This window comes from Candidatus Pseudomonas auctus, from assembly GCF_048654275.1.
In the GTDB taxonomy this organism is placed as follows: domain Bacteria; phylum Pseudomonadota; class Gammaproteobacteria; order Pseudomonadales; family Pseudomonadaceae; genus Aquipseudomonas; species Aquipseudomonas pharyngis.
Map to the genome: position 1 here is coordinate 73975 of NZ_JBJYZK010000003.1, position 114366 is coordinate 188340.

The 114366-nt window shown below is 60.9% G+C and carries 102 protein-coding genes (1 of these 102 only partly in view); 36 read left to right on the forward strand and 66 right to left on the reverse strand.

Annotation, left to right across the window (positions count from 1 at the left end; genetic code table 11):
• Positions 1–92 precede the first annotated feature (92 nt).
• Both mutS and fdxA read left to right on the forward strand, forming a co-directional pair.
• A complete protein-coding gene (gene mutS / locus ACKUG4_RS06800; protein ID WP_445433698.1) occupies positions 93–2675 on the forward strand; it encodes a DNA mismatch repair protein MutS in 2583 nt (860 codons plus the stop codon).
• A 163-nt stretch (positions 2676–2838) separates the two neighbouring features.
• Positions 2839–3162, forward strand: coding sequence for a ferredoxin FdxA (gene fdxA / locus ACKUG4_RS06805; protein WP_007908827.1), 324 nt, complete (start codon positions 2839–2841; stop codon positions 3160–3162).
• A gap of 489 nt (positions 3163–3651) precedes the next feature.
• Here fdxA and rpoS read toward each other — a convergent pair whose 3' ends face one another.
• From rpoS to ACKUG4_RS06845, 8 genes are all read right to left on the reverse strand, one after another.
• Positions 3652–4659 carry an RNA polymerase sigma factor RpoS gene (gene rpoS / locus ACKUG4_RS06810; protein ID WP_007954831.1) on the reverse strand — a complete coding sequence of 336 codons (1008 nt, stop codon included), beginning with the start codon at positions 4657–4659 and terminating at the stop codon, positions 3652–3654.
• 106 nt (positions 4660–4765) lie between these two features.
• Positions 4766–5647, reverse strand: a complete 882-nt coding sequence (locus ACKUG4_RS06815; RefSeq protein ID WP_085647803.1) for a peptidoglycan DD-metalloendopeptidase family protein — start codon at positions 5645–5647, stop codon at positions 4766–4768.
• A 211-nt stretch (positions 5648–5858) separates the two neighbouring features.
• Positions 5859–6494 carry a protein-L-isoaspartate(D-aspartate) O-methyltransferase gene (locus tag ACKUG4_RS06820; protein WP_170844894.1) on the reverse strand — a complete coding sequence of 212 codons (636 nt, stop codon included), beginning with the start codon at positions 6492–6494 and terminating at the stop codon, positions 5859–5861.
• Between the two features lie 41 nt (positions 6495–6535).
• The gene (surE, locus tag ACKUG4_RS06825) at positions 6536–7285 is read right to left on the reverse strand and encodes a 5'/3'-nucleotidase SurE (protein WP_445433699.1); all 750 of its coding nucleotides are present in this window, start codon (positions 7283–7285) and stop codon (positions 6536–6538) included.
• Positions 7273–8331, reverse strand: a complete 1059-nt coding sequence (truD, locus tag ACKUG4_RS06830) for a tRNA pseudouridine(13) synthase TruD (protein ID WP_011332702.1) — start codon at positions 8329–8331, stop codon at positions 7273–7275. The genes surE and truD overlap by 13 nt, the downstream gene beginning before the upstream one ends.
• Positions 8328–8801 carry a 2-C-methyl-D-erythritol 2,4-cyclodiphosphate synthase gene (gene ispF / locus ACKUG4_RS06835; protein WP_064593803.1) on the reverse strand — a complete coding sequence of 158 codons (474 nt, stop codon included), beginning with the start codon at positions 8799–8801 and terminating at the stop codon, positions 8328–8330. The genes truD and ispF overlap by 4 nt, the downstream gene beginning before the upstream one ends.
• Positions 8802–8844: 43 nt before the next feature.
• Entirely contained in the window at positions 8845–9690 is an 846-nt protein-coding gene (fghA, locus tag ACKUG4_RS06840) for an S-formylglutathione hydrolase (RefSeq protein WP_445433700.1), read from the reverse strand.
• A gap of 55 nt (positions 9691–9745) precedes the next feature.
• Positions 9746–10858: an S-(hydroxymethyl)glutathione dehydrogenase/class III alcohol dehydrogenase gene (locus ACKUG4_RS06845; protein ID WP_007954819.1), complete on the reverse strand. Its 1113-nt coding sequence runs from the start codon at positions 10856–10858 to the stop codon at positions 9746–9748.
• 116 nt (positions 10859–10974) lie between these two features.
• On the opposite strand from ACKUG4_RS06845, the gene ACKUG4_RS06850 reads away from it, so the two are divergent.
• Positions 10975–11871, forward strand: coding sequence for a LysR family transcriptional regulator (locus ACKUG4_RS06850; RefSeq protein WP_007954817.1), 897 nt, complete (start codon positions 10975–10977; stop codon positions 11869–11871).
• On the opposite strand, the gene ispD is transcribed toward ACKUG4_RS06850, so the two are convergent.
• The 23 genes from ispD to rpsB all read right to left on the reverse strand — a co-directional run bounded on the left by ispD (position 11868) and on the right by rpsB (position 38018).
• Complete coding sequence (ispD, locus tag ACKUG4_RS06855; RefSeq protein WP_445433701.1) at positions 11868–12575, reverse strand: 2-C-methyl-D-erythritol 4-phosphate cytidylyltransferase; 708 nt, start codon at positions 12573–12575, stop codon at positions 11868–11870. The two genes, ACKUG4_RS06850 and ispD, sit on opposite strands and share 4 nt — an antisense overlap.
• Positions 12572–12850 (reverse strand): cell division protein FtsB, encoded by a 279-nt coding sequence (ftsB, locus tag ACKUG4_RS06860; RefSeq protein ID WP_003222158.1) that lies wholly within the window; start codon positions 12848–12850, stop codon positions 12572–12574. Before ftsB ends, ispD begins: the two co-directional genes overlap by 4 nt.
• Before the next feature lie 171 nt (positions 12851–13021).
• Entirely contained in the window at positions 13022–14311 is a 1290-nt protein-coding gene (eno, locus tag ACKUG4_RS06865) for a phosphopyruvate hydratase (protein ID WP_007954808.1), read from the reverse strand.
• A gap of 156 nt (positions 14312–14467) precedes the next feature.
• Positions 14468–15313 (reverse strand): 3-deoxy-8-phosphooctulonate synthase, encoded by an 846-nt coding sequence (kdsA, locus tag ACKUG4_RS06870; RefSeq protein WP_007954807.1) that lies wholly within the window; start codon positions 15311–15313, stop codon positions 14468–14470.
• A gap of 5 nt (positions 15314–15318) precedes the next feature.
• On the reverse strand, positions 15319–16950 hold the full coding sequence (gene pyrG, locus ACKUG4_RS06875; RefSeq protein WP_011332696.1) for a CTP synthase: 1632 nt from the start codon (positions 16948–16950) through the stop codon (positions 15319–15321).
• A gap of 274 nt (positions 16951–17224) precedes the next feature.
• On the reverse strand, positions 17225–18553 hold the full coding sequence (gene tilS, locus ACKUG4_RS06880; RefSeq protein WP_445433702.1) for a tRNA lysidine(34) synthetase TilS: 1329 nt from the start codon (positions 18551–18553) through the stop codon (positions 17225–17227).
• Positions 18554–18699: 146 nt separating this feature from the next.
• Positions 18700–19647 carry an acetyl-CoA carboxylase carboxyltransferase subunit alpha gene (locus tag ACKUG4_RS06885; protein WP_011332694.1) on the reverse strand — a complete coding sequence of 316 codons (948 nt, stop codon included), beginning with the start codon at positions 19645–19647 and terminating at the stop codon, positions 18700–18702.
• 139 nt (positions 19648–19786) lie between these two features.
• Positions 19787–23308 carry a DNA polymerase III subunit alpha gene (gene dnaE / locus ACKUG4_RS06890; RefSeq protein ID WP_039769683.1) on the reverse strand — a complete coding sequence of 1174 codons (3522 nt, stop codon included), beginning with the start codon at positions 23306–23308 and terminating at the stop codon, positions 19787–19789.
• Between the two features lie 76 nt (positions 23309–23384).
• Positions 23385–24011, reverse strand: a complete 627-nt coding sequence (gene rnhB / locus ACKUG4_RS06895; protein WP_064379016.1) for a ribonuclease HII — start codon at positions 24009–24011, stop codon at positions 23385–23387.
• Positions 24012–24022: 11 nt separating this feature from the next.
• On the reverse strand, positions 24023–25153 hold the full coding sequence (gene lpxB, locus ACKUG4_RS06900; protein ID WP_064593792.1) for a lipid-A-disaccharide synthase: 1131 nt from the start codon (positions 25151–25153) through the stop codon (positions 24023–24025).
• A 2-nt stretch (positions 25154–25155) separates the two neighbouring features.
• Entirely contained in the window at positions 25156–25932 is a 777-nt protein-coding gene (gene lpxA / locus ACKUG4_RS06905; RefSeq protein ID WP_085612293.1) for an acyl-ACP--UDP-N-acetylglucosamine O-acyltransferase, read from the reverse strand.
• Entirely contained in the window at positions 25929–26369 is a 441-nt protein-coding gene (gene fabZ, locus ACKUG4_RS06910) for a 3-hydroxyacyl-ACP dehydratase FabZ (RefSeq protein ID WP_003222142.1), read from the reverse strand. Before fabZ ends, lpxA begins: the two co-directional genes overlap by 4 nt.
• A 106-nt stretch (positions 26370–26475) precedes the next feature.
• Positions 26476–27531, reverse strand: a complete 1056-nt coding sequence (lpxD, locus tag ACKUG4_RS06915; RefSeq protein WP_445433703.1) for a UDP-3-O-(3-hydroxymyristoyl)glucosamine N-acyltransferase — start codon at positions 27529–27531, stop codon at positions 26476–26478.
• Positions 27532–27534: 3 nt separating this feature from the next.
• Positions 27535–28038, reverse strand: a complete 504-nt coding sequence (locus tag ACKUG4_RS06920) for an OmpH/Skp family outer membrane protein (RefSeq protein ID WP_003222140.1) — start codon at positions 28036–28038, stop codon at positions 27535–27537.
• 45 nt (positions 28039–28083) lie between these two features.
• Positions 28084–30474, reverse strand: coding sequence for an outer membrane protein assembly factor BamA (bamA, locus tag ACKUG4_RS06925; RefSeq protein ID WP_039769675.1), 2391 nt, complete (start codon positions 30472–30474; stop codon positions 28084–28086).
• Positions 30475–30548: 74 nt separating this feature from the next.
• Positions 30549–31901 (reverse strand): sigma E protease regulator RseP, encoded by a 1353-nt coding sequence (rseP, locus tag ACKUG4_RS06930; protein ID WP_210711080.1) that lies wholly within the window; start codon positions 31899–31901, stop codon positions 30549–30551.
• 53 nt (positions 31902–31954) lie between these two features.
• Positions 31955–33145, reverse strand: a complete 1191-nt coding sequence (gene ispC, locus ACKUG4_RS06935) for a 1-deoxy-D-xylulose-5-phosphate reductoisomerase (protein ID WP_085647793.1) — start codon at positions 33143–33145, stop codon at positions 31955–31957.
• Positions 33142–33948, reverse strand: a complete 807-nt coding sequence (locus ACKUG4_RS06940) for a phosphatidate cytidylyltransferase (protein ID WP_445433704.1) — start codon at positions 33946–33948, stop codon at positions 33142–33144. The genes ispC and ACKUG4_RS06940 overlap by 4 nt, the downstream gene beginning before the upstream one ends.
• Positions 33948–34703 (reverse strand): polyprenyl diphosphate synthase, encoded by a 756-nt coding sequence (gene uppS / locus ACKUG4_RS06945; RefSeq protein WP_007954779.1) that lies wholly within the window; start codon positions 34701–34703, stop codon positions 33948–33950. The genes ACKUG4_RS06940 and uppS overlap by 1 nt, the downstream gene beginning before the upstream one ends.
• Before the next feature lie 14 nt (positions 34704–34717).
• Positions 34718–35275, reverse strand: a complete 558-nt coding sequence (gene frr / locus ACKUG4_RS06950; RefSeq protein WP_011332684.1) for a ribosome recycling factor — start codon at positions 35273–35275, stop codon at positions 34718–34720.
• Positions 35272–36015, reverse strand: coding sequence for a UMP kinase (gene pyrH, locus ACKUG4_RS06955; protein ID WP_011332683.1), 744 nt, complete (start codon positions 36013–36015; stop codon positions 35272–35274). The genes frr and pyrH overlap by 4 nt, the downstream gene beginning before the upstream one ends.
• A 211-nt stretch (positions 36016–36226) precedes the next feature.
• Positions 36227–37090, reverse strand: coding sequence for a translation elongation factor Ts (gene tsf / locus ACKUG4_RS06960; RefSeq protein ID WP_064593783.1), 864 nt, complete (start codon positions 37088–37090; stop codon positions 36227–36229).
• A 190-nt stretch (positions 37091–37280) separates the two neighbouring features.
• Positions 37281–38018 carry a 30S ribosomal protein S2 gene (gene rpsB / locus ACKUG4_RS06965; RefSeq protein ID WP_008052780.1) on the reverse strand — a complete coding sequence of 246 codons (738 nt, stop codon included), beginning with the start codon at positions 38016–38018 and terminating at the stop codon, positions 37281–37283.
• 374 nt (positions 38019–38392) lie between these two features.
• Here rpsB and map point away from each other — a divergent pair, with 374 nt between their 5' ends.
• The 5 genes from map to ACKUG4_RS06990 all read left to right on the forward strand — a co-directional run bounded on the left by map (position 38393) and on the right by ACKUG4_RS06990 (position 44913).
• On the forward strand, positions 38393–39175 hold the full coding sequence (gene map / locus ACKUG4_RS06970; RefSeq protein WP_039769663.1) for a type I methionyl aminopeptidase: 783 nt from the start codon (positions 38393–38395) through the stop codon (positions 39173–39175).
• 40 nt (positions 39176–39215) lie between these two features.
• Complete coding sequence (locus ACKUG4_RS06975; RefSeq protein ID WP_236190260.1) at positions 39216–41918, forward strand: [protein-PII] uridylyltransferase; 2703 nt, start codon at positions 39216–39218, stop codon at positions 41916–41918.
• 43 nt (positions 41919–41961) lie between these two features.
• Complete coding sequence (dapC, locus tag ACKUG4_RS06980) at positions 41962–43161, forward strand: succinyldiaminopimelate transaminase (protein ID WP_445433705.1); 1200 nt, start codon at positions 41962–41964, stop codon at positions 43159–43161.
• A gap of 167 nt (positions 43162–43328) precedes the next feature.
• Positions 43329–44063: a M12 family metallopeptidase gene (locus ACKUG4_RS06985; RefSeq protein ID WP_445433706.1), complete on the forward strand. Its 735-nt coding sequence runs from the start codon at positions 43329–43331 to the stop codon at positions 44061–44063.
• Positions 44064–44238: 175 nt separating this feature from the next.
• Positions 44239–44913 (forward strand): zinc metalloprotease, encoded by a 675-nt coding sequence (locus tag ACKUG4_RS06990; protein ID WP_064593769.1) that lies wholly within the window; start codon positions 44239–44241, stop codon positions 44911–44913.
• Between the two features lie 22 nt (positions 44914–44935).
• Here ACKUG4_RS06990 and ACKUG4_RS06995 read toward each other — a convergent pair whose 3' ends face one another.
• Positions 44936–46567, reverse strand: a complete 1632-nt coding sequence (locus tag ACKUG4_RS06995; RefSeq protein ID WP_445433707.1) for a Na+/H+ antiporter — start codon at positions 46565–46567, stop codon at positions 44936–44938.
• A 181-nt stretch (positions 46568–46748) separates the two neighbouring features.
• Between ACKUG4_RS06995 and ACKUG4_RS07000 the strand changes: the two genes are divergently transcribed.
• The 4 genes from ACKUG4_RS07000 to ACKUG4_RS07015 all read left to right on the forward strand — a co-directional run bounded on the left by ACKUG4_RS07000 (position 46749) and on the right by ACKUG4_RS07015 (position 49934).
• On the forward strand, positions 46749–47111 hold the full coding sequence (locus ACKUG4_RS07000) for an ArsC family reductase (protein ID WP_003222107.1): 363 nt from the start codon (positions 46749–46751) through the stop codon (positions 47109–47111).
• A gap of 31 nt (positions 47112–47142) precedes the next feature.
• Positions 47143–48177 carry a 2,3,4,5-tetrahydropyridine-2,6-dicarboxylate N-succinyltransferase gene (dapD, locus tag ACKUG4_RS07005; RefSeq protein ID WP_007954762.1) on the forward strand — a complete coding sequence of 345 codons (1035 nt, stop codon included), beginning with the start codon at positions 47143–47145 and terminating at the stop codon, positions 48175–48177.
• A gap of 150 nt (positions 48178–48327) precedes the next feature.
• Positions 48328–49533, forward strand: a complete 1206-nt coding sequence (locus ACKUG4_RS07010; RefSeq protein ID WP_064593763.1) for an aminotransferase class V-fold PLP-dependent enzyme — start codon at positions 48328–48330, stop codon at positions 49531–49533.
• Positions 49530–49934, forward strand: coding sequence for a SufE family protein (locus ACKUG4_RS07015; RefSeq protein ID WP_445433708.1), 405 nt, complete (start codon positions 49530–49532; stop codon positions 49932–49934). Before ACKUG4_RS07010 ends, ACKUG4_RS07015 begins: the two co-directional genes overlap by 4 nt.
• Before the next feature lie 25 nt (positions 49935–49959).
• Here the strand turns inward: ACKUG4_RS07015 and tcdA are convergent, their stop codons facing one another.
• The gene (gene tcdA / locus ACKUG4_RS07020) at positions 49960–50778 is read right to left on the reverse strand and encodes a tRNA cyclic N6-threonylcarbamoyladenosine(37) synthase TcdA (RefSeq protein WP_085647789.1); all 819 of its coding nucleotides are present in this window, start codon (positions 50776–50778) and stop codon (positions 49960–49962) included.
• 274 nt (positions 50779–51052) lie between these two features.
• Between tcdA and ACKUG4_RS07025 the strand changes: the two genes are divergently transcribed.
• From ACKUG4_RS07025 to ACKUG4_RS07040, 4 genes are all read left to right on the forward strand, one after another.
• Entirely contained in the window at positions 51053–53644 is a 2592-nt protein-coding gene (locus ACKUG4_RS07025; protein WP_445433709.1) for a glycosyltransferase, read from the forward strand.
• Between the two features lie 98 nt (positions 53645–53742).
• Positions 53743–54894, forward strand: coding sequence for a succinyl-diaminopimelate desuccinylase (gene dapE / locus ACKUG4_RS07030; protein ID WP_445433710.1), 1152 nt, complete (start codon positions 53743–53745; stop codon positions 54892–54894).
• On the forward strand, positions 54894–55703 hold the full coding sequence (locus tag ACKUG4_RS07035) for a putative RNA methyltransferase (RefSeq protein WP_445433711.1): 810 nt from the start codon (positions 54894–54896) through the stop codon (positions 55701–55703). The genes dapE and ACKUG4_RS07035 overlap by 1 nt, the downstream gene beginning before the upstream one ends.
• A 75-nt stretch (positions 55704–55778) precedes the next feature.
• Entirely contained in the window at positions 55779–56156 is a 378-nt protein-coding gene (locus tag ACKUG4_RS07040; protein WP_236190270.1) for a hypothetical protein, read from the forward strand.
• A 92-nt stretch (positions 56157–56248) separates the two neighbouring features.
• Here ACKUG4_RS07040 and ACKUG4_RS07045 read toward each other — a convergent pair whose 3' ends face one another.
• On the reverse strand, positions 56249–56458 hold the full coding sequence (locus ACKUG4_RS07045; RefSeq protein WP_007954750.1) for a cold shock domain-containing protein: 210 nt from the start codon (positions 56456–56458) through the stop codon (positions 56249–56251).
• A gap of 237 nt (positions 56459–56695) precedes the next feature.
• On the opposite strand from ACKUG4_RS07045, the gene plsB reads away from it, so the two are divergent.
• From plsB to ACKUG4_RS07060, 3 genes are read left to right on the forward strand one after another with little or no spacing between them, the layout of a single operon-like run.
• Positions 56696–59200, forward strand: a complete 2505-nt coding sequence (gene plsB / locus ACKUG4_RS07050) for a glycerol-3-phosphate 1-O-acyltransferase PlsB (protein WP_445433712.1) — start codon at positions 56696–56698, stop codon at positions 59198–59200.
• 51 nt (positions 59201–59251) lie between these two features.
• Entirely contained in the window at positions 59252–59650 is a 399-nt protein-coding gene (locus ACKUG4_RS07055) for a YbaY family lipoprotein (RefSeq protein WP_262158530.1), read from the forward strand.
• 26 nt (positions 59651–59676) lie between these two features.
• Positions 59677–60366 (forward strand): DUF4197 domain-containing protein, encoded by a 690-nt coding sequence (locus ACKUG4_RS07060; protein WP_445433713.1) that lies wholly within the window; start codon positions 59677–59679, stop codon positions 60364–60366.
• 701 nt (positions 60367–61067) lie between these two features.
• Here ACKUG4_RS07060 and ACKUG4_RS07065 read toward each other — a convergent pair.
• The gene (locus ACKUG4_RS07065) at positions 61068–64136 is read right to left on the reverse strand and encodes an efflux RND transporter permease subunit (protein ID WP_445433714.1); all 3069 of its coding nucleotides are present in this window, start codon (positions 64134–64136) and stop codon (positions 61068–61070) included.
• 6 nt (positions 64137–64142) lie between these two features.
• Positions 64143–65243, reverse strand: coding sequence for an efflux RND transporter periplasmic adaptor subunit (locus ACKUG4_RS07070; RefSeq protein WP_064593735.1), 1101 nt, complete (start codon positions 65241–65243; stop codon positions 64143–64145).
• A gap of 94 nt (positions 65244–65337) precedes the next feature.
• On the opposite strand from ACKUG4_RS07070, the gene ACKUG4_RS07075 reads away from it, so the two are divergent.
• A complete protein-coding gene (locus ACKUG4_RS07075) occupies positions 65338–65973 on the forward strand; it encodes a TetR/AcrR family transcriptional regulator (RefSeq protein ID WP_085612275.1) in 636 nt (211 codons plus the stop codon).
• A 45-nt stretch (positions 65974–66018) separates the two neighbouring features.
• Here ACKUG4_RS07075 and ACKUG4_RS07080 read toward each other — a convergent pair whose 3' ends face one another.
• Positions 66019–66801: a class I SAM-dependent methyltransferase gene (locus ACKUG4_RS07080; protein WP_445433715.1), complete on the reverse strand. Its 783-nt coding sequence runs from the start codon at positions 66799–66801 to the stop codon at positions 66019–66021.
• A 93-nt stretch (positions 66802–66894) separates the two neighbouring features.
• On the opposite strand from ACKUG4_RS07080, the gene ACKUG4_RS07085 reads away from it, so the two are divergent.
• Positions 66895–67509, forward strand: a complete 615-nt coding sequence (locus ACKUG4_RS07085) for an energy transducer TonB (RefSeq protein ID WP_445433716.1) — start codon at positions 66895–66897, stop codon at positions 67507–67509.
• A gap of 4 nt (positions 67510–67513) precedes the next feature.
• Here ACKUG4_RS07085 and ACKUG4_RS07090 read toward each other — a convergent pair whose 3' ends face one another.
• The 7 genes from ACKUG4_RS07090 to ppc all read right to left on the reverse strand — a co-directional run bounded on the left by ACKUG4_RS07090 (position 67514) and on the right by ppc (position 74814).
• Positions 67514–68206, reverse strand: a complete 693-nt coding sequence (locus ACKUG4_RS07090; protein ID WP_445433717.1) for an extensin-like domain-containing protein — start codon at positions 68204–68206, stop codon at positions 67514–67516.
• 2 nt (positions 68207–68208) lie between these two features.
• Positions 68209–69045, reverse strand: a complete 837-nt coding sequence (locus ACKUG4_RS07095) for an isocitrate lyase/PEP mutase family protein (protein ID WP_445433718.1) — start codon at positions 69043–69045, stop codon at positions 68209–68211.
• Positions 69046–69077: 32 nt separating this feature from the next.
• Positions 69078–69938, reverse strand: a complete 861-nt coding sequence (locus ACKUG4_RS07100) for a DUF72 domain-containing protein (RefSeq protein ID WP_039769627.1) — start codon at positions 69936–69938, stop codon at positions 69078–69080.
• Positions 69938–70246, reverse strand: a complete 309-nt coding sequence (locus ACKUG4_RS07105; protein ID WP_007954720.1) for a hypothetical protein — start codon at positions 70244–70246, stop codon at positions 69938–69940. Before ACKUG4_RS07105 ends, ACKUG4_RS07100 begins: the two co-directional genes overlap by 1 nt.
• A 230-nt stretch (positions 70247–70476) precedes the next feature.
• Positions 70477–71151, reverse strand: a complete 675-nt coding sequence (tsaB, locus tag ACKUG4_RS07110) for a tRNA (adenosine(37)-N6)-threonylcarbamoyltransferase complex dimerization subunit type 1 TsaB (protein WP_007954718.1) — start codon at positions 71149–71151, stop codon at positions 70477–70479.
• A gap of 93 nt (positions 71152–71244) precedes the next feature.
• Positions 71245–71895, reverse strand: a complete 651-nt coding sequence (gene adk, locus ACKUG4_RS07115; protein ID WP_064593717.1) for an adenylate kinase — start codon at positions 71893–71895, stop codon at positions 71245–71247.
• 288 nt (positions 71896–72183) lie between these two features.
• Positions 72184–74814: a phosphoenolpyruvate carboxylase gene (gene ppc, locus ACKUG4_RS07120; protein WP_445433719.1), complete on the reverse strand. Its 2631-nt coding sequence runs from the start codon at positions 74812–74814 to the stop codon at positions 72184–72186.
• A 214-nt stretch (positions 74815–75028) separates the two neighbouring features.
• On the opposite strand from ppc, the gene ACKUG4_RS07125 reads away from it, so the two are divergent.
• The 3 genes from ACKUG4_RS07125 (at position 75029) to lptF (ending at position 76993) form a co-directional block, all read left to right on the forward strand.
• Positions 75029–75373 (forward strand): hypothetical protein, encoded by a 345-nt coding sequence (locus ACKUG4_RS07125; RefSeq protein ID WP_011332654.1) that lies wholly within the window; start codon positions 75029–75031, stop codon positions 75371–75373.
• Positions 75374–75738: 365 nt separating this feature from the next.
• Positions 75739–76143 (forward strand): DUF4398 domain-containing protein, encoded by a 405-nt coding sequence (locus tag ACKUG4_RS07130; protein ID WP_011332653.1) that lies wholly within the window; start codon positions 75739–75741, stop codon positions 76141–76143.
• A 55-nt stretch (positions 76144–76198) separates the two neighbouring features.
• Positions 76199–76993 (forward strand): lipotoxin F family OmpA-related lipoprotein LptF, encoded by a 795-nt coding sequence (lptF, locus tag ACKUG4_RS07135; protein ID WP_039769619.1) that lies wholly within the window; start codon positions 76199–76201, stop codon positions 76991–76993.
• A 68-nt stretch (positions 76994–77061) separates the two neighbouring features.
• On the opposite strand, the gene ACKUG4_RS07140 is transcribed toward lptF, so the two are convergent.
• The 15 genes from ACKUG4_RS07140 to ACKUG4_RS07210 form a co-directional block, all read right to left on the reverse strand.
• A complete protein-coding gene (locus ACKUG4_RS07140; RefSeq protein ID WP_011332651.1) occupies positions 77062–77391 on the reverse strand; it encodes a PA3694 family proteiin in 330 nt (109 codons plus the stop codon).
• On the reverse strand, positions 77388–78302 hold the full coding sequence (locus ACKUG4_RS07145) for an alpha/beta hydrolase (RefSeq protein WP_007954702.1): 915 nt from the start codon (positions 78300–78302) through the stop codon (positions 77388–77390). Before ACKUG4_RS07145 ends, ACKUG4_RS07140 begins: the two co-directional genes overlap by 4 nt.
• Positions 78303–78464: 162 nt before the next feature.
• A complete protein-coding gene (locus ACKUG4_RS07150; protein ID WP_039769617.1) occupies positions 78465–79742 on the reverse strand; it encodes a flavohemoglobin expression-modulating QEGLA motif protein in 1278 nt (425 codons plus the stop codon).
• A gap of 33 nt (positions 79743–79775) precedes the next feature.
• On the reverse strand, positions 79776–80330 hold the full coding sequence (locus tag ACKUG4_RS07155) for a hypothetical protein (RefSeq protein WP_445433720.1): 555 nt from the start codon (positions 80328–80330) through the stop codon (positions 79776–79778).
• Between the two features lie 141 nt (positions 80331–80471).
• Positions 80472–81176 (reverse strand): TetR/AcrR family transcriptional regulator, encoded by a 705-nt coding sequence (locus ACKUG4_RS07160; RefSeq protein ID WP_011332647.1) that lies wholly within the window; start codon positions 81174–81176, stop codon positions 80472–80474.
• A gap of 118 nt (positions 81177–81294) precedes the next feature.
• Positions 81295–82797, reverse strand: coding sequence for a lysine--tRNA ligase (lysS, locus tag ACKUG4_RS07165; protein WP_039769614.1), 1503 nt, complete (start codon positions 82795–82797; stop codon positions 81295–81297).
• A 69-nt stretch (positions 82798–82866) separates the two neighbouring features.
• Positions 82867–83962 (reverse strand): peptide chain release factor 2 gene (gene prfB / locus ACKUG4_RS07170; protein ID WP_102621447.1). Its coding sequence is split into 2 segments (ribosomal slippage): positions 82867–83889 and positions 83891–83962, totalling 1095 coding nucleotides; the frame shifts between segments, so codons are not numbered across the junction.
• A 106-nt stretch (positions 83963–84068) separates the two neighbouring features.
• Positions 84069–85070, reverse strand: coding sequence for a response regulator (locus ACKUG4_RS07175; protein WP_011332645.1), 1002 nt, complete (start codon positions 85068–85070; stop codon positions 84069–84071).
• A gap of 48 nt (positions 85071–85118) precedes the next feature.
• On the reverse strand, positions 85119–86129 hold the full coding sequence (locus tag ACKUG4_RS07180) for a chemotaxis response regulator protein-glutamate methylesterase (protein WP_085647776.1): 1011 nt from the start codon (positions 86127–86129) through the stop codon (positions 85119–85121).
• Complete coding sequence (locus tag ACKUG4_RS07185) at positions 86126–88420, reverse strand: hybrid sensor histidine kinase/response regulator (RefSeq protein WP_445433721.1); 2295 nt, start codon at positions 88418–88420, stop codon at positions 86126–86128. The genes ACKUG4_RS07180 and ACKUG4_RS07185 overlap by 4 nt, the downstream gene beginning before the upstream one ends.
• Positions 88417–89100 carry a chemotaxis protein CheW gene (locus tag ACKUG4_RS07190; protein ID WP_007954679.1) on the reverse strand — a complete coding sequence of 228 codons (684 nt, stop codon included), beginning with the start codon at positions 89098–89100 and terminating at the stop codon, positions 88417–88419. The genes ACKUG4_RS07185 and ACKUG4_RS07190 overlap by 4 nt, the downstream gene beginning before the upstream one ends.
• Positions 89097–90374, reverse strand: coding sequence for a CheR family methyltransferase (locus ACKUG4_RS07195; protein ID WP_445433722.1), 1278 nt, complete (start codon positions 90372–90374; stop codon positions 89097–89099). Before ACKUG4_RS07195 ends, ACKUG4_RS07190 begins: the two co-directional genes overlap by 4 nt.
• Complete coding sequence (locus ACKUG4_RS07200) at positions 90371–90907, reverse strand: chemotaxis protein CheW (RefSeq protein ID WP_445433723.1); 537 nt, start codon at positions 90905–90907, stop codon at positions 90371–90373. Before ACKUG4_RS07200 ends, ACKUG4_RS07195 begins: the two co-directional genes overlap by 4 nt.
• On the reverse strand, positions 90907–92529 hold the full coding sequence (locus tag ACKUG4_RS07205; protein ID WP_074691247.1) for a methyl-accepting chemotaxis protein: 1623 nt from the start codon (positions 92527–92529) through the stop codon (positions 90907–90909). Before ACKUG4_RS07205 ends, ACKUG4_RS07200 begins: the two co-directional genes overlap by 1 nt.
• Before the next feature lie 259 nt (positions 92530–92788).
• Entirely contained in the window at positions 92789–93511 is a 723-nt protein-coding gene (locus tag ACKUG4_RS07210; protein WP_074691245.1) for a tellurite resistance TerB family protein, read from the reverse strand.
• Positions 93512–93687: 176 nt separating this feature from the next.
• On the opposite strand from ACKUG4_RS07210, the gene ACKUG4_RS07215 reads away from it, so the two are divergent.
• From ACKUG4_RS07215 to ACKUG4_RS07255, 9 genes are all read left to right on the forward strand, one after another.
• Complete coding sequence (locus ACKUG4_RS07215) at positions 93688–94602, forward strand: LysR family transcriptional regulator (RefSeq protein WP_007954670.1); 915 nt, start codon at positions 93688–93690, stop codon at positions 94600–94602.
• A gap of 99 nt (positions 94603–94701) precedes the next feature.
• The gene (locus ACKUG4_RS07220; RefSeq protein WP_445433724.1) at positions 94702–96189 is read left to right on the forward strand and encodes a gamma-aminobutyraldehyde dehydrogenase; all 1488 of its coding nucleotides are present in this window, start codon (positions 94702–94704) and stop codon (positions 96187–96189) included.
• 82 nt (positions 96190–96271) lie between these two features.
• Positions 96272–97423, forward strand: coding sequence for a putative ABC transporter substrate-binding protein YdcS (ydcS, locus tag ACKUG4_RS07225; RefSeq protein WP_085609162.1), 1152 nt, complete (start codon positions 96272–96274; stop codon positions 97421–97423).
• Between the two features lie 302 nt (positions 97424–97725).
• On the forward strand, positions 97726–98763 hold the full coding sequence (locus tag ACKUG4_RS07230; RefSeq protein WP_445433725.1) for an ABC transporter ATP-binding protein: 1038 nt from the start codon (positions 97726–97728) through the stop codon (positions 98761–98763).
• Between the two features lies 1 nt (position 98764).
• Complete coding sequence (locus ACKUG4_RS07235; protein ID WP_445433726.1) at positions 98765–99700, forward strand: ABC transporter permease; 936 nt, start codon at positions 98765–98767, stop codon at positions 99698–99700.
• On the forward strand, positions 99690–100499 hold the full coding sequence (locus tag ACKUG4_RS07240; protein WP_085647770.1) for an ABC transporter permease: 810 nt from the start codon (positions 99690–99692) through the stop codon (positions 100497–100499). Before ACKUG4_RS07235 ends, ACKUG4_RS07240 begins: the two co-directional genes overlap by 11 nt.
• Positions 100500–100549: 50 nt before the next feature.
• Positions 100550–101974 carry a gamma-aminobutyraldehyde dehydrogenase gene (locus tag ACKUG4_RS07245; RefSeq protein ID WP_445433727.1) on the forward strand — a complete coding sequence of 475 codons (1425 nt, stop codon included), beginning with the start codon at positions 100550–100552 and terminating at the stop codon, positions 101972–101974.
• A gap of 145 nt (positions 101975–102119) precedes the next feature.
• Positions 102120–103604 (forward strand): APC family permease, encoded by a 1485-nt coding sequence (locus tag ACKUG4_RS07250; RefSeq protein ID WP_085647768.1) that lies wholly within the window; start codon positions 102120–102122, stop codon positions 103602–103604.
• Positions 103605–104013: 409 nt separating this feature from the next.
• Positions 104014–104499 (forward strand): BRO-N domain-containing protein, encoded by a 486-nt coding sequence (locus ACKUG4_RS07255; protein ID WP_445433728.1) that lies wholly within the window; start codon positions 104014–104016, stop codon positions 104497–104499.
• Between the two features lie 52 nt (positions 104500–104551).
• Here the strand turns inward: ACKUG4_RS07255 and ACKUG4_RS07260 are convergent, their stop codons facing one another.
• A complete protein-coding gene (locus tag ACKUG4_RS07260; protein WP_007954656.1) occupies positions 104552–104737 on the reverse strand; it encodes a hypothetical protein in 186 nt (61 codons plus the stop codon).
• A 404-nt stretch (positions 104738–105141) separates the two neighbouring features.
• Here ACKUG4_RS07260 and ACKUG4_RS07265 point away from each other — a divergent pair, with 404 nt between their 5' ends.
• Positions 105142–106770 (forward strand): glucan biosynthesis protein D, encoded by a 1629-nt coding sequence (locus tag ACKUG4_RS07265; RefSeq protein ID WP_445433729.1) that lies wholly within the window; start codon positions 105142–105144, stop codon positions 106768–106770.
• 157 nt (positions 106771–106927) lie between these two features.
• Here ACKUG4_RS07265 and ACKUG4_RS07270 read toward each other — a convergent pair whose 3' ends face one another.
• From ACKUG4_RS07270 to ACKUG4_RS07285, 4 genes are all read right to left on the reverse strand, one after another.
• Positions 106928–107461, reverse strand: a complete 534-nt coding sequence (locus tag ACKUG4_RS07270) for a GNAT family N-acetyltransferase (RefSeq protein WP_445433730.1) — start codon at positions 107459–107461, stop codon at positions 106928–106930.
• An 88-nt stretch (positions 107462–107549) separates the two neighbouring features.
• Positions 107550–108656 carry an NADH:flavin oxidoreductase/NADH oxidase gene (locus ACKUG4_RS07275; RefSeq protein ID WP_039769573.1) on the reverse strand — a complete coding sequence of 369 codons (1107 nt, stop codon included), beginning with the start codon at positions 108654–108656 and terminating at the stop codon, positions 107550–107552.
• 224 nt (positions 108657–108880) lie between these two features.
• Positions 108881–110590: a single-stranded-DNA-specific exonuclease RecJ gene (gene recJ, locus ACKUG4_RS07280; protein ID WP_445433731.1), complete on the reverse strand. Its 1710-nt coding sequence runs from the start codon at positions 110588–110590 to the stop codon at positions 108881–108883.
• Between the two features lie 54 nt (positions 110591–110644).
• Positions 110645–111187: a YaeQ family protein gene (locus ACKUG4_RS07285; RefSeq protein WP_064593644.1), complete on the reverse strand. Its 543-nt coding sequence runs from the start codon at positions 111185–111187 to the stop codon at positions 110645–110647.
• A 146-nt stretch (positions 111188–111333) separates the two neighbouring features.
• Between ACKUG4_RS07285 and ACKUG4_RS07290 the strand changes: the two genes are divergently transcribed.
• Complete coding sequence (locus ACKUG4_RS07290) at positions 111334–112533, forward strand: CaiB/BaiF CoA transferase family protein (RefSeq protein ID WP_445433732.1); 1200 nt, start codon at positions 111334–111336, stop codon at positions 112531–112533.
• Positions 112534–112546: 13 nt separating this feature from the next.
• The gene (locus tag ACKUG4_RS07295; RefSeq protein WP_064593638.1) at positions 112547–113440 is read left to right on the forward strand and encodes a TIGR02285 family protein; all 894 of its coding nucleotides are present in this window, start codon (positions 112547–112549) and stop codon (positions 113438–113440) included.
• Between the two features lie 174 nt (positions 113441–113614).
• Here ACKUG4_RS07295 and ACKUG4_RS07300 read toward each other — a convergent pair whose 3' ends face one another.
• Complete coding sequence (locus ACKUG4_RS07300) at positions 113615–113896, reverse strand: DUF3509 domain-containing protein (protein ID WP_445433733.1); 282 nt, start codon at positions 113894–113896, stop codon at positions 113615–113617.
• Between the two features lie 165 nt (positions 113897–114061).
• Positions 114062–114366 carry the 3' portion of a response regulator gene (locus ACKUG4_RS07305; protein ID WP_064593635.1) on the reverse strand. The gene runs 103 nt beyond the window's last position, so 305 of the gene's 408 nt are visible here — the last part of the coding sequence; the start codon falls outside the window, past its right edge; its stop codon occupies positions 114062–114064.

Consider the following 114366-nt stretch of genomic DNA (forward strand, 5'->3'; position numbering starts at 1 on the left):
ACCGCCCATGGTAATCTTGCGCCCATCGCGGAAAAGCCCGGCCACTGCCGCGCTTTTGCCCCACACCTTTGAACGAGTTGCCTGACAATCCGATGAATAAAGCCGTCTCCGACCTGTCCTCCCACACTCCGATGATGCAGCAGTACTGGCGCCTGAAGAATCAGCACCCGGACCAGCTGATGTTCTACCGCATGGGCGACTTCTACGAGATCTTCTACGAAGACGCGAAGAAGGCGGCCAAGTTGCTGGACATCACCCTGACCGCGCGCGGGCAGTCGGCGGGTCAGGCGATTCCGATGTGCGGGATTCCGTATCACGCGGCGGAAGGCTACCTGGCGAAGCTGGTCAAGCTCGGCGAGTCGGTGGTGATCTGCGAACAGGTCGGCGACCCGGCCACCAGTAAAGGCCCGGTGGAACGTCAGGTGGTGCGGATCATCACCCCGGGTACGGTCAGTGACGAGGCGTTGCTCGATGAGCGTCGCGATAACCTGATCGCGGCGGTGCTGGGCGACGAGCGCCTGTTCGGCCTGGCGGTGCTGGACATCACCAGCGGCAACTTCACCGTGCTGGAGATCAAGGGCTGGGAAAACCTGCTGGCGGAGCTGGAGCGGGTCAACCCGGTCGAGTTGCTGATCCCGGATGACTGGCCGAAGGATCTGCCGGCGGAAAAACGCCGTGGCGTTCGTCGCCGCGCGCCGTGGGATTTCGAGCGTGATTCGGCGCTGAAAAGTCTCTGCCAGCAATTCTCCACCCAGGACCTGAAAGGTTTTGGCTGCGAAACCCTGACTCTGGCGATCGGTGCCGCCGGTTGCCTGCTGGCGTATGCCAAGGAAACCCAGCGCACCGCCCTGCCCCATCTGCGCAGCCTGCGTCATGAACGGCTGGACGACACCGTGGTGCTGGACGGCGCCAGCCGCCGCAACCTGGAACTCGACACCAACCTGGCCGGTGGCCGCGACAACACCCTGCAATCGGTGGTCGACCGTTGCCAGACCGCCATGGGCAGCCGCTTGCTGACCCGCTGGCTCAACCGTCCGCTGCGCGATCTGACCGTGCTGCTGGCTCGCCAGACCTCGATCACTTGTCTGCTCGACCGCTATCGCTTTGAAGACCTGCAGCCGCAGCTCAAGGAAATCGGCGACATCGAGCGGATTCTGGCGCGGATCGGCCTGCGCAATGCCCGCCCTCGCGACCTTGCACGCCTGCGTGATGCGCTCGGTGCGTTGCCTGAACTGCAAGTGGCAATGGCTGACCTGGAAGCGCCGCACCTGCAACGCTTGGCGACCACCACCAGCACTTACCCGGAACTGGCCGCGCTGCTGGAAAAAGCCATCATCGACAACCCGCCGGCGGTGATCCGCGACGGCGGCGTGCTGAAAACCGGTTACGACAGCGAACTCGACGAGCTGCAATCGCTGAGCGAGAACGCCGGCCAGTTCCTGATCGATCTGGAAGCCCGGGAAAAGGCCCGCACCGGCCTCGCCAACCTGAAAGTCGGCTACAACCGCATCCACGGTTACTTCATCGAATTGCCGAGCAAGCAGGCCGAGTCGGCGCCGGCAGATTACATCCGCCGTCAGACCCTTAAAGGTGCCGAGCGCTTCATCACACCAGAGCTGAAAGAGTTCGAAGACAAGGCACTGTCGGCCAAGAGCCGTGCCCTGGCCCGCGAGAAGATGCTTTATGAAGCATTGCTGGAAGATCTGATCAGCCAGTTGCCCCCATTGCAGGACACCGCTTCGGCTCTCGCCGAACTGGACGTGCTGAGCAACCTCGCCGAGCGTGCACTGAATCTCGACCTGAATTGCCCGACGTTCGTCAGCGAACCGTGCATGCGTATCACCCAGGGCCGTCACCCGGTGGTCGAGCAAGTGCTGACCACGCCGTTCGTGGCCAACGACCTGAGCCTGGACGACCACACCCGCATGCTGGTGATCACTGGTCCGAACATGGGCGGTAAATCCACCTATATGCGCCAGACTGCGCTGATCGTGCTGCTGGCACACATCGGCAGCTTCGTGCCGGCGGCCAGCTGCGAACTGTCGCTGGTGGACCGGATCTTTACCCGGATCGGTTCCAGCGACGACCTCGCCGGCGGGCGCTCGACCTTCATGGTGGAAATGAGCGAGACCGCGAATATCCTGCACAACGCCACCGAGCGCAGTCTGGTGCTGATGGACGAAGTTGGTCGCGGCACCAGCACCTTCGACGGCCTGTCCCTGGCCTGGGCAGCGGCTGAGCGTCTGGCGCAATTGCGGGCCTATACTCTGTTCGCGACACACTATTTCGAACTGACCGTGTTGCCGGAAGCCGAACCGCTGGTGGCCAACGTGCACCTCAACGCCACCGAGCACAACGAACGCATTGTGTTCCTGCACCACGTGTTGCCGGGGCCGGCAAGCCAGAGTTACGGCCTCGCGGTCGCACAGTTGGCCGGTGTGCCAAGCGAAGTGATCGTACGTGCTCGTGAGCACTTGAGCCGCCTGGAAGATACCGCGCTGCCGCATGAGGCGCCAAAACCGGCCGTCAAGGGCAAACCGGCGACGCCGCAGCAGAGCGACATGTTCGCCAGCCTGCCGCACCCGGTGCTGGATGAGTTGGCCAAGCTGGATCTGGATGACGTCACACCGCGTCGTGCACTCGAAATGCTCTATGCACTAAAGAACCGGATCTAAGCACCGACGAACCGGATATAACGCAAACGGCTTCAAGCTGTTAGAATCTCGCGCGGTTTGGGATGCTGCTGGCTAATAGCCTGGCTGGCAGACATCGCTCCCGAACCTGGCGACCCCAACCGTGAAGGGGCAACGCTGCCGCCGCCTGAGGAGAAAATTAGAAATGACCTTCGTCGTCACCGACAACTGCATCAAGTGCAAGTACACCGACTGCGTAGAAGTCTGTCCGGTGGACTGCTTTTACGAAGGCCCGAACTTCCTGGTGATTCACCCGGATGAGTGCATCGACTGCGCCCTGTGCGAACCGGAATGCCCGGCCGTGGCCATTTTCTCCGAGGACGAGGTTCCGGAAGAAATGCAGGAATTCATTCAGCTGAACGTCGAGCTGGCCGAAATCTGGCCGAACATCACCGAGAAGAAAGAATCGCTGCCGGATGCCGAAGAGTGGGATGGCGTCAAAGGCAAGATCAAAGACCTCGAACGCTGATCTGTCCCGCGTTCGAATGAAAAGGCCCCTCGCGGGCCTTTTTGTTTTTGCGGGTTTGGCTTTTCTTCAGGCAAAAAAAGGGGCGGTTTGACCCGCCCACATTTTTTCCCTATTCCCTGTGTTCCTTTTCATCGTCCTGATGAATCGCGTCCTGCGATGTCCATTCCCCTCTTCCTTGAAGGGCGTGTCTATCCGTCGACACAACCCAGATACTAGCGAGTTCCCCGCAGGGGGCAACCGGCTCTCAGCGCATGAACCTGTTGTCATAAGCCCTTAACATTAAAAAATAACTATATAAATCAATATCTTATTGATCATCGATGAGCGCAATCGCCTTCGGCAGCAGTGTAAAAATAACGAACACTTACGATACAGTCAGCAAAGGCTTACAGCGCAAACCTACAAGGTGGGAATGCCTCCCGCTTTCAGCACACAAACAAAAAGCCCCGAACCAGTCGGGGCTTTCTGCATAGCGGTCAGGCGGGCGGCTTATTGAAACAGCGACTCGCTCGACAGGCCGTTTTTCTCGAGAATTTCCCGAAGGCGTTTGAGGCCTTCCACCTGGATCTGTCTCACCCGTTCCCGGGTCAGGCCGATCTCCAGGCCTACATCTTCCAGCGTGCTGCTCTCGTGGCCGCGCAGGCCGAAGCGGCGTACCACCACTTCGCGTTGCTTGTCGGTCAGCTCTGAGAGCCATTGATCGATGCTCTGCGACAGGTCGTCATCCTGCAGCAGTTCGCACGGATCGGTCGGACGGTCATCCGTCAGGGTGTCGAGCAGGGTTTTATCCGAATCCGGACCCAGCGAGACGTCGACCGAAGAAACCCGCTCGTTCAGGCCCAGCATGCGCTTGACCTCGCCCACCGGTTTTTCCAGCAGGTTGGCAATTTCTTCGGGTGAAGGTTCGTGATCGAGCTTTTGCGTCAGCTCCCGTGCAGCCCGCAGGTACACGTTGAGCTCCTTGACTACATGGATCGGCAACCGGATGGTCCGGGTCTGATTCATGATTGCGCGTTCGATGGTCTGACGGATCCACCAGGTCGCGTAGGTCGAGAAGCGGAAGCCGCGTTCGGGATCGAACTTTTCCACCGCGCGGATCAGTCCGAGGTTGCCCTCTTCGATCAGATCCAGCAGCGACAGCCCCCGATTGACGTAACGCCGAGCGATTTTGACCACCAGCCGCAGGTTACTTTCGATCATGCGCTTGCGCCCGGCAGGATCGCCACTTTGCGACAAGCGCGCAAAATGAACTTCTTCTTCCGGGGAGAGCAGAGGGGAAAAGCCGATTTCGTTGAGGTACAGCTGCGTGGCATCAAGTGCCCGAGTGTAATCGATGTACTTATGTTGTTTAAGTGAAGCGGAGTGTTTGGATTTGGCACGAACGGAAGGTGGAGCAGCCCCTTCATCATTCGACATCGAATCCGAATCGATGCCGGTCTCCATCAGGAGAACCTCATCGTCGATGTCAAACTCCGGCACTTCTTTACTGAGAGCCATTGTTATAGTCCTTTGGTGAGTTCGACCCCAAGCTCAAGCGACGCCTTTATCCTTGGCAACGCTGGAGCCTGTCCCCTCTACGTGACGGAACAGGCTGGTCTGCAAATCAACGTCTTGGCAGGAACTGCAGCGGATCTACAGGTTTACCTTGTCGGCGAATCTCAAAATGCAGTTTCACCCGGTCTGTACCCGTTGACCCCATTTCGGCAATTGTCTGTCCGACCTTGACCTGCTGCCCCTCCCGTACCAACAGCCGACGGTTGTGTCCGTAAGCACTGACGTAGGTTTCGCTGTGTTTGATGATGACCAATTCGCCGTAGCCCCTTAAGCCACTCCCGGCGTATACCACCGTCCCATCAGACGCAGCTAAAACAGGCTGTCCCAAATCTCCGGCGATATCAATTCCTTTATTCAAACTACCGTTTGAAGAGAATTTTCCAATGAGAATGCCATTAGATGGCCATCCCCAGCCGGTCGGGGCTGGGCCCGGTGGAGGCAGTGGAGCGGGTGTTGACTTGTTGGCGACGGACGGTACAACCGTCGTTGAAGCCGCGCCGGAACCCGTGGTTGTGGTGGTTGTCGTGCCATTTGCCTGGCGCCGGATAACCGTGGTTTTGCTGGACGAAGACGCTGAAGAGCCGGAGTTGCTGACGACCGCCGTCGACGTTGAACCGGTACGGCCGTCGAAGCGAATCGTCTGACCCGGATGTATCGTGTATGGCGTAGGAATATTGTTCCGGGCGGCGAGGGCTTTGTAGTCCCAGCCGTAGCGAAAAGCGATGGAAAACAGGGTATCGCCCGGACGGACTACATACTGCCCGGTCGTCACGACCGGACGCTGGGCCACCGTATTGTTGCGATCGACGACCCGAACGTTGCTCGATTTTGTGCTGGAGCAACCGACCAGCAAGGTGCTCAAGACAAGGCCAGTCACCAGGCGCTGAAAGCTCGTGTTACCCATACGCTGCGCAATGACTGTGAGACTCACCCGCCGCTCCCTTTGTGGTGGCTGAAAAATGTGGAATACCGATTCCGGCATGAAACTTCGCAAGTATAACGGGCGCAACCGGCTTTACCTTTATAGAAGCGCTATCGCTCGGCGCACACGTTTGCTTGTAGACGATCCGTCCTGTTTAAACACTCGCTGCCGCTGTAAGACAGGCACGCGCGAAAGGAATTCAGCGGCTTCGAACAAATGCTCAGGCCAGCGGGCCATTAAGCAATGGCACGAAACGCACCGCCCCCAGAACGTGTCGGGAGAAGCCGTTTTCTTCACGCACGATCAGCATCAATTGCTGCACTTCACCAGAGCCGACCGGGATCACCATCCGCCCGCCCGGTGCCAGTTGGTCGAGCAACGCCTGAGGCACGTCGGTGGCGACTGCCGTGACGATGATGCCGTTGTACGGCGCCAGCGCCGGCCAGCCTTCCCAGCCATCGCCCCAGCGAAACACCACGTTGCGCAAGTTGAGCTCGACCAGGCGTTCCTTGGCCCGATCCTGCAGCACCTTGATGCGCTCGACCGAGAACACCCGCTCGACCAGTTGCGATAGCACCGCTGTCTGGTAACCGGAACCAGTGCCGATCTCCAGCACTTTATCCAGCGGCCCGGCCTCCAGCAGCAGCTCGCTCATGCGCGCCACCATATAAGGCTGGGAAATGGTCTGGTTGTTGCCGATCGGCAGCGCGGTGTCCTCATAGGCCCGGTGCGCCAGCGCTTCATCGACGAACAGGTGCCGCGGGGTGCGACGGATCACTTCCAGCACGCTGGCGTTGGAAACGCCCTCTTCATACAGACGCTGGATCAGGCGCTCACGGGTTCGCTGGGACGTCATCCCGATGCCGCTGCGCAGCCTGTCGTCTTGTTCACGAGCCATTAATTGAGCCCCTCCAGCCAGCCGTCGAGACCTCTGAAGGCATCATTGAAGGTGCGATCGAGCTGCAACGGAGTGATGGATACGTAACCCTGCATCACCGCATGGAAATCGGTGCCCGGCCCGCCGTCTTCCGCATCACCTGCCGCTGCAATCCAGTAACCGGCCTTGCCGCGCGGGTCCACGACTTTCATCGGCGCCGCCGCACGGGCGCGATGGCCGAGACGGGTCAGTTGAATGCCGCGAATGTGATCGATCGGCAGATTCGGAATATTCACGTTCAATACCGTGCGCGGAGGCAGATCGAGCCCGGCATGGGCTTCGACCAGTTTGCGCGCAAAGTAGGCGGCCGTGGGCAAGTTGTCGACCTGCCGCGAAACCAGCGAGAAGGCAAACGACGGGCGCTCGAGAAAGCGGCCCTCGAGGGCGGCTGCCACGGTCCCGGAATACAGCACGTCATCACCCAGGTTGGCGCCCAGGTTGATCCCCGACACCACCATGTCCGGCTCACGTTCAAGCAAACCGTTGAGGCCCAGATGAACGCAGTCGGTAGGCGTGCCATTGAGGCTGATAAAGCCGTTGGCCAGGTATTGCGGGTGCAACGGACGATCGAGTGTCAGCGAACTGCTGGCACCGCTCTTGTCCTGTTCCGGGGCGATAACCACGCACTCGGTGTAATCCGCCAGCGCAGCATAAAGCGCGGCAAGACCGGGCGCAGTCACCCCATCGTCGTTAGAAATCAGAATACGCATGGGCTGTCCGTCTGCCCCACCGGCACCAGATCAACGAGTTCGCGCACCAATACGGTGGCGAAGCATCCGGCCGGGAGGACGAATTCCAGTTGCAGAATGTCAGGCTCGGGATAATGCCACGTCAACCCGCCAATGGGCAGCCGCAGGATGCGACGTTCGTGGCTCATACCGGCATTAATCAACCAATCGCGCAGATCCGCCTCGCGTGCGGCAATCCCCTGCTCCAGATCATGGACAACCCCGGCCGCCGGCGAGTCACCTTCGCCCCACTGCGGACCGGTCGGGTGCAGGTCGAGAATCGCCAGACGCGGATCACTGCACTCGGCTTCACCGGCCGGGAAAAAGCTGCGGCTATCGGTGAACGCCAGCAGATCGCCGACCTGGGCACGCTGCCAGGTGCCATCGGCGACCCGTGCTGCGAGCACCTGATTGAACAGAAAACTGCGCGCGGTCGACAGCAGGCGCGAGCGCACATTGCGCTGCTCCGGCAGTGCCTTGCGCGCGGCCCAGGAGCGGGCATCGACAACGTTGCCACCGTCATGGCCGAAACGCTGGGCGCCGAAGTAATTCGGGATGCCCTGTTTGGCAATCAGTTGCAGACGCTCGTCGATGGCGGCCTTGTCGCCATTGAACTGAGTCAGACGCAGCGTGAAACCGTTGGCCGAATGCGCACCGCGTTGCAGCTTGCGCTTGTGGCGAGTGGTCTTGAGGATTTTCAGCGTGTCGTTTTCCGCCGCCGACAGATCCGGATCGGCCTTGCCCGGCAATTGCACGCTGAACCACTGGCGGGTCAGCGCCTGACGGTCTTTCAGACCGGCGTAACTCACCGTGCGTAGCGGCACGCCGGCGGCCTTGGCGATACGGCGTGCGGCCTCTTCTGTATTCAGGCCGCGCTTTTCGACCCAGATCCACAGGTGCTCGCCGTCACCGCTGAACGGAATGTCGAGGACTTCATCGACCTGGAAATCTTCGGCGATGGCTTTCAGGACCGCGGTGCCGAGGGCATCGCCATAGGCCCGCGGGCCGAGCAGTTGCAGTTCGTTCATGCGCGCAGCAACAAGGCAACGGAATGCACGGCGATGCCTTCTTCGCGACCGACGAAGCCGAGCTTCTCGGTGGTGGTGGCTTTCACGTTCACTTGATCCGGTTCTACTTGCAGATCCGCGGCAATCAGCGCGCGCATCGATTCGATATGAGGGGCCATTTTCGGCGCCTGGGCAACGATGGTGTTGTCGACGTTGCCGACCTTCCAGCCTTTGGCGTGGATCAGACTGACCACGTGACGCAGCAGCACTCGGCTGTCGGCGCCCTTGAATTGCGGGTCGGTATCCGGGAAATGCTTGCCGATATCACCCAGCGCAGCCGCGCCGAGCAAGGCGTCGCTCAAGGCATGCAGCAGGACGTCACCGTCGGAGTGAGCGAGCAGCCCGAAGCCGTGTGCGATTCGCACGCCGCCCAGAGTAATGAAATCGCCTTCAGCGAAACGGTGCACATCATAGCCGTGGCCAATACGCATAAAAAAACGCCCCGAATTTTGTCAGGGCGTGATTCTACCTGCATTAGGCCTTGAGGGCGCGCGCGTGATGCTGCAAGTGGTCGTCAATGAAGCTGGCGATGAAGAAATAGCTGTGGTCGTAGCCCGGTTGCAGACGCAACGTCAGCGGGTGGCCCGCTTGTTTTGCGGCTTGTTGCAGGGCTTCCGGTTTGAGTTGGGTGGCGAGGAAATCGTCGCGGTCACCCTGATCGACCAGCAGTGGCAGTTTCTCGTCCGCTTCGGCGATCAGTGCACAGGCATCCCACTCGCGCCACTTCGAACGGTCTTCGCCCAGATAGCGGGAGAACGCTTTCTGGCCCCACGGACAATCAATCGGATTATTGATCGGCGAGAACGCTGACACTGACTCATAACGCCCCGGATTGCGCAACGCACAGACCAGCGCACCGTGACCACCCATGGAATGGCCGCTGATGCTGCGTTTGTCCGACGCCGGGAAATGCGCTTCAACCAGTGACGGCAATTCCTGCACGACGTAGTCATGCATCCGATAGTGCCGCGACCACGGTTCCTGCGTGGCATTCAAATAAAACCCTGCACCGAGACCGAAATCCCAGGCCCCGTCGGGATCACCCGGTACATCCGGGCCGCGCGGACTGGTGTCAGGTGCCACGATGATCAGCCCCAGTTCAGCCGCCATGCGCATGGCACCGGCCTTCTGCATGAAGTTCTCGTCCGTGCAGGTCAGGCCCGACAGCCAGTACAGCACCGGCAACTTGCCGCCCTGCTCTGCCTGGGGCGGCAGGTACACGGCGAACACCATGTCACAACCGAGCACTTCGGAACGATGGCGATAGCGCTTGTGCCATCCGCCGAAACTCTTCTGACAGGAGATGTTTTCCAGACTCATGTAGGACTCCTACGCAACCACGGCCGCGCGGTGGCGGCCGTGGCATCGGGATTGATCAGAAATGAATGACGGTACGGATGCTCTTGCCTTCGTGCATCAGGTCGAAGGCCTTGTTGATATCTTCCAGACCCATGGTGTGGGTGATGAAGGTATCCAGCGGGATTTCGCCGCTTTGCGCCATGTCGACATAGCTTGGCAGTTCGGTCCGGCCACGCACGCCACCGAACGCCGAACCGCGCCAGACGCGACCGGTCACCAGTTGGAACGGACGGGTGGCGATTTCCTGGCCGGCGCCGGCAACACCGATGATCACCGACTCACCCCAACCTTTATGGCAGCACTCGAGGGCCGCGCGCATCAGCTGCACGTTGCCGATGCATTCGAAGGAGAAGTCGACGCCACCGTCGGTCATGTCGACGATCACTTCCTGGATCGGACGATCGAAATCTTTCGGGTTCACGCAGTCGGTAGCGCCCAATTGTTTGGCGATTTCGAACTTGGCCGGGTTGATGTCGATAGCGATGATCCGTGAGGCCTTGGCCTTCACTGCACCGATCACGGCCGACAGGCCAATGCCGCCGAGACCGAAGATGGCCACGGTGTCACCCGGCTTCACCTTGGCGGTGTTGATCACCGCACCGATACCGGTGGTCACGCCGCAACCGAGCAGGCAGACCTTTTCCAGCGGTGCATCCTTGGAGATCTTGGCCACGGAGATTTCCGGCAGCACGGTATATTCGGAAAAGGTCGAAGTACCCATGTAGTGGAAAATCGTTTGGCCCTTGTAGGAAAAGCGCGAAGTGCCGTCCGGCATCAGGCCCTTGCCCTGGGTGGCCCGAATGGCCTGACACAGGTTGGTCTTGCCCGACTTACAGAATTTGCACTGGCCACATTCCGGGGTGTACAGCGGAATCACATGGTCGCCGACGGCCACCGAGGTCACGCCTTCGCCGATCGCTTCAACGATGGCGCCGCCTTCGTGGCCGAGGATCGACGGGAAGATACCTTCCGGGTCCGCGCCGGACAGGGTGTAAGCGTCAGTGTGGCAAACCCCGGAAGCCACCACGCGCAGCAATACTTCACCGGCCTTGGGCATGGCGACATCGACTTCTACGATTTCCAGCGGCTTCTTGGCCTCGAAGGCAACGGCGGCGCGCGACTTGATCATGCTGACTCTCCAGTGAATCCATTGAATAAAAAAGCAGACAGGGAGTGTAGTCCAGCGCCTCTTGATGAATAATCCGGGCAAAAGCAAAACATTATTGCCATACAGGGATAATCCCCATGTCCGAAAACCGCTGGGAAGGTATTGACGAGTTCGTCGCCGTTGCCGAATGCAGCCAATTCACCGCCGCTGCGGAACGCCTGGGCGTTTCTTCCTCGCACATCAGTCGACAAATCGTACGGCTTGAGGAGCGTTTGCAGACGCGACTGCTGTATCGCAGTACTCGGCGCGTCACCCTGACCGAGGCGGGTCAGACTTTCCTGCAACATTGCCAGCGTCTGCAAGACGGTCGTGAAGAAGCGTTGCGTGCAGTCGGCGATCTGACCAGCGAACCCAAAGGCATGCTGCGCATGACCTGCGCCGTGGCCTATGGCGAACGCTTCATCGTGCCGCTGGTGACCCGGTTCATGGGGCACTACCCGCAACTGCGCATCGACATTGAATTGACCAACCGCCAGCTCGATCTTGTGCATGAAGGCCTGGATCTGGCGATCCGTCTTGGTCGACTTCAGGATTCCCGGCTTGTAGCGACCCGACTGGCACCCCGGCGCATGTATCTGTGTGCGTCGCCTTCCTACCTGGAACGGTACGGGCGCCCACACAGTTTGTCGGAACTGGGACGGCACAATTGCCTGATCGGCAGCTCGGACATCTGGCAGCTTGAACAAAACGGGCGGGAATTTTCCCAGCGGGTACAGGGAAACTGGCGCTGCAACAGTGGGCAAGCGGTGCTGGATGCCGCACTGCAAGGCGTCGGGCTGTGTCAGTTGCCGGACTATTACGTGCTGGAGCATCTGCACAGCGGCGCGTTGATTTCTTTGCTGGAGGCGCATCAACCGCCGAATACAGCGGTGTGGGCGCTGTATCCGCAGCAACGGCACTTGTCGCCCAAGGTGCGCAAACTGGTGGATTTTCTCAAGGAAGGTTTGGCCGAACGGCCTGAGTATCGGATTTAACGACGGTTGGTCCAGCGCTGGCGCAGCCATTCCAGATCTTCAGGCCGAGTGACCTTGAGATTGTCCGCACGACCTTCGATCAGACGCGGCGCCATGCCGGACCACTCCATTGCCGAGGCTTCATCGGTGATCACAGCATCAGCCACCAGACTGTCGGCCAGTGCACGGTGCAAGGCACCGAGGCGGAACATCTGCGGCGTGTAGGCCTGCCAGATCACGCTGCGATCCACGGTTTCCACCACACGACCGTGCTTGTCGACCCGTTTCAGGGTGTCGCGCGCCGGCACGGCCAGCAAGCCGCCGACCGGATCGTTCGCCAGTTCAGTAAGCAATTTGTCGAGATCGTCACGGCTCAGATTGGGCCGTGCCGCATCGTGCACCAGCACCCAGTCCTCGTCGTCGGCACCTTGCGCATGCAGATGCAGCAAGGCGTTGAGCACCGAGCCGGAACGTTCGGCACCACCGTCGACCCGCTGAATACGCGGATCGCTGGCGCTGGCCAGGTTCGGCCAATAAGGATCATCAACGGCAAGACTGACCACCAGGCCCTTGAGGCTCGGGTGATCGAGGAAACAGCCGAGGCTGTGTTCGAGAATTGTGCGCCCGCCCAGTTGCAGGTATTGCTTGGGACGGTCCGCGGCCATTCGGGCACCGACGCCCGCGGCAGGAATCACGGCCCAGAAGGCCGGCAGGGAATCGATCATTGGGCCAACTGGTAAAGGGTTTCGCCGTCCTTGACCATGCCCAGTTCGTGACGAGCCCGCTCTTCAACGGTCTCCATGCCCTTCTTCAACTCGCTGACTTCAGCGTCCATCACCCGGTTGCGCTCCAACAAGGCTTCGTTCTCGGCGTGTTGATCAGCAATCTGCTGATTCAGTTCGGCGACTTGCGCCAGACTGCCATTGCCCACCCACAGGCGGTACTGCAGACCGGCCAGCAGCAAGAGCAAAACGAGAAACAACCAGTAAGGACTGCGCATCGAATATCAGGTATCCAGTGAAAAAAGACAGCCACGCCAAAACTTTGAAGCATCTGATAGCACGAAGCCTGGAATATCCAGGCTTGTGCATATAAGGCATCAGATTAGTGGCAAATCCATCGCTGTCACGACTTTTCCGACACAATCCGGTGTCTTTCTATCATTTACTGCTCAGCCGCGAAACTCGCTGCGACCGTTGTACTTGGCCTTGCCATTCAACTGCTCTTCGATACGCAGCAGTTGGTTGTACTTGGAAACACGGTCGGAACGGCACAGCGAACCGGTCTTGATCTGGCCAGCCGAAGTACCCACGGCCAGGTCTGCAATGGTCGAGTCTTCGGTTTCGCCGGAGCGGTGCGAGATCACGGCGGTGTAACCGGCAGCCTTGGCCATCTGGATGGCTTCCAGGGTTTCGGTCAGGGTGCCGATCTGGTTGAACTTGATCAGGATCGAGTTGGCGATCTTTTTATCGATGCCTTCTTTCAGGATCTTGGTGTTGGTCACGAACAGGTCGTCACCGACCAGTTGGGTCTTCTCGCCGATCTTGTCGGTGAGGATCTTCCAGCCAGCCCAGTCGGACTCGTCCAGACCGTCTTCGATCGAGATGATCGGGTAACGCTCGGTCAGACCTTTCAGGTAGTCGGCGAAACCTTCAGCGGTGAACACCTGGCCTTCGCCGGACAGGTTGTACTTGCCGTCTTCGAAGAATTCGCTGGCTGCGCAGTCCAGAGCCAGGGTCACGTCGGTGCCCAACTTGTAACCGGCGTTGGCAACAGCTTCGGAGATCACTTTCAGTGCGTCTTCGTTGGACGCCAGGTTCGGCGCGAAACCACCTTCGTCACCGACGGCGGTGCTCAGGCCACGGGCCTTCAGCACAGCTTTGAGGTGATGGAAAATCTCGGTGCCCATGCGCAGACCTTCCGAGAAGGACTTGGCGCCAACCGGCTGAACCATGAATTCCTGGATGTCGACGTTGTTGTCGGCGTGTTCGCCACCGTTGATGATGTTCATCATCGGAACCGGCATCGAGTACACACCCGGAGTGCCGTTCAGATTGGCGATGTGAGCGTACAGCGGCAGGTCCTGATCCTGTGCAGCCGCCTTGGCCGCGGCCAGGGATACGGCGAGGATGGCGTTGGCGCCCAGGGTCGCTTTGTTTTCAGTACCGTCCAGCTTGATCATCGCGTGATCCAGGGCTTTCTGGTCGCTTGGGTCGGTACCCAGCAGCAGATCGCGGATCGGACCGTTGATGTTGGCTACCGCCTTGAGCACGCCCTTGCCCAGGTAACGGCTCTTGTCGCCATCACGCAGCTCGAGCGCTTCACGCGAGCCAGTGGATGCACCGGACGGCGCACAGGCGCTGCCGATGATGCCGTTGTCGAGAAGCACGTCCGCTTCCACGGTGGGATTGCCACGGGAGTCGAGAACTTCACGACCTTTGATGTCGACGATTTTTGCCATTGTTGTAAACACTCCAAAGTTGACGAAAACGACGCAGCTAGAGGAAATCTTTTTACCGTCGGCAAGTGGTGTGCAGCGGGCAGCTTGCAGACGACAACGCTCATACCCGAGGGCATGAGCGACAAATCGTGCGGTACTTTACCGGAGAATTGAGGTTTACGCGGTTTCTACCGTCGGAAAACTCTTCACCAGTTCGTCCAAGGCTTTGAGCTGGGCCAGGAATGGCTCCAGTTTGTCCAGACGCAAGGCGCAAGGGCCGTCGCATTTGGCGTTGTCGGGATCCGGGTGCGCTTCGAGGAACAGGCCTGCCAGCGACTGGCTCATGCCAGCCTTGGCCAGGTCGGTGACCTGGGCGCGGCGACCGCCGGCGGAATCGGAACGACCGCCAGGCATCTGCAGCGAATGGGTCACGTCGAAGAATACCGGGTACTCGAACTGCTTCATGATGCCGAAGCCGAGCATGTCGACCACGAGGTTGTTGTAGCCGAAGCTCGAACCGCGCTCGCAGAGGATCAACTGATCGTTACCCGCTTCCACGCACTTGTTCAGGATGTGTTTCATTTCCTGAGGCGCGAGGAACTGGGCTTTCTTGATGTTGATGACGGCATTGGTCTTGGCCATCGCGACGACCAGATCGGTCTGGCGCGACAGGAAGGCCGGCAGCTGGATGATGTCGCAGACCTCGGCGACGACCGCGGCCTGGTCAGGCTCGTGGACGTCGGTGATGATCGGCACGCCGAAGGCTTGTTTGATGTCCTGGAAGATGCGCATGCCCTCTTCCAGGCCAGGACCGCGATAGGAGGTCACAGAAGAACGGTTGGCCTTGTCGAAGCTGGCTTTGAACACGTAAGGGATACCGAGCTTTTCGGTGACCTTCACGTACTCTTCGCAAACCTGCATGGCCATGTCACGGCTTTCCAGCACGTTCATGCCGCCGAACAGCACCATGGGTTTGTCGTTGGCAATCTCGATGTCGCCGACGCGGATGATCTTCTGTGCCATCGGGGTTACGCCTTCTTCTGGTGTTGAGCCAATGCCGCTTTGACGAAGCCGCTGAACAGCGGATGGCCATCGCGTGGCGTCGAGGTGAACTCTGGGTGGAACTGGCAAGCGACGAACCATGGATGATCCGGAGCTTCGACCACTTCAACCAGCGCGGCATCGGAAGAACGACCGGAAATCTTCAGGCCGGCTTCAATGATTTGCGGCAGCAGGTTGTTGTTCACTTCGTAACGGTGACGGTGACGTTCGACAATCACATCCTTGCCGTAGCAGTCGTGCACCTTGGAGCCGGCTTCGAGCAGGCATTCCTGAGCGCCGAGGCGCATGGTGCCGCCCAGGTCGGACGCTTCGGTACGCACTTCAACGGCACCGGTAGCGTCTTCCCACTCGGTGATCAGGCCGACAACCGGATGGCCGCTGGCACGATCGAACTCGGTGGAGTTGGCGTCTTTCCAGCCCAGCACGTTACGGGCGAACTCGATGACCGCCACTTGCATGCCCAGGCAGATACCCAGGTACGGAACCTTGTTTTCGCGAGCGTACTGAACGGCAGTGATCTTGCCTTCCACGCCGCGCAGACCGAAGCCGCCCGGTACGAGGATCGCGTCGACGCCTTCCAGCAGCGCGGTGCCTTGGTTCTCGATGTCTTCGGAATCGATGTAGCGCAGGTTGACCTTGGTGCGGTTGGTGATGCCGGCATGACTCATCGCTTCGATCAGCGACTTGTAGGCATCCAGCAGTTCCATGTACTTGCCGACCATCGCGATGGTGACTTCGTGCTCTGGGTTCAGCTTGGCATCGACAACCTTTTCCCACTCGGACAGGTCGGCGCCATTGCATTGCAGGCCGAAACGCTCGACGACGAAATCGTCCAGACCCTGGGCGTGCAGTACGGCCGGGATCTTGTAGATGGTGTCGACGTCTTCCAGGGAGATCACCGCACGCTCTTCAACGTTGGTGAACAGCGCGATCTTGCGACGCGACGACACATCCACCGGATGGTCGGAGCGGCAGATCAGCACGTCTGGCTGCAGGCCGATCGAACGCAGTTCCTTCACGGAGTGCTGGGTCGGCTTGGTCTTGGTCTCGCCAGCGGTGGCGATGTACGGAACCAGGGTCAGGTGCATCAGCATCGCGCGCTTGGAGCCGACTTCCACACGCAGCTGGCGGATGGCTTCGAGGAACGGTTGCGATTCGATGTCACCCACGGTACCGCCGATTTCCACCAGGGCCACGTCGGCATCGCCGGCGCCCTTGATGATGCGACGCTTGATTTCGTCGGTGATGTGCGGAATCACCTGGATGGTTGCACCCAGGTAGTCACCACGGCGCTCTTTGCGCAGCACGTGCTCGTAGACACGGCCGGTGGTGAAGTTGTTGTTCTGGGTCATGGTCGTGCGGATGAACCGCTCGTAGTGGCCCAGGTCCAGGTCGGTCTCGGCGCCGTCGTGGGTGACGAACACTTCACCGTGCTGGAACGGGCTCATGGTGCCCGGGTCGACGTTGATGTACGGATCCAGCTTCAGCATGGTGACCTTAAGCCCCCGCGCCTCCAGGATGGCCGCCAATGAAGCCGATGCAATGCCTTTCCCCAAAGAAGAAACAACACCGCCCGTGACGAATATGTAGCGCGTCATGAAAAACCCTAGAAGTCTGCGTTAAAGCGGTCCGAGCCGCCGGGGAAAGCGAAGGAAGGCCGAAGCCCCCGATCACCTGCATTAATCACAGTGCACCTTTCAAAAAAACCGCCGCGTTGGGACAGACCGGAAGTAAAAACACCGGTACGTTGCTCGCTACACATTTTTTGGAATCGCCCAGCAAAGACTGCTTGGTAATCGGCAACTCCTGCAATTCAGGCGAATCCACAGAAGTTGTATCAAGAAGGGAGCGTAGTCTACCGGAATGCCCCCTTCATCTCAAACCTTGATCTTCGTCCGAAGGCTGCCAATGCAATCGCCAGCCTTCCAGCACATGGCCGTCGAGCCCCGGCAGGTTCGCCACGGCGAGCAATTCTTCATCGCGAAACAGCAGCGGCAATCTGCCACGCACGAAGCCCGGCACCGCGCGCTCATTAAGCAGGCGCTTGAGATCACGATGACCGCGATCCGCCAGATGCATCACCTCGCCGCCCTGCCGATAGCGGACTTGCAGCGGCCCGACGGGAGTCTGACCGCTGAACATGACACGTCCGTTATCGGGCAAGCGTAGCGCCAGCGACGGCTCGTGCCAGTCGCCGCTGACCATCGGCGTTCTCAACCATTGTCCACTGAGCCACCACAGGCGACCGGCGCTTCGGTGCAACTCGCCATCCGCCAGACGCCAGATCGGCGAGGCATCGTTGCCGGCGTCACGCACATCGACCCAACCCGACCAATGGTCGGTATCCGGCAGTCGGGTCAAAGGTCCAAGCCAGTGGCTGAGTGCATTTCGCTGACGGGCATCGGACAATTTCGCGATGGCCGCAAACTCCAGCGATGGCAATCCCGACCACTCGAACTCAGCGGGCAATTTCGCAGTAGCCAGATCGATTTGCGCCAGCTCATCGAGCAAACCTTGCGCCTCACGCAGATGCGCCGCGCTGCGGGCCATGCTGGCGTGCGCCTGAGGCCAGCGACCGCTCAGCAACGGCAGAACCTGATGCCGTATGTAGTTGCGCGAAAACTGTCGATCCTGATTCGAAGGGTCCTCGACCCAGCGCAAGCCGTGGTCCTGCGCATAGGCTTCCAGCTCGGCACGTGTGACGTCGAGCAACGGCCGCACCAGACTGCCCTGCCCCAGCGCTCGCGTGGCCGGCATTCCGGACAACCCACGCACGCCGGCGCCACGCAGCAGACGGAACAACAGCGTTTCAGCCTGATCATCGCGATGCTGCCCGGTCAGCAGCACATCATTGGCCTGAGTCGCCGCACTGAACGCCGCATAGCGAGCATCCCGTGCCGCGCGCTCTACACTCGCCCCCGGCTGCACCTGCACACGCTGCACTTGCAACGGCACCGACAGTTCGTCGCAGACATCCTGACAATGCGCCGGCCACGCATCGGCCGCAGCCTGAAGGCCGTGATGAACATGAATGGCGCTTAGCGCCGGAAGGGATTCGGTTTTGGCGAGATTGGCCAGGAGGTGCAGCAGAACGGTGGAGTCGAGGCCGCCGGAGAAGGCGATGCGCCAATGGGAAGCACCGAGCCAGGGCTTGAGATTGCGCAGAAGCCTGGAAGGCAAATCAATCGAGGGCTGACCCATTTTTCTACCTTTTCACAAACCAAATGTGGGAGCGGGCTTGCTCGCGAAAGCGATGAAACAGCCAACACAATTGTTGAATGTTACATCGCATTCGCGGGCAAGCCCGCTCCCACAGTGTTTTGCATCGTTGGCCGAAACGGCTCGACTTAGAGACCGTAGCTCATCAGACGATCATAACGACGCTTGAGCAGCGCTTCGTTGTCGAACTTCTTCAGCATCGCCAGTTGCGAGCTCAGCTCGGCGCGGATCGATGCTGCGGCAGCGGCCGGATCACGGTGGGCGCCGCCCAGGGGCTCGCTGATCACCTTGTCGACGATGCCCAGACCTTTCAGACGCTCGGCGGTGATGCCCATCGCTTCAGCAGCATCCGGCGCCTTCTCTGCGGTTTTCCACAGAATCGAAGCGCAGCCTTCCGGCGAGATCACCGCGTAGGTCGAGTACTGCAGCATGTTCAACTGGTCGCACACGCCGATCGCCAGTGCACCGCCGGAACCACCTTCACCAATCACGGTGGCGATGATCGGGGTTTTCAGGCGGGCCATGACGCGCAGGTTCCAGGCGATCGCTTCGCTCTGGTTGCGCTCTTCAGCATCGATCCCAGGGTACGCGCCCGGGGTGTCGATGAAGGTCAGGATCGGCATCTTGAAACGCTCGGCCATTTCCATCAGGCGGCAGGCCTTGCGGTAACCTTCCGGACGCGGCATGCCGAAGTTGCGGCGTACCTTTTCACGCACTTCACGGCCCTTCTGGTGACCGATCACCATCACTGGCTGGTCTTCCAGACGTGCCACGCCGCCCACAATGGCCGCGTCGTCGGAGAAGTGACGGTCACCGTGCAGTTCGTCGAACTCGGTGAAGATGTGCTCGATGTAGTCCAGGGTGTAAGGACGTTTCGGGTGACGCGCCAGACGTGCGATCTGCCAGCTGGTCAGCTTGCCGAAGATGTCTTCGGTCAGCGTCTTGCTCTTGTCCTGCAGGCGGGAGATCTCATCGCCGATATTCAGCGAATTGTCATTACCGACCAAGCGCAACTCTTCGATCTTGGCTTGCAGGTCGGCGATCGGCTGTTCGAAATCTAGAAAATTCGGGTTCATAGGCGTCCGTCTTGGGTCGTGTCCCAAATGAGCTTGGGCCGGCCGGTTGTCTATTCGCGCCCTACCTTAAGGGAGAGGCGCGCTGAGGTCGAGATTAAAAATTCAGGTTGTGGGCAGGCGCTTTGATGGCACCTGCCGGTCAACGGTATTGGAGGAAGACGTTGTCTCGCCCGAACTGGTCACGCAGGGCTTGAATCAAGGCATCCGCCGGGTCAATCCGCCAGGTCTCGCCAAACTGCAGCAAGGTCTTCGCATCGGGACTGGTGTATTCCATGGTGATCGGGCACGCACCGCGATGACGCTTGAGCAAATCACCCAACCAGCGTAGCTGATCGCCTTTCAGATCCTGTGTCTGCAACTTCAGGCGCAGGCTCTCGGCAAGATTGGTGCGTGCATCTTCCATGCTCATCACCCGCTTGACCCGCAGGCGCAGACCGCCAGAGAAATCGTCGTTGCTGACCTCGCCTTCGACCACCACCATTGCGTCGGTCTGCAGCAGCGATTGCGCGGAGTGGAACGCATCGGCGAACAGCGATGCCTCGATCCGCCCGGAGCGGTCGTCGAGGGTGATGAAGCCCATCTTGTCGCCCTTTTTGTTCTTCATCACCCGCAGGGCGATGATCATCCCCGCCACGGTCTGGGTGTCCCGGGCCGGTTTCAGGTCGATGATGCGCTGGCGGGCGAAACGGCGGATTTCGCCTTCGTATTCGTCGATCGGGTGGCCGGTCAGGTACAGGCCCAAGGTGTCTTTTTCACCTTTGAGCCGTTCCTTGAGGGTCAGCTCTTTCGCCTTGCGGTGGACCGCGTAAACGTCCGCGTCTTCCTCGACGAACAACCCGCCGAACAGGTCGGCGTGACCACTGTCGCGGGTGCGCGCGGTCTGCTCGGCCGACTTGATCGCCTCTTCCATCGCCGCCAGCAGCACGGCGCGGTTGCGGTCGATATTGGCCTGGTAAGCCTTTTGCTCGTCATGGAAGTACGGGCCGAGGCGATCCAGCGCGCCGCTGCGGATCAGACCGTCCAGCGTGCGTTTGTTGATGCGTTTGAGGTCGACCCGGGCGCAGAAGTCGAACAGATCCTTGAACGGACCGGCCTGACGGGCCTCGGTGATCGCTTCCACCGGGCCTTCACCGACACCTTTGATCGCGCCCAGGCCATACACGATGCGGCCTTCGTCGTTCACCGTGAACTTGAACTCCGAGGTGTTCACGTCCGGCGCGTCGAGGCGCAGCTTCATCGTGCGCACTTCTTCGATCAAGGTCACAACCTTGTCGGTGTTGTGCATATCCGCCGACAGTACCGCGGCCATGAACGGCGCCGGGTAGTGGGCTTTCAGCCAGGCGGTCTGGTACGAGACCAGGCCGTAGGCGGCGGAGTGGGATTTGTTGAAGCCGTAACCGGCGAATTTTTCCACCAGATCGAAAATGTTACCGGCCAGATCCGCGTCGATATTGTTCGACGCACAACCCTCAATGAAACCGCCGCGCTGCTTGGCCATTTCCTCGGGTTTCTTCTTGCCCATCGCCCGACGCAGCATGTCCGCACCACCGAGGGTGTAACCGGCCATGACCTGGGCGATCTGCATCACCTGTTCCTGATACAGGATGATGCCGTACGTCGGCGCCAGTACCGGCTGCAAACCTTCGTACTGGTAATCCGGGTGCGGATACGCAAGCTCCGCGCGACCGTGCTTACGGTTAATGAAGTCATCCACCATGCCCGATTGCAGCGGGCCCGGACGGAACAGGGCCACCAGTGCGATCAGGTCTTCGAGGCAGTCGGGCTTGAGCTTTTTGATCAGCTCTTTCATGCCGCGGGATTCAAGCTGGAACACCGCGGTGGTTTCAGCTTTTTGCAGCAGCTGATAAGTCGGCTTGTCATCCAGCGGGATGAACGCGATGTCCAGCGGCGGTTCGTTGACCTTGGCGCGGTCGCGGTTGATGGTCTTCAGCGCCCAGTCGATGATCGTCAGGGTCCGCAGGCCGAGGAAGTCGAACTTCACCAGACCGGCCGCCTCGACGTCGTCCTTGTCGAACTGGGTCACCAGACCGTCGCCGGCCTCGTCGCAATAGATCGGCGAGAAGTCGGTCAGCTTGGTTGGCGCGATCACCACACCACCGGCGTGTTTACCGACGTTACGCACCACACCTTCGAGCTTGCGCGCCATCTCCCAGATTTCCGCCGCTTCTTCATCGACCTTGATGAAGTCGCGCAGGATTTCTTCCTGCTCGTAGGCTTTTTCCAGGGTCATGCCGACTTCGAACGGAATCATCTTCGACAGGCGATCGGCCAGGCCGAACGACTTGCCCTGGGCCCGCGCCACGTCGCGGACCACAGCCTTCGCTGCCATGGAACCGAAGGTGATGATCTGGCTCACCGCGTTGCGGCCGTACTTTTCGGCCACGTAATCGATCACCCGGTCGCGACCATCCATGCAGAAGTCGACGTCGAAGTCGGGCATCGATACCCGTTCCGGATTGAGGAAACGTTCGAACAGTAGGTCATATTCCAGCGGGTCGAGGTCGGTGATCTTCTGTACATAGGCCACCAGCGATCCGGCACCCGACCCCCGGCCAGGGCCCACCGGCACGCCGTTGTTCTTGGCCCACTGGATAAAGTCCATCACGATCAGGAAGTAACCGGGGAACCCCATCTGGATGATGATATCCAGCTCGAAATTCAGCCGGTCAACGTAGACCTGACGCTTGGCCTCGTAGTCCTCGGTGGTGTCCTTGGGCAGCAGCACGCTGAGGCGTTCTTCCAGCCCATCGAACGAGACCTTGCGGAAATACTCGTCGATGGTCATGCCATCGGGAATCGGGTAATCCGGCAGGAAGTGCTTGCCCAGCTTCACATCAATGTTGCAACGCTTGGCGATCTCGACGGTGTTCTCGATCGCATCCGGCAGGTCGCTGAACAGCTCGGCCATTTCCTCGGCGCTTTTCAGATACTGCTGGTCGCTGTAGTTCTTCGAACGCCGCGGATCGTCGAGAGCCCGGCCCTCACCGATGCAGACGCGGGTTTCGTGGGCGGCGAAGTCTTCCTGCTTGATGAAGCGCACGTCGTTGGTGGCTACCAGCGGCGCGCCGAGCTTGTCCGCCAGGGCCACGGCACCGTGCAACTGTTCTTCGTCGTTCGGACGATTGGTACGCTGAATTTCCAGATAGAAACGATCCGGGAACACCGCCATCCATTCGCGCGCCAGGGTTTCAGCTTCGGCGGGGTTGCCGCCGATCATGGCCATGCCGATCTCGCCTTCCTTCGCGGCGGACAGCATGATCAGGCCTTCGTTGGCCTCGGCGACCCACTCGCGCTCGATGATGACCATGCCGTTGCGCTGACCGTCGATGAAGCCACGGGAAATCAATTCGGTCAGGTTGCGATAGCCCTGGGCATTCATGACCAGCAGGCTGATGCGGCTCAGCGGACCATCCGGGTCCTTGTTCGACAGCCACAGGTCGGCGCCGCAGATCGGCTTGATCCCGGCACCCATGGTGTTTTTATAGAATTTGACCAGCGAACACATGTTGTTCTGGTCGGTCACCGCAACGGCCGGCATGCCCATGCCGGTCAGGGCCTTGACCAGCGGCTTGATCCGCACGAGCCCATCGACCAGGGAGTATTCAGTGTGCAGGCGTAGATGAACGAATGAAGCCGGCATAGTGATCCTGTCCAGTTACATAGAGACAACAAGGCCCGGATTGTACCGGGCCCCGAACAAAACATCAGCCTTGCCGCTAAACCTGCGTCAGGCCTTCCAGCGCTTCGTAAGCCTGACGCACCGGGGCAAACGAACGCCGGTGAATCGGCGTCGGCCCGAGGCGTGACAGCGCTTCCAGATGAACGGGGGTCGGATAGCCCTTATGGCCGCCGATGCCGTAACCCGGGTAGATCAATTCGAACGCCGCCATCTCGCGGTCGCGGCTGACCTTGGCCAGAATCGATGCCGCTGCAATCGCCGGCACCTTGCCGTCGCCCTGCACCACCGCTTCGGAACGCATCGGCAGTTTCGGGCAGCGATTGCCGTCGATCATCGCCAGTTTCGGCTGGATGTGCAGGCCAGCGACCGCGCGTTGCATCGCCAGCATGGTGGCGTGAAGGATGTTCAGCTCGTCGATTTCTTCGACCTCGGCGCGGGCGATGCACCAGCTGAGCGCCTTCTCGCAGATTTCGTCGTAGAGCTTTTCGCGCTTGGCTTCGGTGAGTTTTTTCGAGTCGTTGAGACCGAGGATCGGCCGATTCGGATCGAGGATCACCGCTGCGGTGACGACCGCTCCGCACAACGGACCGCGACCGACTTCATCCACGCCGGCCACCAGCTCTTCGACTTCGGCGACCAGGGTGAAATCCAGGCCCATCTGCATGCTTGTCTTGCTCATCGTGTTTGCCCGATCAGGTTCAGAACGGCGTCAGCCGCCTGATTGGAAGCGTCCAGGCGTAGAGTGCGATGGATCTCGTCGAAGCCACGGGTCTGCTCTTCGCCACCGTCGATCAATGGCGACAGGGTCTGGGCAAGCGCCTCGACCGTCGCATCATCCTGCAACAATTCCGGCACCAGCAGTCGCTGGGCCAGCAGGTTCGGCAGGGAGACGTACGGACTCTTGACCATGCGTTTGAGAATCCAGAACGTCAGCGGCGCAAGACGGTACGCCACCACCATCGGGCGCTTGTACAGCAGCGCTTCCAGCGTGGCAGTACCGGATGCAATCAGAACCGCGTTGCACGCCGCCAGCGCCAGATGGGATTTGCCATCGAGCAGGGTCACTGGCAGATCGCGGCCAGCCAGCAATTCTTCAAGCTGGGCACGACGCTCGGGGCTGGCGCACGGGATGACGAAACGCACACCCGGGCGCATGGCCCGCAAGCGTTCGGCGGTATCAAGGAACAACGCACCCAGACGGCTGACTTCGCCGCCCCGGCTGCCCGGCATCAAAGCCACCAGCGGACCGTCCGGCAGACCGAGTTCGGCACGCGCGGCGGCGCGATCAGCCTCCAGCGGAATGGTATCGGCCAGCGTATGGCCGACGAACCGCACCGGCACGCCCTTCTCTTCGTAGAAGCTGGCTTCGAACGGCAGCAGCGTGAGCATCAGGTCGCAGCCTTCGCGGATCTTCAGCACCCGCTTCTGCCGCCACGCCCACACCGATGGGCTGACGTAGTGCACGGTCTTGATTCCGGCCTGACGTAGCTTGAGTTCGATATTGAGGTTGAAATCCGGTGCGTCGATGCCGATGAACACATCCGGTTTTTCAGCGATAAGCGTAGCGATCAGGTCTTTGCGGCGCTTGAGCAGTTCACGCAAGCGTCCCAGGACTTCCACCAGGCCCATGACCGACAGACGCTCCATCGGAAAATAGGAAGTCAGGCCTTCGGCCTGCATCAGCGGGCCACCGACACCGATGAACTCCACCGCAGGGTGCTGTGCCTTGAGGGCACGCATCAGGCCTGCGCCCAAAATGTCACCGGAAGCCTCCCCCGCCACCAGCGCAATACGCAGATTAGCCATGGTCAGCGGGTGATGCCGCGGGTCGACGACTGGATGGAGTCACGGAACATCGCGACCTCCGGGAACTGGGCGGACGGCTCGGCCAGTTCGGCCAGCGCCTGCTCGACGGTCAGTCCCTGGCGATACACCGTTTTGTACGCACGGCGCAGCGCGTGAATGGCGTCTTCACTGAAACCGCGACGGCGCATGCCCTCGAAGTTCATGCTGCGCGCTTCGGCCGGGTTGCCGAATACGGTGACGAACGCCGGGACGTCCTTGCCGATCGCTGTACCCATGCCGGAAAAGCTGTGGGCGCCAATGTGGCAGTACTGATGAACCAGGGTGAAACCGGACAGGATTGCCCAGTCATCAACGTGCACATGGCCGGCCAGCGCGGTGTTGTTGACCAGAATGCAGTGGTTGCCGATGACGCTGTCATGTCCGATGTGGGCATAGGCCATGATCAGGTTGTGATCACCCAGAGTCGTTTCGGAACGATCCTGAACGGTGCCACGGTGGATTGTCACACCTTCACGGATGACGTTGTGGTCACCGATCACCAGACGGGTTTCTTCGCCCTTGTATTTCAGGTCCGGCGTGTCTTCGCCTACCGAGGAAAACTGGTAGATGCGGTTGTGCTTGCCGATACGGGTCGGACCTTTGAGGATCACGTGTGGCCCGATGACCGTACCCTCGCCGATTTCCACACCTGCACCGATGATCGACCACGGGCCGACCTCGACGCCATCGCCCAACACGGCCGACGGATCGATGATTGCGCGAGGGTCAATCAAACTCATAGCTTGCGTTCCGCACAGATGATTTCAGCCGAGCAGACCGGTTTGCCGTCGACCGAAGCCTGGCATTCGAACTTCCAGATCTGACGCTTGCAGCTGATGAACTTGGCTTCGAGGATCAACTGATCCCCCGGCAGCACTGGCTGGCGGAAACGCAGTTTGTCGGAGCCGACAAAGTAATAAAGGGTGCCGTCGGCCGGTTTCACGTCAAGCATCTTGAAACCGAGGATCCCGGCAGCCTGAGCCATGGCTTCGATAATCAGCACGCCCGGCATGATCGGGTGCGCTGGGAAGTGACCGTTGAAGAACGGTTCGTTGATGCTGACATTCTTGTAGGCGCGAATGCGCTTGCCTTCCGTATCCAGCTCCACTACCCGGTCCACCAGCAGGAACGGGTAACGGTGAGGCAGGTATTCGCGAATCTCGTTGATGTCCATCATTTCGGGGGGAAGCCTATGTAAAGATTGGGAGCGCGACTGACGCGCACTCCTCTAGCAAATCAAGGAGGCAGTCCAGAGGCTGTGCACACTTGATATGGAAATGGTATCAGCCTTCAGATGAAGCATTACCGCCAGGGGTCACTTCCCCGGAGCGCTTTTCCAGCTGTTTCAAACGTCGCGCGATGTCATCGAGCTGACGAATACGGGCCGCGCTTTTGCGCCATTCGGCCGCCGGTTGCATGGCTGTGCCGGAAGAATAGGCACCCGGCTCGGTAATCGAGTGGGTCACCATGGTCATCCCGGTCAGGAATACGTTGTCGCAAATATCGATGTGCCCTACCAGGCCAACACCCCCGGCGAGCATGCAGTGCTTGCCGATTTTGGTGCTGCCGGAAATCCCCACGCACGCGGCCATGGCGGTGTGGTCACCGACCTGCACGTTGTGGGCGATCTGAATCTGGTTGTCGAGCTTCACGCCATTGCCGATCACGGTATCGGCCAGCGCACCGCGGTCGATGGCGGTATTCACGCCAATCTCCACATCGTCACCGATGGTCACGCCACCGATCTGGGCAATTTTCTGCCAGATGCCCTTCTCGTTGGCGAAGCCGAAGCCTTCACCACCAAGTACGGCACCAGACTGGATCACCACGCGTTTGCCGATCCGCACATCGTGATACAGCGTGACCCGCGGGGCCAGCCAGCCGCCCTCGCCGATTTCACTGCGTGCACCGACGACGCAATGTGCACCGAGCGTCACGCCTGCGCCGATTCGCGCACCAGCCTCAATCACCACGAAGGGACCAACACTGGCGCTCGGATCGACCACGGCATCCTCGGCAATCACTGCCGTCGGATGAATGCCGGCAGTGGCCTTGGGCTTCGGATCGAACAGATGGGAAATGCGTGCGTAAGCCAGGTAAGGATCCGGCACCACCAGCGCATTACCGGCATAACCTTCCGCGTCGGCAGCCTTGAGCAACAGGGCTGCGGCCTGCGAGCCAGCCAGGTATTTACGGTATTGGGGGTTTGCCAGAAAGCTCAACTGAGCTGGGCCAGCCTCCTGCAAGGTGGCTAGCCCAGTGATTTGCTTCTCGGGGTCGCCACTCAGGGTGGCGCCGAGGAACTCGGCCAACTGGCCGAGCTTGATAGTCACGGTCATGGGTTACTTCAGCTGATTCATGCGCTCGATAACCTGGCGCGTGATGTCGTACTGAGGTTTGACATCGATTACTGCGCCACGCTCGAACACCAGGTCAAAACCACCTTTCTTGATGACTTCTTCCACTGCGCTATCCAGTTTCGGCTTCAGTTGCTTGAGCATTTCGCGGTCGGCAACAGCCTTGGCTTCGTTCAGCTCCTTGGACTGGAACTGGAAGTCACGAGCCTTTTGCTTGAACTCAAGCTCCAGACGCTCGCGCTCGCCTTGCTGCATCTTGTCGCCACCGGCCATCAGACGATCCTGAATGCCCTTGGCACTGCTTTCCAGGGTCTTGAGCTTGGTCAGTTGCGGGCCAAACTTCTTCTCGGCATCCACGGCGTACTTCTTCGCCGCGTCGGATTCCAGCAGAGCCATCTGATAGTTCAGGACGGCGATTTTCATGTCGGCAAATGCCGGGCCTGCCACCAGTACGGAGGCCAGGAGAACCAATTGAGTCAACTTACGCACGATGCACTCCTACAAAATCCATTGTCGTTGTCTTGGGTCAGACGCTTAGAACGTCTGGCCCAGGGAGAATTGGAACACTTGAGTTTCAGCTTCATCCGGTTTCTTGATCGGCATCGCCAGTGCAAAGCTCAGCGGGCCCAGTGCGGTGACCCAGGTCACGCCGACACCGACGGAGCTGGCCATGTTGCTGAGGCTGATGTCGTTGCACTGAGTGGCAGAAGTCGAGCCGACAGTCGCGTTGGTAGTCTTCTCGCACTTGGAGTCAAATACGTTACCCACGTCCCAGAATACCGAAGTACGCAGCGAACGCTGATCCTTGACGAATGGCAGCGGGAACAACACCTCGACACCACCCTGGATCAACACGTTGCCACCGAACGGCAGCGGATCCTGATCCGGGTCACGCAACGTACCGGCGTTACCGGTCACACCGGCGCCACGACTAGGGGTACTGCGTGGACCCAGCGTGCTGTCTTTAAAGCCACGAACCGAGTTGAAACCACCAGCATAGTAGTTTTCATAGAACGGCAAGCCGTCGGTCGAACCGTAACCATCGCCATAGCCCAGCTCGGTGTGCAGGCGCATGGTGTAGTTCTCGCTCAAAGGCTGGAACAACTGGCCACGGTAATCGAGCTTGAAGAACGACAGATCGCTGCCTGGAATGGTGGTTTCCAGGGTCAGGCTCTGGGAACGACCACGGGTTGGCAGCACACCCTTGTTCAGGGTCGACTCGGACCAGCCGGCCGAAGCCTTGAAGTTCAGGTAGTTGTCGCCTTCACGCTTAACGAAGTCGAAAATCTCGTCAACGGTGTACTGGCCGGTCTTGATCTTGTCCTGCTGAGCGGACAGGCCGAAGGTCAGACGCGAAGTCTCGCTGATCGGGTAGCCCACGTTCACGCCGGCACCCAGGCTGTCTACCGCATAGCTCGCTACGTCGACATCGAGGTCTTTGTAGTCGGTGGTGCGATAGAAAGCGTTGTAACCCAGGCTCACGCCATCGGCGGTCCAGTACGGGTCAACGTAGCCGAAGTTGTAGCGGCTCTGGTATTCGCTGCGGGTCAGGCCGACGCTGACGCGGTTACCGGTACCGAGGAAGTTGTTCTGGGTGATCGAACCACCGAGGATCAGACCGGCACTCTGGGCGAAACCGACGCTGGCGGTGATCGAACCGGAAGCCTGCTCTTCAACGCTGTAGTTCACGTCAACCTGGTCATCGACACCTGGCACAGCCGGGGTCTCGACGTTGACTTCTTTAAAGAAGCCCAGACGCTCCAGACGGGTCTTGGACTGGTCGATCAGGTAGGTCGAAGCCCAGCCACCTTCCATCTGACGCATTTCACGACGCAGCACTTCGTCCTCGGACTTGGTGTTGCCACGGAAGTTGATGCGGTTGACGTAGGCACGCTTGCCCGGATCGACAGCGAACAGGATATCGACGGTGTGATCTTCATCGTGCGGTTGTGGCACGCCGTTGACGTTGGCGAAGGTGTAACCCTCGTTACCCAGACGACGGGTGATCAGTTCGGAAGTGGTGGTCATCAGCTTGCGCGAGAACACCTGACCCTTCTGCACCAGCAACAGCGACTTGACCTGGTCCTCAGGGACTTTCAGGTCACCGCTGAGCTTGACGTCACGAACGGTGTACTTCTCGCCTTCGTTGACGTTGACGGTGATGTAGACGTGCTTCTTGTCCGGGGTGATGGACACCTGGGTCGAAGCGATATCCATGTTGATATAGCCACGGTCCAGGTAGTAGGAACGCAGACGCTCCAGGTCACCGGACAGTTTTTCACGGGCATACTTGTCGTCGTTCTTGAAGAACGACAGCCAGTTGGTGGTTTTCAGTTCGAACAGGTCGGTCAGGTCTTCCTCGGGGAAAACCGTGTTGCCCACCACGTTGATGTGCTGAATGGCGGCGACGGTGCCTTCGTTGATCTTCACTTTCAGGCCGACGCGGTTGCGCGGCTGCGAGACCACTTCGGTATCGACGGTAGCCGAGTAACGACCTTGTGCAACGTATTGACGTTGCAGCTCGTTACGCACGCCTTCGAGGGTCGCGCGCTGGAAGATCTCGCCTTCGGCCAGACCGGACTGCTTGAGGCCTTTCATCAGGTCTTCGGTGGAGATCGCCTTGTTGCCTTCGATCTCGATGCTGGCGACCGAGGGACGCTCGACGACCGTGATCACCAGAACGTTGCCTTCGCGGCCCAGCTGGATATCTTGAAAGAAACCGGTTTTGAACAGCGCACGAGTGGATTCCACCAGGCGACGATCATCCGCCTGCTCGCCGACGTTCAACGGCAAGGCACCAAAGACGCTACCCGCGGAGACCCGCTGGAGGCCATTGACGCGAATATCAGAGATAGTGAAGGACTCGGCGTGAACTTCGGCGATCATCAATACGGTGAGAACCGCAGTTAGCAGCAGACGTTTCATGAAGTCCTTTCTTATTCCAACTGGCAATAAACAAACTGCCGCAAAATGCGGCAGATTCGCAATTCAGCGAAGCGTTACAGACGACCCAGATCGTTGACCAGAGCAAGCAACATCACCCCGACCACCAAGCTGATACCGATCTGTATCCCCCAACCTTGCACCCGATCCGACAAGGGACGACCACGCGCCCACTCGATCAGATAAAACAACAAATGCCCCCCATCCAGTACAGGAATGGGCAGCAAATTCAGAACCCCCAGGCTAATACTCAGATAAGCAAGGAAATTCAGGAAATCAGCGACGCCCGACTGGGCAGAAGCGCCCGCCACTTTAGCAATGGTTATCGGTCCACTCAAGTTTTTTACCGAGAGCTCGCCGAAGAGCATTTTCTTCAGTGAATCCAGCGTCAGTACGCTCATGGTCCAGGTACGACGGGCACCCTCGCCAATCGCCGCCAAAGGCCCGTAACTGACCTCGCGAATCATTTCCGGCGGCCAGTCGACAGCCTTGACACCTGCCCCCAGGTAACCGCTTGGCGACTTTTTATCGCCACGCGCAGCCAATGTCACAGGGACGTCGATTTGAACACCGTCGCGCTCGACGCGCAGCACGATTTTGGTATCAGGACGCGTACGAACGGTATCGACCACCTGCTGCCAGTCATCCAGCGCCTTGCCATCAAGCGTCAACAGACGATCACCGGTTTTCAGCCCGGCTGTCTGGGCAGGGCCTTTCGGATCAAGTTCGGCCAGCACCGGCGGCAATGCCGGGCGCCAAGGACGAATACCGAGGGAGCGAATCGGGTCCGGCTCGTCAGCCCCTTTGAGCCATTTATCGAGCGCCAGCTCACGAGGTGAGTCAGCCGTGGAGCCAGGCTCGCGCACCATCAATTGCAGTGAGCCGCTTTCCCCCAGGCGTCGCACCAACTGCAGGTTGACCGCAGCCCAGCCCGAGGTCGGCTCACCGTCGATGGCAACGATTTCCTGACCAGCGCTCAGCCCCGCTGTCGCAGCGATGCTGCCGGACTCCACCGAACCGATGACCGGACGAATCTGCTCGCTGCCGAGCATCGCCAGCACCCAGAAGAACACCAGCGCGAGCAGGAAGTTGGCCACAGGGCCGGCCGCGACGATGGCGATGCGCTGACGCACGGACTTGCGATTGAATGACTGATGAAGCTGATCGGCCGGCACTTCGCCTTCGCGCTCGTCGAGCATCTTGACGTAGCCACCCAGCGGAATCGCGGCGACTACAAACTCCGTACCCTGCTTGTCATGCCAGCGCAGCAGCGGCATGCCGAAGCCAACGGAGAAACGCAGAACCTTGACGCCACAGCGACGCGCGACCCAGAAGTGGCCGAATTCGTGAAAGGTGACCAGCACACCCAGAGCGATCAGGGTGCCGGCAATCATATAGAGCGCGCTCATCTACTTTCTCCGCAATCCTGTCCAGTGCCGCGTGAAGCCATGTATTGCAAGACCTATCGGCCGTGACGACTCAACCACTGCCCGGCCAATGTCCGGGCGGTTGCATCAGCGGCGAACACCGCATCGAGATCATCCAGCGCCACCACAGGCTCGAGATTCAAGACTTCCTCGATGATACTCGCGATTTCCAGGTAGCGAACCCGTCCGTCGAGAAACGCGGCAACCGCCACTTCATTCGCCGCGTTGAGCATGGCCGGGGCACTGTTTCCCGCCTCGGCGGCCTGCCGCGCCAGGCGCAGGCACGGGAAACGCTCCTCGTCGGGAGCTTCGAAATCCAGGCGCGCCACAGCGAACAGATCCAGCGGCGCCACGCCCGAATCAATGCGCTCTGGCCAGGCCAGGGCGTTGGCAATCGGCGTGCGCATATCGGGATTGCCCAACTGCGCCAGCACCGAGCCGTCCACATAATCGACCAGCGAGTGAATCACGCTCTGCGGGTGAATCACCACTTCGACTTGCGATGGCTTGGCATCGAACAACCAGCAGGCCTCTATCAGTTCGAGCCCCTTGTTCATCATGCTGGCCGAATCCACCGAAATCTTGCGCCCCATGGACCAGTTCGGGTGCGCACAGGCCTGATCCGGTGAAACATGCGCCAGTTCGGCCATCGGCGTTTGGCGAAACGGACCACCGGAAGCCGTCAGCAAAATCCGACGGACCCCAACGTTACTCAGCCCGCGAGCATAGTCCTGCGGCATGCACTGAAAAATCGCGTTGTGTTCGCTGTCGATCGGCAACAGGACCGAACCGCTCTTGCGCACCGCCTGCATGAACAAGGCGCCGGACATGACCAGCGCTTCCTTGTTGGCCAGAAGAATCTTCTTGCCCGCCTCGACTGCCGCGAGAGTCGGGCGCAGGCCGGCAGCGCCGACGATGGCGGCCATGACGGCATCCACCTCGGGTGCCGCAGCGACCTGACACAATCCTTCCTCGCCGACCAGCACCTGCGTCGGCAGGCCCGCGGCTCGTAAATCATCCTGCAGGTTGCGAGCGGCGCCGACCTCCGGCACTACAGCATATTTAGGAAGATGACGGACACACAGGGCAAACAGTTCGCTCAGGCGGGTAAAACCGCTCAGGGCGAAGGCCTGATAACGCTCCGGATGCCGGGCGATGACATCCAGGGTGCTCAGACCGATCGAACCGGTCGCGCCCAGGACGGTAATCTGCTGTGGGCGACTCACGACGCCGCCATCCACAACAGCACCGCGAATACCGGGATCGCCGCCGTCAGGCTGTCGATGCGATCCAGTACACCACCATGGCCGGGCAGCAGATTACTGCTGTCCTTGATGCCGGACTGGCGCTTGAACATGCTTTCGGTCAGATCGCCCACCACCGAGATGAAGACAATCACCGCCGCACCGATCAAACCCTTGAACAGTTGTGCCACTGTCCAGTCACGGAACAGCGCGACCAACGTGGTGGTGACCAGACTTAACGCCAGACCGCCATACACGCCCTCCCAGCTTTTGCCGGGACTGACTTGCGGAGCCAGCTTGCGCTTGCCGAACGCACGACCGGAGAAGTACGCCCCGATATCAGCCCCCCAGACCAGCACCATCACCGCCATGATCAACCAGTTACCGAGCGGGTATTGCTTGATCAACATCAGCCCTTGCCAGGCAGGCAACAGAATCAGCAAACCGATTACCAGCTTGGCGGCGGCGCTGGACCAATGCTCGCTGGAGCGCGGATACGTCAGCACCAGCCAGGTCGCCAGCACCCACCAGATCACCGACGCGCCCAGCACCCATGGTGCCAACCCCGGCAGGATGTACATGACGAACAGCATCAGCGCGACCACCGCCGCGTAGCCGACACGGAATGCCTGCGCGGTGAAGCCGGCCAGGCGCGCCCACTCCCAGGCACCCAGACTCACGACCAGCCCGATGAACAGGGCAAAACCGGACCCTTCGAGCAGGAAAAAACCACCCAGGGCGATCGGCAATAGAATCAGTGCAGTGATGATGCGTTGTTTAAGCATTAAACCCGGGCTCCAGCTTCGACCTGCTCGCTCGTTTTACCGAAGCGACGCTGGCGCAAAGCGAAATCGGCCAGCGCATTGCGCATGGCTTCGTGTTTGAAGTCCGGCCAGAACAGGTCGGAGAAGTACAACTCGGCGTAGGCCAACTGCCACAAGAGGAAGTTGCTGATGCGATGCTCGCCGCCGGTGCGGATGCACAAATCAGGCAACGGCAGATCACCAGTGACCAGACAGGTCTGCAGCAGATCCGGGGTGATGTCTTCCGGCCGCAAATGCCCGGCCTGAACCTCACGCGCCAGACGCTGTGCCGCTTGCGCAATGTCCCACTGACCGCCGTAGTTGGCAGCGATTTGCAGGATGAAACGGTTGGCACCGGCGGTCATCGCTTCGGCTTCACGCATGGCTGCCTGAAGCTCAGGATGAAACCGCGTACGGTCACCAATGATGCGCAGACTGATGTTGTTGTCGTTCAGGCGCTTTGCCTCACGACGCAACGCCTTGAAGAACAGATCCATCAAGGCGCTCACCTCATCGGCCGGGCGCTGCCAGTTTTCACTGGAAAAAGCGAACAGGGTGAGCACCTCGACCTTGGCCTCGGCACACACCTCGATCACCGCCCGTACAGCGTCCACGCCCGCTTTATGCCCGGCGACACCCGGCATGAAGCGTTTTTTCGCCCAGCGATTGTTGCCATCCATGATGATCGCGACATGGCGCGGCACCGCGGACGGCGCAGTCTGCTTGGTCTTGTCCATTTAAAACTCGACCCTTATACGGCCATCAGGTCTTTTTCTTTCTCGGCCAGCTTGGCGTCGATTTCAGCCACGAACTTCTTGGTCAGATCGTCGATCTCGCCGGCTGCGCGACGCTCTTCGTCTTCACTGATTTCCTTTTCCTTGACCAGATCCTTAAGGGAGCTGTTGGCATCGCGACGGATGTTGCGCACGGCAACACGAGCGTCTTCAGCCACATCACGCGCCTGCTTGGTGAAACCGCGACGGGTTTCTTCAGTCAGGGCCGGCATGCTGATCAGCAGCAACTCACCCAGGTTGGTAGGGTTCAGGTTCAGACCTGCACTGCCGATGGCCTTGTCCACGGCACCCAGCATGTTGCGCTCGAACGCAACGACTTGCAGGGTACGGGCATCCTTGACGGTGATGTTGGCCACTTGTTTGATCGGGGTATCAGCGCCGTAGTAAGGCACCATCACGCCTTCCAGGATGCTCGGGTGCGCCTGACCGGTGCGGATACGGCCGAAGTTGTGAGCCAGGGACTCAACGGACTTCGTCATGCGCTCTTTAGCGTCTTTCTTGATTTCGTTGATCATTGTTGGACTTCCTCGATCAGAGTGCCTTCAGCGCCACCATGCACGATGTTCAGCAGGGCGCCCGGCTTGTTCATGTTAAATACGCGCAGCGGCATCTTGTGATCGCGGCACAGGCAGATAGCCGTCAGATCCATTACACCCAGCTTGCGATCCAGTACTTCATCGTATGTCAGATGATCGAACTTCTCGGCATGCGGGTCTTTGAACGGGTCAGCGGTGTAGACGCCATCGACCTTGGTCGCCTTGAGCACGACATCAGCGTCGATTTCAATAGCGCGCAGGCAGGCTGCCGAATCCGTGGTAAAGAACGGATTGCCGGTACCGGCCGCGAAGATCACCACGTCCTTGGAGTTCAGGTGGCGCATGGCCTTGCGACGGTCATAGTGATCGGTTACACCGACCATGGAGATGGCCGACATCACGATGGCGGAGATATTGGCACGTTCCAGCGCGTCGCGCATGGCCAGGGCGTTCATCACAGTGGCCAGCATGCCCATGTGGTCGCCCGTGACCCGATCCATGCCGGCCTTGCTCAGCGCTTCACCGCGGAACAGGTTGCCACCGCCGATCACCAGACCGACCTGAACGCCGATGCCGACCAGTTGGCCGACTTCCAGCGCCATGCGATCGAGCACTTTCGGATCGATCCCGAACTCTTCCGAGCCCATCAGGGCCTCGCCGCTAAGCTTGAGTAGAATGCGTTTATAGCGAGCCTGATAACCACTGCCCTGCTGAGCCATTGCGAATCTCTCCTGCGGCGTATTTTAAAAATTCTTTGCGAGCTGTTTACAGCTGGCGTTCACTCTAGCTTGGCGCTGCTTCAGCGCCATCGGAACATGGCTTTGTAAGTCAGTTCCAAGGGGAAACCAATTAAAAATTGGTAACCCTATCTGAAAAGAGGCTGCGCGCGTGAGCGGGCAGCCTCTTTCGGGCGACAGTTGAAAAACCGTCTTATTGCTTGGCGGCAGCCAGCTGGGCAGCAACTTCTTCAGCGAAGTTGTCGACCGGCTTCTCGATGCCTTCGCCTACTTTGAAGTAGGTGAAGGAAACGATTTCAGCGCCGCCTTTCTTGGCCAGCTCGCCAACCTTGATTTCAGGGTTCTTGACGAACGCCTGCTCAACCAGGCTTGCTTCTGCCAGGAACTTGCTGATACGGCCTTTGACCATGTTCTCAACAATGTTTTCTGGCTTGCCTTTGATTTTTTCTTCGTTCAGCTGCAGGAACACAGCCTTTTCACGCTCGATCGCTTCGTCGGAGACTTGCGAAGGCAGCAGGAACTCAGGGTTGCTTGCAGCAACGTGCATTGCGATGTCTTTGGCCAGCTCGACGTCGCCACCTTTCAGGACAACAGCAACACCGATCTTGTTGCCGTGCAGGTAGGTGCCGACTACGTCGCCTTCTACGCGCACCAGGCGACGGATGTTGACGTTCTCGCCTACTTTGGCAACCAGTGCTTCGCGAGCGGCTTCTTGAGAAGCGATCAGCGGAGCTGCATCGGTCAGCTTGTCAGCGAATGCTTTGTCAACGCTGGCAGCAACGAAGTTTTTGAAGTCGTCCTGCAGAGCCAGGAAGTCGGTCTGCGAGTTGACTTCGATCAGAACGGCAGCCTTGCCGTCGTCCTTGATGGCGATAGCGCCTTCAGCGGCAACGTTACCAGCTTTCTTGGCAGCCTTGATGGCGCCCGAAGCACGCATGTCATCAATGGCTTTTTCGATGTCGCCGCCAGCCTTTTCCAGGGCTTTCTTGCAATCCATCATGCCTTCGCCGGTACGCTCGCGCAGTTCTTTGACCAACGCTGCAGTAATTGCTGCCATTTTCAAATTCCTCTTGGATAGGTTTTCAACCATTCCACCCGATCGAACGGGCGTTCAATTCTTCCCGAACCTGTTTGTAGCCGCTGCACGTTACAGATGCTGTAGCTGCGCTGCCGACAGATGGTTTTCGAGGTGGCAAAAAGGGGGCCAAGCCCCCTTTTTGCTTACTGAGTCAACGCCAGGGCGTCAATTACTCAGCTGCAGCCTGAGTTTCTTCAGCTGCGAATTCTACAGTACCGCCAGCAACGTTGTTGCGACCGCGGATGACTGCGTCAGCCATCGAACCCATGTACAGCTGGATAGCGCGGATTGCGTCATCGTTGCCTGGGATGATGTAGTCAACGCCTTCCGGGCTGCTGTTGGTATCGACAACGCCGATGACCGGGATGCCCAGCTTGTTGGCTTCGGTGATCGCGATGCGCTCGTGGTCAACGTCGATCACGAACAGTGCGTCTGGCAGACCGCCCATGTCCTTGATGCCGCCCAGGGAGCGATCCAGCTTCTCAAGATCGCGAGTGCGCATCAGCGCTTCTTTCTTGGTCAGCTTGGCGAAAGTACCGTCTTCGGCTTGTACTTCAAGGTCACGCAGACGCTTGATGGAAGCACGAATGGTCTTGAAGTTGGTCAGCATGCCGCCCAACCAGCGGTGATCGACGTACGGCGAACCGCAACGTGCTGCTTCTTCAGCAACGATCTTGCCAGCGGAACGCTTGGTGCCGACGAACAGAATCTTGTTTTTGCCCTGGGCCAGACGCTCTACGAAAGTCAGAGCTTCGTTGAACATTGGCAGGGTTTTTTCAAGGTTGATGATGTGAATCTTGTTACGCGCGCCGAAAATGTATTTACCCATTTTCGGATTCCAGTAACGGGTTTGGTGACCGAAGTGCACACCGGCCTTCAGCATATCGCGCATGTTGACTTGGGACATGATAGTTCCTTGATAAGTCGGGTTGGGCCTCCACGTATCCCAATGACCAACCATTGATCCGAGGATCAAAGGCACCCAGGCCATCGTGTCGACACGTGTGTGGGTTAATGCTCCCGGAGCTATCCCCGGAAAGCGGCGCATTTTATACCACAGGGGCGACGCAAACGGAACCCGGAATCTGCAATCGCGTCAGGGACATGCGCGCCAGCCCCTTGGAATCGGGACAATGCGCCGCATTGTATAGAGAGAAGCGATACACGCAGGCGCGGATTTGCGCCTTTGGTCTGTTAGAATCGCGTTTTTCGGGGCCGCCAAATCAACAGCCGCGCCCCTGTTCGTATCAGCAAGCGCCGTCGAGCGCAGAGAGAGCCTGTATGACCGTCACCCTCAAAACCCCCGAGGACATCGCTGGCATGCGTGTCGCCGGCAAACTGGCCGCCGATGTGCTGGAAATGATTGCCGAGCACGTTAAGCCTGGCGTGACCACCGATGAGCTGAACCAGATCTGCCACGACTATATCGTCAACGTGCAGCAGGCCATCCCTGCCCCGCTCAACTACAAGGGCTACCCGAAGTCGATCTGCACCTCGATCAACCACGTGGTCTGCCACGGCATCCCGAACGACAAGCCGCTGAAAAACGGCGACACCCTGAACATCGACGTCACCGTGATCAAGGACGGTTACCACGGCGACACCAGCCGCATGTTCCACGTCGGCACCGTGCCGGTCTGGGCCGAGCGCCTGTCGCAGGTCACCCAGGAATGCATGTACAAGGCGATCGAGATCGTCAAACCCGGCTGCCGCCTCGGCGACATCGGCGAAATTATCCAGAAGCACGCGGAAAAGAACGGCTTCTCGGTGGTACGTGAATTCTGCGGCCACGGCATCGGCAAGGTGTTCCACGAAGAACCGCAGATCCTGCACTACGGCCGTGCCGGCACCGGCATGGAACTGAAGGCCGGCATGACCTTCACCATCGAGCCGATGATCAACCAGGGCAAGGCCGACACCAAAGTACTGGGCGACGGCTGGACCGCGATCACCAAGGATCGCAAGCTGTCGGCACAGTGGGAACACACCTTGCTTGTCACCGACACCGGCTACGAGATCTTCACCCTGCGCAGCGACGACACGATCCCGCGCATCTCGGCCTGACCCAGACACCGTTCCCAGCCTATAGAAGGAAAGCCAATCGATGCCGCAGGTGGATCCCGAACTCTTCGACCGCGGCCAGTTCCAGGCTGAACTGGCCCTGAAAGCGAGTCCCATCGCGGCGTTCAAGAAGGCGATCCGCCAGGCCCGCGAAGTGCTCGATGCACGTTTTCGGGCCGGTCGCGACATCCGGCGACTGATCGAAGATCGGGCGTGGTTCGTCGATAACATCCTGCAAAAGGCTTGGGACCAGTTCGACTGGAGCGAAGACGCCGACATCGCGCTGGTCGCGGTCGGCGGCTACGGTCGCGGTGAATTGCACCCCTACTCCGACATCGACCTGCTGATCCTGCTGGACAGCGCCGACCACGAAATCTTCCGCGATTCCATCGAGCGTTTTCTCACCCTGCTGTGGGACATCGGCCTGGAAGTCGGTCAGAGCGTTCGTTCGGTGGACGAATGCGCCGAAGAGGCGCGCGCCGACCTGACGGTGGTCACCAACCTGATGGAAAGCCGCACCATCTGCGGCCCCGAGCGCCTGCGCCAGCGCATGCTCGACGTCACCAGCACCGCACACATGTGGCCGAGCAAGGAGTTCTTCCTGGCCAAGCGCGCCGAGCAGAAGGCTCGCCACCACAAGTACAACGACACCGAATACAACCTCGAACCCAACGTCAAAGGCTCGCCCGGCGGACTACGGGATATTCAGACCATTCTGTGGGTAGCCCGTCGTCAGTACGGCACCCTGAACCTGCGTGCCCTGGCCGGCGAAGGCTTTCTGGTCGAGAGTGAAAACGCCCTGCTGGCGTCCTCTCAAGAATTCCTCTGGAAAGTGCGTTACGCCCTGCACATGCTGGCCGGTCGCTCCGAAGACCGCCTGCTGTTTGATCACCAGCGCACCATTGCCGGGCTGCTGGGTTTTGAAGGCGACGACGCCAAACAGGCCGTCGAAAACTTCATGCAGCAGTATTTCCGGGTGGTGATGAGCATTGCCCAGCTCAGCGACCTGATCATCCAGCACTTCGAGGAAGTCATCCTCGCCCCGGAAGACGAAGCGCCGCCACAGCCGATCAACTCGCGCTTCCAGCTTCACGACGGCTACATCGAGGCACGCAACGACAATGTGTTCCGCCGTACGCCGTTCGCCATGCTCGAGATCTTCGTGCTGATGGCCCAGCAGCCGGAAATCAAAGGCGTACGCGCCGACACCATTCGTCTGCTGCGGGAAAACCGTCACCTGATCGACGACAACTTTCGCAACGATATCCGCAACACCAGCCTGTTCATCGAGCTGTTCAAGTGCAAGATCGGCATCCACCGCAACCTGCGGCGGATGAACCGTTACGGCATTCTCGGGCGCTACCTGCCGGAGTTCGGCTTCATCGTCGGGCAGATGCAGCACGACCTGTTCCACATCTATACGGTCGATGCGCACACGCTGAACCTGATCAAACATCTGCGCAAATTGCAGTACACCCAGGTGTCGGAGAAATTCCCACTGGCCGCCAAGCTCATGGCTAAGCTGCCCAAGCCTGAACTCATTTATATGGCCGGCCTGTACCACGACATCGGCAAGGGCCGGCATGGTGATCACTCGGAAATTGGTGCCGTGGACGCTGAAGCGTTCTGTCAGCGCCATCAATTGCCGGTGTGGGACAGCCGCCTGATCGTGTGGCTGGTGCAGAACCACCTGGTGATGTCGACCACCGCCCAGCGCAAGGACCTGTCCGACCCGCAGGTAATCCACGACTTCGCGCTGGCGGTCGGTGACGAGACACGTCTCGACTACCTGTACGTGCTGACCGTGGCCGACATCAACGCGACCAACCCGACGCTGTGGAACTCGTGGCGCGCCAGTCTGCTGCGCCAGCTCTACACCGAAACCAAGCGTGCACTGCGCCGCGGCCTGGAGAACCCGGTGGATCGCGAAGAACAGATCCGCCAGACCCAGAGCGCAGCACTGGACATTCTGGTGCGCGGCGGCACCGACCCGGATGACGTCGAGCAGTTGTGGGCGCAGCTGGGCGACGACTACTTCCTGCGCCACACCGCCGGGGATGTGGCCTGGCACACCGACGCCATTCTCCAGCAACCGGCTGACGGCGGCCCGCTGGTGCTGATCAAGGAAACCACCCAGCGAGAATTCGAGGGCGGCACGCAGATCTTCATCTATGCGCCGGACCAGCACGACTTCTTCGCCGTGACCGTGGCTGCGATGGATCAGCTCAACCTGAACATTCACGACGCCCGGGTCATCACGTCCAGCAGCCAGTTCACCCTCGACACCTACATCGTGCTCGATACCGATGGCGACTCGATCGGCGACAATCCGGTCCGGGTCAAGCAGATTCGCGAGGGACTGACCGAAGCCCTGCGCAACCCGGCCGACTACCCGACGATCATCCAGCGTCGGGTGCCACGCCAGCTCAAGCATTTTGCGTTCGCCCCGCAGGTGACGATCCACAACGACGCCCAGCGTCCGGTAACCGTACTGGAACTCACTGCGCCGGATCGTCCAGGCCTGCTGGCACGGGTCGGCGGGATTTTCCTCGAGTTCGACCTGTCGCTGCAGAACGCCAAAATCGCCACCCTGGGCGAGCGGGTGGAAGACGTGTTCTTCATCACCGACGCCCACAATCAACCGCTGTCCGACCCGCTGCTGTGCAGCCGTTTGCAGGATGCCATCGTCGAACAGTTGAGCGTCAATCAGGAACCCGATATCAACCTGTCGCGCATCAGCATTTGATTGCGCGCCCGGATTCAACCGCTTTGCACGAGATCCCGCACCGATGAACAACGCTCTGTCCCAGCTTCAGCCCTACCCGTTCGAAAAGCTCCGCGCCCTGCTCGGCAGCGTTACGCCAAACCCGGACAAGCGCCCGATCGCGCTGTCCATCGGCGAACCGAAGCATCGCTCGCCAAGCTTCGTCGCCGAGGCGCTGGCCAACAATCTGGATCAGATGGCGGTGTACCCGACCACCCTCGGCATTCCGGCCCTGCGCGAAGCCATCGCGGCCTGGTGCGAACGTCGTTTCAACGTACCGAGCGGCTGGATCGACCCGGCGCGCAACGTGCTGCCGGTCAACGGCACCCGTGAAGCGCTGTTCGCTTTCACCCAGACCGTGGTCAACCGTGGCGACGACGCACTGGTGGTCAGCCCGAACCCGTTCTATCAGATCTACGAAGGCGCAGCGTTCCTCGCCGGGGCCAAGCCGCATTACCTGCCGTGCCTGGACGAGAACGGCTTCAATCCGGATTTCGACGCCGTATCGCCGGAGATCTGGAAGCGCTGCCAGATCCTGTTCCTCTGCTCGCCAGGCAACCCGACCGGTGCGCTGATTCCGGTCGACGTGCTGAAAAAGCTGATCGCCCTGGCCGACGAATACGACTTCGTGATCGCCGCCGACGAGTGCTACAGCGAACTGTACTTCGACGAACAAACCCCGCCGCCGGCCCTGCTCAGTGCCTGCGCAGAACTGGGCCGCCAGGACTTCAAGCGCTGCGTGGTGTTCCACAGCCTGTCCAAGCGCTCGAACCTGCCGGGGCTGCGTTCCGGTTTCGTCGCCGGCGACGCCGACATCCTCAAGGGCTTCCTGCTGTACCGCACTTACCACGGCTGCGCGATGCCGGTTCAGACCCAACTCGCCAGCGTCGCTGCGTGGAATGACGAAGTGCATGTACGCGCCAACCGTGCGCTGTATCGCGAGAAATTCGATGCCGTGCTGGCGATCCTCAGCCCGGTGATGGACGTGCAGCGCCCTGATGGTAGCTTCTATCTGTGGCCGAATGTGCAAGGCGACGATGCCGCGTTCTGCCGTGATCTGTTTGCCGAAGAACACGTGACCGTGGTGCCGGGCTCGTACCTGTCGCGCGACGTCGATGGCGTCAATCCGGGCGCCGGGCGCGTGCGGATGGCGCTGGTTGCGCCGCTGGCGGAATGCGTCGAGGCTGCCGAGCGTATTCGCGACTTCGTCCTGCGCCACAAGTAATGTCTGAATGCCCGTGCCGGGCAATCCGGCACGGGTGGTCAAATATCACGTAACACTTCCCCTGTTTTTTGTACCCCATTCCTGTGCCGGCCAGACGTTAGTCTTGAGTCGCGCTATTCGCTGCGCGTGAACCAACGCCAACTTTAACTTCATGGAAGAAGTGAACAATGAAAGAACTTCTGGATTGCCAACTGATTCAATGGCCTGACGATCAGGCCGCTTACACAGCCGCCATCAACGAGAATCCGGCAAATGCCGGTACCCACAGCGCACCCGGCTCTCGCCGCAAACGCTCCGTGATCAATTACTCGAAACTCTGGGCAAATGGCCGCACGTTAAAAATCGCATTCACGGATGCACCCGACGCAGACCTTAAGGCCGCGATTATCAAGGCGGCCTGTAAATGGCTGCCCTATATCAACCTCAAGTTTGAATTCGTCGACGATCTGAAAGGTGATATCCGCATCGCCACTCGGAACAATAACAACAGTTCGGTGCTCGGCACTGATGCGCTATTGATTCATCCCGACCATCCAACGATGAATCTGGGCGTCAAACCGGAACATGCCGATTTCGAAACCATCGTGGTTCACGAGTTCGGCCACGTGCTGGGGGCCCTGCACGAACATCAGCACCCTCAAGCCAATATTCCGTGGGACAAACCCAAGGTGTACGCGTTTTACCGAAATCGGGAAATGAATCCGCTGACCCGCGAACAGGTCGACCGCAATCTGTTCGCCTCCTTCGATACGCTGGACGCGCTTTATACGAATTACGACAGGCGATCGATCATGCACCATCCCGTATCGAACGATTTGACCATCGGCAACTGGCAAGTCCCGATCAACCGCAAGATCAGTAAAAAAGACAAACAATTGATGAAACTGCTTTATCCGAAATAAATTCCTGCTTCAAAACAATATTCGTCAGGTGCAACGCCTGACGAACCTGGATTGAACACACACCTACTTACATCAAACAACTTTCATACTTTCACGATCAACAATAACTTCACCACCCGAACTCATCGCGTTGCTGGACACGTTAATTATTTCCTGCAAGTAAGGACACTTGAACATGATTCAAACAATCACCCAGTCCCGCCGAAAAAAACGCGCAGCCGGCAAACCGGCTCACTTCTGGACGCCTGGCCAGACATTGCGAATTGCCTTTCTGAATGGCGACCAGGCGTTCAAAGAGGCTGTCAAAACCGCAGCGAGCAACTGGCTGCCTCACATCAACCTGAAGTTCGATTTTGTCGAGGGCGACTCAGGGGATATTCGTATCAAAAGCGAGCCCGGTATTTACTGGTCTGTCATCGGTAACAACGCCCTATTGGTCGAAGCGCCAGACCCGACCATGAGGCTGTCACCGGACCTGCGAGCACCAGCGTTCTTCGCCGCCAATGTCATGCATGAGTTCGGGCACGCATTGGGAGCCGAACATGAGCACCTGCACCCGGAGTCAAACATTCCCTGGAACAAACCTGCGGTTTACGCCTCACACGGCGTGGCCGAAGACGCCGATGAAGACGATTACGCGCGCCAGTCTGTCGATGAACGCTACTTCAACCTGCTCGATGCAGGCTCGTTCGACTATTCGCCTTACGATCCGAAATCGATCATGCATTACCCCGTTCGCCAGGACTGGACCCACGGCGATTTCAAGATTTATCTGAATCGAGTGCTCAGTGAAAAAGACAAGGCCTTCATGGCGAAGGTCTATCCGTACCCTGCTGCACAAACGGCGTAATCGGTGGACCGGGCCTCCTGGATTATTTGACCTGCCCCAGATTGGCCTCACTCAAATCCAGTTCTCCCAACACTTCCCGTAAAACGTCATCACCAATCTGATGCTGACGACTGAGGCTGTACAACTCAAGGCGCTGCGCCCGCAATGCCTTGAGGCGCAAGCGGCGTTCAAGCAGATCCATCTGGAACGCCAATGCCTGGGCTTCGGCGGAATCGTTGAACACCTCCAGCTGATGGCGGTACTCGGACATGATCCGCGCCTTGAGTTCCGCCGCCAGCGCGGCTTGCGCGGCATCCTGCGGGTTGACTTCTTCGATTTCCAGCGCGTGAATCGCCGCTTCCGCCGTCTTGCGCCAGGCGTCGCGCACTTCCTGACGACGCTTGTCGTCCGGGCTCTTTTCGAGGCCGCGCAACAGCAATGGCAGCGCAATACACGCCGCCACCAGCGACAACAGAATCACCCCGGCGGCGATGAAGATCAGCAGGTCGCGCTCGGGAAACACCTCGCTGCCCATCAGCATCGGCACCGACATCACACCCGCCAGGGTCACCGCACCGCGCACACCGCCAACGGTCAGCAACCAGCAGGAACGGGCGGTCGGCACCTGCGTCAGATCCCCCTTCCCACGCAGGCGACGCAACAGCACCGAAAGACGCCAGATGCTCTGCACCCAGATAAAACGCAACAGCACCAGCGCCAGAAAGATCGCCACCACATCGAGACAGCGATAGAACAGGGTCGGCCATAACGAGGTCTCGTGGCTGACCACCGCTTTAATGATGTCCGGCAGTTGCAGACCGAGCAGCAGGAAGATCAGGCCGTTGAAGGCAAACTCCAGCAACGACCACACGCTGCGATTGAGCAACCGGGTGCTGGTCTGGCGCGGCAGCAGATCGAGCCAGCTCTGCATCATCCCCGCCGCCACTGCCGAAAGAATGCCCGACGCGCCGAGTCGTTCGGCCAGCACGTAAGCGGCGAATGGCAACAGCAACATGAACACCACGTGGGTCGCCGGATCGTCCCAGCCCCGGGCGATCATCCAGGCGCGCAACCGACCAACCAGCCAGCTCAGCGCCACACCCACCGCTAGGCCGCCGACCGCGACCAGCACGAAGGTCAGGCTGGCGTTGGCCAGGGAAAACGCACCGGTGACCGCCGCGACCAGGGCGAACTTGAACGTCACCAGGCCCGAGGCATCGTTCATCAGCGCCTCGCCTTGCAGCATGTGCATCAACGGCGTGGGCAAGCGGTTCTGCGAAATGGCCGAGACGGCCACGGCATCCGTTGGCGACAGCACCGCCGCCAGCGCAAAGGCAACCGGCAAGGGAATCGTCGGCAGCAGCCAATGAATGAAGTAGCCCGCCCCGACTACGGTAAACAGCACCAACCCGACCGCCAGTGTCAGCACCGGCCCGCGCAGGCGCCACAATTCCCGCTTGGGCATGCGCCAGCCATCGGAAAACAGCAGCGGTGGCAGGAACAGAAAGAGGAACAGTTCCGGATCAAGGGCCACGTGCAGGCCGAGGGTCGGCCAGGCCAGCAAGGCACCGGCGGCGATCTGCACCAGTGGCAGCGGCAGCGGAATCACCCGTCCAATCAGGCGCGAGACACTGACCAGCATCAGCAGAATCAGGACGGTATAAGCGGTTTGCATAAAGCGGAAATCCCGGACAATCGACAGCGTTGAACTGCCATATTAGCCGCTTAGGCTGTGCGTGGCCGTTGCACCTATGTCGCAGCCCCCTCAGCAAAAGCAACCTCGGCGCCGCGAAACCGTCTGGTCATGGCATAATCCGACACCATTTTTTTCCAGCACCTGTAAAGGGGGCAATTCCTTGACCGTTTCAAGCAAAACGTTGCACCTTTTCGGCATCAAAGCCTGCGACACCATGAAAAAGGCGCGCACCTGGCTCGATGAACACGCTGTCAGCTATGACTTCCACGATTACAAGACCGCCGGCATTGACCGCGAGCACCTGACCCAATGGTGCGACGAGCATGGCTGGCAAACGGTGTTGAACCGCGCAGGAACGACCTTTCGCAAACTCGACGACGAACGCAAAGCCGATCTCGACCAGTCGAAAGCCATCGAACTGATGCTCGCTCAACCCTCGATGATCAAGCGCCCGGTGCTCGATCTCGGTGACCGAACCCTGATTGGCTTCAAGCCAGACATCTACGCGGCCGCGCTCAAGTAAGCAGCCCGTCACTTTTTGTAGAGGTATTCACATGTCCAACTCCCTTTTCAGTATCGCCTTCGGCGTCGGCACCCAGAACCGTCAAGGCGCGTGGCTGGAAGTGTTCTACGCCCAGCCGCTGTTGAACCCTTCGGCCGAACTGGTTGCCGCAGTTGCACCGATCCTCGGCTACACCGAAGGCAACCAGGCCATCACCTTCACCACCGCACAGGCTGCGCAACTGGCTGAAGCCGTGAAAGGCATCGACGCGGTACAAGGCAAGCTGCTGACCCGCCTGGCCGAAAGCCACAAGCCGCTGGTCGCGACCCTGCTGGCCGAAGACGCGCAACTGACTTCGACTCCTGAGGCTTACCTCAAGCTGCACCTGTTGTCCCATCGCCTGGTCAAGCCGCACGGCGTGAGCCTGGCCGGGATCTTCCCGCTGCTGCCGAACGTGGCCTGGACCAGCCAGGGCGCGATCGACCTGAGCGAACTGGCCGAGCTGCAACTCGAAGCCCGTCTGCGCGGCGAGCTGCTGGAAGTGTTCTCGGTGGACAAGTTCCCGAAAATGACCGACTACGTGGTACCGGCCGGCGTGCGTATCGCTGACGCCGCACGTCTGCGTCTGGGCGCCTACGTGGGCGAAGGCACCACCGTGATGCACGAAGGTTTCATCAACTTCAACGCCGGCACCGAAGGCCCGGGCATGATCGAAGGCCGCGTCTCCGCTGGCGTCTTCGTCGGCAAGGGTTCGGACCTGGGCGGCGGCTGCTCGACCATGGGCACCCTGTCGGGCGGCGGCAACATCGTGATCAAGGTCGGCGAAGGCTGCCTGATCGGCGCCAACGCCGGTATCGGTATCCCCCTGGGCGACCGCAACACCGTCGAGTCGGGCCTGTACGTGACCGCCGGCACCAAGGTCGCGCTGCTGGACGAGCACAACAACCTGGTCAAAGTGGTCAAGGCCCGTGAACTGGCCGGTCAGACCGATCTGCTGTTCCGTCGCAATTCGGAAACCGGTGCCGTGGAATGCAAAACCCACAAATCGGCGATCGAACTGAACGAAGCACTGCACGCTCACAACTAAGCGCCGCTGTGACCTCCTGTGGGAGCGGGCTTGCTCGCGAAGACGGTGTGTCAGTCACCCTTCATTTTGACTGACACGACGCATTCGCGGGCAAGCCCGCTCCCACAGGGTTCGGCGTTAACCCGCCCATCTTCACCAGGGCTTGAAACCGTGATGATTCCCTCCCCCTGGCGCGCCGATTTCCCGGCCATCGCCGCCCTGCAACGGCAAGACCAGACCTATCTGGACAACGCCGCCACCACGCAAAAACCCCAGGCCCTGCTCGACGCGCTGGCGCATTACTACGCCAATGGCGCGGCCAACGTGCATCGTGCCCAGCATCTGCCCGGCGCCCACGCCACGCAGGCGTTCGAGGACAGCCGCCTGAAGGTCGCCCAGTGGCTGAATGCCGGTGACAGCGGGCGGATCATCTTCACCCACGGCGCCACCAGCGCGCTGAATCTCCTGGCTTACGGCCTGGAACATCTTTTCCTTCCAGGCGATGAAATTGTCATCAGCGCCCTGGAGCATCACGCCAATCTGCTGCCGTGGCAGCAACTGGCACAACGTCGCGACCTCAAACTGGTGATCCTGCCGCTGGACGATGACGGGGTCATCGACCTCGCTGCTGCCGTTCACCTGATCGGTCCGCGCACTCGCTTGCTGGCGGTCAGCCAGTTGTCCAACGTACTGGGCGCCTGGCAACCGTTGCCGGCGTTGCTGGCGATGGCCAAGGCGCACAACGCGCTGACCGTGGTCGATGGCGCTCAAGGCGTGGTCCACGGCCGGCATGACGTGCAGGCGCTGGGTTGCGACTTTTACGTGTTTTCCAGCCACAAGCTGTACGGCCCCGATGGCCTTGGCGTGCTGTTCGGGCGCAACGCCGCGCTCGAACAACTGCGCCCGTGGCAGTTCGGTGGCGAAATGGTGCTGGAAGCCAATTATCACGATGCGCGTTTCCGCCCGGCGCCACTGGGCTTCGAAGCGGGAACGCCGCCGATTGCCAGCGTGATCGGCCTCGGCGCGACCCTCGATTATCTGGCCGGTCTGGATCAGGACGCCGTGTCCGCCCACGAAGCCGCGCTGCACGATTACCTGTTACGCGGTCTCGCCGCCCGCAATGGCATTCGTCTGCTGGGCAAGCCGCAACTGGCGTTGGCCAGTTTTGTCGTCGAAGGCGTGCACAACGCCGATCTGGCGCACTTGCTGACCGAACAGGGCATCGCCGTGCGTGCCGGGCACCACTGCGCGATGCCGCTGCTCAAGCGTTTCGAACTGGCCGGGGCGATTCGCGTGTCGCTGGCGCTGTACAACGATTCCGAAGATCTGGAGCGGTTCTTTGAAGCGCTGGATCAAGCGCTGGAGTTGTTGCGATGAGTCTGCCGGTCGAGGCCGCCGACGCGCTGCAAACGTTTCAGAACGCCGCCGGCTGGGAACAGCGGGCGCGGCTGTTGATGCAATTTGGTGACCGCCTGCCGCCGTTGAGCGATGCGGACAAGTGCGAGGCCAATCGAGTGCACGGCTGTGAAAGTCAGGTGTGGCTGGTTGGAGAGTTGCGCGACGGTCACTGGCATTTCGCGGCGAGCAGCGATGCACGGATGATTCGAGGGTTGGTGGCGTTGTTGCTGTTGCGGGTCAACGGCTTGACCGCGGGCGAGTTGCAGCAGGTGGATCTGCCGGACTGGTTCAATCAGTTGGGACTGTCGCGGCAGTTGTCGCCTTCGCGCAGCAATGGCTTGAATGCCGTGCTGCAGCGGATGAACGAGCTGGCGCAGTAAAAGGGCTGCTGGGCAGCCCTATGCTTCAGGCCTGAGACTTGACCCGATCCGCCGGTCGCCGCACGCCCGCCACAATCTTGTCCACAGCCTTGGTCGCCGCGACCATGCCGAACGTCGCCGTCACCATCATCACCGCGCCAAACCCGCCGGCGCAGTCCAGTTTCACGCCGTCACCGACGAAACTCTTCTGCAGGCAAATACTGCCGTCCGGTTTCGGATAGCGCAGCTGTTCGGTGGAGAACACACACGGCACGCTGTAATGGCGAGTCACTGTGCGCGAGAAGCCGTAGTCGCGACGCAGCGTCGAGCGCACTTTCGAGGCCAGTGGGTCGTTGAAGGTGCGGTTGAGGTCGCAGACCTGAATCAACGTCGGATCGATCTGCCCGCCAGCTCCACCGGTAGTGATGATCTGAATCTTGCGGCGCTTGCACCAGGCAATCAGCGCAGCCTTGGCGTTGACCGCGTCGATGCAGTCGATCACGCAGTCGATGTTCGGCGTGATGTATTCGGCCATGGTGTCGCGGGTGACGAAATCCGCCACGGCGTGCACCTTGCAGTCCGGGTTGATCCCGCGCAGACGCTCGGCCATCACCTCGACCTTGGGCTTGCCAACGGTGCTGTCGAGCGCGTGCAACTGGCGGTTGGCGTTGCTGACGCAGACGTCGTCGAGGTCGAACAGCGAAATCTCGCCCACCCCGCAACGGGCCATGGCTTCCGCCGCCCAGGAACCGACGCCGCCAACGCCGACAATCGCCACATGGGCTGCACGCAGGCGCTCAAGGCCCTCGATGCCATACAAACGGGCGATGCCTGCAAACCGCGGATCTTCTGTACTCATGACCATTACCCTGAAAACCGGCGCGCATTATAGGGCCGTCGGCGGCCAAGAGCATCTTTGCGCTATGAACGGCGAATGCGCCTGCTTTAATTAAAGCTGCACGTAACAAAGATTTGTCTTACACGCTGAAACGAAAGAACTTAAGTCAGGTTGGATTGCCCAACGTCCGGCATTTCCCTGTCTCTTGTAGGACTAGGCGAACTGCCGGTGTAGGATGCGCGCCCTCCTGGCGTCAACCAGCCGACCCTTCGTTCCACAGCCTTTGGAACCCGACACAGCTATGTCATCGCGTAAATTTGGACTCAACCTGGTGGTGGTTCTGGCAATCGCCGCCCTGTTCACCGGTTTCTGGGCGCTGATCAACCGCCCCGTCTCCGCGCCGAACTGGCCGGAGCAGATCTCCGGTTTCTCCTATTCACCGTTCCAGCAGGGACAGTTCCCACAGAAGGATCAGTATCCGACCGACGATGAAATGCGCCGCGACCTGGAGATCATGAGCAAGCTGACGGACAACATCCGCATCTACTCGGTCGACGGTTCCCTGCAGGACATCCCGAAACTGGCGGAAGAATTCGGTCTGCGCGTGACCCTGGGGATCTGGATCAGCCCCGACCAGGAGCGCAACGAGCGGGAGATCGCTAAAGCTATCGAGTTGGCCAACTCTTCGCGCAGTGTGGTTCGCGTGGTGGTCGGCAACGAAGCATTATTCCGGGAGGAAATCACGCCTGAGGCCCTGACCGTCCTGCTGGATCGTGTCCGTGCAGCGGTGAAGGTACCGGTCACCACCTCCGAACAATGGCATATCTGGGAGAAATACCCGCAACTGGCCAAACACGTCGACCTGATTGCCGCCCACGTTCTGCCCTACTGGGAATTCATTCCGGTGGACAAGGCCGGGCAGTTCGTTTTCGACCGCGCCCGCGACCTGAAAAAGATGTTCCCGAAAAAACCGCTGCTGCTGTCCGAAGTGGGCTGGCCGAGCAACGGCCGCATGCGCGGTGGCGCCGATGCGTCGCCGGCGGATCAGGCGATCTACCTGCGCACGCTGGTCAACAAACTCAACCGTCAGGGCTTCAACTATTTCGTGATCGAAGCGTTTGACCAGCCGTGGAAGGCCAGCGACGAAGGTTCGGTCGGCGCTTACTGGGGCGTGTTCAACGCCGCACGCCAGCAGAAATTCAACTTCGAAGGCCCGGTGGTGGCGATCCCGCAATGGCGCGTGCTGGCCATCGGTTCGGTGGTGCTGGCGCTGTTGTCGCTGACCCTGCTGATGATCGACGGCTCGGCCCTGCGTCAGCGCGGCCGTACCTTCCTGACCTTTATCGCGTTTCTGTGCGGTTCGGTGCTGGTGTGGATCGGTTACGACTACAGCCAGCAATACAGCACGTGGTTCAGCCTGACGGTGGGCTTCCTGCTGGCGCTCGGTGCGCTCGGGGTGTTCATCGTGTTGCTGACCGAGGCCCACGAACTGGCCGAAGCGGTGTGGATTCACAAACGCCGGCGTGAATTCCTGCCGGTGGTCGGCGATTCTGATTACCGCCCGAAGGTTTCGATCCACGTGCCCTGCTACAACGAGCCGCCGGAGATGGTCAAACAGACCCTCAACGCCCTGGCCAACCTCGACTATCCGGACTTCGAAGTCCTGATCATCGACAACAACACCAAGGACCCGGCGGTCTGGGAACCGGTGCGCGACTACTGCGAAACGCTCGGCCCGCGCTTCAAGTTCTTCCACGTCTCGCCCCTGGCCGGTTTCAAGGGCGGCGCGCTGAACTACCTGATCCCGCACACCGCCAAGGACGCCGAAGTGATCGCGGTGATCGACTCCGACTACTGCGTGCACCCGAACTGGCTCAAGCACATGGTGCCGCACTTCGCCGACCCGAAAATCGCCGTGGTGCAGTCGCCGCAGGATTATCGCGACCAGAACGAAAGCACCTTCAAAAAGCTCTGCTACGCCGAATACAAAGGCTTCTTCCACATCGGCATGGTCACCCGCAACGACCGCGACGCGATCATCCAGCACGGCACCATGACCATGACCCGTCGTTCGGTTCTGGAAGAACTGGGCTGGGCCGACTGGTGCATCTGTGAAGACGCCGAACTCGGTCTGCGGGTATTCGAGAAAGGCCTGTCGGCGGCGTATTACCACGACAGTTACGGCAAGGGTCTGATGCCGGACACCTTCATCGACTTCAAGAAGCAGCGTTTCCGCTGGGCCTACGGCGCGATCCAGATCATCAAGCGTCACACCCGCAGCCTGCTGCGCGGCAAAGACACCGAGCTGACTCGCGGCCAGCGTTACCACTTCCTCGCAGGCTGGCTGCCTTGGGTGGCGGACGGCATGAACATCTTCTTCACCGTCGGCGCGCTGTTGTGGTCGGCGGCGATGATTATCGTGCCGCAGCGGGTCGATCCGCCGCTGCTGATTTTCGCGATCCCGCCACTGGCGCTGTTCGTGTTCAAGGTCGGCAAGATCATCTTCCTCTACCGTCGCGCCGTGGGCGTGAACCTCAAGGATGCATTCTGCGCGGCACTGGCCGGTCTGGCGTTGTCGCACACCATCGCCAAAGCGGTGCTGTACGGCTTCTTCACCAGCAGCATTCCGTTCTTCCGCACCCCGAAAAACGCCGACAACCATGGCTTCTGGGTGGCGATTTCCGAAGCCCGGGAAGAGCTGTTCATCATGCTGCTGTTGTGGGGCGCGGCGCTGGGGATCTTCCTGGTGCAGGGCATTCCGAGCAACGACATGCGCTTCTGGGTGGCCATGTTGCTGGTGCAGTCGCTGCCGTACGTGGCGGCGCTGATCATGGCGTTCCTGTCGTCGCTGCCAAAACCTGCGGCTGCGCCTGAACCGGCACCGGTGGTCTAAATCCTCACCGATGCACTAAACGGCGGCCAATGGTCGCCGTTTTGCTTTAAGATAACCGCCATTTTGCGCGCCTTGCCCCCCAGCTTTCGGAGTTTTCCATGACGGCCCACGCCGACCTTTCGCCGACCCTTCAACTCGCCATCGACCTGATCCGCCGTCCGTCCGTGACGCCGGTCGACGCCGATTGCCAGAAGCAGATGATGCAGCGCCTGGGCGATGCCGGTTTCCAGCTGGAACCGATGCGCATCGAAGATGTGGATAACTTCTGGGCGACTCACGGCAAAGGCGACGGCCCGGTGCTGTGCTTCGCTGGCCACACCGACGTGGTACCAACCGGCCCGGTTACTGCGTGGCAGATCGACCCGTTCAACGCAGTGATCGACGAGCACGGCATGCTCTGCGGCCGTGGCGCGGCGGACATGAAAGGCAGCCTGGCTTCGATGACAGTCGCCGCCGAGCGCTTCGTCGCCGACTACCCGGATCACAAGGGCAAGGTCGCGTTCCTGATCACCAGCGACGAAGAAGGCCCGGCGCATCACGGCACCAAGGCTGTGGTCGAGCGCCTGGCAGCCCGTAACGAGCGTCTGGACTGGTGCATCGTCGGCGAACCGTCGAGCACCACGCTGGTCGGCGACGTGGTGAAGAACGGTCGTCGCGGCTCCCTCGGCGCCAAACTGACCGTGCGCGGTGTCCAGGGCCACGTCGCCTATCCGCACCTGGCGAAGAACCCGATCCACCTCGCTGCCCCGGCTCTGGCCGAGCTGGCCGCCGAGCATTGGGATCACGGCAACGACTTCTTCCCGCCGACCAGTTTCCAGATTTCCAACGTCAACTCCGGCACCGGCGCGACCAACGTGATTCCGGGCGATCTGGTGGCGGTGTTCAACTTCCGCTTCTCCACCGAGTCGACCGTTGAAGGGCTGCAGAAACGCGTCGCCGACATCCTCGACAAGCACGGCCTGGACTGGCACATCGACTGGGCGCTGTCCGGTCTGCCGTTCCTCACCGAGCCGGGTGCGCTGCTCGACGCAGTGTCTTCGAGCATCAAGCAGATCACCGGCCGCGAGACCAAGGCGTCCACCAGCGGCGGTACCTCCGACGGTCGTTTCATCGCGACCATGGGCACGCAGGTTGTTGAGCTGGGCCCGGTCAACGCGACCATCCACCAGGTCAACGAGCGCGTGCTGGCGGCCGATCTCGACGTGCTGACCGAGATCTACTACCAGACCCTGATCAAGTTGCTCGTCTGATGCTCGCGTGCCCGATCTGCAGTGAACCGCTGAATGCGGTGGACAACGGCGTGGTCTGCCCCGCCGGCCACCGCTTTGACCGTGCGCGCCAGGGTTACCTCAACCTGCTGCCGGTGCAGCACAAGAACAGCCGCGATCCCGGTGACAATCAGGCGATGGTCGAGGCCCGCCGCGACTTTCTGAACGCCGGGCATTACGCGCCGGTGGCCAAGCGTCTGGCGGAGCTGGCGGCGAGTTATGCGCCAGCCCGTTGGGTCGATATCGGTTGTGGCGAGGGTTACTACACCGCGCAGATCGCCGAGGCTTTGCCCGACGCCGACGGTTACGCGCTGGACATCTCGAAGGAAGCGGTCAAACGCGCCTGTAAACGCAATCCGGCACTGACCTGGTTGATCGCCAGCATGGCCCGGGTGCCACTGGCCGCCGGCAGTTGCCAGTTTCTGGCCAGTGTATTCAGTCCGTTGGACTGGGAAGAAGCCAAGCGCCTGCTCAGCGTCGGCGGCGGTCTGATGAAAGTCGGCCCGACCAGCGGCCATCTGATGGAATTGCGCGAACGCCTGTACGACGAAGTGCGCGAATACACCGACGACAAGCACTTGGCCCTGGTGCCGGAAGGCATGGCGCTGGCGCACAGTGAAACCCTGGAATTCAAACTGACGCTGGACAAGCCCGAGGATCGCGCCAACCTGCTGGCGATGACGCCCCACGGCTGGCGCGCCAGTGCCGAGCGCCGCGCGGCGGTGATCGAACAGCCCGAGCCGTTCGTGACCACGGTCTCGATGCGCTACGATTATTTCGTTCTTCAATAACTTTTGGTCCCGGGCAACGACCCGGGGCCGGCTAAATCCGCGAATGGATTTTTCAGACCCGCAGTGAGGATATCCATGCGCCAACCGGACATCGAGATTTACCTGAAAGACGCCGACGTCGACCACAAGGCCATTTCCGCCTGGCTGGGCGCCGCCCTCGGCCCGTGCAGCGACTGGGTACAGAAAGGTCAGACGTACAAGTGCAAGGCCGGCAACATCCCGGTGACCTGGCTGCCGAAAGCCGTGGGCAAGTGGAACAGCCTGTACCTGGAAAGCGATGCGACCCCTTGGGACGACGACATCGCCTGCGCCCGGGCAGCCTTTGCCGCGCTGAACGTCGAAGTGCGCTGCGCGCCGGGGACGTGGGTCGAGGATGAAGGTGAAGAGACGGCGGATCGCTGGATTCGGATCAGCGTCGATGGTGAAGAAGAAATCACCTGGAAAACTGCATAACAAAGCCGTACACAAAACCTGTGGGAGCGGCGGTTCGACGCTTCGACTTGCCCGCTCCCACAGTGTTTTTTCGGGGATCCGAAGAGTGCGGTTTACAACCCGACCACGTCTTCAGCCTGCAACCCCTTCTGCCCTTCCACCACCGCGTATTCAACCTGCTGACCCTCGGTCAGCGAACGATGGCCTTCGCCGCGGATCGCGCGATAGTGCACGAACACGTCCACCCCGTCTTCGCGCTGAATGAAGCCGTAGCCCTTGGCGTCGTTGAACCACTTCACGTTGCCGGTTTCACGTGTTGCCATCTGTTCATACTCCTTTTTTATTATTGAACAGGCTTTTCGCAGGAAAGCCTTTGAGGAACGTCAGCCTGCGTCCGACGTCCATAAAAGGGCCCCGGCGACAGATCGCCGAGTATATGACAGGCGGCAAAACTCTCAACAGGAGATTACTTCGCCGCTTTTTTGCCGATTTTCGCCCAATACGGCAAACTGTCGACCGCCCGAGCAAACGCTCGGTTTATCCACTCACGCAGAAGCCGTATGACCCGTTCCCCGTTCCGCCGTCTTGTGTTTGGCACCTTGCGCCGACTGTTGTATCTCTGGGTTCGCTCCGAGACGATCAACCAGTCGTCGTTCACCCTCAACCTCGACCGCAGTCGTCCGGTGTTCTACGTTCTGCAAAATCCATCGCTGACTGATCTGGCGGTGGTCGACACCGAGTGCACCAAGGCCGGCCTGCCGCGCCCGGTGCTGCCGGTGTCCGTGGGTTCGCTGATCGAACCGGCGGCGTTTTTCTACCTGACGCCAGACCCGGACTGGCTCGGTCGCCAGGACAAGCGCGGTGCACCGCCGACCCTGACCCGACTGGTCAGCGCCCTCAGCCAGAACGCTGCCGAAGACGCGCAGATCATTCCGGTCAGCGTGTTCTGGGGCCAGTCGCCGGACAGCGAAAACAGTCCGTGGAAACTGCTGTTCGCCGACAGCTGGGCCGTCACCGGGCGTCTGCGTCGCCTGCTGAGCATCATGATTCTGGGGCGCAAGACCCGCGTGCAATTCTCCGCACCGATCCACCTGCGCGAACTGATCGAACACAACAAGGGCCACGAGCGCACGGTGCGCATGGCCCAGCGGATCCTGCGGGTGCACTTCCGCAACCTCAAGGCTGCAGTGATCGGTCCGGACATTTCCCACCGCCGCAACCTGGTCAAAGGCCTGCTCAACCAGCCGCTGGTCAAGCAAGCGATCCTCGACGAAGCCGAGCGCGAAAACATCTCCCCGGAAAAAGCCAAGGCCCAGGCCCTGCGCTACGGTAACGAGATCGCCTCGGACTACACCTACACCGCGATCCGTTTTCTGGAAGTGGTGCTGAGCTGGTTCTGGAACAAGATCTACGACGGGATCAAGGTCAACCACATTGAAGGCGTGCAGAAGGTCGCCCAGGGTCACGAAGTGATCTACGTGCCGTGCCACCGCAGCCACATCGACTATCTGCTGCTGTCGTACTTGCTGTTCCGCAATGGCCTGACCCCGCCGCACATCGCCGCCGGGATCAACCTCAACATGCCGGTGATCGGCAGCCTGCTGCGCCGTGGCGGCGCGTTCTTCATGCGCCGCACGTTCAAGGGCAATCCACTGTACACCTCGGTGTTCAACGAATACCTGCACACCCTGTTCACCAAAGGTTTCCCGGTCGAGTACTTCGTCGAGGGCGGTCGCTCGCGTACCGGGCGCATGCTGCAACCGAAAACCGGGATGCTCGCAATCACCATGCGCAGCTTCCTGCGTTCGTCGCGGATGCCGATCGTGTTTGTGCCGGTGTACATCGGTTATGAGCGCGTGCTCGAAGGCCGCACCTACCTCGGCGAGCTGCGTGGCGCGAGCAAGAAGAAAGAATCGATCTTCGACATCTTCAAAGTCATCGGCGCGCTAAAGCAGCGCTTCGGCCAAGTGGCGGTGAACTTTGGCGAGCCGATCAAACTGGCGGAATTCCTCGACAGCGAACAGCCCGACTGGCGCCAGCAGGAACTCGGCCCGCAGTACAAGCCGGCGTGGCTCAACGAAACCACCAATCGCCTCGGCGAAAAAGTCGCGCAGCACCTGAACGAAGCGGCGGCGATCAACCCGGTCAACCTGGTGGCGCTGGCGCTGCTGTCGACCACCCGCCTGGCGCTGGATGATCGGGCCATGGCGCGGGTGCTGGATCTGTATCTGGCGCTGCTGCGCAAGGTGCCATACTCACCGCACACCACCTTGCCGGAAGGCGATGGCCGCGCGCTGATCGAGCACGTGAAGGACATGGATCTGCTGTCCGAGCAGAACGATGCGCTGGGCAAGATCCTTTATCTGGACGAGCAGAACGCCGTCCTGATGACCTATTACCGCAACAACGTGCTGCACATCTTCGCCCTGCCGGCGCTGCTGGCGAGCTTCTTCCAGAGCACCTCGCGCATGAGCCGCGAACAGATCCTGCGCTACACCCGCGCGCTGTATCCGTACCTGCAATCGGAGCTGTTCATCCGCTGGACCCTGGACGAACTGGACGCGGTGATCGATCAGTGGCTGGAAGCGTTCGTCGAACAGGGCCTGCTGCGTTTCGAGAAAGACGTGTACCTGCGCCCGGCACCGAGCTCGCGGCATTTCGTGCTGCTGACCCTGCTGTCGAAGAGCATCGCCCAAACCTTGCAACGCTTCTACATGACGGTTTCCCTGCTGCTCAACAGCGGCCAGAAAAGCATCAGCGCCGAAGAACTGGAAGACCTGTGCACGGTCATGGCCCAGCGCCTGTCGATCCTGCATGGCCTGAACGCACCGGAGTTCTTCGACAAGAGCCTGTTCCGCCACTTCATCCAGACAATGCTCGACCTCGACGTGCTGCGCCGCGACGAAGCCGGCAAGTTGAGCTACCACGAACTGCTCGGCGAACTGGCCGAAGGCGCGGCCAAACGGGTGTTGCCGGCGGAGATTCGCTTGTCGATCCGTCAGGTGGCACTGCACCGCAGTGAAGATGCGGCCGATCAGCCCGCCGCCCCTGTGCAAAGCGACTAAATTCCTACAGGCGCCAGGCTTCTTCTGGCGCCGTCGATACGGAGATCTCCGATGAAAAAACTTTCCCTTCTTGCCGCCGCCACGTTGCTCAGCGCCTGCCAGTCGACCGCTCCGGCCGGCAAGGTCAGCCTCGACGGCGAAGTGTTCTACCTGCAACGCATCGCCCTGCCGCCCAGTGCGACCTTGAGCGTGAGCCTGCAGGACGTTTCGCTGGCCGACGCTCCAGCCGTGGTACTCGACGAACAGAAAGGCCCGGTCAAAGGCCAGGTGCCGCTGCCGTTCCACTTGAGCTACGATCCGGCCCAGGTCAAACCCGGCCACCGCTACTCGGTCAGCGCGCGCATTGAAGTCAACGGCGAGCTGATGTTCATCACCACCGAAAACCATGCCGTGCAGCTTGATGGCAAGGATCCGCAGCCACTGAAGATCCGCGTCGACTCGGCCCGTTAACGCCCTTTTCAAACAAGGAAGCTTTCATGCTCCGTCCTACCCTTCGCTTCGCCGGCCTGTGCGCGGGCCTGATGATCTCCGCCAACGCACTGGCCCTGTCCCTCAGCGACCTGTCGCAAGGCGACGCCACCGGTGGCCTCAAGGATGCCCTGACCCAGGGCGCGCAACTGGCCGTGAAACAACTCGGCACGCCGGGCGGTTTCAGCAACAACCCGGACGTGAAGATCGAACTGCCGGGCAAACTCGGGAAAGTCGCCGGCAAGATGAAAGCCTTCGGCATGGGCGCTCAAGTTGAAGAACTGGAAACCGCCATGAACAAGGCCGCGGAAACCGCCGTCACCCAGGCCCAGCCGATCCTCGTCGACGCCGTGAAGAAAATGAGCGTGGAAGACGCCAAAGGCATCCTCAGCGGCGGCAACGACTCCGCTACTCAATACCTGGACAAATCCAGCCGCGAACAGATCCGCACCAAATTCCTGCCGATCGTCAAACAGGCGACCGACAAGGTCGGCGTAGCCCAGAAATACAACGCCTTCGCCGGCCAGGCCGCAACCTTCGGCGTGGTGGATGCGAAGAGCGCCAACATCGAAAGCTACGTGACCGAACAAGCGCTCAACGGCCTGTTCGAAATGATCGGCAAACAGGAAGAAACCATCCGCAACAACCCGGCCGCTGCGGCGACGAGTCTGGCGAAAAAAGTGTTTGGTACGCTTTAACTCTTTCGTGCAATGAAAAGCCCGCTGATCTTTACAGGTTCAGCGGGCTTTTTCATGGGGTCAGATTTGTGGAGCGAACTCATCCAAAGCTTAGGTTGAGATCGCAAAACTGAAGAAAACGCTCAAGAGCTTTCTGGTGCTCCGAAGCTTTGTTGAACGACTCAAGAAGCCCCCTCACCCTAGCCCTCTCCCGAGGGAGAGGGGACTGACCGAGTTGTTTGGGAGAGGTACGCCGACGTGAAATACCGAGGTGAACTCGGGTTTTAAAACACATACCGCTCTATTCCCCTCCCTCCCGCTTTGGCTTTGGCTTTCCACCACTCAACACAATGAGCGTTAGCTCGAGTACCGCTTTTGACGTGCCGGCCCCTTCGGCCGGCTGAGTGGAGGGATTTATCCGGGGGTGGGAGCGCAGCGACCGTTTGGCGAAGCCAAACACATCGAGAGGAGGTGCAGCGAAGCAAACCGGAGGCGATGCCCCCGGATGAATCCCGGAGCGAAGGAACCCCAAGCCCCAGCGAGGGGCCGAACGCCGGGGCCAAGCCTTTTGCTTACTTTTTGCTGGGCCGGCATTCCGGCGTTTGAAAAAGTGAGCCGCTGTAAGAGCGGAACCGCCAGTCGCAACACCCGCAGAAACGGATATTCACCCAAAACCCCAAGAGTCTGGTCGGCCCGAAGGCCGCCAAGCTCACCAAACCAAATCAAGACTCCTTGCGAACCCTGAACCAAGCCGCATACAACGCCGGCAAAAACAAAAGCGTCAGAGCAGTAGCAACAATTAACCCCCCCATAATCGCCACCGCCATCGGCCCAAAAAACACACTGCGCGAAAGCGGAATCATCGCCAGCACCGCCGCCAGCGCCGTCAACACAATCGGCCGGAACCGCCGCACGGTCGCCTCGATAATCGCCTGCCACGGTTTGAGCCCGGCGGCGATGTCCTGCTCGATCTGATCCACCAGAATCACCGAGTTACGCATGATCATCCCCGACAGCGCGATCGTCCCGAGCATCGCCACAAACCCGAACGGCTGACGGAACACCAGCAGAAACAGCGTCACTCCGATCAACCCCAGCGGCGCCGTCAGAAACACCATCGCCGTGCGCGAAAAACTGCGCAACTGCACCATCAGCAACGTCAGCACCACGACAATGAACATCGGCACGCCGGCGTTCACCGACTTCTGCCCACGCTCCGAATCCTCCACCGTACCGCCGACATCCAGCAGATAGCCGTCCGGCAATTCGGCGCGGATCGGATCAAGCGTCGGCATGATCTGCTTCACCAGCGTTGCCGGTTGTTCCTTGCCATAGATGTCCGCCCGCACGGTCACGTTCGGCAGACGATTGCGGTGCCAGATGATGCCTTCCTCGAAGCCATATTCCAGCGTGGCAATCTGCGACAGCGCGACGCTGCGACCGTTGTCGGTCGGCACCGCCAGACTCGGCAGCAACGACAATTCGGTGCGCTCGTGCACGGTGCCGCGCAGGAGGATTTCGATCAGTTCGTTGTCCTCGCGGTACTGGCTGACGCTGGAGCCGGTCAGCGAACTCTGGAGGAATTTCGCCAGATTCGCCGTGCTCACACCCAGTGCCCGGGCGCGATCCTGATCAATGTTCAGGTACACGACCTTGCTCGGCTCTTCCCAGTCCAGATGCACATTCACCACATGCGGGTTCTCGCGCACCTTGGCCGCCACCTTGCGCGCCAAAGCACGGACTTCCTCGATGTGCTCGCCGGTGACACGGAATTGCACCGGATAACCGACCGGCGGGCCGTTTTCCAGGCGCGTGACCCGCGAGCGCAAGGCCGGGAACTGCTCGTTCAACGTCTCGATCAGCCAAGTGCGCAGCGCTTCGCGCTCCTCGATGGTTTTCGCCAGAACGACGAACTGGGCGAAGCTCGCCGCCGGCAGTTGTTGATCCAGCGGCAGATAGAAACGTGGCGAACCGGTGCCGACGTAAGCGACATAGTTGTCGATGCCAGCGTGATCCTTGAGCATCGCTTCCAGCCGTTTGACTTCGGCCGTGGTATTGGCCAGCGAGGCGCCCTCGGCAAGCTTCAGATCGACCATCAGCTCCAGTCGCCCGGAAGCCGGAAAGAACTGCTGCGGCACGAACCGGAACAACGCCAGCGACGCAACAAATAGCAGCACGGTGAGCACGATCACGGTTTTGCGCCGACGTACGCACCACTCCACCAGACGCCGTACCCGTTGGTAGAAAGGCGTACCGTAGGGATCGGTCTGGCCGTCAGCCGTACCGTGTTTGGCCGCGTGAATTTTCGCCAGATCCGGCAGGAGTTTTTCTCCCAGATACGGCACGAACACCACGGCCGCCACCCAGGATGCGAGCAGAGCAATGGTCACCACCTGGAAGATCGAGCGGGTGTATTCGCCGGTGCCGGATTGCGCCGTGGCAATTGGCAGGAAACCGGCGGCGGTGATCAGCGTACCGGTGAGCATCGGGAACGCGGTGCTGGTCCAGGCGTAACTGGCGGCTTTGATCCGGTCAAAGCCCTGCTCCATTTTGATCGCCATCATTTCCACGGCGATGATCGCGTCGTCCACCAGCAAACCCAGCGCCAGTACCAACGCACCGAGGGAAATCTTGTGCAGGCCGATGCCGAGGTAATACATGCAGGCGAACGTCATCGCCAGCACCAGCGGAATGGTCAGCGCCACCACCATGCCGGTGCGCACGCCGAGGGAAAAGAAGCTCACCAGCAACACGATGGCCAGCGCTTCGACCAGCACCTGGACGAACTCGCCGACGCCGGTTTTCACAGCTGCGGGCTGATCGGAGACCTTGCGCAATTGCATGCCGGCCGGCAGGTTTTTCTGGATGCGGGCGAATTCGATTTCCAAGGCCTTGCCCAGCACCAGAATGTCGCCGCCGTCCTTCATCGCCACCGCCAGGCCGATCGCATCCTCGCCCATGAAGCGCATGCGCGGCGCCGGGGGATCGTTGAAACCGCGCCGCACATCGGCAACATCGGAGATGCGGAACGTACGATCCCCGACCCGGATCGGGAAGTTCTTGATCTCGTCGACTGTCTGAAAATTCCCCGACACCCGCAGCTGCAAGCGCTCGCTGCCGGTTTCGAAAAACCCTGCGGTGGACACCGCGTTCTGTTCCTCCAGCGCCTGCTGCACGGCTGCCAGCGGCAAGCCGAGGGTGGCGAGTTTGACGTTGGACAATTCGACCCAGACCTTCTCGTCCTGCAAACCGAGCAGATCGACCTTGCCCACGTCCTTGACCCGTTGCAGCTGGATCTGGATGCGGTCGGCGTAATCCTTGAGCACCGCGTAGTCGAAACCGTCGCCGGTCAGCGCATAGATATTGCCGAAGGTGGTGCCGAACTCATCGTTGAAAAACGGCCCCTGAATGCCCGGCGGCAGGGTCTGGCGAATGTCGCTGACTTTCTTGCGCACCTGATACCAGAGATCCGGAATCTCCACCGAATGCATCGAGTCGCGGGCAATGAACGTGACCTGGGATTCACCGGGGCGCGAGAACGAAACAATCCGCTCGTACTCGCCGGTTTCCATCAGTTTCTTTTCGATGCGTTCGGTAACCTGGCGCGAGACTTCCTGAGCCGTTGCGCCGGGCCAGCGGGTCTGGATGACCATCGCCTTGAAGGTGAACGGCGGGTCTTCGCTCTGGCCGAGCTTGGTGTAGGACAAGGCACCGACAATCGCCAGCAAAAGCATCAGGAACAGTACAATCTGGCGATTGCGCAGCGCCCAGGCGGAAAGATTGAAACCCATCGGGGATTACTCCTTGTCCGCCAGATTGACCACGCGGTTGGAGCGATCCACCGGGCGCACCTGCTGCCCTTCCAGCAATACGTGAACGCCAGCGGCGACCACCCAGTCGCTGGCGTTCAGGCCTTCGAGCACCGGCACGGTTTTCTCACCGAACGGGCCGACGCGCACCGGGGTCTTTTTCAGGGTGTTGTTGGCGCTGACGACCCAGACGTAGGTCGCGCCGTTTTCGGCAGTCAGTGCCGAGAGCGGCACCGACAGCGGGATGACATCGGCGGTCTGCACGAAGACCCGGGCGCTCTGGCCCAGTTCTGCCGGGACCTTGCCGGCGGTGAATGAAATGCGTGCGGCGAAGGTGCGGGATTTCGGATCGGCCGCCGGCGACAACTCGCGGATCTGCCCGGCAAAGCGCTGGTTCTGTTGCGTCCATAGCTCCACAGAGACCGGCTGGCCGACCTTGAAGCGGCCGAAGCTCTGCTCCGGCAGGCTGATCAGCACTTCCCGTTCGCCGTCAGTGGCGAGAGTGAAAACGGTCTGCCCGGCGGCGACCACCTGCCCGACCTCCACCGAACGCTTGGCCACCACGCCATCCTGGGGCGCGCGCAGCACGGCGTAACTGGCCTGATTGGTCGAGACGTTGAATTCGGCTTTGATCTGTTTCAGGCGGGCTTCGCCGGAGCGGTAGAGATTTTCGGCATTGTCGTAGGCCGAGCGGCTGACCATCTGCCGTTCCATCAGGGTCTTGTAGCGGTCACGCTCGGCACGCACCAGGTTCAGGTTGGCTTCGGCGGCCGCAACCTGGGCCCGGGTGGCTTCCAGTTGCAGGCGTACATCCTGCGGATCGAGCTCGGCGAGTGGCTGATCGGCCTTCACGCGCTGGCCTTCCTCGACCAGTCGTCGGCTGACTTTGCCGCCGATGCGGAACGCCAGATCGGGTTCGTAGCGGGCGCGAACCTCGCCCGGATAACTTTCCATCGCCTGCGCCGAAGGCTCTGGCTGCACCACCATGGCCGGTCGCACGCTGACTTGCGTTACCTCTTCCTTGCCACATGCCGACAACAAAAACGCCAGACTGACTGGCACCGCAAAGGACAACGCATGGCGGAACATGGTGAAGGACCTTTCGCTAAGGAGGCTTGGAATAATTATACTGGCCGGTATGTTATTAATAGCAAACTCACCAGTCCAGTATTAAAAGCGAAGAATGTCGAACAATCTTTCCACTCCAAACGGCCCGGGCCGACCGAAGGATCCGGCCAAGCGCCAGGCGATCCTCGAGGCGGCGAAAATCCTGTTTCTGAGTCATGGCTATGCCAACACCAGCATGGACGCGGTGGCCGCCGAGGCCGGGGTGTCGAAGCTGACGGTCTACAGCCATTTCAACGACAAGGAGACGCTGTTCTCTGCCGCTGTAGTGGCCAAATGCGAGGAGCAATTGCCGCCGCTGTTCTTCGAATTGCCGGACGGCATCGCGGTGGAAAATGTGTTGCTGAACATTGCGCGAGGCTTTCACCACCTGATCAACAGCGATGAATCGGTGAACCTGCATCGCCTGATCATGGCCTTGGGCAGTCAGGATCCCAACCTGTCACTGATCTTCTTCGAGGCCGGTCCTCAGCGCATGGTGCAAGGCATGGAACGTTTGCTGCGGCGGATTCACGAAACCGGCGTGCTGAGCATCGACAACCCGCACAACGCCGCCGAGCACTTCTTTTGCCTGATCAAGGGCGCCGGGAATTTCCGCCTGTTGTACGGCTGCGGTGAGCCGCTGACCGGCGAGGCAGCGGAAAGTCATGTGCAGGAAGTGGTCGGGCTGTTCATGCGGGCCTTTCGACCCTGAAAACAAAAATCCCACGCCATGCGTGGGATTTTCTTATGCGACGGCTCAGGCCTTGAGCGCTTTCTTCGGGTAGATGTCATAGCGGCTGGATTTGCCATCCAGCGCATGGCTCGGTTTCGGCCCTTCGATGCACGGCGCCTTGCGCGGTCGCTTGACCACCACCCGGTGCGTGGCCAATGCCAGCGCCGCTTCCAGCAACGCCGGGGCATCCGGATCATCGCCCACCAACGGGCGGAACAGACGCATTTCCTTTTTCACCAGCGCGGTTTTCTCACGGTGCGGGAACATCGGGTCGAGGTAGATCACCTGCGGCGGCTCGCCCTCCCAATTGCGCATCACGTCGATGGAGTTGCCCTTGAGCAGCTTCATCCGCGCCACGATCGGCGCCACATCGAAGTCTTCCGCCGCCCGGGCCAGACCATCTTCCAGCAACGCGCCGATCAATGGCTGGCGCTCGATCAGGCTCATCTCGCAACCGAGACTGGCCAGCACGAACGCATCCTTGCCCAGCCCTGCCGTGGCATCCAGCACCCGTGGACGCACGCCTTGGGCGATGCCGACCGCCTTGGCGATCATCTGCCCGCTGCCACCGCCGTACAACCGACGATGGGCCGCACCGCCCTCGACAAAGTCCACCCGCACCGGCCCCGGGGCATCCGGCCCCAGCTGTTGCAGCTGCAAACCCTGCTCGCCGACCTGCAAGGCGAACTCGCCGTCAGCCACCTGCAACGGCAGATCCAGGCGCTGCGCCCACTGCTCGGCCTGCGCTTCGAACGTCGGGCCGAGGGCCTCGACATGGATGCGGCAGGCCGCGGGTTGCTCAATCATGGAAAACACGCTCAAAAAAGTTAAGGATCGGCAAAAACCGCCGATAACCCAATCAACGCGCATTTTGCCAGAGCTGAGCGTCAACCGAAAAAAATGTCAGGCATTCTTCCCACATCGATTGGCTACATTTCGCCCACAGGCGATTTCAGCCGTCATAACACTCAAGCATTGGGCGGCGTCAGCCACCTGTGGCAGGATTTTTTTGCCCAGGCACTGGCCGAGCAATCGAGTGATGTGGTGCCGGCCTGCGGCACGTTCCCGCCGGTCGATCTGCAAAGCCCTGAAGAACCGACTGTCGGCAGCGAACTGCACGCGCACATCGTCAGCCAGCGCGAATGCGATGTGGTTGAAACCGAGGTGCGTCCGCCGGAGCCGCTGTTCCTGCCGATCGCCGAGATCGACATGACACTGGCCGAGCCGTACCCTCCGTTCCCGGCAGAAGAAATCAAGACTCAGCAAAAGCAGCAGGATTTCGACAGCAGCTGGGTTCGTCCGGTTGTGATCAACAACGGCCAGCCGATTCCGGAACCGGGCCCTGCCCCGCAGAAGAAACCGCTGTACCTGCCGATTGCCGAGTTCGACCTGGATCTGCTGCAGCCGTACCCGCCATTCCCGCCGGAAGCCATCGTCGAGCAGCAGAAAGCCCTGGACTTCGATAACGGCTGGGTGCGCCCGATCGTTCAGCAGAACCTGCGCATCGCCGCCTGATCCCTCAGCGACACACGCTCCAGCGCCCGACATCGACATGAAAGTGATTGCGATGGGCGGCGTTGTAATCCGGACTCAACACCACACTGAACACCTCGCAGGCGCCATCGCGCACCTGACGTAGAAACTGCGCGTCCCGGTTTTGCTTCGGCCAGTCCTTGAGCACGCTGATCGCACGACCATCCGCCAGGCGGAAGCCGGCGATGTCCAGGGCATCGGCGCTGGCGTGGCGGCTGAGCGCGCCGCTCTCGCGGTTGTAGACGTTGCGGCAGGCAAAGCTGCCAAGATGATCGACCCGCGCCACGGATTGACCGTAGACCTGCTGCGCCGCCGGTTGCAACGTGTGGCGCTCGAACATCGCGAACGCCACGGCCAACGGACAGCTGGCGAGAAAGCTGCTGCTGAGCCCCACACCGCCGCCCTGCACGCGCAAAGCGCCGATCAGCGGGCATTTGGCATCCGGACTGTCGGCCTGTGGCGAAACCCGCAGGCCAGAGCTGCCCAGCGCCTGTGCGCACAGGGCCGGATCGCTGCGCAGGCGCATCAACTTGTAACCCGTGAGCCAGTTGGGCGTCGCCTGCACGTCCAGCGGCGCCCACGGGTTCCACTGCGGCGGCACATCGAGCCAACCGCGCCAGACGCCGATCAGCCCGCCACCAATGATCAGCAGCCCTGCCAACACCAGCCAGCGCCCCATGCTCATCCCTTGAAGAATTGATTGGCCTTGGCGTACGGCATCGAACGAGAGGTGAAAGTGAAGGTGCCGGACTGCTGGATTTCTTCCGCCGCGCGGAAAAACTCACCCAATGCCGCCAGTGCCAGCGCCGAGCCGGTGCTGATCCGCTTCACGCCCATTTCTTCCAGCTCCTGCACGGTCAGTTTCAAGCCGCCGGACATCAACACATTGACCGGTTTCGGCGCCACTACGCGCACTACCGCGAGGACTTCTTCGGCGGTGCGCAGGCCCGGCGCGTACAACACATCGGCGCCAGCTTCGGCAAAGGCCTGCAAGCGGCGGATGGTGTCGTTGAGATCGGGATTGCCGTGCAGGTAGTTTTCCGCTCGAGCGGTCAGGGTGAAGGGAAACGACAAGGTGCGCACGGCAGCGACGGCGGCTTCGATCCTTGCCACCGCGTGTTCGAAGCAGTAGATCGGCGAGTCTTCCCGGCCGGTGGCATCTTCGATCGAGCCACCCACGGCGCCCGCCTCGGCTGCGCGGATCAGACTTTGTGCCGATTCGGCCGGGGCGTCGGCGAAGCCGTTTTCCAGATCCACCGCCACCGGCAAATCCGTGGCCGCGACAATCGCCCGGACATTGGCCAGCGTATCGTCAAGACTCAGACCACCATCGGGCTTGCCTTGGGAAAACGCATAACCGGCGCTGGTGGTCGCCAGCGCCTGATAGCCGAGACTGGCGAGCATCTTCGCGGAGCCGGCATCCCACGGATTGGGAATCACGAAAATCCCGGGGCGTTCGTGCAGGGCTTTGAAGGCTTCGGCTTTACGGGCTTGTTGTTGACGGGCTTGGGCGTCCATCGGCAGGCTCCTGGGCAGGAAAGAAATCCGCCTCAAAGCAGGCCAAGTTGCTCAGCGGCGGGTTCTCTGTATAGCTCAGGCAAAGGTCGCAGGCCAGGCAAACGTTGCATCAGTTGTGCGTGAAAACGTTGCGCCAGCTTCGCCGCAAGAATGTTGTCGGCGGTGTGCAGGAAGATGTACGGCGTGCGGCCCTCTTCGATCCACTCGGCGATTTTCGCCACCCACGGCACCAGGAACGGGTCGTTGGCCTCAAGCTCCGGATGGCCGATGAAGCGCACCTGCGGGAACTGGGTGAACGCCGCCGGACGCGTCGGAACGCGGGGCTTTTTCGATTGAGCGTGGATCACCGACGACTCGGTCGACAGGCAACTGAACAGTGCGCGCGGATCGAGACAGATGCGCTCCACGCCGCGATCCAGCAGCAGCCGGTTGAGCAGTCGCTCACTCTCACCCTTGGCGAAGAACTGTTCGTGGCGCACTTCCACCGCCAGCGGACAATCCAGCGCATCGATGAACGCGGCGAGCTCCGGCAAGCGGTGCGGGGTGAAGCTTTTCGACAGTTGCAGCCACATTGGCGAGACGCGCTCACCGAGCGGCTTGAGCAACTGGAGGAAGGTTTCGGCGGCAGTCAGTTGATCGCGCAGGTCGCCGCTGTGGCTGATGTCACCGGGAAACTTGGCGGTGAAGCGAAAGTGCTCCGGCATCACCTCGGCCCAACGCTGCACGGTGGCCGGCGACGGGCTGGCGTAGAAGGTCGTGTTGCCTTCCACGGCGTTGAACACTTGTGAATAGAGTCCGAGGAAATCGGAGGTCTTGGCGTCTACCGGATACAGATACTCGCGCCAGGCGTTTTCGCTCCAGGACGGGCAACCGAGGTAGTAAGGCAAATCCATCAGATGTACAGATCGAGGCCCAGCACGTCTGCATCCCAATCGACAAAACCGGCGGTGCTCAGGTAGCTGGCCAGGGCCATGGCCACGCTTTTCTTCATCGCACGGTGATAAATCATGTCTTGTTGGCGGGCGGGCAGATTGCTCAGGCGTTGCGCGGTGGCTTTGGCGGCACGGGCAGCCAGTTGCTCTTCGGTCGGGAATTCCAGCTCGCCGTCGATATCGTCGACGGACTCATCCAGCGCCGGATTGCCTTTGCGAGGCTTGCGCTTGATGGGGTAGGAATGAGTGGAAACGCCGTCTATACGCATAAAGTCATGCTCGGTATCGATGATGGCAATTTAGCGGCACCTGACCGACTTAGCAAATCGCCGAGTGATAACTAGAACACATAAAAGGCAAAAGGTTTAAAGCGCGGGGTTAGAAACGGACGATTGGCGTTTGCCGATGAGCGCATCGCGAGCAGGCTCGCTCCCACATGATTTGCGACACTCATGTGGGAGCGAGCCTGCTCGCGATTGGGAAAACTTGATTTCGAAGATCAACGAGCCTTGGGGGTGGCCACTTTGTCGCGCAGGTAAACCGGCTGGGCATCGTCTGCCGGAATCGCTTCACCGCGCTCCCAGGCAAATCGCGCCAGGGTCAGCAGGTCTTCGGCATGGGGCAGCATGCCGGCATCGGATCCGCTCAGGTTTACAGCGATGCGTTCGCCATAACCCCAGCCCGTGCCGGCACCGAACCAGTCACCCGAAGCATCGTCCGGCAATGCGGCGACTTCCGGCGGCAGCACCGCCTCGGCGCCCACCAGACGCATCTCCCCGGCCGTCTCGCGGTAGCAGCCCCAATACACCTCATCCATCCGCGCATCGATGGCGGCCGCAACCTGGCTCACGCCGTGCTCGCGATAAGCGCGTTGCGCCAGCACGGCCAGGTTCGACACCGGCAACACCGGGCGATCCAGCGCAAAGGCCAGGCCTTGCACCACGCCAATGGCAATCCGTACACCGGTGAATGCGCCCGGGCCACGTCCGAAGGCGATGGCGTCCACCGCTTGCAGGGTGGTGCCGGCGTCGGCCAGCAGTTGCTGGATCATCGGCAGCAGTTTCTGCGCGTGCAGGCGCGGGATCACCTCGTAATGGCTCGTGACCTTGCCGTCATGCAGCAAGGCAACGGAGCAAGCTTCAGTCGCGGTGTCCAGGGCCAGCAAGGTGCTCATCGATGTGTCCGTAAATCAGGTGGGGAAAAGTGCGCCAGTATAAACAACTACGGCCCGCAAGCGGGCCGTGGATGATGCAGCGGATCAGGTTTTTCAGCTCAGGGCTTCAAGCACCTTGGCAGTGATCGCTTCAACCGAACCGACGCCAGGGATATGGCTGTACTTCGGCTTGCCACCGTTCTTGGCGGACAGGTTCTGGTAGAACTCCACCAGCGGCTTGGTCTGCGAATGGTAGACCGACAGGCGATGACGCACGGTTTCTTCGGTGTCGTCCTTGCGCTGTACCAGCTCTTCGCCGGTGATGTCGTCTTTGCCGGCCAGTTTCGGCGGGTTGTAGACGATGTGGTAAACGCGGCCGCTGGCCTCGTGAACGCGACGACCGGCGATACGCTGAACGATTTCTTCGTCTTCAACGGCGATTTCGACCACGGCGTCCAGCTCGACACCGGCAGTCACCAGCGCTTCAGCCTGAGGAATGGTGCGCGGGAAGCCATCGAACAGGAAACCCTTGGCACAATCGGCTTGAGCGATACGGTCCTTGACCAGCGCGATGATCAGGTCATCCGACACCAGGCCGCCGGCATCCATGATGCTCTTGGCCTTGATGCCCAGCTCGGTGCCGGCCTTGACCGCAGCACGCAGCATGTCGCCGGTGGAGATTTGCGGAATGCCGAATTTCTCGGTGATGAACTTAGCCTGAGTACCTTTACCGGCCCCGGGAGCTCCCAGCAGAATGACGCGCATCGATGTGCTCCTCAATTTTTTATATAAAAAACAACGGATTCGCCTCGTGGGGCCAATCTCATAAAACGGGTCGTGGCCGCCCAAACGGCCAAAGGCTGATCAAGATACACAGCAGGCTGCGCCCACACAAGACGCCAAAAGTCGGAGAAACCGGCGCCCGCCGCGACCTTGCGACGCGGTTCCCCAAGTCGCAACCCCATCATTAACTGTCGCCTGACCGCATTTTTCCTACAGTCAATAAACGGCACCCGAGGTTCGCCCCGGGTGCCCCGCCCCACGCAGAAAACCTTAGCCGGTATTTCGCAAACCGGCGGCAATCCCCGCCACAGACACCAGCAACGCCTGTTCCACCGGGCTGCCCTGCTCGACATTCTGCTGCCGCGAACGCGCCAGCAACTCGGCCTGCAATAGATGCAGCGGGTCGAGGTAGGTGTTGCGCAGACGGATGAATTCCAGGGTGTCTGGGCTATGTGCCAGTAGCTGCGACTGACCGGTCAGGCCGAGGACAACGGAACAGGCCTGCGACAATAGGTCGCGTAAGTGCGCACCCAACGGCAGCAACTCCGGCTCCACCAGACGCTCGTCGTAGGACAGCGCGATATCGGCGTCGGCCTTGGCCAGCACCATTTCCAGCATGTCGATGCGGGTGCGGAAGAACGGCCACTGCTCGCGCATCTGCCCCAGCAACTCGCCTTCGCCGCGCTCCAGCGCATTGTTCAGTGCGGTTTCCCAGCCGAGCCAGGCCGGCAGCATCAGGCGCGTCTGGGTCCAACCGAAAATCCACGGAATCGCCCGCAGGCTTTCGATGCCACCAGCACGGCGCTTGGCCGGACGGCTGCCCAATGGCAAGCGGCCCAACTCCTGCTCCGGTGTGGACTGGCGGAAATACTCAACGAATTGCGGATTCTCCCGCACCACCGCACGGTAAGCAGCGACGCCGTCGGCGGCCAGTTCGTCCATCAGATGCCGCCATTCGGGAGTCGGTGGCGGCGGAGGCAACAGGGTCGCTTCGAGCACCGCCGCCAGATACAGATTGAGGTTCTGCTCGGCGATGTCCGGCAGGCCGAATTTGAATCGAATCATTTCCCCCTGCTCGGTGGTGCGGAAACGTCCGGCCACCGACCCCGGCGGCTGCGACAGAATCGCCGCGTGCGCCGGACCGCCACCCCGGCCCACGGTGCCACCGCGACCGTGGAACAGCAGCAGTTCGACTTGCTGCTCGCGGCAGATTTCCACCAGCCGCTCCTGCGCCCGGTACTGCGCCCAGGCCGCCGCGGTGGTGCCTGCGTCCTTGGCCGAGTCGGAATAGCCGATCATCACTTCCTGCGGGCCTTGCAGGCGCGCGCGGTAACCCGGCAGCAGCAACAGGCGTTCGATCACCGGGCCGGCGTTGTCGAGGTCGGCGAGGGTTTCGAACAGCGGCACCACGCGCATCGGCCGCAGTACGCCGGATTCCTTGAGCAGCAACTGCACCGCGAGCACATCGGAAGCGGCACCGGCCATGGAGATCACGTAGGAGCCCAGCGAAGCGCCCGGCGCGGCGGCGATTTCCTTGCAGGTGGCGAGCACTTCGGCGGTGTCGGCCGAGGGTTTGAAATGCGCCGGCAGCAACGGCCGACGGTTTTGCAGTTCGCGGGTCAGGAAGCTGATGCGTTGTTCTTCGTCCCACTCTTCGTACTTGCCGAGGCCGAGGTAATCGGTGATTTCGGTCATGGCCGCGCTGTGGCGGGACGAATCCTGACGCACATCAAGGCGCACCAGGAACAGGCCGAAGGTCACGGCCCGACGCAGGCAATCGAGCAACGGCCCGTCAGCGATCACGCCCATGCCGCATTCGTGCAGCGAGTTGAAACACAGCTCCAGCGGATCGAGCAGGTCGCGATTGTTGTGCAGCACATCGGCCGGGGCCGGCGTGGTCGCAGTCAGCGAGGCATGGGCCCAGTTACGCGTGGCGCGCAGCCGTTCACGCAATTGCTTGAGCACCGCCCGATACGGCTCAGCGCTGTCGCCGGCCCGGGCCTTGAGCGCATCGCTGGCCTGCTGCATCGACAATTCGGCAGCCAGGTGATCGACGTCGCGCAGGTAGAGATCCGCCGCCATCCAGCGCGCCAGCAACAGCACTTCGCGGGTCACGGCAGCGGTCACGTTCGGGTTGCCGTCGCGGTCACCGCCCATCCACGAAGCGAAGCGGATCGGCGCAGCTTCCAAAGGCAAACGCAGGCCAGTGGCGGCGAACAGCGCCTGATCGGCCTTGCGCATATGGTGGGGAATCGCCTGCCACAGCGAATGTTCGATCACTGCAAAACCCCACTTGGCCTCGTCCACCGGAGTCGGCCGGGTGCGGCGAATTTCTTCGGTGTGCCAGGCTTCGGCGATCAAACGTTGCAGGGTGTTGTGGATCTGCTCGCGTTCGGCCGTGGTCAAGTCACGATGATCTTGGGCTGCCAGTTGCGCGGCAATCGCGTCGTACTTCTGGATCAGCGTGCGCCGGGCCACTTCGGTCGGGTGCGCGGTGAGCACCAGTTCGATTTCCAGCCGCGCCAGTTGCCGGGCCAGGGATTCGGCGCTGTGCCCTTCGTTGCGCAGGCGGGCGAGCAGTTCCGGCAGCACGCGGGACTCGAACGGCGCGGCCTGGGTCTCTTCCCGGCGATGAATGAGCTGGTACTGCTCGGCGATGTTCGCCAGGTTGAGAAACTGGTTGAACGCGCGCGCCACCGGCAGCAGTTCGTCTTCGCTCAATTGATTGAGGCTGGCGCTGAGTTCGGCGTCCATCGAGCCGCGCCGGTCGGCCTTGGCGCCCTTGCGGATCTGCTCGATCTTGTCGAGAAACGCCTCGCCGTACTGGTCACGAATGGTGTTGCCCAACAGCTCACCGAGCAGGTGAACGTCTTCGCGCAAGCGTGCATCAATATCGGTCATCAGCATCTCTCCAGCAGTAATCGGTGACGGATCGCAAGTGAGTGGATGAACAGAGAGTGCCGCTCCGGGACGCTTCTTACAAGCAGACGACGAAGGGACTTTAAACCTTGAGGGTTGAAGCTAGTCTCAACAGTAAGCCGCACAACGGCTTGCCGCCGGCAGACGCCGGACACTCACCAAGACCTGCCATGAGCAGGTGCGACATGAGGTTTTTATGAAAATCCGTGAACTCGCCCAGCATTGGGAAGAAACCGCCAAGGGTCGCCTGACCGATACCGGCTACACGATTCATCTGGACGTGGAAGCCGCCGCACGGCTGGCGGCGATTGCCGAGATGTACCCCAAACGCCATGCCGAAGAACTGCTCGGCGAGCTGATCGGCGCCGCCCTCGAGGAGTTCGAAGCGAGCCTGCCGTATGTGAAAGGCTCGACCGTGGTCGCCACCGACGAAGAAGGCGATCCGCTGTATGAGGATGTCGGCCCGACCCCGCGTTTTCTCGCGTTGTCGCGGCGTCATCTACATGACTTGTCGGCTGCTGCCGGGAAGCAGAAACACTGATTCCTGACCCTTCAGAACGGTGGGAATGGTTTGCCCTCGATGGCGTCAGTTTAGCAGCACATGTGCTGTATTTGATGGCCTCATCGCTGGCAAGCCAGCTCCCACAGGGACTGTGTCCCCCCTCCGCTTTTTCGCCGTTTCTCGCCCGCGCGTACCTCTGCCCACCGCCAAAGTTCCCGGTTTAGAGCCCTGTCCGTTCGGTCAAAATTTTTTTTGGCGATGGGCCATCTTTTCTGAACTTTTGAAAAATGCCTTCGGTCGGAACAGGTAACCACGCCTGGAACGAGCGTTTCAAAACGCGCTGACACACGACGGTTGTCACTCCTCGACCAGGATGGATTTCGAAGCTTCCAAGGAGTTAACCAATGGAGTTGAAGACCATGAAGACCCAAACCTCGTTCTCCCACCTGCGCGGTCTGAAACTGGCTGCTCTGGCCATCGGCACCAGCTTCGTGCTGGCCGGTTGTGCCGGCAATCCACCGACCGAGCAATACGCAGTCACTCAATCGGCAGTCAACAGCGCGGTCAGCGCTGGCGGTACCGAGTTCGCCGCAGTGGAGATGAAGCAGGCTCAGGACAAGCTGAAGCAAGCCGAAATCGCCATGCACGACAAGAAGTATGACGAAGCCCGTCGCTTGTCCGAGCAGGCCGAGTGGGATGCCCGCGTTGCCGAACGCAAGGCTCAGGCAGCCAAGGCCGAACTGGCTGTGAAGGACTCCCAGAAAGGTGTTCAGGAACTGCGTCAGGAAAGTCAGCGCCCAGTGCAGTAAGCGCGCATCCCGACCGCAAGGCTGAAACTCTTATCGATATAAAGGACGAACGATTATGCGTAAACAACTGATGATCCCCGCTCTCCTGGCTGCAAGCGTTGCCCTGGCTGCCTGCTCCACGCCGCCCAACCCGAACCTGGAACAGGCACGCACCAACTACGCCGGCCTGCAGGCCAACCCGCAGGCAAGCAAGGTCGCAGCGCTGGAAACCAAGGACGCCAGCGACTATCTGGACAAGGCCGACAAGGCTTATCTGGATAAAGAGGACGCCGCCAAGGTCGATCAACTGGCTTATCTGACCAACCAGCGCGTGGAAGTGGCCAAGCAGACCATCGCTCTGCGCACCGCTGAAAACAACCTGAAGAACGCCGCCGCCCAACGTGCCCAGGCCCGTCTGGATGCCCGCGATCAGCAGATCAAACAGCTGCAGGACAGCCTCAACGCCAAGCAGACCGATCGCGGCACGCTGGTGACTTTCGGTGACGTGCTGTTCGCCACCAACAAGGCCGACCTGAAATCCAGCGGTCTGGTGAACATCAACAAACTGGCGCAGTTCCTCCAGGAAAACCCTGATCGCAAAGTGATCGTCGAGGGCTACACCGACAGCACCGGTACCGCGAGCTACAACCAGTCGCTGTCCGAGCGTCGCGCGACTTCGGTGCAGGTTGCGCTGATCAAGATGGGTGTAGACCCTTCGCGTATCGTCGTACAGGGTTATGGCAAGGAATACCCAGTGGCGGATAACACCTCGGTCTCGGGCCGTGCGATGAACCGTCGCGTGGAAGTGACCATTTCCAACGACAACCAGCCAGTGATGCCGCGTTCGGCCGTTAGCTCGACTGCGCACTGATTCGCTGAGCGGTAAATGAAAAGCCCCGCCTGATTTGATCAGGCGGGGCTTTTTTGTCCGTCGCAGATTTACTCTTCGAGCTTCTGCGGCGTCTCCTGGCCCATGCAGCGCACAGCCTTTTTCTGACTGTTGACCAGCACCCCGGTCAGGCCTTTCTGTTCGGTGTCGAACAGCACCAGCACGCCATCGATGCATTGCGCCACTTGCGGCGCCGGGGTCAGTGAGACCTTGTAGTCTTCGCCGGGAACGGTCTTGAGCATGGTGAAGTCGTTGAGCAGCAACGCATCCTCGGGTTTGGCGAAGTGCAGGTAGCCGTAGTACCACAGGGCGCCGACGGTGCCGAGGATGCTGCAGATGCCGGTGATGATCAGCGGGATGGCGTTACGTTCTTCACTCATTGCGGACTCTCTGGTGGTTCGTCTTCAGAATTCGGGGGTGTTGGATAATTCGGGATCTCGCCGAGGCGGCGCAGGCCGTTGAAGTGTTCGGGATCATCGAGGTAGCGCAGCATCACCTGACGCCAGACCGGGTCGCCGAAGGTCTGCACATGCCCGCCCCGGGTCAGCTGCAGCACGCGCGGTGGCGGCGCAGCTTGATACAGACGGATGCCGTTGGAAAGGGGCACCAGCGGATCGTCGAGGCTGTGGAAGATCAGTTTCGGCACGCCGTTGAGCTGCGGCATGGCGTTGATCGCACTGTCGCCGTCCGGCACCAGCCACGACAGCGGCACCTGAAACGGCCAGGTCAGCCATGAGGTGCTGAGGGCGTATTGGCCGACGCTGCGGTAACTGGCGGGCACGCCGTCGAGTACCAGGGCCTTGAGCTGTTTTTGCCTTTGCGGATGTTGCACCAGCCAATGCACCGCCATCGCCCCGCCGAGACTCTGGCCCAGCAGCACCAGCGGCTTGCCTTTGACCTCAGGCGCCTTGTCCAGCCAGGCGAAGGCGGCATCGATGTCCTGATAGATCGCCGGCAGGCTCGGTTCGCCCTCGGACAAACCGTAACCGCGATAGTCCACCAGTAGCACTTGATAGCCGTTCTTCGGCAACCACCAGCTCCCGCCCAGGTGCATCGGCAAATTGCCGCCGTTGCCGTGCAGGTGCAGCACCGTGCCCTTGACCTCAACCCCGGGTTTGGCCGGCAGCCACCAGGCATTCAGCTTGAGGCCGTCGGCGGTGGTCAGGGTGACGGTGCGGTATTCGAGCTTGGCCTTTTCCGGGGTGAAGATCTGCCCCGGTTCAGGGTAGAACAGCAAGGAACTGCAACCGCCGAGGGTCAGGAGCAGGCAAAGGATGCCGAGGATTCTCATCCGGTGAAACCTCGCGAAGAGAGTTGAAACACAACCCTGAGGAAAACAAATGACCTTGTGGGAGCGGGCTTGCCCGCGATGGCGGAGGATCAATCGACATCAACGTTGAATGTCAGACCGCTATCGCGGGCAAGCCCGCTCCCACAGAGGACGGTGTTGGAGTTACAGGATGTTGGAGTAATCCGCCTCGATCCGGTCCAGGCTCAAGTGATTGAGGAAGTTGGAGAAGCACATCCACGCCGACAACGCATTCATGTCGCGGAACTGGTCCGGCAGGTACTTCGGCGGCACCACCAATCCTTCGTCCACCAGCTGACGCAGGGTTCGCATATCTTCCAACGTGGTCTTGCCACAGAACAACAGCGGGATCTGCTCGAGCTTGCCCTTACGCACGGCCAACTGAATGTAGTTGTAAACCATGATGAAGCCCTTGAGGTAGGACAAGTCTTTGGTAAACGGCAGACCGGTCGGCGTCGAACCACGGAAAACCCGACTGGCGTTGCCGTAGCTTTCCGCCATCTCGAAGCCCTGCTCGCGGAAGAACTCGAAAATCTGCAGGAAGTCCGCGCCCTCCTCGACCATGTGAATGGCGCGGGTGCGGTTGGTCAGTTTGCGCAGGCGGCTTGGGTAGGAAGCGAACGCGATGATTTCCATCAGGATCGCCAGGCCTTCCTGAGTCACCGTTGACGAGGGCGGCCCTTTGGACAGGAAGGTGCAGATCGGCTGGTTCAAGCCGTTGAGCGTGGTGCCGACGTGCACCAGGCCTTCGTGGACTTCCAGCGCGCGCACGTCGCGGTCGTTGAACATCGCGTCGGTGCGGATCTTGATGTAGTCGGCACCCGCCGCCGCATCGGCGACGATACCGTCGGACTCGAACACGCGGATGGTTTCCTCGGCCTCGCCGAACACCTTGTTCAGGCGAGTTTGCAGCAGGTGCACGGCGTCTTTGGCGGTGAGGATCTTCGGTTCGTCCTTCAGGTCGCCACGGCCGTCGATGTTGTTCAGATAGTCCGACATCATCAGGCCGAGGTCGGCGAGGGTCGGGTCACCGGCGTGGAACGCATCGGACGCGGCGCCGTACAGCTCCTGGGAAATCAGACCGAAATCCTCTGTGCCGCGCGCTTCGAGCATGCGCACCACCATCCGGTATTCCTTGCACATGCGGCGCATGATCTGGCCGACCGGATTGAACTGGCCGAGCTGGCGGGTGATGTCCCGCTCGATGTTCTGGAATTCCAGCTTGACCTTGCTCGAATCGAAGGACAGCGGCCGGTTGAGGTAGTAGTCACGATCCACCGCCGGCAATTCCTTGCCCTTGGCCTTGAGGAAACCCTTGCGGATGTTCTCGTCCCACTTGACCGCGTCGAGCACGCGGATCGGCGTCTGCGCCAGCACTATGCGATCGGACAGAATGCGTATCGTCTGCTGGTAATCGTCCACCCGAAACTCCTGTAGAAAACGTGACGAACTGAATTATTTGGCTTTGGCTTGATGCTGATAGCGCGCCGCTTCGACGAAGACGTCGGAATTGGCCGGGTCGTCGAGGTAAGCAAAGACCTTTTCAAGCGGACTGTCGACCTGCACGCCGTCGCCGTCATCGGTCTGGAAGCCCTGGCCGTCGAGGGCTTTCTGGGCGATGGCCTGGTTGATCTGTTCGAGGTCGAGGTTGTAGATCACCAGTTCGCGCTTGTCGGTGATCTCGAAGCCGGCGATGGTGAAGTGCCCGCCGTATTGCGCCGGCACTTTCGCCGACAGGTACCAGCGGTTACCGTGGCGCGACACCGTGAACGGATAGGCTTCACGCTCCCGGGGTTTGGCTTTGAAGTACGCAACCGCCTGATAGCGATCGTTGCCCAGGCGCGTCAGCTCCAGATTCATCGGCTCGCCCCAGGCATTGGTGCTCGACCATTGGCCGAGCAGGCCCTTGGGCGCCGGTTCACTGGCGGGCAGCGGCTCCTTGAAGGTCACCAGACATCCGCTGAGCAGCAGGAACGACAAGGCGATCAGCACGCCAGGCCAGGCTTTCATTCGACACTCCCTAGAACCTGAAACACCTTCCCCTGTGGGAGCGGGCTTGCTCGCGAAAGCGGTTTCGCATTCAACACTTCAGTTGACTGACCCACCGTATTCGCGAGCAAGCCCGCTCCCACAATGGACCTCCATCGGCTATCAGACCGACGCGAGTACCAGGTGCATATAGCGCGTCAGAATGCCGAGCATGTCCTCTTCGGCCAAAGGCTCGGCGTCGTTGAGCAGGCCCTGATATTCCATCCGTCCGATAATCGCCGTCAACACCTTGGCATCCTGCTGTGGCTCGCGTGAGCCCAATACCTGGAACAACTGGCAGGTGCCCTGCAACAGAATCTGCTGATGGGAACGCACCAGTTCCGCCAGCCGCGGGTTTAAAAGTGCTTCCTGACGGAACGCCTGCTCGGCCATCAAATGCTCGCGACGGTTGACCAGTTGCCGATGCACATAATCAGCCATCAAACGCGCGATATCGTCGGCCAGTTGCGAACGCGACTCCGGGCTGCCGTCGCCGCTGACCACCATTTCGCGCAGCAGGCCTTCGTTGTTGATCCACAGCTTGGCCATGTAGGCCGCGCTGCGTTCGACGTACTGCGCAAAGGTATCGGTGAGCAGGTCATCGATGTCCTTGAAGTAATACGTGGTGGCCGACAGCGGCACACCGGCCTCGGCGGCCACCGCCCGATGACGCACGGCCCGCACACCGTCGCGCACGACAATGCGCATCGCCGCATCGAGAATGTCCTGTCGACGCTGTTCACTGCCCTGCCGGCTGGCCTTGCGGCCCTGGTACTGAACACTTTCAGCGACCGCAGTGGCGATTCCCGCTGCCCCCTCTTGAGCCATTGCACCGATCACGACAGGCATACCTCTGTTGTTTTCTTCAAAATTAACCATTTGATACGTTTGTACCAGACAGGCAATAAAAAGCCGCCCATTTCAGGCGGCTTTTTTATTGAAACACTTACGCTTGCGGCCGCATGTGCGGGAACAGGATCACGTCGCGGATCGACGGGGAGTTGGTCAGCAGCATCACCAGACGGTCGATGCCGATACCTTCACCGGCCGTCGGCGGCATGCCGTACTCCAGCGCGCGAACGAAGTCGGCGTCGTAATGCATGGCTTCGTCGTCGCCGGCGTCCTTGTCGGCCACCTGCGCCATGAAACGCTCGGCCTGGTCTTCCGCGTCGTTCAGCTCGGAGTAGGCGTTGGCGATTTCACGGCCGCCGATGAACAGCTCGAAGCGGTCGGTGACGTTCGGGTTGTCGTCGTTGCGACGAGCCAGCGGCGACACTTCGAACGGATACTGGGTAATGAAGTGCGGCTGTTCCAGCTTGTGCTCGACCAGCTCTTCGAAAATCATCACCTGCAGCTTGCCCAGACCTTCGAAGCCCAGCACCTTGGCGCCGGCCTTCTTGGCTATGGCGCGAGCCTTGTCGATGTCGTTCAGGTCATCGGCGGTCAGCTCAGGGTTGTACTTGAGGATCGAGTCGAACACCGACAGGCGCACGAACGGCTCGCCGAAGTGGAACACCTTGTCGCCATACGGCACGTCGGTGCTGCCCAGAACCAGCTGCGCCAGCTCGCGGAACAGTTCTTCGGTCAGGTCCATGTTGTCTTCGTAGTCGGCGTAAGCCTGGTAGAACTCCAACATGGTGAATTCTGGGTTGTGACGAGTCGAAACGCCTTCGTTACGGAAGTTGCGGTTGATCTCGAACACTTTTTCGAAGCCGCCAACCACCAGGCGCTTGAGGTACAGCTCCGGCGCGATACGCAGGAACATTTCCATGTCCAGCGCGTTGTGATGGGTTTCGAACGGCTTGGCTGCGGCGCCGCCAGGAATGGTCTGCAGCATCGGCGTTTCGACTTCGAGGAAGTCGCGCTTCATCAGGAAGCTGCGGATATGCGCGATCACTTGCGAGCGAACGCGGAAGGTCTGGCGCACGTCTTCGTTGACGATCAGGTCAACGTAGCGCTGACGGTAGCGCTGTTCGGTGTCGGTCAGCCCGTGGTGCTTGTCCGGCAGCGGGCGCAGGGATTTGGTCAGCAGGCGCACGCTGGTCATTTCGACGTACAGGTCGCCCTTGCCGGAACGGGCCAGGGTGCCTTCGGCGGCGATGATGTCGCCCATGTCCCAGGTTTTCACCGCGGCCAGGGTTTCTTCGGACAGGGTCTTGCGGTTGACGTAGACCTGGATGCGACCGGTCATGTCCTGGATCACCATGAACGAGCCACGGTTGAGCATGATGCGACCTGCAACCTTGACCGGGATCGCAGCCTCTGCCAGCTCTTCCTTGGTCTTGTCCGCGTACTGTTTCTGCAACGCATCGCAGTAGTTGTCGCGGCGGAAGTCGTTCGGGAAGGCATTGCCCTTGGCGCGCTCGGCAGCAAGCTTTTCCTTGCGCAGAGCGATCAGGGAGTTTTCTTCCTGTTGCAGGGCTTGCGGATCGAGTTGTAGGTCGCTCATGTCTTTAAATTTTCCATCACAGGTTCGTTGCCCCCGCCGGCGACGGGGGACTTGAGGTCGGTTGAAAGCTTACAGCCCCGATTTCAGGCTGGCTTCCAGGTATTCGTCGATGTCGCCGTCGAGCACCTTGTCGCAGTCACTGCGTTCGATGTTGGTGCGCAGATCCTTGATCCGCGACGCATCGAGCACGTACGAACGGATCTGGTGACCCCAGCCGATATCCGACTTGGTGTCTTCCAGCGCCTGGGACGCCGCGTTGCGCTTCTGCATTTCCTGCTCGTACAACTTGGCCCGCAGCATTTTCATGGCGGTGTCCTTGTTGGCGTGCTGGGAACGTTCGTTCTGGCAGCTCACCACGGTGTTGGTCGGTACGTGGGTGATACGTACGGCCGAGTCGGTGGTGTTTACGTGCTGACCACCGGCACCGGAGGAACGATAGGTGTCGATCCGCAGGTCTGCCGGGTTGATTTCGATTTCCACCTTGTCGTCGATCTCTGGCGAGACGAAAACCGCGGAGAACGAGGTGTGGCGACGGTTGCCGGAGTCGAACGGGCTCTTACGCACCAGACGGTGCACGCCGATCTCGGTACGCAGCCAGCCAAAGGCGTATTCGCCCTTGATGTGCACGGTCGCACCCTTGATCCCGGCGACTTCACCGGCCGACAGCTCCATGATGGTCGCGTCGAAACCGCGTTTGTCGGCCCAGCGCAGGTACATGCGCAGCAGGATGTTGGCCCAGTCCTGGGCTTCGGTGCCGCCGGAACCGGCCTGGATGTCCAGGTAGGCGTTGTTCGGGTCCATCTCGTGGCTGAACATACGGCGGAATTCGAGCTTGGACAGCGACTCTTCGAGACCTTGAAGGACTTCGACGACGTCGTTGACCGCGCCCTCGTCGTTCTCTTCAACGGCCATGTCCAGCAGCTCGCGGCAATCGGCCAGGCCACCGTTCAGTTCGTCGAGGGTATCGACGATCTGCGCCAGCGCAGCGCGCTCGCGGCCCAGTTCCTGGGCGTATTCAGGTTTGTTCCAGACGGCAGGATCTTCAAGCTCGCGATTGACTTCGATCAGACGCTCATGCTTTTGATCGTAGTCAAAGATACCCCCGAATAGTTTCGGAGCGCTCGGACAGGTCCTTGATGGTGTTCAGGATCGGGTTGATTTCCATGACGGGCAGCACTCGTTGGCGAACTTTTGAAAGCCGGCGAGTATAACGTAATCAAGCTGTCACGGCAGCCCGTCCGGCGGCTCTTGCGGCGAATGAACCCGATGGTTCATTCGATCCCCACCTGATTGCGCCCGTTGTTCTTGGCCAGGTACAGGCCACGGTCCGCCGCCGAGATCAGCAACCGGCAGTCGCTGCCCGACTCCGGCACCATCGTCGCCAGGCCGATGCTGATGGTCAGGCTCGAGCCTTCGGCCGGGGCATTGTGCGGAATCTTCAGCGCCGCGACCGTCTGGCGCAGCTTTTCCGCCACCAGTCGGGCCCCGCCCGGCGAGGTGTTGGGCAGCACCAGCGCAAATTCTTCGCCGCCATAACGCGCCGGCAGATCGGACGGCCGGGCGCTGGCCTCGCGGATTGCCGTGGCGACCTTGCGCAAGGCCTCGTCGCCTTCGACGTGGCCGAAGGTATCGTTGTAGGACTTGAAGTAATCGACGTCGATCATCAGCAGCGACAACTGGCTCTGGTCGCGCAGCGAGCGGCGCCATTCCAGCTCCAGGTATTCGTCGAAGTGCCGGCGGTTGGACAGCCCGGTCAGGCCGTCGGAGTTCATCAGTCGCTGCAGGACGAGGTTGGTGTCGAGCAATTGCTGCTGGCTGACCCGCAACGCGCGGTAGGCCGCGTCCCGTTGCAGCAATGTCATGTAGGAGCGCGAGTGATAGCGGATCCGCGCCACCAGCTCGATGTTGTCCGGCAGTTTCACCAGGTAATCGTTGGCCCCGGCGGAGAACGCCGCGCTCTTGATCAGCGGGTCTTCCTTGGTCGACAGGACGATGATCGGAATGTCCTTGGTCGCCGGGTGATTGCGGTATTCGCGCACCAGGCTCAGACCGTCGAGGCCCGGCATCACCAGATCCTGCAGGATCACGGTCGGCTTGATCCGCACCGCATGGGCCACGGCAAGATGCGGGTCGGAGCAGAAGTGGAAGTCGATGTTCTCTTCATTCGACAGCCCACGGCGCACGGCTTCGCCGATCATCGCCTGATCGTCCACCAACAACACCATGGCGGCGTTCTCGTCGGTTTTGATGTCATCGATCTGTAAGTCATTCATGGGCGGTCACCTGAGTGCTGCGGGGGCCAGGATTGCCGATGGACGTATTCATTTGGGGAATATCTCCAGCAATCGTGGCGCTATCTTTTCCAGTGGACGGATTTCTACGGCCGCGTCGATGGCCGCTGCGGCCTTGGGCATGCCGTACACCGCACTGCTTTGCTGATCCTGCGCGATGGTCAGGTAACCCTGTTGGCGCATGAGCTTAAGCCCTTGCGCCCCGTCGCGTCCCATCCCTGTCAATAAAACCCCTACTGCGTCACCGTTCCAGTAATTGGCGACGCTTTCGAAAAACACGTCGATCGAGGGGCGGTAGATCTCGTTGACCGGCTCGGCGGTGTAGGCCAGCGTGCCGTTCTTGAGCAAACGAATATGGTGGTTGGTGCCGGCCAGCAGCACCGCGCCGGCCTGCGGCGGTTCGCCTTCGCGGGCCAGACGCACGTCCAGGCCGCTGGCGCTGGCCAGCCATTCGGCCATGCCGGCGGCGAATACCTGATCAACATGCTGCACCAGCACGATGGCCGCCGAAAAGTGGCGCGGCAGGCCCTTGAGCAAGACTTCCAGCGCCGCCGGGCCACCGGCCGAAGAGCCGATCGCCACCAGTCGCTGGCGCGAGGCGGCACTGCGCGGTGTCGCAGGTGCCGGACGTGAGCGGGCGGTTTTCTCGCCGATCAGCCAGCCGATGTTGAGGATCTTGCGCAGCAGCGGCGCCGCCGCTTCCTGAGGATTGCCACCGCCGATGGCCGGGGTGTCGACCACGTCCAGCGCGCCATGGCCCATGGCTTCGAACACCCGGTGCACGTTCTGCTGGCGGTCCACGGTGACGATGACGATCGCGCACGGGCTCTCGGCCATGATCCGCCGGGTGGCCTCGACGCCATCCATCACCGGCATGATCAGGTCCATCAGGATCAGGTCCGGGGTGTTTTCCGCGCACAGACGCACCGCTTCGGCGCCGTTGTTGGCGACCCACAGCACCTGATGCGCCGGCTCGAAGGCCAGCGCGCGACGCAGGGCCTCCACTGCCAAAGGCATGTCGTTGACGATTGCGATCTTCATGCCCGCGCTCCTCCGATGAGCTCAACCACTGCGTCGAGCAGGGCGTCGTCATGAAAACTGGCCTTGGCCAGATAATAGTCGGCCCCGGCGTCCAGTCCACGACGGCGGTCTTCCTCGCGATCCTTGTAGGACACCACCATCACCGGCAGCGATTGCAGACGGTTGTCGCGGCGCAGCAGCGAGACCAGCTCGATGCCGTCCATACGCGGCATGTCGATGTCGGTGATCAGCAGATCGAAATCCTCGGAGCGCAGGGCGTTCCAGCCGTCCATGCCGTCCACCGCAACGGCGACGTCGTAGCCGCGATTGAGCAGCAGCTTGCGTTGCAGTTCGCGCACGGTCAGCGAGTCGTCGACCACCAGAATCCGCTTGCGCGCGGCTTCTGCCGCCTGATGGCCGTGGCGGGCAATGCGCTCCAGACGCCCGGTGTTGAGCAGTTTGTCCACCGACCGCAGCATGTCTTCGACGTCGACGATCAGCACCACCGAGCCATCGTCGAGCAAGGCCCCGGCGGAAATGTCCTGCACCTTGCCCAGCCGCTCGTCCAGCGGCAGCACCACCAGCGTGCGCTCGCCAATGAAGCGCTCGACCGCCACGCCGTAGATCGCATCGCGCTCGCGGATGACCACGACTTTCAGCGTATCGCCGCTGTTCTGACTGGCCGGACGTTGCAATAACTGACTGGCCGCGACGAGCCCGACATGTCGGCCCTCGTGCCAGAAATGCTGGCGCCCTTCGACCTGCACGATGTCCTCCGGCGCCAGGTCGCACATGCGCTCGATGTGCGCCAGCGGGAAGGCGTAGGCCTCGTCGCCGACTTCCACCACCAGGCTGCGCACCACCGACAGGGTCAGCGGCACCTCCAGATGGAAACGGCTGCCCTCGCCCGCCGTCTGCTCCAACACCACCGCGCCGCGCAACTGGCGGACCATGTGCTGCACGGCATCGAGGCCGACGCCACGACCGGAGACCTCGGTGACCTTGTCGCGCAGGCTGAAACCCGGCAGAAACAGGAAGGTCAGCAGTTCTTCTTCACTCAACTGGGCGGCGGTTTCCGCGGGCGACAACTGACGTTCGACGATGCTGCGCCGGACCTTTTCCAGATCCACGCCGTTGCCGTCATCGCTCAGTTCCAGTACCAGCAAACCGGCCTGATGCGAGGCGCGCAGACGGATCAGGCCTTCCTCCGACTTGCCCTTGATCAGGCGTTCCTGTGGGGTTTCAATGCCGTGATCGACCGCATTGCGCAGCAGGTGCGTCAGCGGAGCTTCGAGTTTTTCCAGCACATCGCGGTCGACCTGGGTCTTCTCGCCCTCGATCTCCAGCCGTACCTGCTTGCCGAGGCTGCGGCCGAGGTCGCGCACCATCCGCACCTGCCCGGATAGCACATCGGCGAACGGCCGCATGCGGCAGGCCAGTGCGGTGTCGTAAAGCACTTGCGCGCGCTGGCTGGCCTGCCAGGCAAACTCGTCGAGTTCGGCGTTTTTTTCTGCCAGCAGTTGCTGGGATTCGGCGAGCAAACGGCGCGCGTCTTCCAGCGCCTCTTGAGCTTCAAGGCTCAGGGCGTGTTCCTTGAGATGAACGTTAAGACTTTCCAGCGCCCGCAGGCCGTTGTTCTGCATGCGTTTGAGGCGCTGCATCGTGGCCAGGTGCGGCTTGAGGCGCTGAGTTTCCACCAGGGATTTGCTCGAAAGATCGAGCAGGCTGTTCAGGCGTTCGGCGGTGACCCGCAGCACCCGCTCGCCACCTTCGGTGGTGCGCTTACTCTTGCGCGGTGCGGGTTCCGGCTCGGCAACCTCAACGGGAATTTCAACCGGGGTCGATTCAACCACTGGCGGTGGCTGAAGCTGCAACTCCGCCATCACTGGAGCACTCGGAGCGGCGGGCACCACGGCCGGTGCCGTCGGATCGAGCAAACCGCCCATCAACGCCACGTAAGCCTCGATGTCCGCCGGTTGCGGGCCATTGGCCGGGGTGGCAATGCGCATCAGCAAGTCGGTGCCCTGCAACAGCGCGTCGATATGCTCGGGGCGCAGGAACAACCGTCCTTCCTGCGCACTGACCAGACAATCTTCCATCACGTGGGCGACGCTGACGCCGCTGTCGATGCCGACGATCCGCGCCGCGCCTTTCAAGGAGTGCGCCGCACGCATGCACGACTCGAGCTGATCGGCCTGGGTCGGGTTGCGCTCCAGCGCCAGCAGCCCGGCGCTGAGCACCTGAGTCTGGGCTTCGGCTTCGAGGCTGAACAGCTCGAGCAAGGAGGCGTCGCGCATTTGCTCGGGGGTCATGTGAGGCTCCGGGACACGGCGGACAGCAACTGTTCTTCATCCAGCCAACGCAGGCTGCGACCTTTGAAAGGCAACACGCCTCGGGTGTATTTGGCGCTGGCCTGTGCGCCGGACCGCGACGCGGCGTCGAGGATTCGCTCGTCGATGGCGTGAATCCCGTCGACTTCGTCCACCGGCACCACCACCGGCCCGCCCTGGGCCGAGATGATCAGCATGCGCGGCATGATCCGCGCGCCGGTCGCCGGGGCCGCGTTGCTGTCGAGGTCGAGCAGTTCAACCAGCGACAGGCACGCCACCAGCGCACCGCGCACGTTCGCCACGCCGAGCAAGGCCCGGGAGCGCTGGTGCGGCAGCGAGTGAATCGCCTGCAACGGCGCGACCTCCACCAGACTGCGGGTGGCCAGGCCGAGCCATTCTTCGCCGAGGCGGAACATCAGCAGCGACCGGGTCTTCAGCTCGGTTTCGACCTGGGTCGCCACCGGATCGCGCTCGTCCTGCTGCAACGCATAGCGGTCGAGCAGGCGCGTGGCGGCGGCGGAATACACCGAGCAATTGCGGCAATGGATGTGCTCGTCCAGCAGCGGGCAGGACTTGTCGCCATGGATGCCGATGCGGTTCCAGCAATCGTCGATGGCCCGGGCGTCTTCGTGGGTGACGTTCAAGGTGTCGGACGGGATCATCGTTTACGCTCACTGTCGGCGGTGCGGTCGCTGCGGGCGGCGCGCTCCTGCAATCGTCTGGCGCCGGCCGTGTCGCCCTGGGCTTGCAGCAAGGCGGCCAGGTGCATCAGGGCTTCGGGGTGTTGCGGCTCGAGGTACAACGCTTTGCGGTAAAAGCCCTGGGCTTCTAAGGCGCTGCCGGCGACATCGCTGAGCAGGCCGAGCCAGTAAAACACCTGGGCCACCGGCTCATGGCTGCGCAAATACTGCTCGCACGCGGTGCGGGCCTCGGCGCTTTTGCCTTCGTTGGCCAGGGCGGCGATGTTGGCCAGCAAGGTCGCCGCTTCGGGGTTGGTGCTTTTAGCCGTCGCCGGCAAAGGCGTCACGCCAGCAAACGGACGGTTGCGCACCGGCGGCGGTGGCGTGCGGCGCAGCGGTTGGCGCGCAGGCAACGGCAGCGCAATCGCGGTCGGCATCGGTAACGGTTCGGGTTGTGGATCGCTGTGACGGCTGAAGGCGAAAGACTGTGGAATCCCGATCGAACGCATGCCCAACCGCCCAAGCAGACTGCCCTCGGCCGGGCCGATAAACAGCACGCCATCGACATGGGTCAGACGCTTGAGCACGGCGAACACCTGCTGCTGGGTCGGCTGATCGAAATAGATCAGCAGGTTGCGGCAGAACACGAAATCGAACGGCGGCTCGTTGACCAGCAATGACGGATCGAGCACGTTGCCGACCTGCAGGCGCACCTGCTCGCGGACGATTTCATTCACCCGAAAGCCCTCGTTCTCGGCGAAAAAATGCCGCTCGCGAAAGTCCAGTTCCTGGCCGCGAAACGAGTTTTTGCCGTACAGCGCCCGCCGCGCCTTGTCCACTGACAAGGGGCTGACGTCCATGCCATCGACCTTGAACTGATGGGGCTTGAGGCCGGCATCGAGCAAGGCCATGGCAATCGAATAGGGTTCTTCACCGGTGGAACACGGCAGGCTGAGGATGCGCAGCGCACGCATGTTGTTCAGTTCACCCAGGCGTTTGCGCGCCAGTTTGCCCAGCGTGGCGAAGGATTCCGGGTAACGGAAAAACCAGGTCTCGGGGACGATCACCGCTTCGATCAGCGCCTGCTGTTCATCCCGCGAGCCTTGCAGCGTCTGCCAGTACTCATCGGCATTCACCGTTTGCGACAGGGTGATGCGCTGGCGCACGGCCCGTTCGATGATCGCCGGCCCGACCGAAGCGACGTCGAGGCCGATGCGTTCCTTGAGGAAATCGAAGAAGCGCTGGTCGCTGCTCATGGCTGCTCCTCAAGCCGCGCCGGATCCAGCGGCGGTGTCGGGAACAGTAACGTGCGCACCGACTCGTCCAGCAAGTCGTTGACCCGCACCCACTGCACCAGCCCCTGCGCATCCTCACGCACCTGGCCCAGGTACGGCGCCTGACGATTGTCGAGGCCGTACGGCTGGAAATCAGCCGGGTTGCAGCGCAGGGTATCGGTGGCCTGTTCGAGGATCAGGCCCAGCCATTGCGAGGGTTGCGAGTCATCCGCTCGGTAATGCACCAGCACCAGTCGTGTGCTGGTGCGCGCTTGCGCAGGATGGCCGAAGGTCAGGGCACTGAGGTCGATCACCGGCACCACTGTGCCACGGTAGGCGAACACCCCCGCCACCCAGTGCGGCGCCCGGGCAATCGGCTTCAACGGCAGGCGCGGCAGCACTTCGGCCACTTCCATGGCACGCAAGGCGTAGCGTTCGCTGCCGATGCGAAACAGCAGGAACAACGCCTGCTTCGCCACCGGCGCAGCGCTGCGTTTGGCGGTGATTTCGCTCATCAGACTTTGAATCGCGAAACGCCGCTGCGCAGGCCCACGGCCACCTGGCTCAGTTCGTCGATGGCGAAACTGGCCTGACGCAACGATTCGACGGTCTGGCTGCTGGCATCACCCAGCTGCACCAGCGCGTGGTTGATCTGCTCGGCGCCGGTGGCCTGGGCCTGCATGCCTTCGTTGACCATCAACACCCGCGGCGCCAGCGCCTGCACTTGATGGATGATCTGCGACAGCTGCTCGCCCACTTGCTGCACCTCAGCCATGCCGCGACGCACTTCCTCGGAGAACTTGTCCATGCCCATCACCCCGGCGGACACCGCCGACTGGATCTCGCGGACCATCTGTTCGATGTCATAGGTGGCGACAGCAGTCTGATCCGCCAGACGCCGCACTTCGGTGGCGACCACGGCGAAACCACGACCGTACTCGCCGGCCTTTTCCGCTTCGATCGCAGCGTTCAGGGACAGCAGGTTGGTCTGGTCGGCGACCTTGACGATGGTCACCACCACCTGATTGATGTTGCCGGCCTTCTCGTTGAGGATCGCCAGTTTGGCGTTCACCAGATCCGCCGCGCCCATCACCGAGTGCATGGTGTCTTCCATCCGCGCCAGGCCTTGTTGCCCGGAACCGGCCAGCACCGAGGCCTGATCGGCGGCGGTGGAGACTTCAGTCATGGTGCGTACAAGGTCGCGAGAGGTTGCCGCGATTTCGCGGGATGTCGCGCCAATTTCAGTGGTGGTCGCAGCGGTTTCGGTGGCGGTCGCCTGTTGCTGCTTGGAGGTGGCGGCGATCTCGGTCACCGAGGTGGTGACCTGTACCGACGAGCGCTGGGCCTGGGACACCAGCGAGGTGAGCTCGGTCATCATGTCGTTGAAGCCGGTTTCCACGGCACCGAACTCGTCCTTGCGGTCGAGGTTCAAGCGGCTGCTCAGATCGCCGGTGCGCATGATGTCGAGGATCTGCACGATGCGGTTCATCGGCGCCATGATCGCGCGCATCAGCAGCAGACCGCAGAAACCGGCGGCCAGCACGGCCACCAGCAGTGAGACGAACATGCTGACCTTGGCCGCCGCCACGGCCTCATCAATGTTGGCCATGGCCTTGTCGGCGACTTTCTTGTTCTCGCCAATGATGTCGTTGAGCTTCATCCGGCCCGAGTACCAGGTCGGAGTCAATTGCTCATGGAACAGCTTGACGGCGTCGGCTTCCAGATTGCGCTTGTGCAAATCGAGCACCGCATCCTGAATTTTCAGGTAGGCATCGTGATATTTCTCGAACGCCGCGAATTCGAGCTTGTCCTCGTCCGTCACCACCGTGCCACGATAATTGGCCATCTGTTCCTGAAGCCGAGATTCGAAAGCCTTGTAATCGGCCGCATCTTCACTGCTGATGCCCTGCCCTTCCTTGAGCCCCAGCAGTTCCTGGGTCTGCAGGTAGCTATCGACCCAAGCACCACGGATCATCGAGCTGTAATAGACGCCGGGAATCGCGTCGTCACGGACGCTGTTTTCACTGGCTTCGATTTTCAGCAGCCGCGAATACGAGACGACCACCATCAACAGCATGATGGCGATAATCACCGCAAAGCTCGCCAAAATGCGTTGGCGCAACGTCCAGTTCTTCACAGTCAGTCCTCGGGGCGGGTCGAAATGCGGGGGAGTATAGCTGAGGGCGGTGTTTCATTTATAAGACGGTTTGCCGCGCCCAGGCCTTCCGGTCATAAAACACGACGGGCTCTGGATTGGGACTTTCAAGGAATCGGAGGTTGGCGTGCCAGTGACGCAATGGCAAAAAGGGGCGATGGATTGGTCATTTCAGCTGCTGCAACGAAAGAACCCGCCATCCTGTGCGGGATTGCGGGTTCTGATATCGCTGACAACAGTTTTACTGGGTAGCTACACGAACCTGCTTCTCAAGCTCCACCTTCAACCCCGGCTCCAGCTTCAACTGCCGCGCCAGTTCATCCAGATAGCTCTTCTCCATGAAATTCTCCTCATCCACCATCATCACGCTCGCCACGTACATCTCGGCGGCCATCTCCGGCGTACTTGCCGCGCGGGCGACGTCGGTGGGGTCGAGGGGTTTGTTGAGTTCGGCGTGGAGCCAGTGTTTGAGTTCCTGATCGTTGTCGAGCTTGGTGAATTCGCCTTCGATCAGTTGGCGTTCGCGGTCGTCGATGTGGCCGTCGGCCTTGGCGGCGGCGACCAAGGCTTTGAGGATGGCCTGGCTGTGTTGTTCGACTTGTGCCGGTGGCAGGCGATCGAGGGTTTGCGGTTCGCTTTGTGGGGCGGTGCCTTTTTGGGCGTTCCAGTTGCCGTAGGCTTTGTAGGCGATCACGCCCAGTGCGGCGAGGCCGCCGTAGAGGGCGACTTTACCGCCAACCTTACGGGCCTTTTTACTGCCCAGCAGCAGGCCCATGGCGCCGGCCGCCAGGGCACCGCCGCCTGCGCCTGACAGCAAGCCGCCGAGTGCACCGTTACTGGAAGATCCGCCCAGCAAGCCGCCCAAACCACCGGCCGCCGGTTTGTTCTGCGCCCCGCCCGCCTTGTTCTGCAACAGATCCTGGCCGGACTTGAGGAGTTGATCGAGCAATCCACGGGTGTTCATGTTCCGTCTCCAAACAGGGGTTATCCGGATCAATAAGGCCCTCAGCCTAGTTCGAAAGTGCCCGTCACCTGGTTGCGAGTGTGCTTCCAGATGTTGCCTGGCCCACGGCAGCCCTTCGCGAAAATAGATATACACTCGAGGCAATCTATAAAAACCGCCCACCGGGTAAACCTTCCATGATGACCTTGCGTCAGATCCGCCATTTCATCGCCGTGGCCGAGACCGGCTCGATCTCCGCCGCTGCGCAAACCGCGTTCATTTCCCAATCGACCCTGACCCTGGCCATCCAGCAACTGGAGGAAGAAATCGGCGTCAGTCTGTTCAATCGCCACGCCAAGGGCATGACGCTGACCCATCAGGGCCACCAGTTCCTGCGCCAGGCGCACCTGATTCTGGCCACCGTGGACAATGCCAAACGCAGCCTGCAACAAAGCACCGATCAGGTCGCCGGGCAGTTGATCGTCGGCGTGACCAGTCTGGTGGCCGGTTATTACCTGGCGGATTTGCTCACCCGCTTCCAGCGTGCCTACCCCAATGTCGAGATTCGGGTGATGGAGGACGAGCGGCCGTACATCGAGCACCTGCTGGTCAGCGGCGAGATCGATGTCGGGGTGCTGATCCTCTCCAACCTCGAAGACCGCCACGCCTTGCAGACCGAAGTGCTGACCCACTCGCCGCACCGTTTGTGGCTGCCGGCCCAGCACCCGCTGCTGGAACACGACAGCATCAACCTTGCCGATGTCGCCCGGGAGCCGTTGATTCAACTGAACGTCGATGAAATGGATCGCAACGCCCAACGCCTGTGGCGCGGCGCCGGGCTGCAACCGAAGATCACCCTCAGAACCGCGTCCACCGAGGCAGTGCGAAGCCTGGTAGCGGCGGGCCTCGGTGTTTCGATCCAGCCGGACATGACGTATCGCCCATGGTCGCTCGAAGGCGACATCATCGAAGCGCGGCCGATTGCCGATCTCAACCAGACCCTTGACGTCGGTCTGGCCTGGCGTCGTGGCACCGCCCGCCCCGCGCTGGTCGATCCTTTCCTGACCGTGGCCCGCGAACAGCCCCACGGCGGACGCAAGCCATCTATTTAATCGAACGCCACCTTCAGTATTTAGAATTTGTCGACCCCGGAGCCGCGCACTAGTCTTGCTGCATCGATAAGACGGTCGGCTCCCGGAACAGGGAGCAACATGGCCATACAAGAAAAGAGATCACGGAAAATGGCTGGCGCGCAGACCCACATGCACACCGCGTTGCTGATCGACGGCGAACTGGTCGCCGGCCAGGGTTTTGTCGAACCGATCCTCAACCCGGCCACCGGCGAAGTCCTGACCCAGATCGCTGAAGCCAGCACCGAGCAAGTCGAAGCCGCCATCCTCGCCGCCCACCGCGCCTTTGCCGAATGGTCGCGCACCACCCCGCAACAACGCTCGAACTTCTTGCTGGAAATCGCCAACGCCGTCGAAAAACACGCTGACCACCTCGCCCGCCTCGAAGCCCTGAACTGCGGCAAGCCTTTGCATCTGGCGCGGCAAGACGACTTGACCGCCACCGTCGATGTATTCCGCTTCTTCGCCGGCGCCGTGCGTTGCCAGACCGGCCAGCTCAGCGGCGAATACGTGCCCGGCTACACCAGCATGGTGCGCCGCGATCCGATTGGCGTCGTCGCCTCGATAGCGCCGTGGAACTACCCGATCATGATGGCCGCGTGGAAAATCGCCCCGGCTCTCGCCGCCGGCAATACGCTGGTGTTCAAGCCGTCCGAGCACACGCCGCTGTCGATTCTGGCATTGGCCCCGGCACTGGCCGAAATCCTGCCGCGTGGGGTGATCAACATCGTCTGCGGTGACGGCGAAGGGGTCGGCAGTCACCTGGTCGGCCACCCGAAAGTGCGGATGGTGTCGCTGACCGGCGATATCGTCACCGGCCAGAAAATCCTCCAGGCCGCTGCCAAAACCCTGAAACGCACGCACCTCGAACTCGGCGGCAAAGCCCCGGTGATCGTCTGCAACGACGCGGATCTCAAAGCGGTGGTCGAAGGCGTGCGCACTTATGGCTATTACAACGCCGGGCAGGACTGCACGGCGGCTTGCCGGATCTACGCCCAGGCCGGAATTCACGACAAGTTGGTGGCTGAACTCGGTGCGGCGGTCAGCAGCCTGCGCTTTGCCGGCAAACGCGATGCGGATAACGAAATCGGGCCGCTGATCAGCACTCGTCAGCGCGACCGCGTGGCCAGTTTTGTCGAGCGTGCCCTCGGCCAGCCGCACATCGAACGGGTGACCGGCGCAGCGGTGCATTCCGGCGCCGGGTTCTTCTATCAGCCAACCCTGCTGGCCGGTTGCAAACAGAGCGATGAAATCGTCCAGCGCGAAGTGTTCGGCCCGGTGGTGACCGTGACCCGTTTCGACGAACTGGCGCAAGCGGTGGACTGGTCCAACGACTCGGAATACGGCCTCGCCTCGTCGGTCTGGACCCAGAACCTGGACAAGGCGATGCAGGTCGCCGCACGGCTGCAATATGGCTGCACCTGGATCAACAGCCATTTCATGCTGGTCAGCGAAATGCCCCACGGCGGGTTGAAACGCTCCGGTTACGGCAAAGACTTATCCAGCGATTCGCTACAGGACTACAGCGTGGTGCGGCACATCATGGCCCGCCACGGCCAGCATCTCTGACTACGCTAATAACAAGCCGACCACGGCATGCTTCACCGCGTTCACAACTGCCCCGACCATAATTTGAAGAAGAGGGTTCACCATGTTCGTGCACAAGACCGCACTGCTCAGTGCAATCACCACGGCCCTGCTGGCCAGCGCCAGCCTGCAGGCCGCCGAGCCGCTGAAAGCCGTCGGCGCCGGCGAAGGCCAGCTGGACATCGTCGCCTGGCCCGGCTACATCGAACGCGGTGAAAGCGACAAGGCCTACGACTGGGTGACCGGTTTCGAGAAGGAAACCGGCTGCAAGGTCAATGTAAAAACCGCCGCCACCTCTGACGAAATGGTCAGCCTGATGGCCAAGGGCGGTTACGACCTGGTGACCGCGTCGGGCGATGCCTCGTTGCGCTTGATCGTCGGCAAGCGTGTGCAGCCGATCAACACCGCGTTGATCCCGAACTGGAAATCCCTCGACCCGCGCCTGAAAGACGCGCCGTGGTACGTGGTCAACAATCAGACCTACGGCACCCCGTATCAGTGGGGCCCGAACGTGCTGATGTACAACACCAACGTCTTCAAGACCGCGCCGACCAGCTGGAACGTGGTGTTCGACGCGCAGAACCTGCCCGACGGCAAGCCGAACAAGGGCCGCGTGCAGGCCTACGACGGCCCGATCTACATCGCCGACGCGGCGCTGTACCTGAAATCCACCAAGCCTGAGCTGGGGATCAAGGATCCGTACCAGCTCACCGAAGATCAGTACAAGGCTGTGCTGGAACTGTTGCGCGCTCAGCAGAAGCTGATCCACCGCTACTGGCACGACACCACGGTGCAGATGAGCGACTTCAAGAACGAAGGCGTAGTCGCATCCAGTGCATGGCCGTATCAGGTCAACGGCCTGATCAACGAGAAACAGCCGATCGCTTCGACCGTGCCGAAAGAAGGCGCCACCGGCTGGGCCGACACCACGATGCTGCACGCCGAGGCCAAGCACCCGAACTGCGCGTACAAGTGGATGGACTGGTCGCTGCAGCCGAAAGTCCAGGGTGATGTGGCGGCATGGTTCGGTTCGTTGCCGGCGGTTCCGGCGGCGTGTCAGGGCAGTGAGTTGCTCGGCGCTGAAGGTTGCAAGACCAACGGGTTTGATCAGTTCGACAAGATCGCCTTCTGGAAAACACCGCAGGCTGAGGGTGGGAAGTTTGTGCCGTATAGCCGGTGGACGCAGGACTACATTGCGATTATGGGCGGTAGATAGTTCTCGAAAATCACGCGATCGGCTCCCTTTCCCCTCGCCCCCCCTGGGGGAGAGGGCTGGGCGGGCGGCGTGCCGATGAGGGGGTAGCTTTTGACTTTGCTTTTGAAATTGGAGCAATGGCTGAAATAGCTGCCCTCACCCCCCGCCCTCTCCCGGAGGGAGAGGGAGCTAAAAGCAGATCGCGGCGTATCGACCAGATGAGTTAGCCAAAAACCATCGCATACACCGCCAAACGATCCAGTTTTGTCAGAAGTCCAGGCAGGGCCGCTGCGCCGGCCCTCGCCTTTTCGGAGCACCGCACCATGACGCTTGCAGTCCAGTTCACCAACGTTTCCCGGCAGTTCGGCGAGGTGAAGGCCGTTGACCGGGTGTCCATCGATATCCAGGACGGCGAGTTCTTTTCCATGCTCGGCCCCTCAGGTTCGGGCAAGACCACGTGCCTGCGCCTGATCGCCGGGTTCGAACAACCGAGCGCTGGCTCGATCCGCATTCACGGCGCCGAAGCCGCCGGTCTGCCGCCCTATCAGCGCGACGTCAACACGGTGTTTCAGGATTACGCGCTGTTCCCGCACATGAACGTGCTGGACAACGTCGCCTACGGATTGAAAGTCAAAGGCGTGAGCAAAACCGAGCGCCACAAGCGCGCCGAAGAAGCGTTGGACATGGTCGCCCTCGGCGGCTACGGCGCGCGTAAACCGGTGGAGTTGTCCGGCGGTCAGCGCCAGCGTGTCGCCCTCGCCCGCGCGCTGGTCAATCGCCCGCGCGTGCTGTTGCTCGACGAGCCGTTGGGCGCTCTCGACCTGAAGCTGCGCGAACAGATGCAGAGCGAACTGAAGAAGCTGCAACGCCAGCTCGGCATCACCTTCATTTTCGTTACCCACGATCAGACTGAAGCACTATCGATGTCCGACCGCGTGGCCGTGTTCAACAAGGGCCGCATCGAGCAGGTCGACACCCCGCGCAATCTATACATGAAACCGACCACGACGTTCGTCGCCGAATTCGTCGGCACTTCGAACGTGATTCGTGGCGATCTGGCGCGCCAGCTCAGCGGCCATCCACAGCCGTTCTCGATCCGTCCGGAACACGTGCGCTTCGCAGAAGGCCCCTTGGCCAGCCACGAGATTGAGGTCAGCGGCCTGCTGCATGACATCCAGTATCAGGGCAGCGCCACGCGCTATGAACTGACCCTGGAAAACGGCCAGACCCTGAGCATCAGCCAGGCCAACAATCAGTGGATCGACAGCAGCGCGCAGCACCAGACCGGTCAGCGCATCAGCGCTCGCTGGGCGCGGGAAGCGATGATTCCGTTGCACGACACCGTTGCGAGCGGGGTGTGACATGACCGCCCTCGCCCTCCCGCAATCGGCGCCTTTGCGCAGGTTTTCCAACCTGCTCTATCGCAAGCCGAACCTGTATCTGTCGATGCTGCTGGTGCCGCCGCTGCTGTGGTTCGGCGCAATCTATCTGGGCTCGCTGCTGGTGCTGTTGTGGCAAGGTTTCTACACCTTCGACGACTTCACCATGGCGGTCACCCCGGACCTGACCCTGGCCAACTTCGCCGCGCTGTTCCAGCCGTCGAACTTCGACATCATTCTGCGCACCCTGAGCATGGCGGTCGTGGTGTCGATCGCCAGCGCCATCGTCGCGTTCCCGATTGCCTACTACATGGCGCGCTACACCACCGGCAAGACCAAGGCGTTTTTCTACATTGCGGTGATGATGCCGATGTGGGCCAGTTACATCGTCAAGGCTTACGCCTGGACGCTGCTGCTGGCCAAGGGCGGCGTCGCGCAGTGGTTCGTTCAGCACCTGGGGCTGGAGCCGGTGCTGCAGTTCATTCTGGGGATTCCCGGGGTCGGTGGCAGCACCTTGTCGACCTCGCATCTGGGGCGGTTCATGGTGTTCGTCTATATCTGGCTGCCGTTCATGATCCTGCCGATCCAGGCCTCGCTGGAGCGCCTGCCGCCGTCGTTGCTGCAAGCCTCCGCCGACCTCGGGGCCAAGCCGAGTCAGACCTTCATGCAGGTGATTCTGCCGCTGTCGGTGCCGGGCATCGCGGCCGGTTCGATCTTCACCTTTTCGCTGACCCTGGGCGACTTCATCGTGCCGCAACTGGTGGGCCCGCCGGGCTACTTCGTCGGCAGCATGGTCTACGCGCAGCAAGGCGCGATCGGCAACATGCCAATGGCTGCGGCGTTCACCCTGGTGCCGATCGTGCTGATCGCCATTTACCTGTCCATCGTCAAACGTCTGGGGGCCTTCGATGCACTCTGAGAAAGCATCCATAGGGCTGAAAATCGCAGCCTGGGGCGGGTTGGTGTTCCTGCACTTCCCGATCCTGATCATCTTCCTCTACGCCTTTAACACCGAAGACGCGGCGTTCAGCTTTCCACCGAAAGGCTTCACGCTGCACTGGTTCAGCGTGGCGTTTTCCCGGCCGGACGTGCTGGAAGCGATCAAGCTGTCGTTGCAGATCGCAGCCATTGCCACGCTGATTGCGATGGTGCTCGGCACCCTCGCTTCCGCTGCGTTGTACCGCCGGGATTTCTTCGGCAAGCAGGGCATTTCGCTGATGCTGATCCTGCCGATTGCGCTGCCGGGGATCATCACCGGGATCGCGCTGCTGGCGACCTTCAAGACGCTGGGGATCGAGCCGGGGATGTTCACCATCATCGTCGGCCACGCGACCTTCTGCGTGGTGATCGTCTACAACAACGTCATCGCCCGTCTGCGCCGCACCTCACACAGTCTGATCGAGGCGTCGATGGACCTCGGCGCCGACGGCTGGCAGACCTTCCGCTACATCATCCTGCCGAACCTCGGCTCGGCGCTGCTCGCCGGCGGCATGCTGGCGTTTGCGCTGTCGTTCGACGAAATCATCGTCACCACCTTCACCGCCGGCCATGAACGCACCTTGCCGCTGTGGTTGCTCAACCAGTTGAGCCGCCCACGGGACGTGCCGGTGACCAACGTCGTGGCGATGCTCGTGATGCTGGTGACCATGCTGCCGATCCTCGGCGCCTACTACCTGACCCGGGGTGGCGAGAGCGTGGCCGGCAGCGGCGGCAAATGAATTCCCTGACCTTTCCCACCCTGAATTTGCAGTAGAAAGAGGACAATGACATGCAAACCAAACTCTTGATCAACGGCCAACTGGTCAACGGCGAAGGCCCGGCGCAACCGGTGCTCAACCCGGCACGCGGTGAAGTGCTGGTGGAAATCAACGAGGCCACCGAAGCCCAGGTCGATGCCGCCGTCCGCGCTGCGGACAGTGCCTTCGCCGAATGGTCGCAGACCACGCCGAAAGACCGTTCGCTGCTGCTGCTCAAACTCGCCGACGCCATCGAAGACCACGGCGAAGAGTTGGCCAAACTGGAATCGGACAACTGCGGCAAACCCTACAGCGCCGCGCTGAATGACGAGATCCCGGCGATTGCCGACGTGTTCCGTTTCTTCGCCGGCGCCAGCCGTTGCATGAGCGGTTCGGCCGGCGGCGAATACCTGCCCGGCCACACCTCGATGATCCGCCGCGACCCGGTGGGCGTGATCGCGTCCATCGCGCCGTGGAACTACCCGCTGATGATGGTCGCCTGGAAAATCGCCCCGGCCCTCGCCGCCGGTAATACCGTGGTGCTCAAGCCGTCGGAACAAACCCCGCTGACCGCGTTGCGTCTGGCCGAACTGGCGTCGGATATTTTCCCGGCCGGTGTACTCAATCTGGTGTTCGGTCGTGGGCCGAGCGTGGGCAGCCCGTTGGTAACTCATCCGAAAGTGCGCATGGTCTCGCTGACCGGCTCCATCGCCACCGGTTCGAACATCATTTCCAGCACCGCCGACAGCGTCAAACGCATGCACATGGAATTGGGCGGCAAGGCGCCGGTGATCATCTTCGACGACGCCGACATTGATGCGGCGGTCGAAGGCATTCGCACCTTCGGTTTCTACAACGCTGGCCAGGACTGCACCGCGGCGTGCCGGATCTACGCCCAGCAAGGTATTTACGACAAGTTCGTCGAGAAGCTTGGCGCAGCGGTGAGCAGCATCAAGTACGGTTTGCAGGATGATCCGTCGACCGAACTGGGACCGCTGATCACCGCCCAGCATCGCGACCGCGTGGCCGGGTTTGTCGAACGCGCCGTGGCGCAACCGCACGTTCGCTTGATCACTGGCGGCAAGGCTGTCGAAGGCAATGGTTTCTTCTTCGAACCGACGGTGCTGGCCGACGCGCAGCAGGATGACGAAATCGTCCGTCGCGAAGTGTTCGGGCCGGTGGTGTCGGTGACCAAATTCACCGATGAGGCTCAGGCGCTGGAGTGGGCCAACGATTCGGACTACGGCCTGGCGTCCTCGGTGTGGACGGCGGATGTCGGACGTGCGCATCGACTGTCTGCGCGGTTGCAGTACGGCTGCACTTGGGTGAATACGCACTTCATGCTCGTCAGCGAAATGCCCCACGGCGGTCAGAAACTGTCCGGCTACGGCAAGGACATGTCCATGTACGGGCTGGAGGACTACACCACGGTTCGGCATGTGATGTTCAAGCACTAAAGGCATCACCCCGGCTTCAAGGCAGAAACCGGTCATCCGCATCACCAGGCATTCAAAACAATAACTACCGATCCGGGCGGCGCCTTCAAGGCCCCGCCACGGTTTCGGCCATCCGAAATCTGCCGATTTCACGGAGCAAACACACATGAGTGCATCACCCGATCTCTCAGCCGCCGTTGCCGACAGCGATGCCGAACAACTGCGCCAACTGGGTTACACCTCCAACTTCAACCGCAGCATGAGCCTGTGGGAAAACTTCGCGTTGGGCTTCACTTACCTGTCACCGGTCGTAGGGGTTTATACCTTGTTCGGCCTGTGCCTGGCCGCCGGCGGGCCACCGATGTTCTGGGCTTACTTGCTGGTCGGTTGCGGGCAACTGCTGGTGTGCCTGATCTTCGGCGAAGTGGTGTCGCAGTTCCCGATTTCCGGTGGCGTATATCCTTGGGCACGACGGCTGGTGGGCAAGAAATGGGCGTGGATGGTCGGCTGGATCTACTCCATCGCCCTGTGCGTGACCATCGCCGCCGTGGCGGTCGGCGCCGGCCCGTACCTAGCGGCCATGCTGGGTTTTGAGCCGAGCAACAACACCAACATCGTCATCGCCCTGGTGCTGACGCTGTTCGCCACGCTGGTGAACCTCAGCGGCACTAAAGTGCTGGCGCGGATCGCCATGTTCGGCTTCCTCTGCGAACTGGTCGGCGCGGTGATCGTCGGCGTGTACCTTCTGATTTTCGAGCGTCACCAGCCGATCAGCGTGCTGTTCAACACTTTCGACATCAGCGTCGACGGCTCCTATTTGCCGGCCTTCCTCACCGCGTCGCTGGCGGGGATGTTCCTCTACTACGGCTTCGAGGCCTGCGGTGATGTAGCCGAAGAAACCCCGAACCCGAGCAAGAAAATCCCGGTGGCCATGCGCATGACCATCTACATCGGCGGCATCGCGGCGATGTTCGCCTGCCTGGCGCTGATCCTCGCCGTGCCGGACATGCAAGCGGTGATCAACGGCACCGACAAGGACCCGGTCACCACCATCCTCAACAACGCCTTCGGCCCGGTCGGTTCGAAAGTGGTGATGGGCGTGGTGATGATTTCCTTCATCTCCTGCGTCATCAGCTTGCAAGCTGCGGCGAGTCGTCTGCTGTATTCCTACGCTCGCGATGAAATGGTCATCGGCAGCCGACTGCTCAAAAAGATTTCTCCTACGACCCAGGTTCCAGTTGCCGCACTGTTCGTGTCCGGCGTCCTGCCCGGCCTGATCATCGCCCTCGGCTTCTTCCTGCAAGACGCCGTGGCGACCATCGTCAGCTTCGCGGCCATCGGCATCTACCTCGCATTCCAGATGATCGTCCTCGCCGCCCTGTACGCCCGCAGCAAAGGCTGGAAACCCAGCGGCAAATTCACCCTCGGCGCGTGGGGCTGGCCGGTGAACATCGGCGCGCTGGTGTATGGCGTCGGCGCAATCATCAACATGGCCTGGCCACGCACGCCGGATGCAGCGTGGTACATCAACTACGCGATGGTGCTGAGCACGGCGATCGTGATTGGGCTGGGGCTGGTTTATATGTGGATCGGCAAGCCGTATGACCATGGGAAGGCGCCGGCTGGGGATGCCTGGAAAGTTAGTCGCTAAGAAAAACAGCCCCGGATTTATCACAATTTCGGGGCTGATTTCTTTCAGCGTCAGTTACTCGCTTCCTACAGACCGAACCCTCAGCATTCAGTCCCCTTTCCTACGAATGGCGTCGGCAGAGTAGACTTGGCGCCGCTAGCGCCTGACCGATAGGCTTTACCCCGTCGCTGCCCAATCAGCGACCCGGGGTCGAAGCCGGTACATCATCAACATGGCGCAACTGCGTCCTCCATAGAAACCGAGGCTTTTTTGCCTTTCGGATTCGCGTTATGGCGGACCGTGTGGCGCGGGCCTCTCGGCTTCCATGTTGATCGAGAATGTTCCGACTTCGAACGCCGCACGGTTCGCCACCCAAATCTGTCGAAGGATTAGTGGCGGCTCTCATTTCAACATGGAGTAGAAATTGACTATGCACGCGCCAAATTCACCAGAGACCCAGACGCACTTTATCCCTACGGTTTTCACCCGCCACAACCGCTTCCTCCACGCCCTCCTGCTTGATCATCAAGCCTGGTTCTGCGCTCAAGATCTGGGCCGCATGATGGGCCATCCCTTGAACCCACGCGTCACGCTCAAACTCGACCCCGACCAACGCCACACCGTTCGGCTGCGCAAGTACGGCAAAGTTGTCGAGACACCGATGGTCAGCGAATCCGGCATGTACGCGCTGCTCGTCCACCATTTCATCCCGGAAAACCGCAATCTGCGGCAATGGCTGAGCAATGAGGTGATTCCCATCCTGCGTGAAACCAGCTCAGTAACAGCGGAGAACTGCCCGAGCCTGAGCTCGATGCATTGGGCGGGCGTCACCGTGCCGCTGCTGCACTGGCAACAACAGGCTTGGGTGAAATGGAGGGACATGCCTGAGTTGATGCAGGCACAGCATCCCCGGTAAACAAGAATGAAAAAGGGGCGAACTTCACAGTCCGCCCCTTTGGTTTTTCACGTCAAAACCGCGAAACACTCCTCATCGCATCCACCAGATACCGCATCGCAATCCGGTCGCTCTCCGACAACTCCCGGTAACGCTCCACCAGTTTCAGTTCGTCGGGACTGAGCCGGCGTCTTCGCCGGACGTTGGTGAGGCAGGGAAAGATGCCTAACATTTCGGTGATGCCTTGTCCTTTTGTCATGGACGATGTCCTTTTCCAGTACGTCAGAAATTTCTCGAAAACCGCATCGCCCTGCTCCTTTAAGCAGCGATTTGAGCCCTGCCGGTCGGATGGGTCGTGACCGGCGATGCCCATAGAATAGAAATTAAATCGGCGCTGAAAAGCTGTTTTTAGAGTAATTAGTCGAAAAAAGCAGATATGCCCTATAAATCAGAAAAGTCTGTGAGATAAATAACCGTAACGTCTTGTTTCATTGAGACGCTGTCGCCGTGCTATCAATGAATTTTGCAAAATCGGCGAACCGATTAAGCTAGCGGGCATCTGTTACTAGTCCGTAGCGTTTGGCCGAAGGCTTGTCCGAACCGTAATTTCTGATCCAGTACGTGCCAGGAACGGCGCGGGATTGTCCACGACAGGTTGTATTTATGCACCGCAGGAATTTGCTCAAAGCGTCCATGGCCATTGCGGCTTACACCGGCCTTTCCGCCTCCGGCCTGCTCGCCGCACGCGCCTGGGCCGCCTCTGGCGGTGCCGCCGACGGTGAAGCACAGGCCTTCGACTTCGAAACGCTGAAGCGCCAGGCCAAACAACTGGCCGGCAGCGCCTATCAGGACACCAAACAGGTGCTGCCGCCGACCCTGGCGACCATGACCCCGCAGAACTTCAATGCGATCCGCTATGACGGCGAGCATTCGCTGTGGAAGGAAAACAAGGGTCAGCTCGATGTGCAGTTCTTCCACGTCGGCATGGGTTTCCGTCAGCCGGTGCGCATGTACAGCGTCGATCCCAAGACCCGCACGGCCCGCGAGGTGCATTTCCGCCCTCAGCTGTTCAACTATGAAAGCACTTCGGTCGACACCCAGCAGCTCAAGGGCGATCTGGGTTTTGCCGGCTTCAAGCTGTTCAAGGCGCCGGAACTGGATCGGCATGACGTGGTGTCGTTCCTCGGCGCCAGCTACTTCCGCGCGGTGGATGCCACTGGCCAATATGGCCTCTCCGCCCGTGGCCTGGCCGTCGACACCTACGCCAAGAAACGCGAAGAATTCCCTGACTTCACCAAGTTCTGGTTCGAAACCCCGGATCAGAACGCGACCCGCTTTGTGGTCTACGCCCTGCTCGACTCGCCGAGCGCGACCGGTGCCTATCGTTTCGACATCGATTGCCAGGCCGAACGCGTGGTAATGGAAGTCGACGCCCACATCAACGCCCGCACCGCCATCGAACAATTGGGCATCGCGCCGATGACCAGCATGTTCAGCTGCGGCACCCACGAGCGCCGGATGTGCGACACCATTCACCCGCAAATCCATGACTCGGATCGTCTGGCCATGTGGCGCGGCAACGGCGAGTGGATCTGCCGCCCGCTGAACAACCCGGCGACCCTGCAATTCAACGCCTTCGCCGACACCGATCCGAAAGGTTTCGGCCTGGTGCAGACCGACCACGAATTCGCCAACTACCAGGACACCGTCGACTGGTACAGCAAGCGTCCGAGCCTGTGGGTAGAACCTACAACCGCGTGGGGCGAAGGCTCTATCGATCTGCTGGAAATTCCTACAACCGGCGAAACCCTGGACAACATCGTTGCGTTCTGGACACCGAAAAAACCGGTAGCCGCCGGCGATTCGCTGAACTACGGCTACAAGCTCTACTGGAGCGCCCTGCCGCCGGTCGGCACGCCGCTGGCGCGGGTGCATGCGACCCGTTCGGGTATGGGAGGCTTCGTCGAAGGCTGGGCTCCGGGCGAGCATTACCCTCCGGTCTGGGCCCGTCGCTTTGCTGTGGACTTCACCGGTGGCGGCCTGGATCGCCTGCCGCAGGGCACCGGGATCGAACCGGTGGTGACTTGCTCCAACGGCAAGGTGCAGGATTTCAGCGTGCTGGTGCTGGATGACATCAAGGGTTACCGGATTCTGTTCGACTGGTACCCGACCAATGACAGCGTGGAGCCGGTTGAGCTGCGACTGTTCATACGCACCAATGACCGCACGCTGAGCGAGACCTGGTTGTACCAGTACTTCCCGCCGGCGCCGGACAAGCGCAAGTATCCTTGATGTTTTGAGGCGCCTGCGCGGGCCTCTTCGCGAGCAAGCCCGCTCCCACATTGGATCTGGTTCGATCACACAGTGTGTGACCGACACGGAGCCAGGGTGGGAGCGGGCTTGCTCGCGAAAGCGTCAGAATATTCAACATCGGATGGAAGGCACTGCGTCAGGTCAGTGGGCAATACAGATGAATGTCTTTGGGCTCTTGATCAAACAACTCAGGATCCGGGTGATCAACCAACCGGCAACCCTGACGCTGATAGAACTCCACGGTATTGCGCGACTCGGTCGCCGAGACATACAGCGCCTCGGCGCCGATCCTCCGACCATGGGCGCAGGCCAGGGAAAACAATCGCCCGCCAAGCCCCTGCCCACGCCAGGCACGGCTGATGTGCAGAAACTTCAACTGCCGCATGTTCAGACCCTGATTGTGAATAACCCGGTTATCCACAACCACCGCTGCCACCAGTGTCTCGCCATCGAAAATCCCGTGTAGCCAACCGCCGCTGCGCCAGCATTTTTCCAATACCCGCGCATTCTCCTCCGCCTCCCCTTCGGGCCACCCGCGCATGTCGAAACGCGCCGGATACAGAACCAGCTCACCGTTTTCCACGCGATAACATTCCTCGACCAGTTCACTGCGGTCGATCAGCGCCAGCAGCGGCAAGTCGGATTCCGTCAACTCTCGTTCGATCAACATGCGATCCATTCCTTTGCATTCCAAACGATAGGCAAGAAAAAACCCGCCTTTTCAATGGCGGGTTTTATAGGCGCTGCGACAGGTCGGATCAATCCCGCAGATCAGACTCATGAATCGGCTGATCACGATGGGTCGCACGTTGATACTGCGCCGGCCACACCGCTTTGCGGCCGCCCAGGTCATCGTCGGCGTGCAGCGGCCAGTACGGATCACGCAGCAGCTCACGGGCAAGGAAGATGATGTCGGCCTGACAGGTTCGCAGGATGTGCTCGGCCTGGGCCGGCTCGGTAATCATTCCCACGGTCCCGGTGGCGATGCCTGACTCCTTGCGCACCCGTTCGGCGAAGCGCGTCTGATATCCCGGACCCACGGGGATTTCGGCGTTGGCTGCCGTGCCGCCCGATGACACATCGATCAAATCAGCCCCCAAGGCTTTCAGGCGGCGCGCCAGCTCCACGGTTTCATCCGGGTTCCAGCCGTCCTCGACCCAGTCGGTAGCCGACAGGCGCACAAACACCGGCAGTTCTTCCGGCCACACGGCGCGCACCGCCTCAGTCACTTGCAGCACCAGACGAATACGATTTTCGAACGAACCACCGTACTGGTCGCGGCGCTGATTGCTCAGCGGCGACAGAAACTGGTGCAACAGATAACCGTGCGCCGCATGCACCTCGACCACACTGAAACCGGCGGTCAGCGCGCGTTTGGCCGCTGCCACGAAGTCCTGAATGACCTGGGCGATCTGCCCTTCATCCAGTTGTTTCGGTTGGGTGTGTTGCGGGTCGAAGGCAATCGGCGAAGGCCCGACCGGCGTCCAGCCACCGTCCTCCGGTTTGACGCTGCCGTGCTTGCCGATCCACGGCCGGTGGGTGCTGGCCTTGCGCCCGGCGTGGGCCAGTTGAATGCCGGCCACTGCGCCTTGGGCGGTGATGAAACGGGTGATGCGTTGCAACGGTGCGATCTGTTCGTCGTTCCACAGGCCCAAGTCTTCGGCGGTGATCCGCCCGTCGGCCGTGATTGCCGTGGCTTCGGTGAATACCAGGCCAGCGCCCCCCACGGCACGGCTGCCGAGGTGCACCAGATGCCAGTCGTTGGCCAGGCCATCGACGCTGGAGTACTGGCACATGGGCGACACGGCGATGCGGTTGGGCAGGGTCAGTTGGCGAAGGGTAAAGGGTTCAAGCAGCAGACTCATGGGGCACCTCTCAAATCAGTGGGCAGGCTCCAGGGTTCTGTTTGAAAAGTCGACGAGTGACAGGAAAAAGGTGCAGCACCCGCCCCCGCGGGCAAAAAAATCGACAAGACGTCACAAGGCCAATCAAGCAGTGCTTAGAGCCTAGTCGACATCCGGGGATGAGGGAGGGTTCAGAGTAATTCTGTGTATGTAAGTCCGCCTGCGCGAGCTTGCTCGCGAAGGCGTCAACGCGGTTCGATGTGGGCAATCATCAGTTGCACGGTCTCATTGCCGCGAAACTCGTTCAGATCGAGCTTGTACGCCAGTTCGACCCATTTGATTGTCGGGTTCGGCCAGATATCACGATCGATGCCGAAGGCGATGCCATCCAGCTTCACCGAGCCGCATTCAGTTTTCAGCACCACTTTCAGGTGCCGCTCGCCGACCACTCGCTGCTCGACCAACTGGAACACGCCATGAAACAGCGGCTCCGGGAAATGCTGGCCCCACGGCCCGGCGTGACGCACGGCGCGGGCCAGCTCCAGATGAAATTCCTCGACCGCCAGCGTGCCGTCCGACAGCAGGCGCCCGGTCAGATCCTCTTCGCGAAGCTGCCTGCGCACTTCGGCGTCGAAGGCCTCGGCGAACAACGGAAAATTCTCCTGCGGCAAAGTCAGGCCTGCCGCCATCGCGTGACCGCCGTACTTGGCGATCAGATCCGGATGCTGCGCCGCGACCACGCTCAGCGCATCACGAATATGAAAGCCCTGAACCGAACGCCCAGAGCCCTTGAGCAGACCGTCACCGGCATCGGCGAAGGCGATGGTCGGGCGGAAGTAACGCTCCTTCATCCGCGAAGCCAGAATACCGATGACACCCTGATGCCATTCCGGATCGAACAGGCACAACCCGAATGGCATCGACTCGACCGGCAAGTCCTTGAGCTGGGCCAGCGCTTCACGCTGCATGCCTTGCTCGATGGATTTGCGATCCTGGTTCATGCCGTCCAGTTGCGCCGCCATTTCGCGGGCCAGCTCTGCATTCTGGGTCAACAGGCACTCGATCCCGAGGCTCATGTCATCCAGACGCCCCGCCGCGTTCAGGCGCGGGCCGACGATGAAGCCGAGGTCGGTAGACGTAATGCGCGAAGCCTCACGCTTGGCCACTTCCAGGATCGCCTTGATCCCCGGCCGCGCACGCCCGGCGCGAATCCGTTCCAGCCCCTGGTGCACCAGAATCCGGTTGTTGGCATCCAGCGGCACCACGTCGGCAACGCTGCCCAGCGCCACCAGATCCAGCAGTTCACCGATGTTCGGCTGTGGTTTGCTCTCGTACCAGCCGAGGCTGCGCAGGCGTGCGCGCAAAGCCATCAACACGTAGAAAATCACCCCGACCCCGGCCAGCGCCTTGCTCGGGAACTCGCAGCCGGGCTGGTTCGGATTGACCAGTGCATCGGCCTGCGGCAGTTCATCGCCGGGCAAGTGGTGGTCGGTGATCAAAACCTTCAAACCGTGACGTTTCGCGGCCGCTACACCTTCAACGCTGGAAATACCGTTGTCGACGGTGATCAACAGTTGCGGCTTGCGAGTCATCGCGACTTCGACGATTTCCGGGGTCAGGCCGTAGCCGTATTCGAAGCGGTTCGGCACCAGATAATCGACGTGTGCCGCGCCCAGCAGGCGCAGACCGAGCACGCCCACGGTGCTGGCCGTCGCGCCGTCGGCGTCGAAGTCGCCAACGATCAGGATCCGCTGACGCTGCTCCAGCGCCGCCACCAGCAGATCGACCGCCGCATCGATCCCTTTGAGCTGCTGGAACGGAATCAGCCGCGCCAGGCTCTTGTCCAACTCCGCCTCGGACTGCACGCCCCGCGCCGCGTACAGGCGGGTCAGTAGCGGTGGCAGTTCACCGAGAAACGGCAGAGTGGCGGGCAACGGGCGAGGATCGATACGCATGGGGTGACAGAAGCTTCTCTTGAATACGTGGGATTTTTCGGGAGTAGCGCGGACTTAACCGCGCTCGCCTTGCAGCCAGCTGAGCTGGACTTCGTGCTGGCCACGGTCGTCGGTGACGAAGATCGTGCCTTCGCTGATCATCACGTCCCACTTGATGACGCGGGGCATGTCCTTGGCCAGGGTTTCCAGCACTTCCTGCGGAACTGCGGCAATGTTGACGTTCTTCAGGTTTTTGATCGCCGGAATCACCTTGCCTTCCCAGACGCGCAGGCTGCCGTAGGCCAGCAGGCTGGTGCGTTCGGTGCGGCGCGAGCACCAGGTCAGGCGATCGGCATCCGGCTGGCCGACTTCGATCCAGTGCAGGACGCGGTCGTCCAGGCTCTTTTCCCACAGCGCAGGTTCATCCACGTCCGACAGACCACGCCCGAACGACAGTTGCTCGTTGTACCAGAGCGCGTAGGCCAACAGCCGCACGGTCATGCGTTCTTCGGTTTCCGAAGGATGGCGGGCGATGGTCTGCTTCACGTTCTCGTAGACGCTGCGGTCGAGGTCGGTGAGGTTCAGTTCGAATTTGTAGGTAGTGGACGGCTGGGCCATGAACGGGCTTCTTGATACGAGGAAAGTCGGCAAGTCTAACCGATGCTGTAGGCAATCCACGAATTGATGGCGATCAACCTTGCGCGACTGACAGCCGGCTATGTTAAAACGCTGTATCTGCTCAGCCTTGTCCTACAGGATCTCGCATGCCGTTCGCCAACAAACCGCTCAGCGGTCTGAAAGTCATTGAATTGGGTACTTTGATTGCTGGGCCGTTTGCTTCGCGCATCTGCGGCGAGTTCGGCGCCGAAGTGATCAAGATCGAGTCGCCGGACGGCGGGGATCCGTTGCGCAAATGGCGCAAGCTGTATGAAGGGACTTCGTTGTGGTGGTTCGTCCAGGCGCGCAACAAAAAGTCCCTGACGCTGAACCTCAAACACCCCGATGGCCTGGCGATCCTGAAAAAACTGCTGGGTGAAGCCGACATCCTGATCGAGAACTTCCGCCCCGGCGTGCTGGAAAAACTCGGCCTGGGCTGGGAAACCCTGCACGCGCTGAACCCGAAACTGGTGATGGTGCGCCTGTCCGGTTTCGGCCAGACCGGGCCGATGAAGGATCAGCCAGGTTTCGGTGCGGTCGGCGAATCCATGGGCGGTCTGCGCTACATCACCGGTTTCGAAGACCGCCCGCCGGTGCGCACCGGAATTTCCATCGGCGACTCGATTGCCGCCCTGTGGGGCGTGATCGGCGCCTTGATGGCCTTGCGTCATCGCGAGGTCAACGGCGGCCTCGGCCAGGTGGTCGATGTGGCGCTGTACGAAGCGATCTTCGCCATGATGGAAAGCATGGTGCCGGAGTTCGATGTGTTCGGCTTCATTCGCGAGCGTACCGGCAACATCATGCCGGGCATCACCCCGTCCTCGATCCACACCAGCGCCGACGGCAAACACGTGCAGATCGGCGCCAACGGCGATGCAATCTTCAAGCGCTTCATGCTGATCATCGGCCGTGAAGATCTGGCAAACGCCCCGGCGCTGGCCAGCAACGACGGGCGCGACAGCCGTCGTGACGAGTTGTATGGGGTGATCGATCGCTGGGTCAATTCGCTGCCGCTGCAAACCGTGCTGGATCTGCTGAATCAGGCCGAAGTACCGGCCAGCCGGATCTTCAGTGCCGAAGACATGTTCAACGATCCGCAATACCTGGCCCGGGAAATGTTCCTCCACGCCAAATTGCCGGACGGCAAACCTTTCAAGATGCCGGGCATCGTGCCGAAACTCTCTGAGACACCCGGCACGTCCGAATGGGTCGGACCGCAGCTCGGTGAGCACAATGCGCAGGTACTCCACGATCTTGGCTACGACGAGAAGCAGATCGCCCGGCTGCGCGAAGACGGAGCCATCTGAGCTGAAGCCTCTGATGCCCTCGGCCTCGAACCGCGCCCACCATTGGTGGACCTGGCGGTTGTTCGGCCTGCTGTTCCTGATGGTACTGCCAGCGTGGGCGCAGGCCAAACCGACGCTGATCTGGCTGTTGCGCGACCTGCCGCCACTGACGATCTTCGAGGGTCCGAAAAAGGGCCAGGGCGTTATCGATCAATTGATGCCAATGCTCATTGCCGGCATGCCGCAATACGAACACACCTTGCTGCGGGTCAATCGCGCCCGTGGCACTCAAATGCTGCATGAACATCCCTTCGCCTGCGATCCTTCGCTGATCTGGAACAGGGAGCGGGCACAATGGATCGCCTTCTCCATTCCCGCGTTTCGCGCTGTCAGCAATGGCCTGGTGGTGCGTCAGAGAGATCGCGAAGTGCTGGAGCCGTTTCTGGTCGACGATGAAGTCGATCTGTCGGCATTTCTGGCCAACGGCGAGCGAAAAGTCGGCGTGGTAGCCGAGCGCAGTTATGGCGAGTACATCGATACATTGCTGCATCAGGCACCGAGCGGCGCGCTGACGCCCCATTACGGCAACGATGCGCTCAGCAGCCTGCTGTCGATGCAGCGCCTGGGACGTTTGCAGGTGGTGCTGGGTTACTGGCCGGAAATCCGTTATCAGGCGCGCCAGGCCGAGATCACCGAGGACGAACTGCTGTTCTTCCCGATTCGCGGCACGGGCAAGTACCTGTCGGGCCATGTCGGCTGCACCGACACCACGGCGGGTCGCCAGGCGATCACCGAGATCAATCAGCTGTTGCGCACCCTGCCCCACGATCATCTCAACCAGCTCTACGCCGATTGGCTCGACCCCGAAAGGCGTCAGGATTATCTGGAACAGGCGCGGATTTTCTTCCAGCGACAAGCCGCGCAATGAAATCCGGGCAAAAAGAAACCCCGAGAAGTGGGGAGACGACTCGGGGTTAAACGTGGCCTGTATCAAAGACCCGTAGCAGCAAGCGACAAGCACCGGAGCACAATGCTTGCTCCTGCTGTTACCGGGTCTGACCGACCTGGATGCAGGAAGGTTCCCACAAATGAAAAATCAGTTTCAGAGGGCCGGGTGCTTGTCGAGGGCTGCGTTTCGCAACGCGGCGATCACACAGGGTTCCAGCCGGCCTTCGGCAATCAGGATGTCACGCTGCAGACCGTCGACCACATCTGTCAGTTGACGCTTGTCGCTCAATTGCGCCTGATTGAATTCGCGCTCCACCACGATCGCGCCGCTGCCGTTCTTCAAGGTCACCAGGCATTCGCCATGGCGACCCCGAGGGGTCAACGTCACTTGATACGGGCTCAGAGCCTCACCGAGCAATAGACTGATACTTTCCATCTCGATCTCCACTCAATAGTCCGAAAACACAGTGCCTGGGGCGTGTTCACAGTAAATGACCACCGGCCCGAGAGGAAAGTTCTGCTTGTCGCCGGCCTCTCCCGGAGCGTCACCGGCCTATCAGAGCATGCAGGGTGAAGATGACAGGAAAATAACCATGGGGGTTCAAGCGTCCACGCAATTCCGGTGGCTTGTCATGTAGGTGTCCAGCAGACTCCTCATCAACACCGCCGACACTGGCGTGTGCAGGCGGCCCAGCAAGGTGATCCCGTGTTCGCCGAGCAAGGTTTCCAGCTCTTGCAGCAGGCTGGGTGCCACGGCCCCCAGCAGAATCATCGCCCGCGCGTCCTGCCGGTCGGCCAGATGCCGGATCAGCGCCACCCCGTCCCCGTTCTGTAATTGTGGATTGCACAGGGTAATGTCGACCGCTCCGCGACGTTCCAGTGACCGCTTTGCCGAACCCAGCGACG

Excerpts from the sequence above, each read along its gene's own strand:
- ACKUG4_RS07025 (WP_445433709.1), top strand. The coding sequence starts at position 51,053 with ATGTCATCGCGTAAATTTGGACTCAACCTGGTGGTGGTTCTGGCAATC.
- dapE (WP_445433710.1), top strand. The coding sequence starts at position 53,743 with ATGACGGCCCACGCCGACCTTTCGCCGACCCTTCAACTCGCCATCGAC.
- ACKUG4_RS07255 (WP_445433728.1), top strand. The coding sequence starts at position 104,014 with ATGCACGCGCCAAATTCACCAGAGACCCAGACGCACTTTATCCCTACG.
- ACKUG4_RS07065 (WP_445433714.1), bottom strand. The coding sequence starts at position 64,136 with ATGGGTTTCAATCTTTCCGCCTGGGCGCTGCGCAATCGCCAGATTGTA.
- ftsB (WP_003222158.1), bottom strand. The coding sequence starts at position 12,850 with ATGCGCAGTCCTTACTGGTTGTTTCTCGTTTTGCTCTTGCTGCTGGCC.
- ACKUG4_RS07155 (WP_445433720.1), bottom strand. The coding sequence starts at position 80,330 with ATGAAAGCCTGGCCTGGCGTGCTGATCGCCTTGTCGTTCCTGCTGCTC.
- ACKUG4_RS07060 (WP_445433713.1), top strand. The coding sequence starts at position 59,677 with ATGCTCCGTCCTACCCTTCGCTTCGCCGGCCTGTGCGCGGGCCTGATG.
- eno (WP_007954808.1), bottom strand. The coding sequence starts at position 14,311 with ATGGCAAAAATCGTCGACATCAAAGGTCGTGAAGTTCTCGACTCCCGT.
- ACKUG4_RS07180 (WP_085647776.1), bottom strand. The coding sequence starts at position 86,129 with ATGAAGATCGCAATCGTCAACGACATGCCTTTGGCAGTGGAGGCCCTG.
- ACKUG4_RS07290 (WP_445433732.1), top strand. The coding sequence starts at position 111,334 with ATGCCGTTCGCCAACAAACCGCTCAGCGGTCTGAAAGTCATTGAATTG.
- ACKUG4_RS07055 (WP_262158530.1), top strand. The coding sequence starts at position 59,252 with ATGAAAAAACTTTCCCTTCTTGCCGCCGCCACGTTGCTCAGCGCCTGC.
- ACKUG4_RS07085 (WP_445433716.1), top strand. The coding sequence starts at position 66,895 with ATGTCAGGCATTCTTCCCACATCGATTGGCTACATTTCGCCCACAGGC.
- ACKUG4_RS07130 (WP_011332653.1), top strand. The coding sequence starts at position 75,739 with ATGGAGTTGAAGACCATGAAGACCCAAACCTCGTTCTCCCACCTGCGC.
- ACKUG4_RS07185 (WP_445433721.1), bottom strand. The coding sequence starts at position 88,420 with ATGACCCCCGAGCAAATGCGCGACGCCTCCTTGCTCGAGCTGTTCAGC.
- ACKUG4_RS07015 (WP_445433708.1), top strand. The coding sequence starts at position 49,530 with ATGAGTCTGCCGGTCGAGGCCGCCGACGCGCTGCAAACGTTTCAGAAC.
- ACKUG4_RS07200 (WP_445433723.1), bottom strand. The coding sequence starts at position 90,907 with ATGAGCGAAATCACCGCCAAACGCAGCGCTGCGCCGGTGGCGAAGCAG.
- dapC (WP_445433705.1), top strand. The coding sequence starts at position 41,962 with ATGAACAACGCTCTGTCCCAGCTTCAGCCCTACCCGTTCGAAAAGCTC.
- surE (WP_445433699.1), bottom strand. The coding sequence starts at position 7,285 with ATGCGTATTCTGATTTCTAACGACGATGGGGTGACTGCGCCCGGTCTT.
- tsaB (WP_007954718.1), bottom strand. The coding sequence starts at position 71,151 with ATGAGCACCTTGCTGGCCCTGGACACCGCGACTGAAGCTTGCTCCGTT.
- uppS (WP_007954779.1), bottom strand. The coding sequence starts at position 34,703 with ATGGACAAGACCAAGCAGACTGCGCCGTCCGCGGTGCCGCGCCATGTC.
- ACKUG4_RS07090 (WP_445433717.1), bottom strand. The coding sequence starts at position 68,206 with ATGGGGCGCTGGCTGGTGTTGGCAGGGCTGCTGATCATTGGTGGCGGG.
- ispD (WP_445433701.1), bottom strand. The coding sequence starts at position 12,575 with ATGATCGATTCCCTGCCGGCCTTCTGGGCCGTGATTCCTGCCGCGGGC.
- ACKUG4_RS07125 (WP_011332654.1), top strand. The coding sequence starts at position 75,029 with ATGAAAATCCGTGAACTCGCCCAGCATTGGGAAGAAACCGCCAAGGGT.
- ACKUG4_RS07075 (WP_085612275.1), top strand. The coding sequence starts at position 65,338 with ATGTCGAACAATCTTTCCACTCCAAACGGCCCGGGCCGACCGAAGGAT.
- ACKUG4_RS06940 (WP_445433704.1), bottom strand. The coding sequence starts at position 33,948 with ATGCTTAAACAACGCATCATCACTGCACTGATTCTATTGCCGATCGCC.
- ACKUG4_RS07240 (WP_085647770.1), top strand. The coding sequence starts at position 99,690 with ATGCACTCTGAGAAAGCATCCATAGGGCTGAAAATCGCAGCCTGGGGC.
- ACKUG4_RS07215 (WP_007954670.1), top strand. The coding sequence starts at position 93,688 with ATGATGACCTTGCGTCAGATCCGCCATTTCATCGCCGTGGCCGAGACC.
- ACKUG4_RS06995 (WP_445433707.1), bottom strand. The coding sequence starts at position 46,567 with ATGCAAACCGCTTATACCGTCCTGATTCTGCTGATGCTGGTCAGTGTC.
- tilS (WP_445433702.1), bottom strand. The coding sequence starts at position 18,553 with ATGGGTCAGCCCTCGATTGATTTGCCTTCCAGGCTTCTGCGCAATCTC.
- mutS (WP_445433698.1), top strand. The coding sequence starts at position 93 with ATGAATAAAGCCGTCTCCGACCTGTCCTCCCACACTCCGATGATGCAG.
- ACKUG4_RS07210 (WP_074691245.1), bottom strand. The coding sequence starts at position 93,511 with ATGAACACCCGTGGATTGCTCGATCAACTCCTCAAGTCCGGCCAGGAT.
- dapD (WP_007954762.1), top strand. The coding sequence starts at position 47,143 with ATGTCCAACTCCCTTTTCAGTATCGCCTTCGGCGTCGGCACCCAGAAC.
- tsf (WP_064593783.1), bottom strand. The coding sequence starts at position 37,090 with ATGGCAGCAATTACTGCAGCGTTGGTCAAAGAACTGCGCGAGCGTACC.
- ACKUG4_RS07095 (WP_445433718.1), bottom strand. The coding sequence starts at position 69,045 with ATGGACGCCCAAGCCCGTCAACAACAAGCCCGTAAAGCCGAAGCCTTC.
- fabZ (WP_003222142.1), bottom strand. The coding sequence starts at position 26,369 with ATGATGGACATCAACGAGATTCGCGAATACCTGCCTCACCGTTACCCG.
- ACKUG4_RS07190 (WP_007954679.1), bottom strand. The coding sequence starts at position 89,100 with ATGATCCCGTCCGACACCTTGAACGTCACCCACGAAGACGCCCGGGCC.
- bamA (WP_039769675.1), bottom strand. The coding sequence starts at position 30,474 with ATGAAACGTCTGCTGCTAACTGCGGTTCTCACCGTATTGATGATCGCC.
- ACKUG4_RS06820 (WP_170844894.1), bottom strand. The coding sequence starts at position 6,494 with ATGACGTCCCAGCGAACCCGTGAGCGCCTGATCCAGCGTCTGTATGAA.
- ACKUG4_RS07045 (WP_007954750.1), bottom strand. The coding sequence starts at position 56,458 with ATGGCAACACGTGAAACCGGCAACGTGAAGTGGTTCAACGACGCCAAG.
- ACKUG4_RS07080 (WP_445433715.1), bottom strand. The coding sequence starts at position 66,801 with ATGATTGAGCAACCCGCGGCCTGCCGCATCCATGTCGAGGCCCTCGGC.
- ACKUG4_RS07040 (WP_236190270.1), top strand. The coding sequence starts at position 55,779 with ATGCGCCAACCGGACATCGAGATTTACCTGAAAGACGCCGACGTCGAC.
- ACKUG4_RS07230 (WP_445433725.1), top strand. The coding sequence starts at position 97,726 with ATGACGCTTGCAGTCCAGTTCACCAACGTTTCCCGGCAGTTCGGCGAG.
- dnaE (WP_039769683.1), bottom strand. The coding sequence starts at position 23,308 with ATGCCGGCTTCATTCGTTCATCTACGCCTGCACACTGAATACTCCCTG.
- rpsB (WP_008052780.1), bottom strand. The coding sequence starts at position 38,018 with ATGTCCCAAGTCAACATGCGCGATATGCTGAAGGCCGGTGTGCACTTC.
- ACKUG4_RS07160 (WP_011332647.1), bottom strand. The coding sequence starts at position 81,176 with ATGGCTCAAGAGGGGGCAGCGGGAATCGCCACTGCGGTCGCTGAAAGT.
- ACKUG4_RS06885 (WP_011332694.1), bottom strand. The coding sequence starts at position 19,647 with ATGAACCCGAATTTTCTAGATTTCGAACAGCCGATCGCCGACCTGCAA.
- lptF (WP_039769619.1), top strand. The coding sequence starts at position 76,199 with ATGCGTAAACAACTGATGATCCCCGCTCTCCTGGCTGCAAGCGTTGCC.
- lpxD (WP_445433703.1), bottom strand. The coding sequence starts at position 27,531 with ATGACCGTGACTATCAAGCTCGGCCAGTTGGCCGAGTTCCTCGGCGCC.
- rseP (WP_210711080.1), bottom strand. The coding sequence starts at position 31,901 with ATGAGCGCGCTCTATATGATTGCCGGCACCCTGATCGCTCTGGGTGTG.
- map (WP_039769663.1), top strand. The coding sequence starts at position 38,393 with ATGACCGTCACCCTCAAAACCCCCGAGGACATCGCTGGCATGCGTGTC.
- ACKUG4_RS06975 (WP_236190260.1), top strand. The coding sequence starts at position 39,216 with ATGCCGCAGGTGGATCCCGAACTCTTCGACCGCGGCCAGTTCCAGGCT.
- fdxA (WP_007908827.1), top strand. The coding sequence starts at position 2,839 with ATGACCTTCGTCGTCACCGACAACTGCATCAAGTGCAAGTACACCGAC.
- ACKUG4_RS06990 (WP_064593769.1), top strand. The coding sequence starts at position 44,239 with ATGATTCAAACAATCACCCAGTCCCGCCGAAAAAAACGCGCAGCCGGC.
- ACKUG4_RS07270 (WP_445433730.1), bottom strand. The coding sequence starts at position 107,461 with ATGTTGATCGAACGAGAGTTGACGGAATCCGACTTGCCGCTGCTGGCG.
- adk (WP_064593717.1), bottom strand. The coding sequence starts at position 71,895 with ATGCGCGTCATTCTGCTGGGAGCTCCCGGGGCCGGTAAAGGTACTCAG.
- ACKUG4_RS07235 (WP_445433726.1), top strand. The coding sequence starts at position 98,765 with ATGACCGCCCTCGCCCTCCCGCAATCGGCGCCTTTGCGCAGGTTTTCC.
- ACKUG4_RS07285 (WP_064593644.1), bottom strand. The coding sequence starts at position 111,187 with ATGGCCCAGCCGTCCACTACCTACAAATTCGAACTGAACCTCACCGAC.
- ACKUG4_RS07175 (WP_011332645.1), bottom strand. The coding sequence starts at position 85,070 with ATGAATGACTTACAGATCGATGACATCAAAACCGACGAGAACGCCGCC.
- lysS (WP_039769614.1), bottom strand. The coding sequence starts at position 82,797 with ATGAGCGACCTACAACTCGATCCGCAAGCCCTGCAACAGGAAGAAAAC.
- ACKUG4_RS07250 (WP_085647768.1), top strand. The coding sequence starts at position 102,120 with ATGAGTGCATCACCCGATCTCTCAGCCGCCGTTGCCGACAGCGATGCC.
- truD (WP_011332702.1), bottom strand. The coding sequence starts at position 8,331 with ATGAACGAACTGCAACTGCTCGGCCCGCGGGCCTATGGCGATGCCCTC.
- ACKUG4_RS06845 (WP_007954819.1), bottom strand. The coding sequence starts at position 10,858 with ATGATCAAGTCGCGCGCCGCCGTTGCCTTCGAGGCCAAGAAGCCGCTG.
- lpxB (WP_064593792.1), bottom strand. The coding sequence starts at position 25,153 with ATGGCTAATCTGCGTATTGCGCTGGTGGCGGGGGAGGCTTCCGGTGAC.
- ACKUG4_RS06985 (WP_445433706.1), top strand. The coding sequence starts at position 43,329 with ATGAAAGAACTTCTGGATTGCCAACTGATTCAATGGCCTGACGATCAG.
- ACKUG4_RS07220 (WP_445433724.1), top strand. The coding sequence starts at position 94,702 with ATGGCCATACAAGAAAAGAGATCACGGAAAATGGCTGGCGCGCAGACC.
- frr (WP_011332684.1), bottom strand. The coding sequence starts at position 35,275 with ATGATCAACGAAATCAAGAAAGACGCTAAAGAGCGCATGACGAAGTCC.
- ydcS (WP_085609162.1), top strand. The coding sequence starts at position 96,272 with ATGTTCGTGCACAAGACCGCACTGCTCAGTGCAATCACCACGGCCCTG.
- lpxA (WP_085612293.1), bottom strand. The coding sequence starts at position 25,932 with ATGAGTTTGATTGACCCTCGCGCAATCATCGATCCGTCGGCCGTGTTG.
- kdsA (WP_007954807.1), bottom strand. The coding sequence starts at position 15,313 with ATGGCACAGAAGATCATCCGCGTCGGCGACATCGAGATTGCCAACGAC.
- ACKUG4_RS07295 (WP_064593638.1), top strand. The coding sequence starts at position 112,547 with ATGCCCTCGGCCTCGAACCGCGCCCACCATTGGTGGACCTGGCGGTTG.
- ACKUG4_RS07265 (WP_445433729.1), top strand. The coding sequence starts at position 105,142 with ATGCACCGCAGGAATTTGCTCAAAGCGTCCATGGCCATTGCGGCTTAC.
- ACKUG4_RS07260 (WP_007954656.1), bottom strand. The coding sequence starts at position 104,737 with ATGACAAAAGGACAAGGCATCACCGAAATGTTAGGCATCTTTCCCTGC.
- ACKUG4_RS07070 (WP_064593735.1), bottom strand. The coding sequence starts at position 65,243 with ATGTTCCGCCATGCGTTGTCCTTTGCGGTGCCAGTCAGTCTGGCGTTT.
- recJ (WP_445433731.1), bottom strand. The coding sequence starts at position 110,590 with ATGCGTATCGATCCTCGCCCGTTGCCCGCCACTCTGCCGTTTCTCGGT.
- rnhB (WP_064379016.1), bottom strand. The coding sequence starts at position 24,011 with ATGCAGATGGGCCTGGATTTCACCCTGGTCGCCGAAGTCGAAGAGCTG.
- ACKUG4_RS07035 (WP_445433711.1), top strand. The coding sequence starts at position 54,894 with ATGCTCGCGTGCCCGATCTGCAGTGAACCGCTGAATGCGGTGGACAAC.
- ACKUG4_RS07100 (WP_039769627.1), bottom strand. The coding sequence starts at position 69,938 with ATGGATTTGCCTTACTACCTCGGTTGCCCGTCCTGGAGCGAAAACGCC.
- ACKUG4_RS06850 (WP_007954817.1), top strand. The coding sequence starts at position 10,975 with ATGTCCGAAAACCGCTGGGAAGGTATTGACGAGTTCGTCGCCGTTGCC.
- tcdA (WP_085647789.1), bottom strand. The coding sequence starts at position 50,778 with ATGGTCATGAGTACAGAAGATCCGCGGTTTGCAGGCATCGCCCGTTTG.
- ispF (WP_064593803.1), bottom strand. The coding sequence starts at position 8,801 with ATGCGTATTGGCCACGGCTATGATGTGCACCGTTTCGCTGAAGGCGAT.
- ACKUG4_RS07275 (WP_039769573.1), bottom strand. The coding sequence starts at position 108,656 with ATGAGTCTGCTGCTTGAACCCTTTACCCTTCGCCAACTGACCCTGCCC.
- pyrH (WP_011332683.1), bottom strand. The coding sequence starts at position 36,015 with ATGGCTCAGCAGGGCAGTGGTTATCAGGCTCGCTATAAACGCATTCTA.
- rpoS (WP_007954831.1), bottom strand. The coding sequence starts at position 4,659 with ATGGCTCTCAGTAAAGAAGTGCCGGAGTTTGACATCGACGATGAGGTT.
- ACKUG4_RS07145 (WP_007954702.1), bottom strand. The coding sequence starts at position 78,302 with ATGAGAATCCTCGGCATCCTTTGCCTGCTCCTGACCCTCGGCGGTTGC.
- fghA (WP_445433700.1), bottom strand. The coding sequence starts at position 9,690 with ATGAGTCTGGAAAACATCTCCTGTCAGAAGAGTTTCGGCGGATGGCAC.
- ACKUG4_RS07245 (WP_445433727.1), top strand. The coding sequence starts at position 100,550 with ATGCAAACCAAACTCTTGATCAACGGCCAACTGGTCAACGGCGAAGGC.
- ppc (WP_445433719.1), bottom strand. The coding sequence starts at position 74,814 with ATGACCGATATTGATGCACGCTTGCGCGAAGACGTTCACCTGCTCGGT.
- pyrG (WP_011332696.1), bottom strand. The coding sequence starts at position 16,950 with ATGACGCGCTACATATTCGTCACGGGCGGTGTTGTTTCTTCTTTGGGG.
- ACKUG4_RS07105 (WP_007954720.1), bottom strand. The coding sequence starts at position 70,246 with ATGCGTATAGACGGCGTTTCCACTCATTCCTACCCCATCAAGCGCAAG.
- ACKUG4_RS07195 (WP_445433722.1), bottom strand. The coding sequence starts at position 90,374 with ATGAGCAGCGACCAGCGCTTCTTCGATTTCCTCAAGGAACGCATCGGC.
- ACKUG4_RS07140 (WP_011332651.1), bottom strand. The coding sequence starts at position 77,391 with ATGAGTGAAGAACGTAACGCCATCCCGCTGATCATCACCGGCATCTGC.
- plsB (WP_445433712.1), top strand. The coding sequence starts at position 56,696 with ATGACCCGTTCCCCGTTCCGCCGTCTTGTGTTTGGCACCTTGCGCCGA.
- ACKUG4_RS07300 (WP_445433733.1), bottom strand. The coding sequence starts at position 113,896 with ATGGAAAGTATCAGTCTATTGCTCGGTGAGGCTCTGAGCCCGTATCAA.